Origin of the sequence: Pseudomonas sp. W15Feb34 (assembly GCF_023127765.1) — a bacterium.
Lineage (GTDB): Bacteria > Pseudomonadota > Gammaproteobacteria > Pseudomonadales > Pseudomonadaceae > Aquipseudomonas > Aquipseudomonas synxantha_A.
Genome location: NZ_SPKN01000021.1, coordinates 1 through 115,343, shown reverse-complemented (window position 1 = coordinate 115,343; position 115,343 = coordinate 1). Strand labels below are relative to the sequence as shown.

80 protein-coding genes (1 of these 80 running past the window's edge) are annotated in these 115,343 nt (G+C 59.8%); 39 read left to right on the top strand and 41 right to left on the bottom strand.

All coding sequences use genetic code 11. From position 1 onward, the window contains the following. Positions 1 to 103, bottom strand: partial view of an HD domain-containing phosphohydrolase gene (locus E4O97_RS09025; protein WP_078820389.1) — the start only. 1,211 nt of this gene lie to the left of the window's left edge; the window shows 103 of its 1,314 coding nt (coding positions 1-103); it begins with the start codon at positions 101 to 103; the stop codon falls past the left edge of the window. A 220-nt stretch (positions 104 to 323) separates the two neighbouring features. On the opposite strand from E4O97_RS09025, the gene E4O97_RS09020 reads away from it, so the two are divergent. Genes E4O97_RS09020 through E4O97_RS09005 form a run of 4 tightly spaced genes read left to right on the top strand, consistent with a single transcriptional unit; the run spans position 324 to position 6,382 of the window. Continuing rightward, positions 324 to 2,198, top strand: coding sequence for a GGDEF and EAL domain-containing protein (locus tag E4O97_RS09020; RefSeq protein ID WP_248161187.1), 1,875 nt, complete (start codon positions 324 to 326; stop codon positions 2,196 to 2,198). Between the two features lie 58 nt (positions 2,199 to 2,256). Beyond that, entirely contained in the window at positions 2,257 to 3,192 is a 936-nt protein-coding gene (locus E4O97_RS09015; RefSeq protein WP_236648086.1) for a cytochrome c peroxidase, read from the top strand. Further along, complete coding sequence (locus E4O97_RS09010; protein WP_216090807.1) at positions 3,189 to 5,006, top strand: DAHL domain-containing protein; 1,818 nt, start codon at positions 3,189 to 3,191, stop codon at positions 5,004 to 5,006. The genes E4O97_RS09015 and E4O97_RS09010 overlap by 4 nt, the downstream gene beginning before the upstream one ends. Then, complete coding sequence (locus E4O97_RS09005; protein ID WP_248161185.1) at positions 5,003 to 6,382, top strand: ATP-binding protein; 1,380 nt, start codon at positions 5,003 to 5,005, stop codon at positions 6,380 to 6,382. The genes E4O97_RS09010 and E4O97_RS09005 overlap by 4 nt, the downstream gene beginning before the upstream one ends. 20 nt (positions 6,383 to 6,402) lie before the next feature. Here E4O97_RS09005 and E4O97_RS09000 read toward each other — a convergent pair whose 3' ends face one another. Beyond that, positions 6,403 to 6,675 carry a type B 50S ribosomal protein L31 gene (locus tag E4O97_RS09000; protein ID WP_248161183.1) on the bottom strand — a complete coding sequence of 91 codons (273 nt, stop codon included), beginning with the start codon at positions 6,673 to 6,675 and terminating at the stop codon, positions 6,403 to 6,405. Positions 6,676 to 6,852: 177 nt separating this feature from the next. Then, positions 6,853 to 7,731, bottom strand: coding sequence for a hypothetical protein (locus E4O97_RS08995; protein WP_228309388.1), 879 nt, complete (start codon positions 7,729 to 7,731; stop codon positions 6,853 to 6,855). Positions 7,732 to 7,969: 238 nt separating this feature from the next. Between E4O97_RS08995 and E4O97_RS08990 the strand changes: the two genes are divergently transcribed. The 3 genes from E4O97_RS08990 (at position 7,970) to E4O97_RS08980 (ending at position 12,214) form a co-directional block, all read left to right on the top strand. Beyond that, complete coding sequence (locus E4O97_RS08990; protein WP_078820385.1) at positions 7,970 to 9,589, top strand: FMN-binding glutamate synthase family protein; 1,620 nt, start codon at positions 7,970 to 7,972, stop codon at positions 9,587 to 9,589. A gap of 12 nt (positions 9,590 to 9,601) precedes the next feature. Next, positions 9,602 to 9,886, top strand: coding sequence for a putative quinol monooxygenase (locus tag E4O97_RS08985; RefSeq protein ID WP_032877566.1), 285 nt, complete (start codon positions 9,602 to 9,604; stop codon positions 9,884 to 9,886). A gap of 78 nt (positions 9,887 to 9,964) precedes the next feature. Next, complete coding sequence (locus E4O97_RS08980) at positions 9,965 to 12,214, top strand: glycoside hydrolase family 3 N-terminal domain-containing protein (RefSeq protein ID WP_348984550.1); 2,250 nt, start codon at positions 9,965 to 9,967, stop codon at positions 12,212 to 12,214. A 79-nt stretch (positions 12,215 to 12,293) separates the two neighbouring features. Here the strand turns inward: E4O97_RS08980 and E4O97_RS08975 are convergent, their stop codons facing one another. The 3 genes from E4O97_RS08975 to E4O97_RS08965 are packed head-to-tail and all read right to left on the bottom strand — an operon-like array spanning position 12,294 to position 15,204. Further along, positions 12,294 to 13,874: a glycosyltransferase family 39 protein gene (locus tag E4O97_RS08975; protein ID WP_248161179.1), complete on the bottom strand. Its 1,581-nt coding sequence runs from the start codon at positions 13,872 to 13,874 to the stop codon at positions 12,294 to 12,296. Beyond that, the gene (locus tag E4O97_RS08970; RefSeq protein WP_248161176.1) at positions 13,871 to 14,833 is read right to left on the bottom strand and encodes a glycosyltransferase family 2 protein; all 963 of its coding nucleotides are present in this window, start codon (positions 14,831 to 14,833) and stop codon (positions 13,871 to 13,873) included. The genes E4O97_RS08975 and E4O97_RS08970 overlap by 4 nt, the downstream gene beginning before the upstream one ends. After that, positions 14,830 to 15,204, bottom strand: coding sequence for a GtrA family protein (locus E4O97_RS08965; RefSeq protein WP_248161173.1), 375 nt, complete (start codon positions 15,202 to 15,204; stop codon positions 14,830 to 14,832). Before E4O97_RS08965 ends, E4O97_RS08970 begins: the two co-directional genes overlap by 4 nt. Before the next feature lie 222 nt (positions 15,205 to 15,426). Between E4O97_RS08965 and E4O97_RS08960 the strand changes: the two genes are divergently transcribed. Beyond that, complete coding sequence (locus tag E4O97_RS08960; protein ID WP_248161171.1) at positions 15,427 to 16,551, top strand: OpgC domain-containing protein; 1,125 nt, start codon at positions 15,427 to 15,429, stop codon at positions 16,549 to 16,551. Positions 16,552 to 16,604: 53 nt separating this feature from the next. On the opposite strand, the gene E4O97_RS08955 is transcribed toward E4O97_RS08960, so the two are convergent. From E4O97_RS08955 to E4O97_RS08945, 3 genes are all read right to left on the bottom strand, one after another. Continuing rightward, complete coding sequence (locus tag E4O97_RS08955; RefSeq protein WP_248161168.1) at positions 16,605 to 21,776, bottom strand: DUF6543 domain-containing protein; 5,172 nt, start codon at positions 21,774 to 21,776, stop codon at positions 16,605 to 16,607. A gap of 85 nt (positions 21,777 to 21,861) precedes the next feature. Further along, positions 21,862 to 23,886, bottom strand: a complete 2,025-nt coding sequence (locus tag E4O97_RS08950) for a M3 family metallopeptidase (protein ID WP_248161166.1) — start codon at positions 23,884 to 23,886, stop codon at positions 21,862 to 21,864. Between the two features lie 258 nt (positions 23,887 to 24,144). Beyond that, positions 24,145 to 25,566, bottom strand: a complete 1,422-nt coding sequence (locus E4O97_RS08945; protein ID WP_078820379.1) for an amino acid permease — start codon at positions 25,564 to 25,566, stop codon at positions 24,145 to 24,147. 451 nt (positions 25,567 to 26,017) lie between these two features. On the opposite strand from E4O97_RS08945, the gene E4O97_RS08940 reads away from it, so the two are divergent. Next, the gene (locus E4O97_RS08940) at positions 26,018 to 31,054 is read left to right on the top strand and encodes a hypothetical protein (protein WP_248161164.1); all 5,037 of its coding nucleotides are present in this window, start codon (positions 26,018 to 26,020) and stop codon (positions 31,052 to 31,054) included. An 80-nt stretch (positions 31,055 to 31,134) separates the two neighbouring features. Beyond that, on the top strand, positions 31,135 to 34,227 hold the full coding sequence (locus E4O97_RS08935; RefSeq protein ID WP_248161162.1) for a transglycosylase domain-containing protein: 3,093 nt from the start codon (positions 31,135 to 31,137) through the stop codon (positions 34,225 to 34,227). Here E4O97_RS08935 and E4O97_RS08930 read toward each other — a convergent pair. Both E4O97_RS08930 and E4O97_RS08925 read right to left on the bottom strand, forming a co-directional pair. Next, positions 34,214 to 37,003 (bottom strand): hypothetical protein, encoded by a 2,790-nt coding sequence (locus E4O97_RS08930; protein WP_248161159.1) that lies wholly within the window; start codon positions 37,001 to 37,003, stop codon positions 34,214 to 34,216. The genes E4O97_RS08935 and E4O97_RS08930 overlap by 14 nt on opposite strands. Continuing rightward, the gene (locus tag E4O97_RS08925) at positions 36,984 to 38,840 is read right to left on the bottom strand and encodes a DUF6543 domain-containing protein (RefSeq protein WP_248161157.1); all 1,857 of its coding nucleotides are present in this window, start codon (positions 38,838 to 38,840) and stop codon (positions 36,984 to 36,986) included. Before E4O97_RS08925 ends, E4O97_RS08930 begins: the two co-directional genes overlap by 20 nt. Positions 38,841 to 38,974: 134 nt before the next feature. On the opposite strand from E4O97_RS08925, the gene E4O97_RS08920 reads away from it, so the two are divergent. After that, the gene (locus E4O97_RS08920; RefSeq protein ID WP_248161156.1) at positions 38,975 to 44,053 is read left to right on the top strand and encodes a DUF6543 domain-containing protein; all 5,079 of its coding nucleotides are present in this window, start codon (positions 38,975 to 38,977) and stop codon (positions 44,051 to 44,053) included. Positions 44,054 to 44,974: 921 nt separating this feature from the next. After that, positions 44,975 to 50,488 (top strand): membrane-targeted effector domain-containing toxin, encoded by a 5,514-nt coding sequence (locus E4O97_RS08915; protein ID WP_248161154.1) that lies wholly within the window; start codon positions 44,975 to 44,977, stop codon positions 50,486 to 50,488. Positions 50,489 to 50,586: 98 nt separating this feature from the next. Here E4O97_RS08915 and E4O97_RS08910 read toward each other — a convergent pair whose 3' ends face one another. The 5 genes from E4O97_RS08910 to E4O97_RS08890 form a co-directional block, all read right to left on the bottom strand. Continuing rightward, complete coding sequence (locus E4O97_RS08910) at positions 50,587 to 51,069, bottom strand: CS1 type fimbrial major subunit (RefSeq protein WP_078820401.1); 483 nt, start codon at positions 51,067 to 51,069, stop codon at positions 50,587 to 50,589. A gap of 5 nt (positions 51,070 to 51,074) precedes the next feature. After that, on the bottom strand, positions 51,075 to 51,833 hold the full coding sequence (locus E4O97_RS08905) for a pilus assembly protein (RefSeq protein ID WP_032877587.1): 759 nt from the start codon (positions 51,831 to 51,833) through the stop codon (positions 51,075 to 51,077). A 59-nt stretch (positions 51,834 to 51,892) separates the two neighbouring features. Then, positions 51,893 to 53,137 (bottom strand): hypothetical protein, encoded by a 1,245-nt coding sequence (locus E4O97_RS08900; RefSeq protein ID WP_248161151.1) that lies wholly within the window; start codon positions 53,135 to 53,137, stop codon positions 51,893 to 51,895. A 19-nt stretch (positions 53,138 to 53,156) separates the two neighbouring features. Further along, on the bottom strand, positions 53,157 to 55,679 hold the full coding sequence (locus tag E4O97_RS08895; RefSeq protein WP_248161149.1) for a CS1-pili formation C-terminal domain-containing protein: 2,523 nt from the start codon (positions 55,677 to 55,679) through the stop codon (positions 53,157 to 53,159). 108 nt (positions 55,680 to 55,787) lie between these two features. Then, positions 55,788 to 56,285, bottom strand: coding sequence for a CS1 type fimbrial major subunit (locus E4O97_RS08890; protein WP_032877593.1), 498 nt, complete (start codon positions 56,283 to 56,285; stop codon positions 55,788 to 55,790). A gap of 493 nt (positions 56,286 to 56,778) precedes the next feature. Here E4O97_RS08890 and E4O97_RS08885 point away from each other — a divergent pair, with 493 nt between their 5' ends. Together E4O97_RS08885 and E4O97_RS08880 are read left to right on the top strand one after the other, a co-directional pair. Continuing rightward, a complete protein-coding gene (locus E4O97_RS08885; protein ID WP_005785185.1) occupies positions 56,779 to 57,288 on the top strand; it encodes a PadR family transcriptional regulator in 510 nt (169 codons plus the stop codon). After that, a complete protein-coding gene (locus E4O97_RS08880; RefSeq protein ID WP_248161147.1) occupies positions 57,285 to 58,052 on the top strand; it encodes a siderophore-interacting protein in 768 nt (255 codons plus the stop codon). Before E4O97_RS08885 ends, E4O97_RS08880 begins: the two co-directional genes overlap by 4 nt. A 1-nt stretch (position 58,053) precedes the next feature. Here the strand turns inward: E4O97_RS08880 and E4O97_RS08875 are convergent, their stop codons facing one another. Together E4O97_RS08875 and E4O97_RS08870 are read right to left on the bottom strand one after the other, a co-directional pair. After that, positions 58,054 to 58,677 carry a Pr6Pr family membrane protein gene (locus tag E4O97_RS08875; RefSeq protein WP_032877598.1) on the bottom strand — a complete coding sequence of 208 codons (624 nt, stop codon included), beginning with the start codon at positions 58,675 to 58,677 and terminating at the stop codon, positions 58,054 to 58,056. Positions 58,678 to 58,681: 4 nt separating this feature from the next. Next, positions 58,682 to 58,915: a VF530 family protein gene (locus tag E4O97_RS08870; protein WP_003188882.1), complete on the bottom strand. Its 234-nt coding sequence runs from the start codon at positions 58,913 to 58,915 to the stop codon at positions 58,682 to 58,684. 171 nt (positions 58,916 to 59,086) lie between these two features. Between E4O97_RS08870 and E4O97_RS08865 the strand changes: the two genes are divergently transcribed. From E4O97_RS08865 to E4O97_RS08850, 4 genes are all read left to right on the top strand, one after another. Continuing rightward, positions 59,087 to 61,105: a TonB-dependent receptor gene (locus tag E4O97_RS08865; protein WP_248161146.1), complete on the top strand. Its 2,019-nt coding sequence runs from the start codon at positions 59,087 to 59,089 to the stop codon at positions 61,103 to 61,105. A gap of 372 nt (positions 61,106 to 61,477) precedes the next feature. After that, complete coding sequence (locus E4O97_RS08860; RefSeq protein ID WP_005785177.1) at positions 61,478 to 63,895, top strand: glucose/quinate/shikimate family membrane-bound PQQ-dependent dehydrogenase; 2,418 nt, start codon at positions 61,478 to 61,480, stop codon at positions 63,893 to 63,895. A gap of 244 nt (positions 63,896 to 64,139) precedes the next feature. Beyond that, positions 64,140 to 64,985, top strand: a complete 846-nt coding sequence (locus E4O97_RS08855) for a 2OG-Fe(II) oxygenase (RefSeq protein ID WP_032877604.1) — start codon at positions 64,140 to 64,142, stop codon at positions 64,983 to 64,985. A 34-nt stretch (positions 64,986 to 65,019) separates the two neighbouring features. After that, entirely contained in the window at positions 65,020 to 66,441 is a 1,422-nt protein-coding gene (locus tag E4O97_RS08850; protein WP_248131369.1) for a pyridoxal-dependent decarboxylase, read from the top strand. Here E4O97_RS08850 and E4O97_RS08845 read toward each other — a convergent pair. Further along, the gene (locus tag E4O97_RS08845; RefSeq protein ID WP_078820366.1) at positions 66,438 to 68,774 is read right to left on the bottom strand and encodes a GGDEF domain-containing phosphodiesterase; all 2,337 of its coding nucleotides are present in this window, start codon (positions 68,772 to 68,774) and stop codon (positions 66,438 to 66,440) included. The genes E4O97_RS08850 and E4O97_RS08845 overlap by 4 nt on opposite strands. Before the next feature lie 312 nt (positions 68,775 to 69,086). On the opposite strand from E4O97_RS08845, the gene lon reads away from it, so the two are divergent. From lon to cmoB, 5 genes are all read left to right on the top strand, one after another. Further along, entirely contained in the window at positions 69,087 to 71,507 is a 2,421-nt protein-coding gene (lon, locus tag E4O97_RS08840; protein WP_103733386.1) for an endopeptidase La, read from the top strand. A 200-nt stretch (positions 71,508 to 71,707) separates the two neighbouring features. After that, complete coding sequence (locus E4O97_RS08835; RefSeq protein WP_032877611.1) at positions 71,708 to 72,097, top strand: protease inhibitor I42 family protein; 390 nt, start codon at positions 71,708 to 71,710, stop codon at positions 72,095 to 72,097. Between the two features lies 1 nt (position 72,098). Beyond that, positions 72,099 to 72,755, top strand: coding sequence for a lysoplasmalogenase (locus E4O97_RS08830; protein ID WP_103733385.1), 657 nt, complete (start codon positions 72,099 to 72,101; stop codon positions 72,753 to 72,755). Positions 72,756 to 72,790: 35 nt separating this feature from the next. Beyond that, complete coding sequence (gene cmoA / locus E4O97_RS08825; protein ID WP_248161143.1) at positions 72,791 to 73,534, top strand: carboxy-S-adenosyl-L-methionine synthase CmoA; 744 nt, start codon at positions 72,791 to 72,793, stop codon at positions 73,532 to 73,534. Beyond that, positions 73,531 to 74,487 (top strand): tRNA 5-methoxyuridine(34)/uridine 5-oxyacetic acid(34) synthase CmoB, encoded by a 957-nt coding sequence (gene cmoB / locus E4O97_RS08820; RefSeq protein WP_248161142.1) that lies wholly within the window; start codon positions 73,531 to 73,533, stop codon positions 74,485 to 74,487. The genes cmoA and cmoB overlap by 4 nt, the downstream gene beginning before the upstream one ends. A 141-nt stretch (positions 74,488 to 74,628) precedes the next feature. On the opposite strand, the gene tadA is transcribed toward cmoB, so the two are convergent. The 10 genes from tadA to lptF all read right to left on the bottom strand — a co-directional run bounded on the left by tadA (position 74,629) and on the right by lptF (position 85,138). After that, positions 74,629 to 75,126, bottom strand: a complete 498-nt coding sequence (tadA, locus tag E4O97_RS08815; protein WP_216090793.1) for a tRNA adenosine(34) deaminase TadA — start codon at positions 75,124 to 75,126, stop codon at positions 74,629 to 74,631. Beyond that, a complete protein-coding gene (locus E4O97_RS08810) occupies positions 75,126 to 76,508 on the bottom strand; it encodes a multicopper oxidase family protein (protein WP_032877616.1) in 1,383 nt (460 codons plus the stop codon). Before E4O97_RS08810 ends, tadA begins: the two co-directional genes overlap by 1 nt. Before the next feature lie 249 nt (positions 76,509 to 76,757). Next, on the bottom strand, positions 76,758 to 77,501 hold the full coding sequence (gene pdxJ / locus E4O97_RS08805; RefSeq protein WP_032877617.1) for a pyridoxine 5'-phosphate synthase: 744 nt from the start codon (positions 77,499 to 77,501) through the stop codon (positions 76,758 to 76,760). 51 nt (positions 77,502 to 77,552) lie between these two features. After that, positions 77,553 to 78,242, bottom strand: coding sequence for a DNA repair protein RecO (recO, locus tag E4O97_RS08800; RefSeq protein ID WP_005785148.1), 690 nt, complete (start codon positions 78,240 to 78,242; stop codon positions 77,553 to 77,555). 157 nt (positions 78,243 to 78,399) lie between these two features. After that, on the bottom strand, positions 78,400 to 79,302 hold the full coding sequence (gene era, locus E4O97_RS08795; RefSeq protein ID WP_005785147.1) for a GTPase Era: 903 nt from the start codon (positions 79,300 to 79,302) through the stop codon (positions 78,400 to 78,402). Next, entirely contained in the window at positions 79,295 to 79,984 is a 690-nt protein-coding gene (gene rnc / locus E4O97_RS08790) for a ribonuclease III (RefSeq protein WP_005785145.1), read from the bottom strand. The genes era and rnc overlap by 8 nt, the downstream gene beginning before the upstream one ends. A 152-nt stretch (positions 79,985 to 80,136) precedes the next feature. Beyond that, the gene (lepB, locus tag E4O97_RS08785; RefSeq protein ID WP_032877618.1) at positions 80,137 to 80,991 is read right to left on the bottom strand and encodes a signal peptidase I; all 855 of its coding nucleotides are present in this window, start codon (positions 80,989 to 80,991) and stop codon (positions 80,137 to 80,139) included. Positions 80,992 to 80,996: 5 nt separating this feature from the next. Continuing rightward, on the bottom strand, positions 80,997 to 82,796 hold the full coding sequence (gene lepA, locus E4O97_RS08780) for a translation elongation factor 4 (protein ID WP_032877619.1): 1,800 nt from the start codon (positions 82,794 to 82,796) through the stop codon (positions 80,997 to 80,999). 151 nt (positions 82,797 to 82,947) lie between these two features. Continuing rightward, complete coding sequence (lptG, locus tag E4O97_RS08775; protein ID WP_032877620.1) at positions 82,948 to 84,027, bottom strand: LPS export ABC transporter permease LptG; 1,080 nt, start codon at positions 84,025 to 84,027, stop codon at positions 82,948 to 82,950. Next, the gene (gene lptF, locus E4O97_RS08770) at positions 84,020 to 85,138 is read right to left on the bottom strand and encodes an LPS export ABC transporter permease LptF (RefSeq protein WP_032877621.1); all 1,119 of its coding nucleotides are present in this window, start codon (positions 85,136 to 85,138) and stop codon (positions 84,020 to 84,022) included. The genes lptG and lptF overlap by 8 nt, the downstream gene beginning before the upstream one ends. Before the next feature lie 284 nt (positions 85,139 to 85,422). Between lptF and E4O97_RS08765 the strand changes: the two genes are divergently transcribed. The 5 genes from E4O97_RS08765 to rlmF all read left to right on the top strand — a co-directional run bounded on the left by E4O97_RS08765 (position 85,423) and on the right by rlmF (position 92,059). Further along, the gene (locus E4O97_RS08765) at positions 85,423 to 86,913 is read left to right on the top strand and encodes a leucyl aminopeptidase (protein ID WP_032877622.1); all 1,491 of its coding nucleotides are present in this window, start codon (positions 85,423 to 85,425) and stop codon (positions 86,911 to 86,913) included. 51 nt (positions 86,914 to 86,964) lie between these two features. Beyond that, positions 86,965 to 87,393: a DNA polymerase III subunit chi gene (locus E4O97_RS08760; RefSeq protein ID WP_005785137.1), complete on the top strand. Its 429-nt coding sequence runs from the start codon at positions 86,965 to 86,967 to the stop codon at positions 87,391 to 87,393. 8 nt (positions 87,394 to 87,401) lie between these two features. After that, positions 87,402 to 87,776, top strand: coding sequence for a hypothetical protein (locus E4O97_RS08755; protein ID WP_005785135.1), 375 nt, complete (start codon positions 87,402 to 87,404; stop codon positions 87,774 to 87,776). A gap of 212 nt (positions 87,777 to 87,988) precedes the next feature. After that, positions 87,989 to 90,835: a valine--tRNA ligase gene (locus E4O97_RS08750; protein ID WP_248091152.1), complete on the top strand. Its 2,847-nt coding sequence runs from the start codon at positions 87,989 to 87,991 to the stop codon at positions 90,833 to 90,835. Between the two features lie 204 nt (positions 90,836 to 91,039). Further along, positions 91,040 to 92,059 (top strand): 23S rRNA (adenine(1618)-N(6))-methyltransferase RlmF, encoded by a 1,020-nt coding sequence (gene rlmF, locus E4O97_RS08745; RefSeq protein WP_005785132.1) that lies wholly within the window; start codon positions 91,040 to 91,042, stop codon positions 92,057 to 92,059. 78 nt (positions 92,060 to 92,137) lie between these two features. Here rlmF and E4O97_RS08740 read toward each other — a convergent pair whose 3' ends face one another. Next, positions 92,138 to 92,419 (bottom strand): HU family DNA-binding protein, encoded by a 282-nt coding sequence (locus E4O97_RS08740; protein ID WP_005785131.1) that lies wholly within the window; start codon positions 92,417 to 92,419, stop codon positions 92,138 to 92,140. A gap of 397 nt (positions 92,420 to 92,816) precedes the next feature. Here E4O97_RS08740 and yejK point away from each other — a divergent pair, with 397 nt between their 5' ends. After that, the gene (gene yejK / locus E4O97_RS08735; RefSeq protein WP_003171997.1) at positions 92,817 to 93,821 is read left to right on the top strand and encodes a nucleoid-associated protein YejK; all 1,005 of its coding nucleotides are present in this window, start codon (positions 92,817 to 92,819) and stop codon (positions 93,819 to 93,821) included. Continuing rightward, positions 93,821 to 94,171, top strand: coding sequence for a glutaredoxin family protein (locus E4O97_RS08730; protein WP_032877625.1), 351 nt, complete (start codon positions 93,821 to 93,823; stop codon positions 94,169 to 94,171). Before yejK ends, E4O97_RS08730 begins: the two co-directional genes overlap by 1 nt. A gap of 135 nt (positions 94,172 to 94,306) precedes the next feature. On the opposite strand, the gene E4O97_RS08725 is transcribed toward E4O97_RS08730, so the two are convergent. The 6 genes from E4O97_RS08725 to E4O97_RS08700 all read right to left on the bottom strand — a co-directional run bounded on the left by E4O97_RS08725 (position 94,307) and on the right by E4O97_RS08700 (position 100,463). Further along, the gene (locus E4O97_RS08725) at positions 94,307 to 96,547 is read right to left on the bottom strand and encodes a TonB-dependent receptor (RefSeq protein WP_228309375.1); all 2,241 of its coding nucleotides are present in this window, start codon (positions 96,545 to 96,547) and stop codon (positions 94,307 to 94,309) included. Positions 96,548 to 96,703: 156 nt separating this feature from the next. Further along, entirely contained in the window at positions 96,704 to 97,681 is a 978-nt protein-coding gene (locus tag E4O97_RS08720) for a FecR family protein (RefSeq protein ID WP_248161140.1), read from the bottom strand. Then, the gene (locus E4O97_RS08715; protein ID WP_032877628.1) at positions 97,678 to 98,256 is read right to left on the bottom strand and encodes an RNA polymerase sigma factor; all 579 of its coding nucleotides are present in this window, start codon (positions 98,254 to 98,256) and stop codon (positions 97,678 to 97,680) included. The genes E4O97_RS08720 and E4O97_RS08715 overlap by 4 nt, the downstream gene beginning before the upstream one ends. Positions 98,257 to 98,263: 7 nt before the next feature. Further along, positions 98,264 to 98,590 carry a DUF3325 domain-containing protein gene (locus tag E4O97_RS08710; protein ID WP_005785124.1) on the bottom strand — a complete coding sequence of 109 codons (327 nt, stop codon included), beginning with the start codon at positions 98,588 to 98,590 and terminating at the stop codon, positions 98,264 to 98,266. After that, positions 98,590 to 100,164, bottom strand: coding sequence for a PepSY-associated TM helix domain-containing protein (locus E4O97_RS08705; protein WP_248161139.1), 1,575 nt, complete (start codon positions 100,162 to 100,164; stop codon positions 98,590 to 98,592). The genes E4O97_RS08710 and E4O97_RS08705 overlap by 1 nt, the downstream gene beginning before the upstream one ends. Beyond that, on the bottom strand, positions 100,161 to 100,463 hold the full coding sequence (locus E4O97_RS08700; protein WP_032877631.1) for a DUF3649 domain-containing protein: 303 nt from the start codon (positions 100,461 to 100,463) through the stop codon (positions 100,161 to 100,163). The genes E4O97_RS08705 and E4O97_RS08700 overlap by 4 nt, the downstream gene beginning before the upstream one ends. Before the next feature lie 170 nt (positions 100,464 to 100,633). Between E4O97_RS08700 and E4O97_RS08695 the strand changes: the two genes are divergently transcribed. The 3 genes from E4O97_RS08695 (at position 100,634) to fecA (ending at position 104,487) form a co-directional block, all read left to right on the top strand. Then, complete coding sequence (locus E4O97_RS08695; RefSeq protein ID WP_248161236.1) at positions 100,634 to 101,122, top strand: sigma-70 family RNA polymerase sigma factor; 489 nt, start codon at positions 100,634 to 100,636, stop codon at positions 101,120 to 101,122. Further along, positions 101,119 to 102,060: a FecR domain-containing protein gene (locus E4O97_RS08690; RefSeq protein WP_248161138.1), complete on the top strand. Its 942-nt coding sequence runs from the start codon at positions 101,119 to 101,121 to the stop codon at positions 102,058 to 102,060. The genes E4O97_RS08695 and E4O97_RS08690 overlap by 4 nt, the downstream gene beginning before the upstream one ends. A 90-nt stretch (positions 102,061 to 102,150) precedes the next feature. After that, a complete protein-coding gene (gene fecA / locus E4O97_RS08685; RefSeq protein WP_248161137.1) occupies positions 102,151 to 104,487 on the top strand; it encodes a TonB-dependent Fe(3+) dicitrate receptor FecA in 2,337 nt (778 codons plus the stop codon). A gap of 135 nt (positions 104,488 to 104,622) precedes the next feature. Here fecA and E4O97_RS08680 read toward each other — a convergent pair whose 3' ends face one another. Further along, positions 104,623 to 105,495 (bottom strand): LysR family transcriptional regulator, encoded by an 873-nt coding sequence (locus E4O97_RS08680; protein ID WP_032877634.1) that lies wholly within the window; start codon positions 105,493 to 105,495, stop codon positions 104,623 to 104,625. 106 nt (positions 105,496 to 105,601) lie between these two features. Between E4O97_RS08680 and E4O97_RS08675 the strand changes: the two genes are divergently transcribed. Next, on the top strand, positions 105,602 to 107,113 hold the full coding sequence (locus E4O97_RS08675) for an MFS transporter (RefSeq protein ID WP_248161136.1): 1,512 nt from the start codon (positions 105,602 to 105,604) through the stop codon (positions 107,111 to 107,113). Between the two features lie 54 nt (positions 107,114 to 107,167). Here E4O97_RS08675 and E4O97_RS08670 read toward each other — a convergent pair whose 3' ends face one another. Both E4O97_RS08670 and E4O97_RS08665 read right to left on the bottom strand, forming a co-directional pair. Beyond that, positions 107,168 to 107,578, bottom strand: coding sequence for an HPF/RaiA family ribosome-associated protein (locus E4O97_RS08670; protein ID WP_005785111.1), 411 nt, complete (start codon positions 107,576 to 107,578; stop codon positions 107,168 to 107,170). 213 nt (positions 107,579 to 107,791) lie between these two features. After that, positions 107,792 to 108,739 (bottom strand): LysR substrate-binding domain-containing protein, encoded by a 948-nt coding sequence (locus E4O97_RS08665; RefSeq protein WP_005785109.1) that lies wholly within the window; start codon positions 108,737 to 108,739, stop codon positions 107,792 to 107,794. Positions 108,740 to 108,876: 137 nt separating this feature from the next. On the opposite strand from E4O97_RS08665, the gene E4O97_RS08660 reads away from it, so the two are divergent. From E4O97_RS08660 to E4O97_RS08650, 3 genes are all read left to right on the top strand, one after another. Next, a complete protein-coding gene (locus E4O97_RS08660) occupies positions 108,877 to 110,253 on the top strand; it encodes an L-serine ammonia-lyase (RefSeq protein WP_032877637.1) in 1,377 nt (458 codons plus the stop codon). Between the two features lie 61 nt (positions 110,254 to 110,314). Further along, positions 110,315 to 111,601: a serine/threonine transporter gene (locus tag E4O97_RS08655; protein WP_248161135.1), complete on the top strand. Its 1,287-nt coding sequence runs from the start codon at positions 110,315 to 110,317 to the stop codon at positions 111,599 to 111,601. 267 nt (positions 111,602 to 111,868) lie between these two features. After that, the gene (locus tag E4O97_RS08650; protein ID WP_032877639.1) at positions 111,869 to 112,186 is read left to right on the top strand and encodes a DUF3509 domain-containing protein; all 318 of its coding nucleotides are present in this window, start codon (positions 111,869 to 111,871) and stop codon (positions 112,184 to 112,186) included. On the opposite strand, the gene E4O97_RS08645 is transcribed toward E4O97_RS08650, so the two are convergent. Beyond that, a complete protein-coding gene (locus tag E4O97_RS08645; RefSeq protein ID WP_003188808.1) occupies positions 112,183 to 112,671 on the bottom strand; it encodes a phosphate-starvation-inducible PsiE family protein in 489 nt (162 codons plus the stop codon). The two genes, E4O97_RS08650 and E4O97_RS08645, sit on opposite strands and share 4 nt — an antisense overlap. 294 nt (positions 112,672 to 112,965) lie before the next feature. On the opposite strand from E4O97_RS08645, the gene E4O97_RS08640 reads away from it, so the two are divergent. After that, a complete protein-coding gene (locus tag E4O97_RS08640) occupies positions 112,966 to 113,226 on the top strand; it encodes a YebG family protein (protein WP_003188807.1) in 261 nt (86 codons plus the stop codon). 55 nt (positions 113,227 to 113,281) lie between these two features. On the opposite strand, the gene E4O97_RS08635 is transcribed toward E4O97_RS08640, so the two are convergent. Beyond that, on the bottom strand, positions 113,282 to 114,301 hold the full coding sequence (locus E4O97_RS08635; RefSeq protein WP_005785098.1) for a Glu/Leu/Phe/Val dehydrogenase dimerization domain-containing protein: 1,020 nt from the start codon (positions 114,299 to 114,301) through the stop codon (positions 113,282 to 113,284). 186 nt (positions 114,302 to 114,487) lie between these two features. On the opposite strand from E4O97_RS08635, the gene E4O97_RS08630 reads away from it, so the two are divergent. Beyond that, on the top strand, positions 114,488 to 115,291 hold the full coding sequence (locus tag E4O97_RS08630; RefSeq protein WP_248161134.1) for a transglutaminase family protein: 804 nt from the start codon (positions 114,488 to 114,490) through the stop codon (positions 115,289 to 115,291). Positions 115,292 to 115,343: the final 52 nt, after the last annotated feature.

The window sequence follows — 115,343 nt, the reverse complement described above, 5'->3', positions numbered from 1 at the left end:
CCTCGTAAGGCTGGCCGCGCAGCAAGCGGCGCAGGCTATTGAGGATCGATTCCTCATCGTCAACCAGCAAAACGGCAGACTTCGTAGCGAGTTGTTCATCCATGGTGACTCTGCCTTCAAATTGAACGAAGTTAAGCTAGATTGACGAGGGGGGACGTGCCCGTACCGGCTCCCGGCGCACAGCGCTGTTGATTTGACGCCAAGTGGCCGTCGATATCAAGGAGCTCGACTATGCTGTCACTGCCAGTGGGCACCGAGCTACGCAGTCCAGCCAGGGAAGGAATCGCTATGCCATCAAGTCTTTTGCCTAGGCCAGACGCGCCATGAACACCCAAGGTGAACGTGCCAACCGTCGCATCCTCATCGTCGATGACACCGCCTCGATCCATCAGGACTTTCGCAAGATCCTCTGCGCCGATGAAGACGGCAAGCCCTCCCTCGATACCCTGGAGTCGACCCTGTTCGGCACCACTGCACCGTTGCGCCAAGCGTTCGAGCTGGATTCCGCCTACCAGGGTCAGGAAGCGCTGGCGCTGGTGAACAAGGCGCTGGCGGACAACGCCCCCTACGCCATGGTGTTTATCGACATGCGCATGCCGCCCGGCTGGGACGGGCTGCAAACCATCGAACAGCTATGGAACGTCGACCCCAACCTGCAAATCGCCCTGTGCACCGCCTACTCCGACTATTCCTTTGAGGCCATCGAAGCGCGACTGAAATACAGCGATCAGTTGCTGATCCTGAAAAAACCTTTCGACCCCTTGGAAATCCGCCAGATGGCCAGCGCACTGACCTGGAAATGGCAACTGGCCCAGGACGTGGCCCACAAGGTGCTCGGCCTGGAACGCATCATTGAAGAACGCGTGCAGGAACTGCTCAAGGTCTCGCACCTGTTGCAATACGATGCCCTCACCGAGTTGCCCAACAGCACGTTACTCGGCGACCGGTTGACCCAGGCCATCGCCCTGGGCCGGCGGCATGACTCGCAACTGGCGGTGATGTTTATCGGGCTGGACCGCTTCAAACGCATCAACAACGCCCTCGGCTATCCGGTGGGCGATGAAGTGCTGCAGCACGTCAGTCGCAGCCTGGTGGCGACGGTACGCGCTTCGGATTCAACGTTTCGCTACGGCGCCGATGAGTTCGTGATCCTGCTCAACGATATCCAACACCCTCAGCAAACCCAACACATTGCGCAAAAACTGCTCAGCGCCGTCAGCGCAACGCGTCATATTGCGGGGCACGACCTGAACGTCACCGCAAGCCTGGGTATCAGCATTTACCCCAATGACAGTACCAATGCGGTGCAACTGATCAAGCACGCCGAAACCGCCATGCGCACCAGCAAGGAACGTGGCCCCAACGACTTCAGCTTTTACACCGAAGACATGAACCGCCGCGCCCAGCACCAGCAAAACCTGGAGAGCGCGATGCGCCAGGCCCTGGAACGTCATGAGTTCGTCCTGCATTACCAACCCAAGCTGGATCTGGCGTCCGGGCGGATCGTCGGCGCCGAGGCGTTGACCCGCTGGTTTGAACGGCAGTCAGGCTGGATCAGCCCGGCGCAGTTCATTCCGGTGGCCGAAGACAGCGGGCTGATCGTGCGCCTGACCCAGTGGGTGTTGCGCCAAGCCTGCGAGCAAGCCCAAGCCTGGCGGGATCTGGGCCTGGCGCCGCTGCGCATGTCGGTGAACATCTCGGCGATCGACTTTCGCCAACGGGACTTCGTCGACAACCTGGCCGCCATCCTCAAGCAAACCGGCCTGCCGCCCGCCCAGCTGGAGCTGGAAATCACCGAAAGCGTACTGATGCAGAATGTCGACGAGACCGTAGACACCCTGCGCAGAATCAAGGCCATGGGCGTGCGTCTGGCGCTGGACGATTTCGGCACCGGCTATTCGAGTCTGAGCTACCTGCGGCGCTTTCCCATCGATGTGCTGAAAATAGACCAGTCCTTCGTGCGCGGCCTCAGCGTAAATAACCAGGACGAACAACTGATCAGCGCTATCATCGGCATGGGCAAGAGCCTGGAGCTGAACATCATTGCCGAAGGCGTGGAAACCGTCGAGCAACTCAATTTCCTCAAGGCCCACAAGTGTGAAGAGGGCCAGGGTTTTCTCTTCAGCAAGGCCTTGCCCCCCAAGGATTTCGTGCAGTTGCTGCAAGTGGGTTGCGCGACACTGATGCCCCATCCATAGCCCTAGGCCTGCAAGGAGTGCTCGCTTGAGCAACGTTTCTACTACCCGATTCAGCCTTGTGCTCGCGTTGGGCCTGTGCACCGGCGCAGTACTCGCGGCCGCACCGCTGGACGAAGCCCTAAAGCCGTTGCCGAGTGTTCCCCTACAGGATCCGGCCAAGGTTGAGCTGGGCCGTCGGCTGTTCAATGATCCGCGCTTATCGGCCAATAACAGCTTGTCCTGCGCCAGCTGCCATCACCTGGAAACCGGCGGCGCCGACAACAAATCTTTCTCCCTTGGCCTGGATGGCAAGCCGGTGCCACTCAATACGCCCACCGTGTTCAACGCCAGCCTGAACTTCAAGCAGTTCTGGAATGGCCGGGTCGACACCCTTCAAGCGCAGATCGAGCACGCGGTCATCAGCCCGGTGGAAATGGGCAGCGACTGGAAAGCTGTGGAATACAACCTGTCCGCCTACCCTGATTACCAGCGCGCCTTCGCGCAGGTGTATGCCGATGGCGTCAGTGCCGCCAACGTGCAGGATGCGCTGGCGAGTTACGAGCGCACGCTGCTGACGCCCAACTCGCGCTTCGACCAGTACCTGCTGGGCAACACCGAGATACTGACGATCAAGGAAAAATACGGCTACCAGCGTTTCAAGGAGTACGGCTGTATTGCCTGCCATCAGGGCGTGAATATCGGCGGCAATATGTTGCAGAAATTCGGCGTGATGGACGATTACTTCAAGGCACGAGGCAACCCGGTCGAATCGGACCTGGGCCGCTACCTGCTGACCGGCGATGAAGAGGACCGCCACGTGTTCAAGGTGCCCAGCCTGCGCAATGTGGCCGTCACCGCACCTTACTTCCACGACGCCTCGGCCAAGACGCTTGAAGAGGCGGTTGACGTGATGTTCAAGTATCAGTTGGGGCGCAATCCTTCTCAGGAAGACAAGGAGCTGATTATCCAGTTTCTCAGAACCTTGACCGGCGAATGGGCGGGCAAGCCGCTATGAGACGTTTTTCGCGCCGTCGTGCCAGCCAGATGCTGCTGGGCCTGATAGCCTTGTTATTGGCCTCTACACTGGTGTTTTTGTACCTCAAATCTTCCCGCGACCAAACAGCCACTTATACCCAGTCCCGGGACCTGATCCGCCAGCTTCAGCAACTCAATGCCCAATGGGACAGTGAAGTGCTCAAGGCCCGGATCGCGATTACCCACAACTACGATCCGCTGGTCACGCCCCTCTCGGACATGACCCGTATCTGGTCTGAACTACAAGGCCGCGACACCTACCACAACCCTGCCGACCTGCCGAGTTGGCAAGCCAGCCAGGCAGCGTATGTGGCCGCTATCCAGGAAAAAGCCCGGCTGGTGGATCAGTTCAAGTCCCACAACGCCGTATTGCGCAACTCGCTGGCGTTTTTGCCGACCGCCGAAGACGACATTCAAGCCCAATTCAACCAGATTGACGATCAAGGCCGGCTGCAAGTGCAAGGCGTGGCCACCGACACTTACGACCTGCTGCTCAGCAGCCTGGAGTTTGCCCAGGTCACCAGCGATGAACGCGCCGCCGATATCCTGGTGGGCCTGGGCAAACTGGCGATCAACAAACAGAGCCTGCCCAGTGAGTTCCAGGCGCCGGTGGAGATCCTCAGCAACCATATTTCGCTGATCCTGCGCGAGCAGCCGCTGGTCAACAGCCTCCTCGAACGCATTGCCGCCGTGCCGGTGGCCGAGCGCCTCGATGACCTGACCACCCACCTCAATCAGGACCAGCAGACCGCGGACCTCGTTGACCATCAATATCATCGCTACCTGCTGATCTTCTCGACGCTGCTGGTGGTGCTGTTGCTCTACCTGGCGGTGCGTCTGCTGCGCAGTTTCGCCGAGATCAACCGCGTCAATCGCGCCTTGCAATCGGCCAACGAAACCCTGGAGCAACGGGTGGAACGGCGCACCCAACAACTCAAGGATGCCCAGAGCGAACTGCTGGACAGCGCCCGCCAGGCAGGCATGGCAGAGATCGCCACCAACGTGCTGCACAACGTCGGCAACGTGCTCAACAGCGTGAATATTTCTGCCGAGCTGGTCAGCCGTAAACTGCGCAGCAGCAAAGCGCTGGGCCTGGGCAAAGCGATGCAACTGATCAACGCACACCAGGGCGACCTGGGCACCTTTCTCACCGAAGATGCAAAGGGCAAATTGCTGCCCGGCTACCTCAACCAACTGGTGGAAGCGATCGCCGTGGAGCAACAGGGCATGAGCGATGAGCTGGCGCAACTGAGCAAAAGCATCGATCACATCAAGGACATCGTCTCGACCCAGCAATCCTATGCCGGCGCCGCCACATTGCTGGAGCCGATCAATATCGGCGCCTTGATGGACGATGCCCTGCGCATGAACGCCGGCGCGCTGAGCCGTCACCACGTCACTGTGGTCAAGGAATACGCACAAGTACCGCAGATCCTCGGCGACAAGCATCGCCTGCTGCTGATCATGGTCAACCTGATCAGCAACGCCAAGTACGCCATGTCCAACCTTTCCGAGAGGCCACGGCAAATCACGCTGAAGGTCGAGGCCCAGGGTGAAGATACCTTGAAGATCAGTGTGAAGGACGATGGCGAAGGCATACCCCCCGAGAACATGACACGGATCTTCACCCATGGTTTTACCACGCGCAAAGAAGGCCATGGCTTCGGCCTGCACAGCTGCGCCCTGGCCGCAGTGCAAATGCACGGCCAGCTCAGTGCTCACAGCGACGGGCCGGGCCTCGGCGCGGTATTCACCTTGACCATTCCCCTGACCCTTGCCGGAAGCAGCTCATGAACCAACCTCCCAACCGGCGCGTCCTGCTGATCGATGACACACCGTCCATTCATGAGGATTTTCGCAAGATCCTGATGCCGGATACTGCGCCCAACCAGGCGCTGGATGACATGGAGTCGGCACTGTTTGGTGACGCGGCCAAGCCCCAGGCCCAGGCGTTCGAACTGCATTCGGCCTATGGCGGCGAAGAGGGCCTGGGCTTGCTCACCAGCGCCATGGCGCAGCAGCGTCCTTATGCACTGGCGTTCGTTGACATGCGCATGCCCCAAGGCTGGGACGGCGCGAAGACGATCGAGGCGTTATGGCAGGTCGCACCCGAGTTGCAAGTGGTGGTATGCACCGCGTACTCGGATTACTCCTGGGAAGACCTGCTGTTGCGCCTGCAGGCCCATGACCGTTTGCTGATCCTGAAAAAACCGTTCGACAATATTGAAGTGCAACAGATGGCCAATACCCTGGCTAATAAATGGGACATGGCCCGGCGTGCGTCGCTGCAAACATCTCTGCTGGAACAACTGGTTGAAGAACGCACCCAGGCGCTGCAATTGGAAATCAACGAGCGCAAGCATCTGGAAAGCCAACTGGTGCAGTCGGAAAAGCTCGCCTCCCTTGGGCAGCTCGCCGCCGGCGTCGCCCATGAAATCAACAACCCGGTGGGGTTTATTTCCTCCAACCTCAGCACGCTCGACAGCTACTTCACGCAGCTGCAACAGATGCTCGACGCCTATCAACGCAGCGAGGAACACCTCGCGGCGCCAGAACAGCGGGATCAGCTAAAGGTTTTGCGCACCGACCTGGAACTGGATTTCCTCAAGGAAGACATACCGATCCTGATCCGCGAATCCAAGGAAGGGATTGGCCGTGTCGTGCAGATCGTCAAAGACCTGAAGAACTTCTCACGCGTGGATAACGACCAGACCTGGCAATTGGCTGACCTGCAGCAAGGCATCGATTCGACCCTGAACATCGTCGCCAGCGAACTCAAGTACAAGGCCGACGTGGTCAAGCACTACACGCCCCTGCCGGACATCGAATGCCTGGCCTCGCAGCTCAATCAGGTAGTGATGAACCTGGTGATCAATGCGGCCCAGGCCATGGGGCCCCAGCGTGGCACCATTACCATCAGCAACGGCGTGGAAGGCGAGAATATCTGGCTGGAAGTGGCCGATAACGGCTGCGGAATTGCCCCTGAAAGCTTACAGAAGATTTTCGACCCGTTCTTTACCACCAAGCCTGTGGGCGAAGGGACTGGACTGGGATTGTCACTGTCCTACGGCATCATCAAGAAACACGGCGGGGATATCTCCGTCAGCAGCGAACTGGGCAGGGGCACGACATTTCGCGTGGTGTTGCCGATTCGCCAGACGGCGGCGTAGGGCACGCCGCCGAATCATCCTCACGCGTCGGCTTTTTTCGGGGTCGACCCAAACGAGGCAAAGCGCTTGTTGAAGCCGGCAATGCGGCCTTCGGCTTGGGTCTTACGCTGTTGGCCGGTGTAGACCGGGTGCGAAGCACTTGAAACATCCAACGGGATATAGGGATAAGTGTTGCCGTCGCTGTGTGTGTGGGTGCGGTCGCTGTCGGCAGTGGAGCCGATGAGGAAGTACACGTCGGCGGCGGTGTCGTGGAACAGTACGGTGCGGTAGTCAGGGTGGATACCAACTTTCATAAGGCCTCCGGGGCGTTTGGGTGCATTAGACGCGTTATACAGTAACACTAAATGCCCCTGCAAACGAGAACCGATTGCAATAATAACCGCTGGAAACGTTCCAGGCGTTCCTGGAAGTCCCTTTCCAGGAAATCGAGCTAATCCATGATTGAGCTCATCGGTTCAAACCAATCCGACTCAACTGCCGGTCGCCCCGAGTTTTGACTTAACCAAATCAGGCGTGGCTTCGTTGTGCTTCACTGCGTTGACATAGCCTTGAACGACCCCCACCAAATTCCCCCTCGCAGCACTGAAAAGTGCCTGGTCAAAACCATCAGCCCGAGTTTTATCGAACCCCTTCTTGGCCCCCTTCACAGCCTCCGCCAACCCCGCATTTGAGTCGCTGATGCCCAGGAGAATATTGCTCAGCCCCGGGATAAACCAGGTTCTCTTGCCGATCTTACCGGAAACATGCTGCAGGTTATCTTTGTTGGCGCCGCCCTGGGTGACATGGCGGTCGTTGGTACTGTCCAAGCGGTGATGGTGCCGTAGGGCTGAATAACCTTGCTCGGTAAAGTCCTTCCACATACCTGCCGGCGTGCCGTGCCGCGCATCACCGCTACGGGTGATGCCTTCAAGGTCGCCATTGTCATGGGCTTTGCCTCGGTGTTCGCCTGTAGTCGATAAAGACGTATCGATATAGTTAAGCACCCGCGCAGCGTTGAATGCGGCATCCGCTCGTGACTCAGGGTCTTTATTGTTACTCGTCCAATCACCCAGAAGTTTGTAAGCCAATGGACGATTAATATCTTTTTGATGGCCGAGGTTTTTGAGGATCGGATTGTCGTTGATGATTTCGTCCGCAGTGCGGGTATCACCCGGTGGACGGCCAGTGGAGATTTCCGGCTTGCGACTCACATTCCGCTCAGGTTTCTCGATACCTTCCATTCGTTGATGTTCTTGGGCGACTTGCTCTCGTTGGGAGCCGGTTAATTGGCTCTTATCCCAGTTGGGAATGATCGGGATATAAATCGAGGCATGATGAGTATTGTTCGATGCCGATATCGATATAGACATAGGTAAGTCTCTTGCTCTGTGGTTATACATTCCTTCTGAGTAACAGCGTCCTTAGTCTTACATTCGATGAATGGTGATTGGGCAGTCATAAGTTCCTCTATGAGGCTGATAGCTTTTTTTGTCTGGACTGATGCATAGACGCACAAATACGCGACTGAGCGATCAATCCTTGTCCGTGCTTAATCCAGAGGTGCAGAATGGGTGATCGACCTGAAGAGTCCGAACCCAAGGAAACCGTATGAGCCTGTCCTTGTTAAGCCGCTACGCCTTCTTTGCTGTGTGCGTCATTTTCACCCTCGCCAGCCTGCCCTTTATCGAACACGAATGGTTGTGGCCCATTACTCTGGTCACCGGCATCCTCAGCCTGATCGGCATTTTCGACCTGCTGCAAAGCCCCCACGCGGTGCGCCGCAACTACCCGATCCTGGGCAATATCCGTTACCTGGTCGAAGGCATCCGCCCGGAAATCCGCCAATACCTGCTCGAATCCGACAGCGACGCCCTGCCCTTCTCTCGGGCCCAGCGTTCGCTGGTGTATTCGCGCGCCAAGAACGAAACCGCAGACAAGCCCTTCGGCACCTTGATCGATGTATACCAGTCGGGCTTCGAATTTATCGGCCACTCCATGCGCCCGGCACCGTTGAGCGACCCCAGCGCATTTCGCGTAATGGTCGGCGGCCCGCAGTGCACACAACCGTACTCGGCGTCGGTGTTCAACATATCGGCCATGAGCTTCGGCTCGTTGAGCGCCAACGCGATTCGCGCGCTCAACCAAGGCGCCAAGCTCGGCAACTTTGCCCACGACACCGGTGAAGGCAGCATCAGCCCCTACCACCGTGAAAACGGTGGCGACCTGACCTGGGAACTGGGCAGCGGCTACTTCGGCTGCCGCACCAGCGACGGCCGTTTCGACCCGGAGCGCTTCGCCACGCAGGCGCAAAACCCGCAAGTGCGCATGATTGAAATCAAGATGAGCCAGGGTGCCAAGCCCGGCCATGGCGGGATCCTGCCCAAGCACAAGGTCACCCAGGAAATCGCCGACACCCGCGGCATCATGATGGGCGAAGACTGCATCTCGCCGTCACGCCACAGTGCGTTTTCCACGCCCATCGAACTGATGCACTTCATCGCCCAATTGCGTGAACTGTCCGGCGGCAAACCCGTGGGTTTCAAGTTCTGTCTGGGCCACCCGTGGGAATTCATGGGCATCGCCAAGGCCATGCTCGAAACCGGCATCCTCCCCGACTTTATCGTGGTCGATGGCAAGGAAGGTGGCACCGGCGCAGCCCCCGTGGAGTTCACCGACCATATCGGCGTGCCGCTGCGTGAGGGTTTGCTGTTTGTGCACAACACCCTGGTGGGCCTGAACCTGCGCGACAAAATCAAACTCGGCGCAAGCGGCAAGATTGTCAGTGCGTTCGATATCGCCAGCGTCCTGGCCATCGGCGCCGACTGGGCCAACTCGGCACGTGGCTTCATGTTCGCCATTGGCTGCATCCAGTCCCAGTCATGCCACACCAACAAATGCCCGACCGGCGTGGCCACGCAAGACCCACTGCGCCAACGTGCCTTGGTCGTGCCGGACAAGGCCCAGCGTGTGTTCAACTTCCACCGCAACACGCTGCACGCCCTGGCCGAAATGCTTGCCGCCGCGGGCCTGGATCATCCGTCGCAGTTGTCGGCCAAGCACTTGGTGCGACGCATGTCGGCAACAGAGATCAAACTGTTCTCGCAGCTGCATGTGTTCTTGAAGCCCGGCGAATTGCTCACGGGAGACGTGAACGGCGAGTTCTATTCGCGCATGTGGCAGATGGCGCGAGCAGACAGTTTTGAGCCCCATGAAACCGCTGCTGCCTGAAGGACGCCTACCATGTTGAAAGTCATCGCTGAAGACTTTATCAAGCCAGAGCACCTGGAAACCGTGCGCCCGTGGTACGCCGAACTGGTGGAAAAAACCCGCCAGGAACCGCTGTGCGTTGCCTACGATCTGTTTGTCGATCAAAAAGACCCAGGGCATTTTATCTTTATCGAACAATGGCCTGATCAGGCGGCGCTGGATGCGCACTGCCAGACCGAGCACTTCAAACGGTTGGTGCCGCAGATCAACGCGTATCAGGCCAAGCCGTGCCGGGTTTTGCTGATGGCCCCTGTCTGAAAACAGCCCCGCACTGTCAACTCTGACAGTAGATGATCCTGCTCGGATGCAAAATACTTGAAGGCATACACCCTGCCCATGGACGGCGCAACCATGCCTTTAAGTTTAGCCTCATTACTACTCGTCTCCCTCCCGCTAGTGGCCGTAGCCCAGAATGATCCGGTCGAGGACCTACTAGCGAAAATGAGCCTTGAAGAAAAAATCGACCAGCTCAGCCAACTCAGTATCCAGAGCACGCCTACCGGCCCCGTCATTGATCAAGGCGAACAGACGCAGATGCCAGTGGCCCTCGTGGGCTCGGTACTGGGGGCCAGCAGCGCGCAAGCTACCCGTCAGTTGCAGGAGCAGGTGGTTAACGGTTCCCGGCTGCATATCCCCTTGTTATTCGCTTATGACGTCGTGCACGGTTTTCGTACAGTGTTCCCGGTCCCCCTGGCGCTAGCCTCAGCCTGGGACCCGGACTTGGCCCAACGAACCGCTCGCGTGGCGGCCGTTGAGGCCACCGCCAGTGGCGTGCATTGGACCTTTGCGCCCATGGTCGATATTAGCCGTGACCCGCGTTGGGGCCGCGTGGTGGAAGGTGCTGGCGAAGATCCGTTCCTTGGCTCTGCATTGGCCGCCGCACTTGTGCACGGGTTCCAGGGTGCAGGTGCACCTGACATCTCATCCATGCTCGCTACGGCAAAACACTTTGTCGCCTACGGGGCTGCCGAAGGCGGTCGAGACTACAACGTCGCCGATCTGTCGGAGCGGACACTGAGAGAGGTTTACTTGCCTCCCTTCCAGGCAGCCGTCGCGGCCGGCGTCGATGCAATCATGCCGTCGTTCAACGAGCTGGCCGGCGTTCCCATGCACAGCCATACCGCCCTGCTGACCGGTCTGTTGCGCAAGCAGTGGGGGTTCGCCGGCTTGCTGGTCAGTGATTTCAATGCTGTCTGGGAACTGGGGCCACAAGGTATCGCCGGCACGCCAGCCGACACCGCACGGCTGGCGTTCAATGCCGGGGTGGATATCGAGATGGCCAGTCAATCCTATCGCCTGCACCTGCCGACACTGGTGCGCAACGGCCAGGTGTCGCGTAAAAACCTGGATGACGCTGTGCGTCGCGTCCTCAAAGCCAAGCAGCGCCTGGGACTGTTCGATGATCCCTACCGGTACAGCGACGAAGCCCGCGAGCAGGCCAGCCAGCTAACGCCACAGCACCGTGCCCTGGCTCGAGAATCGGCACAGAAATCTATCGTCTTACTAAAAAACAACGACGCGCTGCTGCCGCTCTCCAAACAACCGGGCAAGGTCCTGGTGGTCGGCAGCCTCGCTTCGGACGCCAGCGCCACCATCGGCCCTTGGGCCGGGGCTGCCAACCCCGAAGACTCCGTCACGGTCTTGCAAGGCCTGCGCAATGCGGTAGCCCCTGGCACCGAGATTACTTACCTGCCCGGCGCTTCGCCCGTCAGCCCGCACCTCCAGGACATCACGCGGGTCGAAACAATCGCGCGTGACAGCGACCTGATAATCGCCGTACTCGGAGAAACCGCAGAACAGAGCGGCGAAGCCCATAGCCGCGCCGAACTCGGTCTACCGGGCGGGCAAAATGCGCTACTAAACTCATTACTGGAGACAGGGAAACCCTTGGTCATCGTCCTCATGAACGGCCGCCCCCTAGTGCTCGATGCTTCAGTGCAACAAGCCCATGCATTGCTCGAAACCTGGTTTTTGGGCAGCGAAACCGGAAATGCCGTGGCCGATGTGCTGTTTGGTGACGTCAACCCCAGCGGCAAGCTGCCAATGACCTTCCCTCGCCATGTGGGGCAGATACCCATTTACTACGCGCATAAAAATACAGGCCGCCCACCCAGCGGTGATGGCAGTTACGCATCCGCCTATATCGATGTGCCCTGGACACCGCTCTATCCATTTGGCTTCGGCCTGAGCTACACCTCGTTCAGCTACTCCTCCCCTCGCCTTAGTCACACTCGACTGGCGTCCACACAAACGCTGGGGGTTGAGGTCACCGTCACCAACACCGGCAAACGGGCAGGCGATGAAATCGTCCAATTATACCTGCGCGATGACGTTGCCAGCGTCACCCGCCCAGTGCGCCGACTACGGGGTTTTCGCAAAATTCATTTGGCACCGGGCGAAAGTCGCAGCGTCAGTTTCTCCCTGGGCCAACAGGACTTTGCCTTGCTCGACGAGCATTTTTCACCGAAGGTCGAAGCTGGCGGTTTTACCGTCTTCGTCGGGCCGGATTCGACTACTGCCAACCAGGCGCATTTCGAGGTGAGTGATACGCGTCAGTTGTTTATTCCAGGCCAGCCTGCGAAATGAACGGCGAGTCCTATTTGGGCATTTGGCAAATGGTGCAGGGAAAGTTATGAGGCGTAGCAGGTTTCTGCGGCTTAATCCGCTATGATTTTTTGACTCGATGCCGTAGAGCCGTGTCGTTGCTGGGTTCCGGAGCAGGACAACCAGCTCCCGTCGCGTCAGGCGCTGTCTGGTATAGGCGCAAGTCCATTGTTCCCATGGACCGCTCAGACAATTGCTGCCAACTATCTGGAAACATAACGTCTATTCCTTTGCGACCCAACCACCAAACACGACAGTTACTGTGAGGAATAGAAGCCAGATCACTGATGTACACCTGGGCAGCTGACGGGACGAGAATAGTCGAGGAGCCGAGGCCTGAATCGATATCTCGATGCAGCTGTGGCATGACTAACGACTGATTGTAATAAAGCACGCTGAAATACCAGAGACCGCCATCAACCACCATACGATCGCCAAGCGTTGAAGACTGGGCAACATAACTTGCTATTTCCTCAAAAGGAAAATCCTGACGATTGCGGCTTCCATCAAGATCTTCACGTTGACTGTAAACCGTGCGCAACCCAACGAACTCCAGCGCTACTACCGCTAATATCACCCCCCCCTTTAACACGCTGGGACGCACACGGTCCAACAACAATGCAATCAAAATTGGTAGTCCCATGAGCGCAAAAAACACATAACGCTCCATAAACATCGGCAATATCAGAGACACTAGGAAAACCACCAATAGCGGCACATAGGTATAGATAACCAATGCGCTGGGAAACTGATGCTGGCTACGATCCCTCAGCAACAAACGGATGGCCATAATGAAAACAACCAAAGGCACCACGTAATACAGCGAATCAAATAGAGTATTGCCGCTGGTTGCCATTAAGGCTCTCCAGAAAGCCGATGGCAATGTTCCAATCGTTGCACCAGCGATCCACCCCATCGAGCCCGTTTGATTGGCAACATCGGAGGTGCTGAGCCTGTTCCAAAGTGTAAAGAGCCAGGGCGAATACGCGACAACGATGGAAACATTCGCCAGCCACCAAGCCAGCCGCCGTATCAGCGATGGCCTATGGGTACCGCGTACACTCAATAGCCCCAGATAACCCCAATGCGCTATCACACACATAACAGTGAAGTAATGCGTATAAAAACTGGCACTGATCAACAATACATACACCCACAGAAACCGATATTTGCTCGGTTGCCTGACCCAATATAACAGGGCAATTGTCGAGGCAAACAATAGCACTGTCATCAATGCATACATGCGTGCTTCCTGACTGTAACGCAGCGCAATGGGTAACGTGGCAAGCATTACACCCGCCCACATGGCAACCTTGCGATTCGCCACCAATTCGGCAAGCCAGATACCCAAGGCGACCGCCGCCACGCCCATTACAGCACTCATGGATCTAACCGCAAAAGGACTGTCTCCCCACAGCTTCATCCAGTAATGCAAAAGCTCATAATAAAAAGGTGGATGGACATCATTAGCTGTATGAAGCCAGATAAAAGCAGGAGAGTGACGACTGAGAAGAACGCTGAAGGCTTCGTCCGTCCACATAAAGGGGTCGCCCAATCGGTAAAATCGAATAACCGTGGCCAGTCCGATAATAAGCAACCAGATAGTTATACAAACGGCTCCATAGACCCTACTCGTGTTCATTTCAAGAACTCCTTGCTTTGCATTTTCTCACGAGCGCCTGCCTGGATTACATTCTTAACCACATACCGAGGCCGATGCTTCGCCTCCATATAAATCCGCCCCACATACTCCCCCAATATCCCAATCCCAATCAGTTGCACCCCGCCCAAAAACAAAATCGCAGTCATCAACGACGGATACCCCGGCACGTCATTGCCAAACAACACCTTGTCCACAATCAAAAACCCGGCATACACCAACGCCAATAACGAAATTGCGCCGCCGATATAACTCCACAACCGCAACGGCAAGGTACTGAACGAGGTAATCCCGTCCAGCGCCAGGTTCCACAGTTTCCAGCCGTTGAACTTGCTCTGCCCCGCAGCTCTGGGAGCACGATCGTATTCAACGATGGCCACCGTGAACCCCGCCCACGACAGCACGCCTTTCATGAACAGTTGCTGTTCCGGCAGCGCCTTGATCACGTCCACGACCTTGCGGTCCATCAACCGGAAGTCACCGACGTTTTCTTCGATATGGGTATAGGCGATAAGGTTGAGCAAACGGTAGAACAGCGACGCGGCGTTACGCTTGAGGTAACCGTCGCTGGAGCGGTCGCGCCGTTTGGCCAGCACCATATCGGCGCCCCGCTGCCACTCGGCGATCAGCCGTGGGACGACGTCCACCGGGTCCTGCAGGTCCACATCCATCGGTACCACCGCGTCGCCCGTGGCGTATTCCAGCCCGGCGAACAAGGCAGCTTCCTTACCGAAATTGCGTGAGAAGTTGATCAGCATCACGTCGTGATCAACCAACGCCAGCGTCTCGGCGGCTTCGGCAGTACCGTCGGTGCTGCCATCGTTGATAAATACGATTTCAACGGTGTGGGCCTGCAACGACGGTTCTTGCCGAACCGCACGGTAGAAATCGGCCACCGTCTGTTCCTCGTTGAACACCGGTACCACCAACGAGATATTCATTGGCCACGCTCGCGAAACACCACCCACCGTGACAGCAGAAAACCGCACAGCAAGCTGACCAGTGAAAACACCAGCACAGTGATAAGCCCTGGCATGTGCAGATGATCACCCAACCAACCTACCCCCAGGCTTAGCACTCCCATGCACGTAATGAACAGCAGGTAGCGGCCCAGGGAAACCGGCATGTCAAAGGTGAACAAGGCATTCACATAAAACGAGAAGGATGCCGCCACACAGAATGCCAGAAGATTACTCAGCGCCTGGCTGAACTCAAACCCTGCCCGCAGCATAAAAAACAGCTGCCAATGGATCACCGTATTGGCGACACCGATCACTGTGTAACGAGTGAAACCTTTCCATAGCCGGGCCATACCGTCGTCCTTTGCGGTTGCGTGTTAGCAAGCCACGGCGCGCCTTTTGCGTCTACTGTCAAGGTTGACAGGTGCCCTTCCCTACAACTGAGACATTCAGTAATACCCAACCTTTGCAATTGCTTACAAATACCGCCAACCTGCGCCCGCTCGACGTGCCGCGTACGACAACGCGCGCGCTCACCTATCGTCATTCAACTACTTGTTCAAGAGCCCGCTGCCATGCTGAACGGACGCGACCCGCGCATCGATTTTTTTCGGGGCCTGGCGTTGATCTTCATTTTCTGGGATCACGTCCCCCACAACCCTCTTGGCCTGATCACTCTGCGCAACTTCGGTTTCAGCGACGCGGCGGAGGTCTTCGTGTTTCTCGCCGGGTTCGCCTCGGTGCTGGCCTACGGCAAGGTCATGCAGCGAGAAGGTTATTGGATGGCCTGCCTGAAAATCCTGCGCCGCACCTGGGTGTTGTATGTGGTGCATATTTTCCTGCTGGCCATGCTGATGGGTATCGTGTTCTTCGCCAACAACCATGTAGAAACCCGCGACCTGGTGGCGGAGATGGGCCTGACGCACTTCGTCACCCACCCGCAACAGGCACTGACCGACGAACTGCTGTTGCGCTTCAAGCCCAACCTGATGGATCCGTTGCCGTTGTACATCGTCTTGCTGGCTGGTTTGTCCGTGGTGCTGCCGCTGATGGTGCGCGCGCCCTGGGCCGTGGTGAGTGTCTCGCTGGTGGTATACCTGATGGCGCCGTGGATGGGCTGGAACCTGCGCGCCATTGCCGATGGCGTGTGGTATTTCAACCCTGTTACCTGGCAATTGCTGTTTGTGCTGGGGGGCGCCGCGGCGATTTACAGCCAGCGGCCCAGAGCCCCGGAGGCGCGGCCCTTGCTGCGCCAACCGCGGTTTGTCGCGGCGCTGGTATATGTGCTGGTCGCCGGTGTGATCACACTGTCGTGGTTCTGGCCTGAGGTTCATGACGCGGTGATGCCCGCAACCGTCAGCAACTGGCTGTACCCGATCAGCAAGACTGACCTGTCGCCGGTACGTTTGCTGCACTTCCTGGCCCTGGCCTATGTCACCGCCAAACTGTTGCCGGGCAGCACGTGGACACAAAACTGGCCAGCACAGCAAACCTGCCGGATGGGGCGTTATTCGCTGGAAGTGTTCTGCCTGGGCGTACTGCTGGCGCCATTGGCGGATATGGTCAATGCCCTGGCCGGTGATGCCTTCTCCATGCAGATTTTCACTGCGTTGGTGGGCGCTGGCGTGATGGCCCTGCTGGCCGCTTGGCTGGAGTTCAACAAGCGTCTGGCCCACCCCAAGCAGGCCAGCCCCGCCTGAAGGACCTCGCCATGCCCGAACGGGGCATGGCGTTCGGCAATGTGCCTCTCGGATCAGGGCAAATCGCTGGTTGGACTCACAGGTAGCTCTTTTCGACGTCCCAATTGTGCAATCAGGTAGGCGACAGAGTCGGCGTTGTTAAGCACCGTAATGATGCGTTTAAGCGGATCGGTTCGGAACATTCGCCGGGCATCGCTGAGGGTTTGCGTACCCGTAGCGGCGAGCAGCCTGTTAAAAACAGGCTCCGTTGACGTGCCCAGGCTCGGATCAGACTTGAGACCGGTGGCGATGTCCACAACCTGAAACAGCTCCTGAACCGGCGTAGTGAGCGACAGTCTTGAAAGCTGGCGGTTTTCCAACACTGTCTTAGTGCTATTGCCGTCAGTGGTTTGAGGGTCAATCAAGTCATGGAAGGGATGGGTGGAGTGCACGTAAGCCAAGTCCAACGTCGCACACACATGATGAGTGATTTCGTGAATGAGGGTGGTCGCACGGGCATGGACATTGACGTAGAACGGCTTTATCAACAGATGACTGTATTTCAGTCCTGGGACGAAAAATGCCTCGGTCAAGTACACCAGTTGAAGGGGGTCGGGGACAATCGTAAAGGCCATCACCTTGTATACCCCCTGAAGTGCCGGCATCCGCGAGCGGCCAATGACAAATCGCGTTGAGTTCGGCGAGGCCAGGGAAGGCTCCATCAGCGCGCTGCACACCTTGTCGACGACCTCCTGAATTTTTTCAAGGTGTTCGGCCTCAAGTGTCTGCAAACCAAAAAACGTTTTGATCTGTTTGACGAGCTCAGGTGCAGCAAGGGGCGTTTGTGCGAGCAGGCGCAAGTTTTCCTGGGCGTTCTTTGTATAAAACGTGGCCAATGCCAGTGCTTCGGTAATCATCAACGATTCCTGAGCGTATAGCGCTCGAATCTCGCGCATCCCGCTGGCCAATATATTCATGCTGGGGCGCGCAAATGGCTCGGAGTAGAAGCGATTGGTCAGTCGCGCAATGGCTCGTCGCCCCGTCAGCAATGGGTCAGTGCTACTGAGCATCCACTGTTGTCGAGGGTTGCGCTGTACCTCAGGACCGACTTCGCCATCACCGATGATGCGCCAACCCTGGCCATGCTTGATGACTTCGAACACTTTCCCTGCCACCGCCGCGTAGTAGTGGTTGGAGGCCGACCGGTAAAGGTTGAGTGAGGTATCTTTGATCAGGCTGGCCAAGCTCGGCTCAAGGACTTCAAAACGCTGGAGCCGGGTGCGGGAAGCAGCGGTAATGTCCAGCGCGGGCCAGGACACCACAGAGGCCACGGGTGTAGAAGGTGCCGGGGGCATGCCGCCCTCTGATACGGGAGGCATGGAATCGCTCAAACCGGCCAGCAAGGCGACACCACTGATGAAATGCCCCAGTGCCTCATGCCACTGGTGGCTTTGCAGCTCCTCGGCAGAAGCCTTGAACAGTTTATAGCTCTGCCAGACCACCAGGGGGTAGGCCAGTTTGCCGGCAAAAAATACAGTGGCCGCCTGCACGCCCTCAGAGAACACGGCCTTGGCCGTATCCCAGGCAGTGCCTGCATCAGCGGTTTTTTGGCAGCCCAGCAGCGTTGTCAGCAGCTCGACATTGTCGGTGAACAGCTGTTTGAACAGCGGCGTGTTGATGGGGTTGCTTGCCAGCTGCAGGGTGGTGCTGGCCAGGGGTTGCTCCAGTGCGCTTGTCAGTGCCGCTTGGTCAACGGCCGGGCCCCCCAGCCGAACCCAACGCTGTAAGGCTCCGGCGGCTGTCAACTCAGCACGGAGTGCGGCCTCAACGGTGTATTCCTTGAGGGTGTAGCCTGGACTATAGGGGGCATAAAGGATTTGAGGCCCCTCGTCACCGGAGGCGGAGCCGATCAAATAAGCCCCGGGAATCTTGATGGTTTTCTTCCCGTCCTCCACCAGCAGTTCCAGAGGGCGGATCATGGCGTTGGCATTCACTACTGTCGCACGGGCGATCGCATCGGGCATATCCATGATCTGTTGAATGAGCCCGAAGGCCGTCGGTGAAAGCTGGTCTTGCAACCTCATGCCGTGAGCGTATTGCATCAATTGCCACGGCAGTTGCTTGGCGAATCGCGTATAGCGTTGCTCAAAGTCCGGGCTGGCAGGGCCCAGGAAGGACTTGATGTACGTTTGGTAAGCCGCGTTGATGTTCAACGCCTGTATCCGCGTTTTCAGCGTCTGCGCATCCAGGGTGGATGGCAACGGCGTTGTACCGGTGCTGGCGAAGAGGGGCACCTCATCCTTCCAGTACGACTGATGACTCAAGGCATAGTCCAGCAGCGACTGGTTGCGGGCAGGTGTACTGCCCTGCGCCGGTAGCCCGACTTCGACTTCATCAGGTGTGACGCTGTCCTGAACGTCAAGGTCCTTGAGTAACGTGCTGAGTTTCTTGAGCGTGAACTGAGCCAGTGAGTCGATCCCGTGCAGGTAATCCTGATGGTCGGTGACGTTGTTTCGATACTGCTCCAGCAATTCGACGTACAGCTGTTGATCCACAGCATGGGCTTTGCCCAACCATTGCAAACCCTGTTGCTGGATCATGGCCTGGACCATGTCCTTGGCACGCTGCACGTTGGTGGGCGCCAGGCTTTGTGTGGCTTGAACCTGCCAGAGCTTACGCAACTGATCGACCGATAGCTGCATGGACAGGATTTGCGCCAGTTCACGGTCTTTTTGTTGAGCGTAGGTTCGTTGCAAGTGCTCAACGAGGTTGTCTTCGATCAGTTCAAGGGAACTGAATGCATAGCTCGGTTGTGCCTCCCAGTCCGGTGGCGCCAGGTTCGCCAGGAAAGCCTGTCGCTCGTTCGGGATTGCCAGGCGTCGATCCATCTCTGCTTTGAAGTCATTCAATGAGCAGAAGCTTTCCAGGCCCAACGCGGGCGTCCACAGCAGCGTGCGGCCCGAATATCGAAGATCAAGCCCGCCGCGCTCGGTCAGCACGAAACAGTTATTGAGTACCAGCGGGGTATTCTGCCCAGTCGGTACGACCTGCAAAGAAAACGCATCAGGGCGGAACCCATTGACACCAGGGCGTAAGTCTCTGGCGTAAATACCTAACACGGTCAAAAGCACTTCGTAGTCGAGGGGCAATAAAGCGTTGTTCCAAAGCCTGACTTGCACTTCCCCTGTCAAGCCCATCTCCATTGCCTTTCTCAGCAAGGGCTGCATGTTGGGGGACACGCTGTGGGTTCTACGCAGGTACTGTTTAAACCCACCGACTGCACTGTTGATCAGCGTATTGAACGTAGCGGCGTCCATACCTGAGACCTTGGTGGCGGGTTTGCCAGGAGGGGTTGAATAGACGTGAGTGTTAAGCGGATCGATGAGTGGACCCACTTCGCCACATAAGCGCGCCAGAAAATAGTCGACCATACTGCTCGATGAGAGCAGTTGAGGTTTGTCAGTGCCATTTGAAGGGTTGCTGTATTGGCGTACCGAGAGGCACGCGGCCTGCAACTCTTGCTGCTTGATAGCGTACAGTTTGGTATTGAGATAGGTGATAACGGAACGCTCCAGCGAGGGGCGAAACGATAGGTGTTGTTCGATTTCGGCAGTGACGTTTTCGAGTAAATGCACCGTTGTGCGCATTGCAGCAAGCGTTGGTGGAATCCTGGGTTCAGTCACCGTCGCCGTCCAGGTCTCTGTCAACTGGGTACTCCAACGCCCCATGGGTTCGAAGGTCAGTAATGTTGGATCAATCATTCCACGTACATCCAGCACATGATCAACCAGGGCATCGAGGTCCATCGTGCCCTGGCTCAGGCGATACTGATCGAGGGCGTATTCAAGGTTGCGACCTTGTTTTTCAATGATGCCCTCCATGATGCGTTGGAAAATAACCCCGGTGATGGGGCCTTTGGTGACTTCGCAGGCCAGCAGGTCGACTTCGTTATAGCGTTCCGGCCTGGACAGATGCTTTCTCCAGGCATCGGCATGCTGCCGGGGGTTGAGACTATCGAGAAGGTGGGTTTTCAGGGCGCTCAGATCGGTAAACGATCGCAGGCCCTGGAGGGGGGTATAGAGCAGCCAGGGCGAGCCATTGTCGCTTTTGTTACTACTGATGATAAGTGTGCCTGCCAGCTCGGCGGGGGTCTGTTCGGGCTCACTCAGCAGTGCCTTTTCAACATCGATCGCAGGAGCAAGCGTTGTCGCAGGCAGCGCAGCCTTGAGCGGCAAGGCCTGTAGTTGCAGACGCTGCTCAACCGTAATCGTAGTTTGCTGTTGTTGCTCCAGCGCCACCGTGAAAAAGGCATTGGCCATGGCGTTGGTAAAAAGTTGTAGCCGTGAGAACCCAGCGGCGGCCGGCAGCGTCCAAAATGTCTTGGGCTGTTGCTTCATATATGCTTTCAAGCCCTGGGCCAATCCCTGGACTGATACGTCCCAACGCAACTGATCATCAGCTTCCTGAGTAGGCTGCTGGGGGTTGTGGTAGCGCCGGGTTTCACCCACAGGCCAGCCATTGGCGACAAAACACCTGAGGACAGTTTCGCTCAAGGAGCGGGTGGTCGTGTGTCGGGACGTTGGCGAATCAGAATTGCCTGATTCGCTGGATGCGTCGATGACATAACTCTGCACTTGGATTTGGCGCTGATCGCCCCCCGTAAAAGACTGCGCCAACTTGGAGGAAATGTATTCATCCAGCAGAGAAGTGAAACTGGGCAGCTTGAGCAGCTCCTCGCGCATCAAACGAGCATTTTCGAGCAGGTTATTGGAGAGGGTCGCATGTTGTGCTTCGAAGACAGCGCCAGCCACGGTATGTTCGGTAATCGTCAGGGTTGCAGTAGGCGTCAGGGTGACTTGCTGGGAGATGGAAAGGTAATCAAGCAACGCTTGGCGCTGCGACGAGTCTTTGAGCCACGACTTCAGTTGCGTCTTGAGGATTTCATGGCTTTCCAGCTTTTCCAGACCACGAGCGGGTGTATAGAGAACAACCCCGCCTTCTGGGGCGGGGCTCATGACGAATGCACCCGCCAATTCAATAGCCGGTTGACCAAGCACATTCAGTTGCAGGGTTTGGACGTGCATCGGCGCTTTGTGCGCCCGCCGCAAAGCATCGGTGGCCAGATAGACCGAGTCGAACCAGTCAAGGTCCTTGAGGGTAAAGTTGCGTGAGCGTTGGCGCTCGCTTAGCTGCGTGCGATCTGTTTGGGTTTCGCTGAAAAAATACGGTGGGGTGTCAGTGCTCATCGAGTGCTCTCCGTGCCGGATTGGCTGCTGAAGATCACTCTGGCGTTTCAAGTTTCAGCCGAGGGGCTACATATGCACCAGCGCTTCATGCCCCGGTGGAATGCCCGACACATCCCACGCCGTCCCCCCGAAAAAGCGCAAGTGCGCTCGACAGCGTACCGGTATCGCCCTCAGTAATGAACGCGTCCCGGAAGGCTTTCCCGGTCTCCGGGTTGAACAGGCCATCACGCTCAAACCGTTCAAAAGCCTGGCGGGCCAAGACACCAGACCACTTGTAGGAATACATCTTGGCCCCATAGCTACCCATCGGTTGTTCGAAACTGTTGATCGGGCGGATGCCATCAGGCCACTGCAAATGCCCGATTTCACTGTTGGCATGGGTGAAAACCTCATGAGGTGTACGCCCGTCGCCGTAGGTACGGTGCAGCTCAAAGTCGACGAGACCCGTGAGCAAAATACTGGCGGTTTCCTGACTGGTCTGGGTGTGAGCAAATCGGCTCATTTGAGTGGCCATATCGTCAGGCAAGGGATCTCCTGTCTGGAAATGGCCGGATAGCCAGACCAGGAACGACGCAGTAAAGCAGAATTGCTCCAGCACCTGGCCGAAAAACTCCGTCGTATCATGGCCTAATTGGCCCATACCGGAAATCGCCCGGTAGGGGGCGGCGGTCAACAAGTGCTGCAGGCAGTGGCCGAACTCATGCAATAAGACCCTCAATTGCAAGTGATCCAGCAAGCAAGGCTGGGTCGCTGTCGGTCGCGGCAACTGGCTGCGCAGCACGGCTATAGGCCGTTGTGGACGCCCCTCGGCGGTCATCCGGTGATCGCGCAAACCTGAGGCGGCGCCAATCTCGCCGCCCGCCAGGCGACGATAAGGGTCAATGAACAAATACCCAATGGGCTCGGCGTACTCCCTGAGTTCAAATACCCGCACATCCGGGTGCCAGGTATCGACGGTGGTTTGTTCAATCAGCTCAACGCCGAACAGCGTTTTGGTGAACGCGCACAAGCGTTGCAGCACCGTTTCCAGTGGGAAGTATTTGCGCACGGCGTCTTGGGAGACACCCGCCACGTCCTGGCGAATCTTTTCCGCATAATAGTTGTAATCCCAGGGTTCCAGCGCATTGATCCCACGTTGCGCGGCATAGCGTTGCAGTTGTTGTGCCTCATGGGCAAATGTCGTGCGTGCCCGATCAATCTGCTGATAAAGAAATGCAGTGACCTCATCGGTCGTCTGCGCCATTTGCTCCACCAACGCCAGTTCGGCGAAGTTGGCATAGCCGAGCAATTGTGCTTTCTGGTGACGGCTGTCGAGCAACACTGTCAGAACCGGTTCATTGTCGGTGGCAATGTCGTCGGGACCGGTGCCCACGGCACGGCTGTAGTAAGCCACCATCATTTCCTGGCGCAAGGCTCGATGGTCGGCGTAGCTCATCACCTCCTGAAAGGACTGCTCGGAAAGGGTTAATAACCAGCCATCCAGGCCTGCGTCCCGAGCCGCGGCCTCCATGCGTGCCAGGGTCGCGCCAGGCAACCCACTGAGCATCGCCTTATCTTGAATGTGCTTACGCCATGCGTCGCCGGAGTCTTTCACACGCCGCAGGAACTCTTGGCTGAACTCCTCGATTTGCAGGTTCAACGTTTTGAGCCGTCGTTGATTCTCAGGCGAAAGATCAAGACCCGCCAACTGGTACTTGCGCAGTATTTTATGCAATGCACTGTGGCGCTGTTGATTGAAAAGGGCTGCGGGCGGGCTATCGGCAAGTTGTCGGTGAAGCTGGTACAGATCATTGTTCGCGGCCAGCTCGGCGCAGTACTGCCTTGCAAGCTCATAACTGCGATGTGATGCCAGCTTCCATGTCGGCCCCTGGGGAACGGAGTCAAGCAACTCAATGATTTTGAGAAAGCCGTCCAGGCGTGCCTCCAGCTCTTCCACTGCTTGCACCAGGTCGTCCCACGTGGGGAATAACGACTGGCTGGCAATGATCGTGGCGGTGGTGTTGCGGCTATCAGCGATGATTTGCTCAATGGCGGGAACAAAGTGTTCTGCTCTGATGGCAGAGAACGGTGGCAAGTCGTAGGGCAGTAGCAGAGGGTTTCTTTCAGGCATGAAGTCACTCTTCAAAGGTTGCTGTCGAAGCAGCCAGCCTAGGGAATGAATTATCGTTGGAGGGGTAGATAGATAAGAGCAAAGCGATAACGCGCGTAACCGGATGCCCCGCGTTATACACAGCCACAGTGCTCGCGATATCAGGCCCCAGGGGCGGCAGGCACCTCACCGCAAATAGAGGATCGTGCAGAGAATACGGCGGTCAAAAGCCCCACCCCGCGGTAGAGCGGGGTGGGGCTTTTTGTCACAAGACACACATCAGGACGCGGAACGCACCGTCCCTTGAGCGACGGTCTTTGGCTGCAACCTGAACACGTAGAACAGCACGGTCAACACCACCAGGAACACCGGGCCCACATACAGTGCCACACGGGTATCGGGGAAGTACGCCATCAGCCCCACCACCATCACCAGGAACGCCAGCGCCAGGTAGGAACTGACCGGGTACAACCACATGCGGTACTTGAGGCCGGCCGCTTCGGCCGGGCTCAGGCTTTTGCGGAACTTGAGCTGGGCCAGCAGGATCATCAGCCAGGTCCAGATCGCGCCGAACGTGGCAATGGAAGTGACCCACACAAAGACTTTTTCCGGGACCATGTAATTGAGCAGCACACCCAGCAACAGTACGAAGATCGACAACAGCAACGCCTTGCGCGGTACGCCGTTGCTCGACGTGGTGCCGAAGGTGGCAGGTGCCTGGCCGTTCTGCGCCAGGCTGTAGAGCATACGCCCGGTGCTGAAGATGCCGCCGTTGCAGGACGACAGCGCGGCGGTGATCACCACGAAGTTGATGATGCCCGCAGCGGTCTTGATACCCAGACGCTCGAAGGTCATCACGAATGGGCTGCCCTGGGTGCCGATTTCATTCCATGGGTAGATCGACAGGATCACAAACAACGCCCCCACGTAGAACAGCAGGATGCGCCAGAACACCGAGCCGATGGCACTGGGAATGGTCTTCTGCGGGTTCTTCGCTTCACCAGCGGTCAGGCCGATCATCTCCACGCCCAGGTAGGCGAACATCACCATCTGCAAGGACATCAACACTCCCGTGATGCCATTGGGCATAAAGCCGCCGTGGGCCCACAGGTTGGAAATGCCCAGCGCCACGCCGTCATTGCCAAAACCAAACGCGATGATGCCGACGCCGCCGATGACCATGGCAATGATGGTGACGATCTTGATCAGCGCGAACCAGAACTCGAACTCACCGAACGCCTTGACCGCGATCAGGTTGATCGTGCCCATGCTGATCAACGCCGCCAGGGCCCAGATCCAGCGTGGGGTGTCGGGAAACCAGACGCCCATGTACACGGCCACGGCGGTGATTTCCGCCACGCAGGTCACCAGCCACAGGAACCAATAGTTCCAGCCGGTGAGAAAGCCCGCCAAGGGACCGAGATAGTCTTGGGCGTAACGACTGAACGAGCCGGCGACAGGGTTGTGCACCGCCATTTCGCCGAGGGCGCGCATGATCACCAGGATCGCCAGGCCGCCAATGATGTACGAGAGCATGATCGCCGGGCCGGCCATTTCAATGGCCTTGGCCGAACCAAGGAACAGGCCGACACCGATACAGGCGCCAAGGGCCATCAGGCGAATATGCCGTTCACCGAGTTCGCGTTTGAGCGGGCCGCCTTGAGCGGTCTCGCCATGGGGCAGTGGGTTGCCGACTGGCATAAAGGTACAACCTCATTTTGTTATTGGATTGTCCGTCGAGTTTGCGGGGTGCAGGCCGGTAAGCCTGTGCCCTTGTCGAAACCGGGGCCGCCTCATGGACGGACCCTTCTTGCCGGGCAAGATCAGCGGGCCGTGCAGTATAAAAACCTCGACACAGGGCCTTTCACTATAAAACACGCCAATTTCAGCGGTACCTCGCGGGAAAAAGCCGGTTTATGGAGGGGCATTAGCTGATCCCGCGTGAAAGGCCACGGGGCGAAACGGCGGCGAGTATTGCACAGCCAGGGTGCATCGTCATGCCCCTACCATCGCCCAATGGTCACTGCGAGGGGCTCTATCTCAAGGCTTTCACGCCATAGCGATACAAACCATGGAAAAAGGCGAAAGGTCCCGGTGAAGACTGCGCCCGCAACCGGCACGCTCTGTCATTACCTTCAACGAGACTTCATGGATGACTGAATTGACCACCCGGCATGAGCAGCCGACTCCATCCCAGCGTCAGGACGGCGATCGGCAAATGCTGGACACCCTAATTGCACACCTCAAGACCGAACCCTACGCTGCCGCAGACTCACTCCCGGTGCCGACCCACTGTGCACTCGGCTGCTGGCTTGTGCTCTATCGCCAAGCCCTCGGCCACCCCTCTTTCGTGGCCTGGGCCGGGCAGCGGCGTTTCAACCCGATGGAAGTGAACGTGCGCAACGGCACTCTGTATGCCAACGGTGCCACCTTCACCTATGAGGACGCCAGCGGCTGGCAGCAGCTCGCGCCGCCCATTCGGGCCATCGCCCTGATCATCGACCCGGATGCCATCGGCCTGGCCTACCCTGCCGCAAACCTGTCACTGAGCGCCCGTCAGGTGCTGCGGTTCCACGGCTACCCCCAACCGACTACGCTTGCCCAACGCGGCGTGCTGATTGACGCACTGGGTAGGACCGAACCTGCGCTCGCGGACGCGTTCGAGCGACTGAATCAGGATCTGCACGCGGCAGCCAATGCACTGCATGCACAGATCATCGAAGACGACCTGAACGAACACACATTCAACCTGTTGAGTGTGTACCGCTGCCGTTTCCCGCTGGCTGGCGGCTCGTTCTGGGCCGTGACCATGCAGACCGCCGCAACGTTACTCGGGGAGATCACTGAGCATCCGCAGTTTCTCGCCTTGACTCGCCCCGATGCACTGACCCAAGGCCTGTACGAATTTGACCACCAGCAACACTCGATCAGAGGCGCCGGCCCCTGGGGTCAACGGGTAGACATCAGCCATGAACAACTGTCGCAGCTGCCGCTGGGCGATCGCCTTGAACGCTTGCAAGCCTGCGCTGCGGCCATGAACCTGTTCGTCCATCAGGACGGCCAATTCAGCCTCGCCCAGTTGCTCAGCTTGCACGACCTGCCGTTGCCGGATAATCGCGAGGCGGCCTGGGAGCTGATGGAACAACTGCAGCGTAGCGAACCGGTGCCGGTGCCGCCCGTGAGTGATCTGGCGCATTCCGACGTCGCCTTGCGCCAGTATCGACAACGCCTCGAAACCACCCGGCTCGCTAGCCCCCAGCAGGGCAATTACTGGGAAGCCTTGGGTATGCCACTACCGGGTGCGCTGACCCTTTCAACCGAACAACGCGCCAAGGTGATCCATATCAGCGCCACGTTTGTCCCACAACCCAGCTCCGGTTTGTTCAACCTGCTGGCCGCCGGTCTGCCGCCCGGGCCACCGGATGAACAACTGCAACAACTGCTTGCCGCTCCCCGTGCGCAGAAGCTGGCCGACTCATTGCTCGGCGCCGTGGGCTGGTTTGGACACGCCCCCGGTGAAACGACCAACAACACCAGTCGAGACGCATTGGTCCTTGCCGCGCTGATCCTCAGTCTCGACCCGCAGGCCGCACAATCGCGATACACCCTCGCCGGCCTGAACCTGAACCACAGCGATTACCATGGGCATCGTTATGCAGACCTGCGCCGCTCACTTGAGCTGCACCTGATTGCGGCCGGTGTTGCTACTCCTCAAACCACGGGGTTGGCCGCACACCTGTTGCTGGCGGGTGTCGCACCGGAGTTTTTGGTGCAAGGCATCCCTGATTCGCTGTACTTCATGACTTCCCACGCCTGGATGCTGTTCAAACAAGGCGTGATGCTGGCAGAAGAGCTCGCCTGCGGGTCAACACGACAGCTGGCGTTCAGCGACATCATCGCGCTTGCCATCCAGGAGCCGGCGACGGACCAGGAACGCTTGTGGCGCGAGCATTACGCCACCGCCACTCTGATCGACTGGGCAATCGTCCACGGCGAACTGCGACCTGCACAGACCTATCGAACCGATGAACTCGACGCCATCAAAGAGCGCCTGAAGGCCCGTATAAAGACTTTGCACGACGCAGCCGAAACCTTGCGCAGCAGGCTCATCACGCGCCGCAGCCTGGCCTTGAGGGACCTTAAACGCGTCTTCCCCAACCACCGCTGGCTGAAGAAAAAATGCCTGCAAGAAGGACAAGGCCCCTTTCGGCTCCCCTCCTACAGACCGACCACGGGCGTAAAGCTTCAGTCGTTGGCGGATCTGCATATGGGCGGCCACCTGCAACCCATTGACGATAAATGGCGCTCAACCGACCCCGAACTCGACCTCGCCCTGCTGAAAAAAAACTTTGGCCAGTTGCGCGATGTCAACGCGCTGTTCAGCGAGGCCGCTGGTGCTTACACGCAAAGACTCAAGGAGGCGTTTATCCGAGCGATCAGTTACCTGCTGTCGCAGTTACCACTGGCCGACCGCAAGCGCTTGCACGAGGGGGCGGTACAACTGCTCGTGGTGAGGCAAGCAGCCAGCAAGCCGCAGATCGAGGAAGGGCCCGGAGAGAAAATGGCCCGTACCGGCCGGTTCGGCTTCATCCTGCGTAGTACGGCAGTCAACACCGTCCATGACTACGAACTGTTTCCCCTGCTCAATCAAGTGCAACAAAACACCCGCCTTCCCGCCATCCTGGAACTAGGAGGCCGCCCGCTCAAAGTCACCACCGGCTCCCCCCACAGCACACGACCGATCGCGTATTTGCATGAGGGCAGTCGCCTGGCCATTGATGAGGATGCCTACTTCAAAGGCAGCCCACCCACACCTGGAAGGTATTGCACCGTTATCGTGGATCAACTCTGGCATTTCGAGGGGCTCCCGGCCATTGCTAGTCCGCTGGTGTTCGACTCGCCAAGAAACCTCACATTGGCGAGCACCATCGTCAATCACCACTTTTTCATCGATATCGATACCTGGGTGGCCCAGGCCAAAGGCTTGACCACCCTTGAAGAGCGAAAAAAAAACAGCGAGCAGTTGTTAGAGGCGCTGCTGGGCTTCATACCCTTCTGGACCTGCGGCCATGACCTCGCCTCCGGGGAAATCAAACGCGTGCTCGATGGCACACTGGGCTGTTTCTTCGACATGCTTGGCCTGATCATGCCGACCAAAGGCTTCATTACCAGCGGCTGGGGCCGCCTGATCAAGCCCGCACCGGCCTACTTGAAACTGCTGCAACTGACCAGACTCAGCGCCACCTTTATCAATGAGTTGCTCAACCCACTGGAGGCGGTGCCATCGTTGGTGCGCCTGACGGCCTATGGCCTGGCCAGGTTAAACCACTCAGGCCAGCGGGCACTGGCGGGCGCACTGCGTCATGCCCAGCAACGTCTGGCCCATGGGACGCCGATGGATTACGCCCGGCTGATCAACCGCGCCGACGTCAGGCCTGGCGTTCTGATGCACCCTGAGGGGCTGACGCCTCTGTTGGCGATCAGGCGCGCCAACGCCTGGCATGCCTTTGACCCCTTCAGTGCAAGGCCGTACGGTCCCGCGCTGGAAGGTTTGCAACTGGACACCATGATGGCCGTCACACCGGTCAGCTTCGCCGACGGCTACAAGGCGCTCGTTGTAGAGCCCTTTTTTGACACGGCGCCCTTGCTCATTCAACGCGCCGACGCGACCGACTTGTTGGACCAAGGCCGCGTCTGGCGTTTGTCCCATAAACACCCCAGCCAGCTGGACGAACTCACCTCAGCGGCCCATGCCAAGCTCACCGACCACTTCGACTCGGTCTGCCCCGTCGGCAGAGCAAAGCGCAGCCCGGGGGTGCCCCTCATCTGTTTCACCAAAAGGCTGTACGCCTTTAAGGATTCGATTCATAAACGTCGAGTCCAGGCGCTCGACCATATTCGCATCCAGCCGGCGCCGATGATCGGCGGCAACAAACGCCAGTTGGTCTATTACCGAAACGTGCATGATGTCACCCCGGACTTCGACGGCTTCGAGCTGACCCCTCACCCCCAACCCTCAGCATTGATCTACCAACAGCAGGTCAGCGGCAGGCGCATTGACAGCGAGCCGCAGTTCGGCTTGCCCGAAGACGACCTGGACAACCTGCTCACCCGTAAAACCCAAGTCGTTGAAATCGATGGGCTGGTGAACCTCATCAATGACCGCAGAACGCTTCGGGCGCTGGAGATCACCCTACCCAACACGACAACACCTTACTGGGTGGCCGAGCCCGATGTGGGTGTTTTTTACCGGACAAACGCAACTCCCAGCGGCGCCGACACCTTGCAATTCCAGCAATTGAATTTCAGCCAAGGCGGCGACGATACAGCGCTGATCAGGGCCTACTGCGATACCAAAATGCAGTTCTTGAAAGCCGGCGGGATGATTCCCGACCAACCGCTGATCACACTGCCGACCCTCGAAGTCCTGTACCGACAGTTGAGCAAGCGCGGTTTTTTGCCGAAAAAAATCGAAAATATCCGCAAAAAGGCCAGCACCCTGAGGGTCATCAAGCAGCGGGAACTGCTGCTTAACGCCTCGGACGAGGGAAGGCGCCTGGATATCAATGTGGTCTCGCGACCGGTGCAACTGGACATCTGGCCACCCAGCTCCGCCACGGGTAGCCCGCTCAACAAATACCTCGCAGAGCAAGCCAACGTCAGCACCCAGGCAGTGGTGGATAGAACCGGCCTGAGATCAAACAACGTCGTCGGGGCGACCCCGGCTGAAATCCTGCGACTGCAAGAAGCTGAACCCGTTGTGATGTGGGAATACAGCAAGATCGGCCACCCGAACTACACCGAGGTCATTCTCAAGACCGGTGCCGGCAATTGTGACCAGATGGCCCATGTGGCATGTGAAATGATCCGAACCAATGGTGGCGTCGCTCACGTGTGGTACTGCCGGGGTCATACCTTTGTGGTGGTGGGTACGGTCCCTGCGGGCTTGACCCAGACCCTGGATTTCCAGGGCGCCGACTGGGCGAACCTGTCTATCTGCGACCCCTGGGCATCCATTACGTGTCCGGCGCAGGACTATATACGGCAACTGAAGATAAAAATGACCGTCTGGTACCTGGAGGACAAGATGGTGTTTTTCCATGATGGCGTGAGCCGTCGCTGGGCACCGGCCAATGACCCGATCTGGCTGAACATACTGGAGACCAGCATTAAATATCCGATGCCATGAACACATTTTTTCCCCAACCGGCTACCCGCGACTAAGCTTCAGGCAAGTCCGATCAATCTGCGTGCAGGGGTCAATCGACTATGGGCGCACTGTGGCAAACCGAATCAAGCAAGGCTGCGAAACTACAAGGCAGTCCGGACCCAGCGCCTTTACCCAAAAATAAACCCCAGCCCCGTTATGTACGGCGGCTGTTCTGGTTGATCGTGCTGATGGCGCTGGTGGCCTTGGGGTTTGCCGCCACCAAAGAGATGCGCACGTCACGCCTGCAGGCCCAGGAACTCAGCCGCCTGGCCCGTACCCTCACCTACCAGGTACAACCCGGCCCCAGCGATGCCATCGCCTATCCCGGTGCCGGCCCGTTCGACCGGCGCCTGGGTTACAGCGACCTCGGCACCTTCCTGCCGCGCTTGCTCAAACGCGGCTATGTAATCGAGGCCCAGGCACGCTTTTCGCCCCAATTGATGGACTATAGCGCCAAGGGCCTGTTCGTGCCCTACACGGAAAAGATCCAGGCCGGGCTGTCCATCACCGATTGCCGAGCCGTGCCGCTCTACCAGTACAAGTACCCGCAACAGTTGTATGAGAGCTTCGACGCCATTGCGCCTCTGGTGATCAGCAGCCTGCTATTCATTGAAAACCGCGACCTTCTCGACCCCACTCAACCTCAGGCCAACCCTGCCGTTGACTGGCCGCGCTTTGCCAACGCCGCGTGGTCGCAAGTGGCAAAGGCGCTGCATCTGCCGGGACAGAGTGCCGGCGGCAGCACCTTGGCCACGCAGCTGGAAAAATACCGCCACTCTCCGGATGGCCTGACCGTGTCGGGCACCGAGAAACTGCGACAGATGTTTTCTGCCGCCGTGCGGGCCTATCGCAATGGGCCACAAACCTTACCGGCGCGGCAGAATATCCTGCGTGACTACCTCAACAGCGTGCCGCTGTCGGCAGTGCCCGGTCATGGCGAAGTGCACGGCTTGGCCGAGGGGCTGCGAGTGTGGTACGGCGCCGACTTCAACCAGGTCAACCAGGCGCTGGTCGGCCCGGTGAATAGCGAGCAAGGTCTGGCCCTGCGTCAGGTGTTGTCGTTGATCATTGCCCAGCGCCGCCCTTCTCACTACCTGGCCAAAGGTCGTGAAGAGCTGGCCCAACTCACCGACAGCCATCTGCGGTTGCTGGCCCACAACGGTGTGATTGCCCCTGCGCTGTTGCAGGCAGCGCTGACATCCAAGGTCAGTTATCGCGACTGGGTGCAACAACCTACAATGCAACCCATCGAGACGACCAAAGGCATCAGCATGGCCCGCGCCCGCCTCGCCGCCCTGCTCGACCGCCCCCTGTACGATCTGGACCGCCTCGATCTCTCGGCCACCAGCACTCTGCAAGCGCCGTTGCAGGCCCAGGTCAGCGATTACCTCAAACGCCTCGCCGAGCCGGACTACGCACGCCAGGTCGGCCTGCTCGGCGATCGCCTGCTGACCCCAACCAGTACCGCGCAAGTACGTTACAGCTTCACCCTGTTCGAGCTGACACCGGACGGCTCACGGGTACGTGTACAAACCGACAATACCGACCAGCCCTTCGATATCAACGAAGGCAGCAAACTCGAGCTAGGCTCCACGGCCAAGCTGCGAGTGCTGACCACCTACCTGCAAATCATCACCGAGCTGCACGACAAGTACGCCCCCCAAACGAGCGCCGCACTGAAGAAAGTCGACATCGCCGAACAGGACCGCATCAGCCGCTGGGCCGTCGACTATCTGATCCAGACACCGGATAAATCCTTGGCCAACATGCTCGACGCCGCCCTCGACCGCACTTACTCGGCCAGCCCCAACGAAGGTTTTTTCACCGGCGGCGGTATGCATCGCTTCCACAATTTTCGCAACGAAGACAACGGCCGCAGCCCGACCCTGCGCGACGCCCTGCGCGAGTCGATCAACCTGCCGTTCATTCGCCTGATGCGTGACCTGGTGCGTTTCAGCACCTATGCGGGCGCCAACAACAGCGCCGAGTTGCTCAAGGACGACAGTGACCCGCGCCGCCAGGAATACCTTGCCGACTTCGCCGACCGCGAGGGCACGACGTTCCTGCGCAAGTTCTGGAAGAAATACCAGAAGAAAGACACCCAGGACCGCCTCGACACCTTTCTCGACGGCCTGCGCCCCACGCCGATCCGCCTGGCCGCCGTGCACCGTTACTTGTTGCCCAACGCCAGCCAAGGCAGCTTCGACCTGTTCGTGCGTGCGCACCTGAACGGCATCAAAACCAATGAGAAACTCACCGATGAGCGCCTGCAAAATCTCTACAAAGCTTACGGCCCCGGCAACTATGACCTGCCCGACCAGGGCTATATCGCCAAGGTGCACCCTCTGGACCTGTGGCTGATGGGCTACCTGCTCAATCATCCCGAGGCAACCTTCAGTGAGGTGGTCAAAGCCAGCCAGTTCGAGCGCCAGGAGGTCTACAGCTGGCTGTTCAAGAGCCGTCATCAGAGCGCCCGCGACAGTCGTATCCGGACCATGCTCGAGGTCGAAGCCTTCCTCGATATTCATCAGCGCTGGCAGGCGGTGGGCTATCCGTTCGACCATCTGGTGCCCTCCCTGGCCACGGCCATCGGCAGCTCCGGCGATCGCCCGGCGGCGCTCGCGGAATTGATGGGGATCATCCTCAACGATGGCGTGCGTGCGCGGGTGGTGCGTATCGACAGTCTGCACTTTGCCGCTGATACACCGTATGAAACCCAAGTGATCAACGACCCCGCCGAAGGCAAACGGGTGATGCCGCTCGAAGTGGCGCGAGCACTGCGCGGGGCCTTGTCCCAAGTGGTGGATGCCGGTACGGCCAAACGCGTGGCTGGCAGTTTCAAGCTGGACGACGGCACACCGCTGGCCATGGGCGGCAAGACCGGCACCGGTGACAACCGTATCGAAGCCATCGGCGCCGGCGGCCGGGTACTCAGTTCCAAGGCGATCAACCGCACTGCCACCTTTGTGTTCTATATCGGTGACCGGCACTTCGGCACGCTCACTGCCTTCGTCCCAGGCAGTTCGGCACAAACCTTCAAGTTCACCTCGGCGCTGCCCGTGCAGGTGCTCAAAGGCATGGCGCCAATTCTGCTGCCGTACCTAAATCCAGGCAGCCACACGCTGTGCCAGCCCGTGGCTAGTCAACACTGAAAAACAGGCGTCGGGCAAAAGGCCGCGTAATCTTATCCCGGTCAATTTCCAGAGTCTGGCGCACACGCCCGGTCTGGCCACTGCGCATACGTGTGAACGCCTCGGCCTCGACCCGGGCCTGGGCCTGGCGCCCCAGGCGCTCCTGCTCGGGGCTCTTGAGGTGGGGATCGCCCACATAATGATCATCCGGCCCCTGGGCCGTTTTGTAGTGGAAGTGGGCATAGCACAAAACCCGGACGGTATTCCTCGCGTCAACGACCACATACACCTGCAGGTAATCATCAACCGTGTCCTTGAGCAGTACGCGCTGCCCCTTGCGGTAAATGAGCACTTCATTGTGGCGCTTAAGAAAGTCGACGTGGTCCTGAGTGCGGGGCCGCAGCCGGGTCGCTTTAATCCGTGCCGCCAACCCGGCAGCCTTCAGTCGGGCCTCGGCCAGCCGTAGGTCGCGCGCCATCGCCAGTGCCTTGGCTTGCTGCACAGCCACCAGTCGAACGGTTTCCATACCCTGGCGCCTGCGGTCAATCGCCTCGGCGGTCCAGCGGCGGTTATTGGCCTGCGCCTCGAGCAGGTACTCCAGGGAAGACGGATCGTTGATCCGCTCAATCAGAACCTCCACCTGCTGGATCGCTCTACGCTCATCATCCAGCAGTGCCTGACCCTTTTTCAGCAAGCTACCAAGCTGCGCATCAGGCTTGGGCGTCGGCGTCACCGGTTCCCAAACCCCGTCCCGGGCCTCGGTAAACGTGCCGATCAGCTCGCCGCCCGCCTCATGCAGCTCTGCGGTGACGGGCGCCAATGACGTGGCTTCATTGATCTGTACCACATACATATCGTGATTACGCGTACGGATAATTCTTTTACGCCGGGCGCCCTGGGGCACTGGGGCGGGTGCAGTAGGCCGCTCTGTCTGGGGTTCAGGTTGCAAGAGGCTCGCCAGTTCTTTTTCGACCTGTTGGTGCAGGCTTGCAAGCAGCTCCTGCAGTTTTTGCAGGTACTCCAAGTCGAATCTTTCCGGTTCCATGGCACGCCAGAATTCAATCTGATCGTCGACTTGCGCATAGACGTGGTCAATATTCTTAAGCAGTTCAATTCGTTCTGCCGGCGTTGTTTGCAGCTGTTGTAAGTCCGCCAGAGAGCGAGTGGCACGGCGTGCACGCTTGACGGCTTCGTTGACAGCGTCGAAGAAATCGTCGCTGAGCTCAGGTCCCGCAACATCAATCGAAATGCCCCACAAGGTCGTCAGTTGCAAGACTTGCAGATCCTGTATCAAAGGGCGCCCGGCTAGTGTCAGCTCTTGGGCCTTGTCCCGACCTAGTCGGGGAACACGGCTCAAGTCATCCAGATACCCGGCCTCCAGGGTTCGCCAGCGGATGCCCTTTTCCTGCACGGCCGCCAACTCACGCATGAGGGTGCCCAGCTTGGCATGATCCTGCCGGTTGATATCCGATTCGGCTTCTTCCGGGGTTTCCTCACTCAGTCGGTCCAGCAGCGGTCTGAGCCTGGCATTGCAGTCCACTACGTGTCGTCGAGACTGTGTATCCAATAACTGTGCGGTCAGAATCACTGACGCCAACACGTTGCAAAGCTCTTCTTCATAACCAGGGCGAGGAGCCAATTCCCGTAGGTGCTTGAGCAGTCGCAACTCCCGCTGTGCATGCTGAAACTTGTTGCTCATTTCCCGACCATAGCGCTCCCATGCCTGGGTACGTTGCGGGTCAGTGATTTGCCCGGCGGGCCGGGTCGCCAACGTGCGTGCCAGGTGCATCGCGGTGTTCGCCCTGGCGCAGTCCGCCTGGGCATTTCTATAGTCAGCCTCAAGTGCTGAGAGGATGGCCGGCTGCGCTTGCCGGGCTTGCTCAATCACCTCGTCGGCATTGCCGCCCGACAACCGCAGTCTCAAGTCAAAGTCCCACCGCCCCTGGCCCAGATGCCTGAGCCAAGGCCCAAGGGTGGCGCCATCAGCGCTGACCACCCGGACCACGCCTTGATTGATTTGCACCCGGTACAGCGCCCCTCGAACCAACGCCTGCCATTGCGGGGGCACATGGGAGGTATCACGCAACAAGCCCTGGATCGCACCACTGGGCTCGGCGTTATCCAGGGCAACCGGCCAGGGCGTGGGGAAGGTCTTCAGGCGCAACGGCTGGATCAACTCCCGCTGTTGCGGGGTCAGCACGTCGCGGGCATTGGCCCAGCGGGTGGGCGTGTAGAACGTCGCCGGCGGGGGAACAGGCTTGAGCGGTACAGCCCGTTGCACGGGTTCGACACGCGCCAAAGGTGCAAACACCGGGTGCTCCAGTGCCAAATGCTGTTGGGCATCCTGGGGCGTGGCCTGATGGGCCACAATCGCCATCAGGTTCACCAGCATGTCGGTGAGGGCTGCACTCCTCGTTTGCGCGTCGTCACTCTGCAGCCCTCGGACATCGCGCTGCGCGCTGTCAACTAACTGAGCCAGCCAGCCTCCCAGCATCAACGGCCCGTTGAGCAACGGCAGCACAGTGCCCAGTAGCAGCCAACCGACCTGCTTCAAGTTGGCCCAACGCTGCTCGGCATTCGACACCGACTGGCGGTCTGCCAGGGCTACCAATGCCTGGGTCGTGGCGTTGAACACCTGGTCCGCCGGGTCGGTGGCGCCTACCTGTTTGCTCAGTTGTGCCGGTGCCGGCGCCTCATACACGCTGAACTCATCGCCCGGTAGAACGCGGCGAATATGCGGCTCATGAAAGCCATTGTTGGCATAGATCGCCTGGCGCTCAGGCACAAGCCAGGTCATGCAGGGCACCTGGGGTCTTGATCGCCGTAAACAGAGCCTCCAGCGATTCATATTCCAGCAGCATCGGGCTGAACAGTGGCCGGTACAACAGGTGCGGGCCGACTTGCCCTTGTTGCGGCCCAATGATGAACATGTTGGCGACCACATCCGCTGCGGCCTGCGCCGAAGCCTTGAACGCCAACGGCCACAGCGCGACCGCCTGCCCACCCGCCTTGCGTTCGACGGCACTCGCCTGCAAGGCCGCGAGTACCCGCTGAAAACCGCTCCACGTCACACCGTGCTCGCCCTTGATCTTTGATTCCAGGGCCAACATCGGCAGTTGCACCCGCAGTTGCCGGCTGAACTGCTGCCGGCGGCGGGCGGCCCCAGCCGTGTCGTCGATCAGTGTTTTTTTCAGCAGGGCAGGATAGGTTTGTCCCACATCCGCCTCGTCCATACAGCGTTTGATCAGGTCGTACGTCAGCCAGGCCGGTGCCTCTGCGTCGTTGAGCGTGATGCGTTTGGGGGTGTGCGGGAAGCCGGCGAGATTTTCCAGGGCCAGCTCGGTCATTGTCACCGTGACAGGGTCCACTTCCCCGGCAATGAACCCGCCAGGCACCGGCACGGCTGCCGCGACCACTCGATCAAAAGTCAGCGAAACGTCACCCGGCTCAAGGTTCTTCGCACCCGGTTGCCTCCTCAGGCACTGCTGTAACTGGCGGTCGGCGTACTGGCTAATCGACTCGATACCCTCAAGAAAATGCGCAGCCCCGCTTTCATGCTGGGCCAACACCCACTGCTGCAACAACTGGGCGTAGGCGATGCTGTCCTCAGGGCTCGCCTGGATCAGCCACCCCGGCATGGCCTGGCGCAAACGCTGCTGGGGCGCGCTCAGTTCACAGATAAACCAACGCCTGGGATCAATGATGTAATCGAGCAACGCTTGGCACACCTGCGGCGTACGCAGCACCGTGCGCGGGATGCTAGCGATCTCCAGCAGTTGGCGTGCCAGGTAACTCGACGCCAAGGCATCGAACGGGTCGCCTTGAGCCTCCACGACGAACCACTGGTCAGCCGCCCCTGTCAGCACCGGGCTGGTGTAAGCCGCCAACAAAGCGCCGATGTCGTCCAGTCTATTGAGCACGTGCATACCGCTCGCAGGGCTGAACAGCAAGGTAGTAGAGCCATGGTTGAGGACCAGCAGCGGCAACATCTGCGTTTGATCGCCCCCTTGCAGGTGGACGGTCTGCACCCGCAACGGGCCGCCATGCAGGCTCCATGCAGCGGTCGGCCGCACCGGGCGTAACAGGGTTTTGGGGAACAGCGCAGCGAAATGTTTTTCGTCCATGCCAGGGGGGTTCGGTGAGTCGTAGAGCAACGCCAACAGGTGGTCGGACAGATAGCCCCAACGGCCCCTGTTTTTCGCAAGAAGCTCACGCCACCATGTTTGCAAACGATTGGAAAAAGACTTCAGAAGCACGGCGCCGCACTCATTGATCAATTTCTCCAGCTCAGCCAGGGTCGGCCCACTCGGCGCAAACACCTCGCGAACCCGCCGGACCACAACCTGATACTGCTCGACCAGCAATGTCGGCCTGGCACTGGCCAAGCGCTGCACCAGTAATTCGGGCAAAGGCTGGTAAGTGTAGGACGGCAATGCAGCGGAGCTGCCAGCGGTAGGTGTGGCGATATGGATCAGGCCGGCCATCCACTGCTGCGGCGCAAAATGCTGGTCCAGATAGGCTTGGGCAGCCTCTTGCGCCACAGTGAGCAGTGACGGCGGATCGCGGAACAGGGTCTCGATCTGGTCAATATGGGGTTGGCGCAGGGAAGCGGGGCTGGGCTCGGTCGAGGTCATGACAGGGTTTCTCGCTGTGATAGAGCCATCGACGCTACAGACTGCCCGACACCCAGTGTCGATAAACAGTTACTGCCAGACGCTCCCCTGCGCGAATCTAGTCTGAGTGCCCGACCCACTACAGAAAACAAGCCATGAGCACCATTACCCCCTCGACACACGAAGATAAAGGCCAGCACTACGAAGTCATTCGCAAGGCCTTGCCCGACTGGATCACTACGCTGTCGGCATCACGTGTCGGCGCCTTGAAGTCCAGCCGCAAAACTATTGCGCCCTGGTATAAAAGTGCCTCGCCCCACCAGCATCAATTATTGAAAACCGCGATTGCCGAACATTGGCAAACCCAAACCCTTGTCGACCAGAAACTCGCCGCGGTCACCGACCTCAAAGGCTTTGCCGAGCCGTTGTTGAAAGCCACGCTGAAACAGCAATACAACCTCGACGTCGATGTCCGCAGCACTTGCCTGCGGCTCTATGCCCCAGCCAACCAGGCATGGTGGGTCGGAGATTTTAGCGGTGGTGTGCAAAGCCGCACGGTGTCGCTGCTGGACGCGGCACTGCACAACTTTGCCGACAGCGAGGCGTTTACCGCCGATTCGCAATTCATCACCCGGCCCGACGCCCTGGGCCATTTCGACGTCGTCCCGCTGAAAGCCCAGCTGTCGATCCAGCAGTTCAAAACGCTGGTTCGCGGCCTGGACATCGGCGCCCAGTACCAACAGCACCTTGAGAACTATCTCGGCCGCACCGCCCCGGTGGTCGAAGGCGTGCTGCGAGCCCGGGTGATGCTCAATCAGCAGGCCGCCCTCAAGGTGGCTGCGCGCATGGCATTAATCAGGGGCGATATCCAGGCGTTGGATCATGCGTTGATCACAGGCTTGGTCAGGGGCCAGCAAAACCTCACGCTCGACGGCAAGGCCGCGCACTGTCATGACCTGAGCCTGATGGATGCCACCTTGACCGGCGTGGTACTGATTGCCGCCGACCTGGAAGTCAGTCGCCAGGCATCGCCCGTGATCGCCTATATCCCGGATGACCCGCAGCACCCACTCAAGCGCTATGCCTCGACGGTGGAGTTCATGCAGGCACTGACGGGGCAACTGCGCCAGCCCGACTACCAGCAATTCTTCAGCCGGTTTGTCGAGCATCAGTACCAGGGGCATTTTTTCAACCAGTTGGGCACGCGTTTGAGCCAGGTGAAATGGCATCAACACGCGCCCGGCGATCCACAGCCGACCTGGCGTGAAACACCCCGCGACAACCCCAACCTGCAGTTCAGCGTGACGCGTGTACGCACGCCACTGTGGGAGCACCTGTATCAGCAAAGTCTCAATAAAATCCTCAACGATGCCCGTGAACTGGCGATCGCAACCGCCTACGCCGACCGCATGGCACGTTGGGCCTGGTGGGACAATCTAGAAAAAGTCCTCTCGGACATTCTCAACGCGGCGCTATTAGTGGTGACCCCCTTCGTTCCGTTTTTGGGCGAATTGATGCTGGCCTATACCGCTTACCAACTCGCCGACGAGGTGTTCGAAGGATTGTTGGATTGGGCCGAAGGCCAGGGCCTGGAGGCCATTGAACATGTGGCAGGGGTGACGGAGAACGTGGTGCAACTGATCGCATTCGGCGCCGCCGGGCAACTGGCCCATCTTAAGCTGTCCCCCTTTGTCGAGGGTTTGAAGCCTGTGACGCCGGCTGACGGCAAAACCCGTTTATGGCATGCGGACTTGAGCCCCTATGAACAAAAAGCCGTAACCCTGGCCCCCGGTTCGAAACCCGATGCCCATGGGTTTCACTCGCACGCAGGCAAAAAAATCCTGCGCCTGGAGAACAAGCACTACGAGGTCAGCCAGGAACCCGACACCGGCCGGCACCGGATCATCCACCCACAACGCACCGAGGCTTATCGCCCTGAAGTACGGCTGAACGGTCACGGCGCCGTGGTGCTGGAGGGCGAAGCTCCCCGGGCCTGGAGCGACTCACAACTGCTCCAGCGCCTGAGCCCGACCACCGCTACCTGGCCAGAAGCACGCCTGCAGCAGTTGCGCGCGATCAGTGGTATCGAACCCGGCACGCTGCGGCATATCTACTCTGAAAACCAACCACCGCCGCCGTTGTTGGCCGACACTTTAGGCCGCCTTGAACTCCGGCAGCACATCGATACCCTCAGCGATCCAGCCGCCGACAACGGTGAAGCGGCCTACTGGGCGGCCGACATGGTCACGCGAATGGACGGCTGGCCCAGCGGGAAAGCGCTCGCAGTATTCGAAGCGTCCGACTTGAGCGGCGAGTCGATCCGACATGGCGCGATGCAGGCCACGCCGGACGCAACACTGACCCTCAGCCGTGAAGACCTGCTGGCCGGCCGATTGGCCCAGCGAGTGGTGGACTTTCTGGATGAAACCGAACTCGCCGGGTTGCTCGGCGAACCGTTGCCCGCCGACAACAACACGCGCGTACACACCCTGCGTGAACAACTGAGCCGTTACGTGGCCTCGCGTAAAGACGACATCTTCGAGCATCTGTACAGTTTCAAACGCCAATCCAACAGCACCCACGGGTTACTGCTGCAACGGCAGTTTCCCGAGCTGCCCGACAACCTGGCCCGAGCGATAGTGGCCCAGGCCCGCCCGGCTGAAGTGCAGTTGATGAACGAAGAACAACGCGTGCCACTGCGCCTCAAACACCTGGCCAGGGAGTTGCAGTTTGAAACGCGAACCACCCACGCCTACGAAGGTTTCTACCCGGACAACGCGCCCACACCCGATACCGAACGGCTGCTGCTCAACGCGTTGAGAATCCACAGTGACGCCTTCGGCGACCTGCGCCTGAGCATCCGCGAGCAACAGCCCAGCGGGCAATTGCGTTGCCGCGTCGGCCCGGACGACGCGACCACCGATACGCTGCTGATACGCACAGCGCCAGGGCGATACTTGCTCCACGGCGCTAGCGCCGATACCGCTTTGGATCTGTATGAAGCCGTACTTCAAGCCATACCGCGTAACACCCTGGGCTTCGCGCCTGGCGACAGCGAAGCGCTGCGCCAATGGCTGACACGTACCCTGCAACCGCCCGCCGAACGCCGCACGGTGTTGGCCGAACCGCCAACCCTTGACGTCGCCTCTCCAGCTATCCAGCACCTGCTGCAAAAGCCTCGGTTCAGCGCACTGCGCCACAGGCTGGGCCTCGCCAGCGTTGAAGAGCGGCTCAGGGCCCTGTATCCGATGCTGACCGAAGACGACGTGACGGCCTACGCCCAATCGCTGCGCTCGACCGAAGGGCAGCACCTGTTGACCGAGCTTGAAACCCAAAAAAAAGCCCTGTGCAAGTCCCTCAACGACTGGCAAGAACGCCCCGCCGCCGGCACCCAGAGACGCCGCCCGGCATTCCCGGAGCAGTTGTTCAGGAAACGCGTGAGCGCGCTCATACAGCAAAGCTGGGAGCAATCGGCCAAGGGTTACGAAACGGACTTCGGTGAGCGTCGAGTGGGTGGCGAACTAGACCTGCGCGGAGAAACCATCTACGGCTTTTTGCAGAACTTCCCCCCCCTCGATACCCGGCTGGAACACATCACCAGTCTCAACCTGGCAGGCACCGACTTCACGGATGCCGACAGCCCCTTCCTGGACAACTTCCCCAACCTGCGCATTCTGGATATCACCGGTAAACGCCTGAACACCCTCCCCCAGGCCGTCACTGGTATGCGTCGCCTCACCCACCTGGGCCTGGCCGAAAATCCGATTCGCTGGCGTGCGCAGCACCTGGAGCACCTCAGGCAATTGAACCATCTGAAGGTGTTGATCCTCTCGCACAACGAACACTTGGTCACACCACCGGACATCAGCCGGATGCCGGAACTGCGCATACTGGCGCTCAATAACACGCTCATTCGCGATTGGCCCATAGGGTTGTTCGAACTGCCGCGCTCGCCCGACTTCAACCTGAACCTGTTGAATACACGGATCACCCAAGTACCAGTTGTCGAACCCGGTTCGGCGCACGCCGAACTGGTGACACGGGCACGCCTGGACAACAACAAACTGGCGAGCGACGCCGAGGACAGGCTGGTCCGCTACCGCCGCACGGCTGGCCTGGACCCCTATCGTACCTACCCCCCACGCGGTGAACTGGACAGTCAATTCTGGCTCGAACACCTGCCCCCCGAACAACGCCAGGGGTGGCAGGAGATCTGGGACGACCTTGAACGAGAGCACGGCTCCCAGGGCTTTTTCGAGGTCATCAAAAGCCAGCAGCTCCCGCCCCCTGAAATCGTCCACGACCCGGACGATCTAATGCGCTACAACCTGAACCTGCGCCAATTGCGTACCAATGTGCTACGCCTGCTGAGGGCCGCCGACAGTGACGAGCCAACCCGCACCGCGCTGTTCAACCTGAGCGCCACGCCGGCCAACTGTGCCGATGCGGGCGCCCAGCTGTTCAACGCCATGGGTATCGAAGCCATGAAGCTGGAGGCTTGGCGCGAGCCCACCGTTGAAGCTCGCACCCATGCATTGGTGCGGCTGGCCAAACAAAAGGCACGGTTGAACAAGGTCAATCGAATCGCGCAGCAGGATATCCAGACCCGCCTCAATACCCCCACGCTCAATGATGATGGCAGTGAAGGCCCGGCCTTGCGGCTGACCACCGATGTCGTCGGCGGTGTGGCGGGTACGGTGGATGAAGTCGAGGTGTACAGCGCCTATCAGACTGGCCTGAAGATCCGCCTGGATCTGCCTTGGCTGGCCGATCACATGCTCTATCGCAGTGCCGGCAACGTCGAAGCCCGGCAACTGGCCGACGCCTACGACAAAGTCATTGAGCAGGAGCAAGGTGATGGGCTGGTGAACCAAATGCTTGAGCAGTACTTCTGGAGCGACTACTTGCTCAATATGCATCCCGACGAATACCGGACAATCAAATGCCAGCATGAACTAGCCAGTGAAAGCATCGACGATTTGCGCCTGGCTCAAAACGCCTGGGCGGCCAATGAACAACTGTCAGTGCAACGCAAGAGTTCCGCCACCACAGCCCAACTGCGCCAGCGTCTGCTCGACCTGGCAGACAGGCTGAATGTACCCCCTGAACAAGTCCTGACCGGCGAGCCTATGACAGAAGAGCTGTACTTGAGCCTGTTTCTCAAGAGTTTCGACGATGAACAGGAACTGGGCCGCCGCCTGACTCGCGAGGCCATGGTTGCCGCCGGGGTTTAACCCTCCCCCCCATTGCAGAAGCGAGCAGGCACCAGGCGTGCCCCTGGTTCCTGCAAAAACCTCAACTGAGCGCAGAGATGAAAGGCCCGTGTAGTGGTTAAGGTACGTAACGATCTGAACACGCGTGCTTGACCCGCACCGTGAATAGTTACCGCCGACACAATCCTCACCCACCTCATGCTGATGGTTCACCCCATCAGCATGAGCACAATGCCAATGAGCACGTCGAACACACCAGCGGCATCACCGACGCTTCAAGAAATACGTACCCACCTGCTTGAAATCGACCCAGCGTTGCGCACTCAAACCCAACAGCCTGCCGCAGTACCGCCTGAACTGCTTGCGCTGGAAAAACTGAACACTACCCTAACCAGCGCCAACAACGTCCTGCTGGCGAGGTCACACAGCTTGTTTGAGGCACTCACGCAAGCAGACCTCACCCAAGCGGCCGGCAAGACGTTGCTTGCCCAACTCAAAACCGACTTGAACAAGCACCTGCTAGGCCTTGACGAAGCCAGCACCGTGGACGGTCAAGGCCGCAAGAGCTACCTCATCCAAACAGCTGGCCTTGGCGCGTTGGAGCAGCAAGCCAAGCTGGATGTGCGCGATTACCTGCTAAGCCCTGCCGAACAGCGCATGGTTGAAGACTGCTCCCGAGGCCCGACCTTTCGCCCTGGCATGTACTCGCTCAACTTCAGCTACCAGGACAAAACCGTGGCGTTTGCCGGGGCGTTTGTACTGACGCGTAAACCCAGCCCAGTCGTAGACAACCTGACGTCGAAAGAAGACCTCGGCCAGGTCCTGTTGTTCACCCCAAACCGAGGCCTGGAGGCCTTCGACTCGCTGGCGCAACTGGACCAGCGACTCAAGGCGACGCTGGCGTTGCCGGCAGGCCATGAGGAATTCTGCCAACACCTGCCTATGCGTTATCAGGCGCTGGACGTCGATGACATCTGGCCATTGCAATTGCTGCCCATCGACGACGAGCCACTGTTCGAACATACCTACAACGCGATCATCAACAAGCGCAGCCAGGATATTGAACTGGCATTGAGCCTGGTTGAAAACCCGCTCCACGAGGCAACACTGCTCCAATCAGCCTTGGATAACGCGGTGAAGGCCGCCCTGCCAGACTTGTCGTCACGCTTGGCGTTCAGGCGCCAACAGCTACTGGAGCGCAGCGTCTATAACAGCCTGCCGCACTGGTATCGCAATGCAGCTGCGACGGACCAGCAAACCCTGAGTCGTTTCATGCAGGATTACAATCAGGCCCGGGCCACCTATATCGAGTTGCTGGGGCCTGTCGCTTCGCCTCAAGCGCTGGCGAATTTCCAGTTGACCGAGTATCTGGACGAAGCGCTGGAAATCCACGACCTGGACCCGCACCACCTGAAGATCACCACCCGGCGCAACGTCACCCATGTCGGCACCTATGAGCAGACACGCGACCTGGTGCAGTTAAGCTATGACGGGCTGCACACCGGCGACGAGTTGCCCGGCTCTGATTTTTTGGCCAATACCACCCTGACCTACGCGGGCGCGGCACTGCAAGGCGACCATGCCATTCTGAACGCGCAGAGCCTGCTCGACATACTCCGCGAACCCGGCCTGCAACCGCGCCTGGACTTTGCCGCGCTACAAAAAAAAATGCAGGCCGATACTGAGTTCAACAAGGCTGCTCGCGACCTGTTTGATCACCGGCTGGTGTTGCTGGCCTTTATCGCTCGGTTGCGAGGCGACCTGAGCCAGGCAGACCACAGCCTGTTCGACACGTTGCGAGCCGGTACGAACCCGCTCCTGTGTGCGCGAACCGTGCTGCTGCATGGCGCGCAACTCAAAGACCTGTGGTTATTGCGCGAGGAGGATGCCGACGGCCAAATCCGGCGCTTGCTGTTGTGCACCCCGGATTCGCCACGTGAGCGACAGTTCCTGGTATTTGCCACCGAGCGCGAATGCCAGACGCATATCATCGGTTGGGCCGATGACAAAACGCGGCTTAAGGGTCGCACCATGAGCGACTACCTGTTGGAGCAATGCCCGCTGCGTTTTCGCCCGAAGATGGGCACCTTTCTCGCCGGGCTGGGCTTCAGGCCCGACGCAAAGGAACACGAAGAGGTGACATTCGGCCCAGTGTGCTCCCACACGGTCTGCCTGGACGCCATGGTCGTTCATTCGCAAAGCGCAGCGCAGGACGACTACGAATACAGCACCCCGCTCTGGTATCGCTCGGCCAAGCCGCAAGACCGAACCCGTTTGACCCGCCTTGCTGAAGATGCCGCAGGTGCCTTGCGCGTCTATAACGCCATGCCCGATTCAGAAGCGAACTTCATTACCTTCAATGCCTATTTGCACGATAAAGCCAAACTCAGCCTGAACACGCTGCTGGGCCGCCCTCAGAATGATATCGACCCGGACACCGTGTTCGTGTCGGCGCCCTGGCCGTTACTGGGTGGCAAGCCCCAGCCCATCTCCTATACCAGGCTGTACAGGGACGGTTACACGGATAACGTCGGTTTCATCGACGCGAAATTTTCCACCTCGGCCACGTTCAGTGGCCCGGCGGGTGTCGACCTGAGCCACTTGACGCCACAGAACGTATCAAGGTCGGTGACCGGTGTATGGATCGGTCAACGCTACACCGACGAAGTGCGCACCAAATTGCAAAGCGCGAGCAGCCCCGGTTACGCCAAACGGCGCGACGCCACCTTGGCGATCACGCAACTGCAGATGAAATACGCAGCTCTGGATTGCTGTCTACGCGGCCATATCGCCCGGGTCGACTTGACCTGGCTGGAGCGTGCCATCGACAGCCTGGGCGATACAGCGGCTGCGACTCGCTCCACTTACCAAGTACATCGCCTGACGCTTGACGGCGATTGGGTGATGGGCAACTACCTGTTCAGCCACGCCGATAACCCGGTTTTGCTCTACTCCCCCAACGCACCCGATGGCATCAGCTTTCGTGAGGCGAAGCTGTTCAACTACTGGCTGAAAAAAGTCGACGGCGTGTCGGGTTACCTGCAGGGTCGGGTGCCGATCCAATCCCAGGTACGGATCGGGATGTTTCTGAAAACTGCCCGCGATGGATTGCCAGCGACGATTGACCGTACCACTCCAAGCCCGGCGCGCTATGACCGGACAACCTCCGACACAACCCTGACCGACCTGCGCAATGACCTCTACAACATGGTATTGCAGCGAAAAATTGATGATGTGATCGCCACCACGGTCAATCGAACGGAGATGATCATGGGGATTCTCTGGATGTGCGTCGAACTGGTCACCGCCATCGCCACCATCCCTTTTCCCGTATTGAGCCTGGGCCTGGGTGGTTTGCTGGCGTTCAAGGACGCGATGCTCGCCATCAGTGCCTACCAACAGGGTGACATGGCCGGGGCCTTGAGACACTACATCGGCTACCTGGCCAATGTGGGCGGTGCTGTGTTGTTTGACTTTCGCCCGGCTCTAAAAGGCCCTTTCAACACACTGTCTGTCAGACCGGTTACTAAAGCGATACAGCAGGCCACGCTGATCAACGATATCGACCCTGGCATTACTGCCGGAATGAAACCGGTGCTGTTCGATGGCCATCCGTTCTGGGTCAAGAACACACAGGATTCTCTGGGGCGGCATCTGCTGTTTCGCCATGACCCAGTCACCGGGCAAATGCAGTCGACTACACGTCTGGTCAACAAGAACACCGATGGCCAGTGGATACGTTCCGGGGTTGCGGCAGGCGGGCGCAGAAAGACATATACGGTACTCCAGGAGGAAGTGGACCAGCCACTGGCTCGCTACGAGATTGCATCCGAGCAAGGTAAGTACTTCAGATCAGCGCTCAACCTTGAATATGTGCGCAACGTCGTCAACCATCCGGATGACGTTATTGCGCAGGGCGTACGTGAAGGGGCCCATTTTGATTTGAAGCCTCTACGTAATAGCTATCCCGATCAGGTGAAACACCTGACTGAAGATGCGCAGGCGCTTTACGCCTCACCTCCATCGCGCCCGGACCGCACCGGTTTGCCGGCACTGGCACCGGACTCCAACCCGTCTACCGTACTTGCCACCCTGTTCCCACTCAAGAAGGCGCTGATCATCGGCGCATCCAACACCAGCGTTGCCAGTAAGCAGTTACTGATCGAAAACCTTCAGGCCTTGGCCGCGCAAGGGCTCAAACGCTTGCACATCGAAAACCTGCCGGCCGATGTTTTCCGCACCAAACTCAAAATAATCAACGGCGAAACCAAGGGCAATCTTGCGCATGCCTTGAAGCAAGTCGAGGACCATTTGGCGCGGGTCGACGCAGGCTTGGGCTGGGATGCAGATGCGCCTTTTACCTTCCGTAAACTGATGCTTGAAGCCCATCAGCACAAGGTCGCGATCGACGGCGTGGACGCCTCGAGCTCATATCATATGGAGCATGTGCTGGAGCTATCTGACAAAGAGCGATTTATCCCGCGTAACAGTCAACTCAGAAACTTTTATTCCCACCAAGCGCTTGCGCAAAACGATCCCGATGATGGCTGGATCGCCCTGGTAGATCACATTCGCATAGGCAGTACCGACGAGGTGCCGGGGCTGGCCGACTTGCAGAATGTCATCGCCTTGCGTGTGGATGATGCTATCCCTGACCAGGCAGTGGGCATCCTGCCTGATACATCCTCCGCCGCGCTGTCTCGGGGTGATTACAAGCTGACAATGGCCGCAAACACCCAAACCTTGCCGAAGGCCGGCCCCTCGAGAGCGGTACAGGTCCCCCCATCACCGTCTCATTACAATGAGTTTGATCTGCCCGCATCGTTCAAACCGGACCTGGACGAAATGGTGCATAGGCAAAAAAGCTTTGACCCCCGCTACGGACCTGCAGCGGAAGACCCGTACCATCCGGCGCACCAGGCGTTCAAGCAAACACGCAGTCGCCTGGATGAAGCCGCCAAAAAGGCTTTTACCGCTTACACGCCACTGCCACGCCCGGACTTCGCCGACCTCGCCACGGCGACAAGTGAGGAGGCGTTTATCAGGCAGCTGTATAAAAAGATACGGGGACTGATTATCGGCGAATCCCATCTTGATACCTACAGCAAACAGTTCCTGATCAAATACATGAAGCTGTTGAAGAAGGAGGGCGTCGAGACCTTGTACCTGGAGCACCTGCTCACCGATCTGCATCAGGCAGAACTGGAGCTTTTCTACCGCACGAGCAAAATGCCGAAGAACCTGAAACGCTATCTGAGAGCGCAAGATGCCGGCCAGATGCACGGTTATACCGGGCCCGACACTTACACCAATGTGGTCAAAGCCGCGAACAAGGTAGGCATTCGCGTGCGTGCGCTCGATTGTACGGCCAGCTATCACGTTAAAGGCATGAACACGAACAACGCCCGCACGAACCTTTTCAACTATTTCGCCAATGAGGTGATCAAGGCCGACCAGTTGGCACAGGGCCCGCATAAATGGGTAGCGCTCATAGGGGACTCCCACTGCGATACGTACCTGGGTGTCCCAGGCATTGCGCAATTGCAGGATGGGGTCAGCTTGAGGATACGCGATGTTCACCCCACCCAGGCATTGCCGCTGCAGAGGGGAGGATGGGAATTCGTCGAGGGTCAGATTGGCTCTCCCGGAACAAAAACCCTGCGCAGTGACTTCAAATTGCACGTCGGTATTGCCGACATTCGCGCGCCGTCGCCTAAAACTGCACCGGATCGTGCATGGTTGAGAAATGTCGACGACTTCCTGATCGAACAACCCTCAAGCACCGAAGCCAATGTGGTCTACCGCACCATTCTCGGAGGGCAGGCGAGCACCCCGATTAAAATTGACGACCTGGGGAAGTTCTTTATTGAAGATTTTCCGCTATTGAAAGATAAACGTTTCACAACGTTGGAACAGGTGAGCCAGGCACTTAAAGACGACGCGTATATGACCCTCGTTTCCGCTACGACCCTGCCGAGCGCACGGCTGAGAACCATCGGCGACGCCCTGATCGAGCGACCTACTATTCTTGATACCTGGTTGGTCCACCATTCCAACAGCGGAGAAGTCGTTCGCACGCTTATTGAACAGGACGCCAGTAATCAGTTCTTTATTAAACGTTGGAACCTGGACAACAGGCGCTTCCGGACGGTCGAACATTTGATCGAGGCACTCAAGCGAGAAGTCCAGCTGTCATTTGTCACCCCTACGGCTTCGCCCCGAACGCGGCTGGTATCGGCAGGTCAATTCGTGGTTGAGCAACGGGCTTTACCGCCTCAAGCCACTGTGATCCACCGTTCCGGTGATATGAATATATATTCCACCGTCGTTGAAACAAATCCTGAGGGGCAGTTCTATATTGATCGTTGGCCGCAGTTGCAAAATAAACGTTACCCAACGCTGGATGATTTGATTGATGCACTCATAAAGGACGTGGGTTTGACGGCCGCTTCATAATGCCGTGTTCGGTTTTGGCCCGCGCTCGCGCAGTGCGGGCCACCAGCTTTCTGATCACACACAGCAACATCATATTCATACTCGCAAACCTATTGCGGTCAAGGCGCCGGAAAATCAAACAACAGGTGCACCGTGCCGTAATACTCGCCGCCCTTGTAACCGTCCGCCGGTTCGATGGCGGCAATTTCCAGCTCGGCGCGGCGGCCGGCACGTGCCTCGTCGGCGCTGAGGACCAGGGTCGAATCCAGCGTCAGCGGCACCCGATTGAACAACACCTGCAGTTCGATACGGTTGCGGCCACTCAACAGGTAAGGCGTATCACCCAGGCGCGCGGCCACCCCGCCATTGATGTTCTTCACGTCGAAGTTCTTGCGCAGGCGTCCCAGCCGGGCAGTCGCCAGATCCCAGGCCAGCACCTGGTCCTGCCCAATCCAGTCGGGCTCGGAGGGCAGCACATAGGCTTCATGGATCGGGATGGTCACCGACACATCAAACGTGTGGCGCTCCTGGAACGCCAGCGCCCGTTCGCCCATCAGCACAGGCGCCATCAGTACCGCCAGTACCGTTAGTTGCTTGAACATAGTCATCACCCGTTACTGCTGACCGACATCGGTTTTTTGTTGCGGCCTTCGATCATCTGGAAGTTGAACTGGCGCTCCGGCTTTTTCTCGAGCACCAACTGGCGACCGGGCAGGATGTGGTGCTTGGTGGTAGCCTCACAGTCGGTCTTTTTCGCCACCGAACAATCGCGGAACTCATCGAGCACCACCACGCTGTTGCCCGCATTACGCAGGGTGTACTGGCTGCTGGTCTCGCTGATTTGCGTATCGAAACGGGTGTCCTTGGGCCTGACGAAAAATACCGTGCCGTAGCCCGCCATGACATTGACCCCGGCCGCCAGCGCGTCTTTGTACTCGGCACGCTCTTGATCGGTCACGGCAAAGTCATCTTCCTTTTCAGGTACCACCGGGATGAAGCGCACACGAAAGTAACGTTCGGTGTCGCGTTCGCCCATGTACAGCAACCGTGTGCCCTGACGCCCACCGGCCGGTACGATCAGGCGCGCCGGGCTGGCCATCAGGCCGTCGCGATTGGTGGTGCTGCCTTTGGCGTCGGTCATCGACGCGACGGGCACTTCCCGGGACGTGCCGTCGGCGTTGTAGACGATCTCCAGCACATTGACCTTGATAAACGCGGTACTGGTGCCGCCGTTGTAGACCCGCTTGAGGTAAGAGCTGCGGTCGCCGTCCAGATAGTCATAGACCACCCCAACGTTGATCGCCGGCCCCGCATAAGCGCCCAACGACATCAGGAACAGCCCCACCGCTAACACTGCATGTTTCATGTTTGATTACGCCTTATAGATTGAACCCAGCCAACGGCTGATATACGGCCAGTGCCCACTCAGACTTCTGAATCCCAGATCACCGTGACCACGCCCGAATAGGTGCTGCCCGGATGCTCGAGCATGTCTTTGACGTCGCCGCTTTCGACTTCAAAGTGCAGTTTTCCGGAGCGGTTGTTCACATAAAACACCGGCTGGAACAGCTCGGTGCCCACGCCATCCAGGCGCAGGGGCAGCTTGTTGACGGCTTGCCCGGCCTGGTCCTGCATGCCAAATGGCAGGCTGACAGCCACCTGCAACGGCACCTGGTCCCCCGCGCCGTTGCGCAAGCCACAGGTGTTGCCCACCGCAAGGCTGCATTCGAGCTGCATCTTGAAACGCCCACTGGCGGAAATAACGAAGGTCTGGTCACGGAACAACCGCGCTGGCTGGCGCCCACGGTTGAGCCAGGCTTGCCAACCGCCTTCGGGTAGCAACTCGATGCGGTTGCCGCCCGGCGGGAGATCAACCTTGAGCTCGTGCTCCACCGACAATTGAAAATTGAAAGTCAGGGCGCTTTCAGTCGACGCCATCACGTCACCGAAATCAAAATCCCCGCCCGGCCCGATGCTGTAAGTCAGGGAGCCCCGATATTCGCCGCTGGCCATGCCTAGCGGGTTAGGGGTTTTGAGTTCGTAGCCGTACTCCAAGTGGCTGTAGGTCAAGCGCGGAAAAGTGGTGCCCGGGTTTACCGTACATGCCCCCACGCCCTCCGGGACGATCCAGAAAAACAGTGCGAAACTGGCGGATGCCGCCAAGTAGTTAACCCCCTGGCAGGGAGGCGCACCGTACGTCCATAGGTAGCTCCAACCGGTCCCTCCGTTGGCCCACCCGCTAACGCCAGGAGGACGCGGCACATCCCAACGCGTACCAATACCCGCAATGCGCATTTGTACGGTTTCAACCTCACCCGTCCCGACGTGGACCACCTGCACATCACGCCAAGATGAAGGCACTTTGAAATAGGCGCCTTTTCGCGGATCTTCATGGTTGGCCTCGATCGGCTCTACCGAATCAGCCCTGAATGCCGGGTCACGGATACTGAAGGTATTCAGCGCCTCACACCTGGCTGGTACGTGCCACGCACACACGCCACTGTGGGGCGTGGTGTTCTGAAACTTGTTGACCATCGGGTTCGACGGGTCAGGACGAAACACCGCCGTGATGTTTTGCACCAGCGCATGCGCAGGCAGGCTCATGCTGACCAGCGCCAGCGCGAACGCACACTGCTTCAAGCCTGTTCTTGTTGCGTTTTTCACGTTCATAAAAATCCGGTCCATGCCATCAACCAGCGGTTTCGGCGTTGTGGGTCGCTTCTGCGAGCGTGTCCTTGGTGCAGCGCAAATCGCCGATCATCAACACGTCACTTTCATTCGGCGCGTTGGCCGGATCCAGGCGGAACTGGCAGAGCAACTGGTTCTGGTAGCGCACTTGCAGGGTCGGTGAACTGGCGCTCATTTCCATCGAGAAGAACCCGTCCACTTCGCTGACTCCACGGCTGGCATGGTTGATCACGTGATGGCCCTTGAGCGGTGCACCACGTTCATCCAACAAGCGGCCGAGCACGGTGACGGTTTTCATCACGGTGATTTTCCGATAGTCCACGCCGCCTTTGTTCAGGTGATAGCTGGCGCGGGTCGGCTGGATATTGGCGGCGGGCGGGTGATTGCCTTCAAAATCGAAGCTCACGCTGCTGCTCTTGTAGGCCGAGACCGGCACGTAGTTGCGCCCGGGCCGCAAGATGGCGCCGCCACCGCCCAAGTCGTCGGCGCGCAGAGCGATTTCATCGAGGTCGGTTTCCACGTCGATGATCATCCCGGCACCGTTACCCTGGTATTGGCTGCTCAGCAGCATCTTGCCGGCACCGGCGACAAAGGTGCTGTTGAGGTTCAAACCACCACTCAGGTCGCCATTGAAGGAGCTGCGCTGCACAAAGCCGTCGCCACTGAACGCGTCTGTATTGAAGCTGGCCATGCCCGACAGGCCGACACCATAGGTATCGGTGATCGCTGTCGCCGAGACGCTTTGCAGCGCGTGGTCGGTGAGGTCCTGGCGCAGGGTCACCGAAGCGTTATTGTCGCGCCCGCCATCACGGGCGGTACGGGTGCCGATGCTGCCGGAAATCTGCCGGCCATCGCGGCCCAGGTTCATGCTGACGCTCACGTCCACGCCGCGATTGCGCGCATCGTTGGTGCCAGCGCTACCGGGCCGATCGAACACCGAGAAGCGCCAGTTGGCATCGCTGCCGAACAGGTTGTCGTGGCGGCTCCAGCCCAGGTCCAACCCCGCGCCCTCGATATTGCCCTCACTGTGGGACAGGCGCATGTTCAGGGTGTTTTTCGCGTCGAGGCGGTGGTTGACCGACAACGCGGTGTTGCTGGCCTCGCCCACGAAGGTATTGCGGCGCAGACGCGTACCGTCCGGCAGTGTTTCGTAGGTGTCACGCGTGTCTAGCCAGCTGCGGTTATGGCTGAACACCAGGTTGGTTGAGCCCAAGGTGTAGAGCCCTTGCAGGTCCATGCCGGTGCCATGTTCCTGGGTCTGGTACAGGTTGGCATAGACGCTGGTGTTGTTGGCCACCGTCCAGTCCATCGACCCGCCGTACTGGAGTTGCTCGCGCACTTGGCGGGCCGACAGGCCAAGGATCACGCGCGGGTGTACCAGATAGTTGAGCGACGCACCGGCCGTCATTGCGCCCGAAGCCTGTTCGTCCCAGTTGCTGAACAACTTGGTTTCGCGCCCGGCGAACAGGTTGTAGCGCCAGCGGTCTTCGGCGTTGCGCCAGTTACTGGGCTTGTACACCAGCTCCTGGGTGGTGCTGGTGGTGAGGCCGTCTTCCACCAGGCGCACTTCCACTTCATAGATGCCGCCGGGCAGTAGCCGTGTATCGAGGGTTTGCAGGCCTGCCGCTACCGCCTGGGTATTGATCAGCAAGCCGTTGCGGTAGATCTCAACCGCTGCCTGGCGGTTGGCGGTGACGTAGATCGGGTACACGCTGGGCTTGGAATTGTTGATGGCCAGGCTGTCGGAACTGCCATACATCAGGCCCAGCGCCGTATCGGGGCTGGCGCCGAAGCTGCGCAATTGACGGGTCAGACCATCGGAATTGGGGGTGAAATGGCCAAGTCGGAAAAACTGCCCTTCCAACTCACGCTGGGTATACAGCTCGTGGATCGCATGGCGCACTTGTTCTTCATCGCCACTCTGGCGCGCCAGTTGCAGGTTGAACACCTGGCTCCAGTTACCCACGCTGGAACTGGCTTGCAAGCCATAGCGACCGCCCAGGCTGTCTTCCTGGCTGCCGTTGAGGTTGAGCTGGTTGTTAATGATCAGCCCCAGGCTGCCGCCTTCGGGCTGGTCATAGAAACGCGGAATGTCGTCACTGCGTTCGACGTCCTGGGTCAGGATCGACAACTGGGAGTTTTCCAGGTTGTAGAACGCCGAGATCATTTTTTCCGGGCAGGCCTGGGTGCAGGCGCCCAGGGCCACGCCTTTTTCCAACACGGCTTGCCAGGTATCACGGGTAGCGGCCGGGACTTTGCTGTCGCCGGTGTCGGTAAATTCGAGCAAGGTCACGCGATCATCCCGTGACAGCACAATCAGAGCCTCGCCCAGCGGTTGCTGGTCAAGGTCCACACGCACCGCCAACGGCACGTCGAAAAAGTGATCACTGAAACCTGCGGGCAGGCCTTGGGCCTGGGTAATCAAGCTGCCAGGGGTTGCAGCGCCGGAGGCAGCGGGTGCAGCCAGCGCACTCGTACACATCAACAGCGCAAGCGCAGCCGCGATAGGCGTCATCGGAAACATGAACGGATACCCTGAATGCCAAGAGATAAAAAAACCAGGTCGGCGGACAGAGAAGGGAATCAGCCGACCTGCAAGTGAATGCCCGTGATTAACAGGCACTCATTGGCATCACAGGGCTGGCAGTACGGCGTCGAATACCACCGGAATGGTGGTGGTGTAGGCACCGCGCTGAGTCGCCGTAGGCTTGGCGGCAGCGATGCGCATTTCCGCACCCACGCCTGGGGTGGAGTCGGCTTCGTTGACCACTTCCTGTGGCGTGCCGGTGAGGGTCACCCCGTTGAGGGTGGTGGTAACCGGGATGTTCTGCGCGGCATCACCGTTGAACAGCACCGCCGGGCCACCTTCGATGTAGGCGGCAACCGAACCGTTGGTGTTCTTGATGTCGTAGATGGCGCTCAGGGGAGCCAATTCACCGCTGACCAGGTTGTAGGTCATGGTCTCGTCACGGCCCCAGTTCGGATCACGCGGCTGGGCGTGGAACACGGTGGTCGGGATGTTTGCCTTGAGGTTGACGGTGTGGCTGGCTTCACCGGCAGCGATAGCGGTTACCGAGGAAGACAGCGCCAGAACAGCCAGGGGAACAGCAACAGCAAACTTCTTGAACATGGTCAATACCTGTAGTTGACAACATTGATTGATTCATTGCCAAGGAGATCCCTAACAACGAATTACATTGCCGATTAGTTGGAACAAGCAATGCCAAACAATGATCAATTGAAACTAGAGGCAGGTATGCAGGCGCATTCTAAAATGAGCGTAGCCCTTGTAAACAGGGGTCGAGCGAAAAAGATGGCATTTCGCCAAAACTTTAAAAGTATCCGTAGGAAACAGGCTACACACTTAAAAACACGATAAGGAAGTTACTGTAAGACGCAGACCACACCAACTCAAAAGCGCCTCCACAACCACGGGCCAGATAAGAATTCGAGTCATGACTCTAATTAAAGTTATAACTCTATAAATTAAAAAGATCCAATCGGACTTGTTTCACTTATGACCGAAACCCGCGGCTACCCCGTTGACCGTTGGTCGCCAAGGGCTACCCTTCGTACAAAGATATATCTTAAGTTATATCTAAACCTGTACAGAGGACTTGCGCATGAAACACGAGCATCGCGGCGAATTTGAAAAACGCGGCGGCCGCGGCCCACGGGTATTCGCCCCCGGCGACCTGAAGCTGCTGCTGTTGTCATTGATCGCCGAGCAACCTTGCCATGGCTACGACCTGATCCGCCGCATCGAGAGCCTGTTCGACGGCGCCTACAGCCCCAGTCCCGGCGTGATCTACCCCACCCTGACCTTTCTTGAAGAGAGCGAGCTGATCAGCGGCGACGCCGATGGTGGAAAAAAACGCTACACAATCACCGACGCCGGTCGTCTCTTCTTAAGCGAACAAGCCGTTGCCCTGGATGGCGTGCGCATGCGCCTGGATGTCAGCAAGCGCTCGCTGCGTGGCCACGACCGCCCACCCCAGATCCATGAGGCGGTGCACAACCTGCGCCACGCCTTGCATTCGCACAACGGGCACTGGAGCCCGGAAGAAATCATTCGTGTCGCGGCGCTGCTCAATCGCACCGCTCAAGCCATTGCCGACGGGACAGACCAATGAACACACAAGCCATTCATCGCGTGACCCACGAAATCAAACGCCGCCGCCTGGAAGTTCTGCGGGTGGTGGACATCACCCCACGCATGCGCCGCATCACACTGGGCGGGCCTGAGCTGGAGGGCTTTATCAGCCTGGGCAGCGACGATCACATCAAGCTGCTGTTCCCGCAGAACGCCGCCGAGCAAGCAGCGCTTGAAAGCCCGACGTTCGCCATCAAGGGCGACGGCCCGCAACCGGCCATGCGCGACTACACGCCACGGCGCTACAACCTGGAAACCGGCGAGCTGGATATCGACTTCGTGCTGCATGGCGATGGCCCTGCGTCCACCTGGGCCGAGCAGGCGCAGGTCGGGCAGCACCTGTATATCGGTGGGCCACGGGGCTCGATGATCGTGCCGGACATTTTCGACAGCTACCTGCTGATAGGCGACGAAACTGCCCTGCCCGCCATTGCGCGGCGTCTGGAGGAGTTGCCCGCTGGGCGCAAGGTGCTTGCGGTGATTGAAATCGCCGATGCGGCGGAGCAACAGACGCTGCAAAGTGCGGCCGATGTGGAGGTGATCTGGGCGCTGCGTGGCCGCGATGACCTGCTTGAGGTGGTGCAAAACCTGACGCTGCCCGACGGCACGCTGTACAGCTTCGTGGCGACCGAAACCAGGTTGTCGCGCCAAGTACGGCGGGTGCTGCTGGACACCCACAAAGTCAATGAGGACTACCTCAAGGCCGTGGGTTACTGGCGCGCCGACGGCAGCCCGCAAGAGTGAGTCAGGGCCGGGGCTTGATGAATTTATCCAGCCCCACCATCACCAACGCTATCGCCACAAACCCCGCCAGAATCCCTCCGGCATTCACAAACACTTGTGGATAACCGAGGCGGTCCACATCGATGAACGGGTACTGATATTGCCCAAGCAAATGCCCACGCATCAGCACATACGCGAAGTACATCAATGGGTAAATCACCCAGGCGCCGATGTGCTTGAGGCGCAAAAAACCCTTGGGCACACAGCGCCACCAATAAATCAGAAACAGCAACGGCATCACGTCGTGCAGCAATTCATCGGCGATAAATTGAAAGCCTTCAGGGCTCCACAAATGCCGCAGCAGCAGGTTGTAGGCCAGGCTTACCACCACAATGCTCACGGCGACTCCACTGCTGATGTGAGGTGCCAGGAAAAACCGTTTGCCGGCTGACTCCCGGTTGACCCAGGCATAGCTCAACACCACCACCACCAGGGTGTTGGTCAACACGGTGAAGAAACTGAAAAAACTCACCAGCCCACCCAGCAGGCTGGCTTCAATGGACCAGCGTGAATAAAGGATCAGGTACTGCTGGATCGCCAACCCCACCCAGCCGGCAAGCGCCGCCGTCGCGACAAAACGCTTCATGGGTTCAGTCCAGCGGGCGTTTGGTGCGCATCAGCTTGACGTACAACCCTTCGACTTTTTCCCGCGCCCAAGGCGTCTTGCGCAGGAAGGTCAGGCTCGACTTGATGCTCGGGTCGCTCTTGAAGCAGCGGATATCAATACGTTCGGCCAAGCCGCTCCATTCGTAATGCTCCACCAGGGTGGTGAGCACGTGTTGCAGGGTCACGCCGTGGAGCGGGTCGTTGCTTGTCGCGGTCATGCCGGGCCTTTTGCAAAAAGAGGAAACACAGCCGCGCACCTTAGCCGACGAGGCGTGCAGGTGGAAGCATCGCATTGAATATAGCCCGCCAGGAAAAGTTCCCCTTCCAGACGAAAAAAGAGATGTTATATTGTAACTATATCTATCAGACGTTTTGCCTAGGAATATCCGATGTCCCTGCCTTCTCTCTGGCGCTTGTCCCCTCTCGCCGCCGCCTTGTTGATCAGCTCACAAGCCTATGCCCTGGAACTGCCCCCCCAAGTCGTTACTGGCAACCCGCTGGGTAGCGAACAATTGGCCTCGCCCACCACTGTGCTGGAAGGTGATGAGCTGACCCTGCAACAAAAAGGCAGCCTCGGCGAAACCCTGAACAAGCAGCCCGGGGTGTCATCGTCGTATTTCGGCCCAGGCGCCAGCCGCCCGATCATTCGCGGCCAGGATGGCGACCGTATTCGCATCCTGCGCAACGGCGTGGGGGCGCTGGATGCGTCGTCGCTGTCCTATGACCACGCGGTGCCGCTGGACCCGATCAATGTCGACCGTATCGAAATCGTGCGCGGCCCCGCAGCACTGCTGTACGGCGGCAGTGCCATCGGTGGCGTGGTCAACACCTTCGACAACCGCATCCCCACCGAGGCCATCGAAGGCATCCACGGTGCGGGGGAACTGCGCTACGGCGGCGCCGACACCACCCGCAGCAGCGCGGGCAAGCTGGAGGCCGGCAACGGCACATTCGCCTTGCACCTGGACGCCAATGCGCGGGAATTCAACGACCTGAAAATCCCCGGTTATGCGCGCAGCCGCCACGCGCCGGAGAGCGAAAACGGCCCCGGCAAAAACGGCCGCCTGGGTAACAGCAACGGGCGTCAGGACGGCGGTGCGGTGGGTGGTTCCTACACCTGGGATGATGGTTACGCGGGCCTGTCCTACAGCAACTACGACAGTAATTATGGCTCCCCAGCCGAGCAGGATGTACGCATCCGCATGAAGCAGGATCATTACGCCTTTGCCTCCGAAATCCGCAACCTGCAGGGCCCGTTTACCTCGCTGAAGATCGACGCGGGCTACACCGAGTATCAGCACCGCGAAATTGAAGGCGGCGAAACCGGCACCACCTTCAAGAACAAAGGCTATGAAGCCCGAGTGGAGGCGCGTCACCAGCCCATCGGCCCGTTCGACGGCGTGGTCGGCGCCCAAGTGACCCGCAATGAATTTTCGGCCCTGGGTGAGGAAGCGTTCGTACCGCAGACCGATACCAACGCTGGCGCCCTGTTTATTCTGGAAGAGATGCAAGCCACCGAGCGCTTGAAACTCAGCCTGGGTGCGCGCCTTGAGCACACCAACGTCGACCCGGATGGCAAGGGCAATGCGCGCTTTGCCACTGCGGATAAATCCAACGACTTCACCGCAGGCAGCCTGTCGTCGGGTGCGGTCTACACGCTTACGCCAATCTGGTCGGTGGCCGCGACGCTGGGCTACACCGAGCGCGCCCCGACCTTCTACGAGCTGTATGCCAACGGTGCCCACGTCGCCACCGGCACCTATGAATTGGGCGACGCCAACCTGTCGAAAGAAAAGGCCGTGTCCAGCGACCTGGCCCTGCGTTTTGACAATGGCACCCATAAGGGCAGCTTTGGCGTGTTCTACAGCCGCTTCTCCAACTACATCGGTTTGCTCGGCACTGGCCGCACTTTGAACGACGAGGGTGAAGAGGATGCTGGCGGTATTCCCGAGTACGGCTACTCCGGCGTACGTGCGCGTTTCGCCGGTTTCGAAGCCCAGGATCACTGGAAGCTCGGCGAAGGCGCCTACGGCAAGTTCGCTCTGGAACTGTCGGGCGACTACACCCGCGCCACCAACCTGGACAGCGGCGAAGCCTTGCCGCGCATTGCGCCCCTGCGTTTGAACAGCGGCTTGCTGTGGGAACTGGATCGCTGGCAGGCACGTATCGATGTGGAACATGCTGCGGGCCAAGGGCGCGTGCCGGATAACGAGAGCGGCACCGATGGCTACACCACTTTGGGAGCAAGCGCGGGGTATCGCTTCAACGTCGGTGGCAGCCAATGGCTGGCGTTCGTCAACGGTGAAAACCTGACCAACCAGACTGTGCGCTACGCCAGCTCGATCCTGCGCGACATCGCACCGGCACCGGGGCGCAGTGTGCAGTTCGGCATCCGCACCACCTTCTGACCAACACCGAAAACCCTTTGTGGGAGCAAGCCCCCTCCCACATTATTAGCCAGCGACTATCTGTCACTGTTACCAAAACTGAAATGATGCATCTTGCGATTCACCCTTTCTCAAAACGCCCCGCCGCATTATCCTTCGCAACAATCTGAAACGCTTCACCTCCCGGTCGCCCAATTTGCCGAATCTCTTCCTGCACAAAGACAGCGCTGTCTTGAATCGACCAGCGCCGGGGGGTTTATTGCCCGCCTGTGGATAACCGAGTTATCCACAGAAAAAACCAAAAATAACGATGAACCAAGCCCGAGCCGAATCGTCATCTACAGTGAGTGAAGCACGGGGTTACATAATTCCAACGTAACGGAGAAACACACTATGAGCACTGATGGTGCCTCAAGCCCAAGCCGCCTGTTGCCCAGGCTGCTGGGGGTCTTGCTGCTGATCATGGGGCTGGCCTTGCTGGCCGGCGGCGTCAAGCTGAGTATGCTCGGCGGGTCGCTGTACTACCTGCTGGCCGGTATCGGCATTGCCCTGACCGGCGTGTTGCTGCTGGCTACCCGCCGCGCTGCGCTGGGCCTGTATGCACTGGTGTTGTTCGCCAGCACCGTGTGGGCCCTGTGGGAAGTGGGCCTGGACTGGTGGCAGCTGGTGCCGCGCCTGGCCCTGCTGTTCGCCCTGGGCATCGTCATGCTGCTGCCGTGGTTTCGCCGGCCATTGCTGCGTGGCCAAGCCGCGCCGCTGGGCACTGGCGCGCTGAGCGTGGCCGTGGTGCTGGCGGGCGCAACCGCCCTGGCCAGCCAGTTCACCAATCCAGGTGAAATGGTCAAGACCGGCCAACTGGACCGCGACGCGGTACCCGGCATGGCCAGCGCCGCACCCTCCCAAGCCGATGGCGACTGGAACTCCTATGGCCGTTCGGCCTTTGGTGACCGTTACTCGCCACTGGCACAGATCACTCCGGAAAACGCCCACAAACTGGTGCCAGCGTGGACCTATCGCACCGGCGATATACCGGGCCCGAACGATCCGGGTGAAACCACCGCGGAAAACACCCCGCTGAAAGTCAACGGGATGCTCTACGTGTGCACGCCGCACAGCCAGGTGATCGCGCTGGACCCGGACACCGGCAAGGAAATCTGGCGCTTCGATCCGAAGATCAGCAGCCAGGGCGCCGAGAACTTCAAGGGTTGGGCGCACATGACCTGCCGTGGCGTGTCGTATCACGATGACGCCGCCTACGCTTCCGAACAGAGCCCGACTGGCAGCGCTAGCCCGGCTGCGGCACCGACTGCCTGCCCGAAACGCATCTTCGTGCCGACTGCCGACACCCGTCTGATCGCCCTGAACGCCGACACCGGCAAGATGTGTGAAGACTTCGGTGACAAAGGCCAGGTCGACCTGCGCGCCAACATCGGCAGCTTCGCCCCAGGCGGCTACTACTCCACTTCGCCACCGGCCGTGACCAAGAACCTGGTGGTGATCGGCGGTCATGTGACCGATAACGTTTCCATCGACGAGCCTAGCGGTGTGATCCGCGCGTTCGACGTGCACACCGGCAAGCTGGTGTGGAACTGGGACAGCGGCAACCCGGACGACACCACCCCGTTGGCCGAGGGCAAGACCTACACCCGCAACTCGCCGAACATGTGGTCCATGTTCGCCGTGGATGAAAAACTCGGCATGTTGTACCTGCCGATGGGCAACCAGATGCCCGACCAGTACGGCGGCGACCGTACCGATGATTCCGAGAAATACGCAGCGGGCCTGACCGCTCTGGACATCGACACCGGCCACGTGAAGTGGACCTTCCAGTTCACCCACCATGACCTGTGGGACATGGACGTGGGCGGCCAGCCTTCGCTGATCGACATCAAGACTGCTGACGGCGTCAAGCAAGCGGTGATGGCATCGACCAAGCAAGGCAGCATCTACGTGCTGGATCGCAGCAACGGTCAGCCAGTGGTTCCGATCAACGAAATCCCTGTACCGCAAGGCGCAGTGGCTGGTGATCGCACCTCCCCGACCCAACCCAAGTCCGACCTGAACTTCATGCCGCCGCCCCTCAAGGAACGTGACATGTGGGGCGTGACGCCGTTCGACCAACTGATCTGCCGGATCGACTTCAAGTCGATGCGCTACGACGGCCCGTTCACCCCGCCGTCGCTGCAAGGCTCGATCGTGTACCCAGGCAACTTCGGCGTGTTCGACTGGGGCGGCATCTCGGTTGACCCGGTGCGTCAGATCGCGTTCGTGAACCCAAGCTACATGGCGTTCAAATCGAAACTGATCCCGGCCGCCGACATCGCCAAGCAAGGCCCGCGCGTCAGCGAAACCGAAGGCGTACAGCCGAACAAAGGCGCACCGTACGGTGTGATCCTTGAGGCACTGCTGTCGCCGATGGGCCTGCCGTGCCAGGCGCCAGCGTGGGGCTACGTGGCAGCGGTCGACCTGACCAACCACCAGACCATCTGGATGCACAAGAACGGCACCGTGCGTGACAGCTCGCCGGTCCCGATCCCGCTGACCATGGGCGTGCCTAGCCTGGGCGGTACGTTCACCACCGCAGGTGGCGTCGCGTTCCTCAGCGGCACCCTGGACCAGTACCTGCGTGCCTATGACGTGAAAAACGGCAAGCAACTGTGGGAAGGCCGCCTGCCAGCAGGCGCGCAAACCACCCCGATGACCTACACCGGCAAGGACGGCAAGCAATACGTGCTGGTCATGGCCGGGGGGCACGGCTCACTGGGCACCAAGCAGGGTGACTATGTGATGGCGTTCAAACTGCCGGATTAAGCAGCACCGGCGATAAAAGCAAAGGCGGCTACCTCACAGTAGCCGCCTTTTTTTTATATCCGTGTCCTGTCCATCAGCCACAGGATGCTAGCGGGTATGGCAAATATCTATCCAAACCTGTCATGGTTGACAGGTTTTAACTGCGCAAAAATGATTTAGCCTCCCGCTCGAGATTGCTTTAGCTCGCGCACCGCTTACGCAATACCTGGGCGCACGGATGAAATTTTAAATGGAGCTTTTCACTATGACGGACCATAGCGCTGTACAACCAAACCTTTGTATCTCGACAAAAATCCTGGAACTGGAACAACTCGACAGTCCAAGTTTAAGAAAGCTGATCAGCGGGCAAGTGCTTGCCATTCGAGTGCCCGACTTCGCCAATGAAAAAACCAGCGCACGGCTGATTCAGAGCATCAGCGAAACCGCCACGCTGGAACAATACAGCCACGAAACCTACGAGGGCGGGCACGTCGTACAGCACTTCTATGGCGTGCATCGCTGGGGCACGCCGTTCAATTCCACCTATGGCAAGGTTGCGGGCAGTGATGCCCAACGCAAGTATTACGCTGACGCTGCCCATATGCGCAGCCTGATCGACCGCATTTGCGCCCCGCAACAACCGCCCATTCAAGACTTGATGGAGCAGTTCCAGAGCATTTGGCCGCAAGGCGCACAAGCCGCTGCATTCCAGGGCCAGCCGATGTTCTGCGGGATTATCCGCGCCATGTTTCCCGAGACGGCGCACCTCTCGGAAACGGTTCCCCATGTTGATTGCCTGCCCCTGTCGATCGCGGAACTGGAACACCAATTCAGCGCCAATATTTATCTGGAAACGCCGCCATCAGGCGGAGAGTTGATCATCTGGGATACCGAGGCCTTTGCCTATGCCGAGGTCAAGCGTTTCGAAGGTGCCCAGCTACCCGAGGAGCGCTTGCAAAAGCCGTTGCGTATCCAGCCGCGCAAGAACGAATTGGTGATCATCAATACTCGCCGTCCCCATGCCATTTGCGGATTCGAATCGGGCAAACGTATCAGCATGCAGTCGTTTATCGGCTATACCGCTGGCAAACCGTTTTATTTCTGGTGCTGATACTTTTAACCCTCTTGCAAATGGACATCTTTTTATGACCCCCGAAGAATTCCGTCGCCATGGCTACGCCATGATCGACCTGATCGCAGACTATCGAGAAAACATCGAGCAACGCGGCGTGCAGCCCACCACGGTGCCCGGCGAAATCAAGGCCGCCCTGCCAGCGAGCCCGCCTGACAGCGCCGAACCGTTCGAACAGATCATGGGCGATGTCGAAAAGCTGATCATGCCCGGGCTGCTGCATTGGCAGCATCCGAGTTTTTTCGGCTTCTTCCCTTCCAACGTGGAGCTGTCTTCGGTGCTGGGCGATTGCCTGAGCACTGGCCTGGGTGTGGTGGGCTTGTCCTGGCAATCCAGCCCGGCCCTCACCGAAATCGAAGAAGTGACCACCGATTGGCTGCGCGACATGCTCGGCCTGAGCAGCGCCTGGAGCGGCGTGATCCAGGACTCCGCGTCAACCTCCACCCTGGTGGCCCTCATCAGCGCCAGGGAGCGCAGCTCCGATTACGCGCTGATGCATGACGGCCTGCAAAACAGCGGCGCCCCCCTGATCGTCTACACCTCAGCCCACGCCCATAGCTCGGTCAACAAGGCGGCGATCCTGGCCGGATTCGGCCAGAACCATATCCGCACCATCGCCACCGACCAACACAATGCAATGTCGCCCCAGGCATTGGCGCACGCCATCGAACAGGACCTGGCCGCCGGCAATCGCCCCTGCGTAGTAATTGCTACCACCGGGACCACAGCCGCCATGGCGATCGACCCTCTGGATGCGATTGGCGACCTGACACAACGCCACGGTGTGTGGCTGCATGTGGACTCGGCCATGGCCGGCGCTGCGATGATCCTGCCGGAATGCCGGGCACTGTGGCAGGGCATCGAAAAAGCCGACTCCCTGGTGCTCAACCCGCACAAATGGCTGGGCGCGGCCTTCGATTGCTCGGTGTACTTCGTGCGTGACCCCGAGCATTTGATTCGCATCATGACCACCAACCCGAGCTACTTGCAGTCCAGTGCCGACGGCCAAGTCAGAAACTACCGCGACTGGCGGATTTCATTGGGCAGCCGCTTCCGCGCCCTGAAGCTGTGGTTTCTGATACGCGAACAAGGCGTCAGCGGCTTACAGGCGCGGCTGAGGCGCGACCTGGCCAATGCACGCTGGCTGGCTGAACAGATCGAAAGCAGCGCGCAATGGAAACTGGTGGCCGCGCCAGCCCTGCAAACCCTGTGTATTCGCCATGAACCGCCAGGGCTGAACGGTGAGGCGCTGGATCAGCACACGCGGGCCTGGGCAGAAAAACTCAACCAGTCCGGTCATGCCTATGTCACCCCCGCCCTCCTCGAAGAGCGCTGGATGGTGCGGGTGTCCATCGGTGCATTGGGCACCGAGCGCCAGCATGTCGAACGGTTATGGACGCGGCTGCAAAGCCTGGTCGAGCAAACGTATTCTTAGGTCGACACCCGCGAACGGCGCATCCAGCGCTCGAACGCCATGGCATTCAGTGGCCGGCTGATCAGGTAGCCCTGGGCCGTGTCGCACTGCCAGTGCTTGAGCAGGGTGAGGCTGTGCTCGAACTCCACCCCCTCGGCCACGACCTTGAGGCCCAGGTTGTGGCTCATCTCGATGGTGGAGCGCACGATCACGCCGTCGCCGCTGGTGCTGTCGAGGTTACGTATGAACGACTGGTCGATCTTCAACTCCTGTACCGGCAGGCGCTGCAACTGCGCCAGTGATGAGTAACCGGTACCGAAGTCGTCCACCGACAGGCTGATGCCGCAGCCGCGCAGTTGTTCCAGCACGCTGAGGGCTTGCTGTGGATTGTGCATGATGGCGCTTTCGGTGATTTCGAAAAGCAAATGCTCGGCGCTCACCTCGTATTGGATCAATAGCGCAGTGACGCGAATGGCCAAGTCGTCATCGACCAGGTCGTTCACCGAGATATTCACCGACAGTTGAATCACCAGGCCACGCAGCGCCCATTCGGCAATCTGGCGGATGGCCTCTTCAATCACCCATAAGGTCAGGGGCCCCATGCTGCCGGTGCGTTCGGCCAGGGGAATGAATTCTGTGGGCGACACTTGCCCAAGGGTCGGGTGTTGCCAGCGCAACAAGGCTTCCGCCTGGCCCACATGGCCGTGCTTGAGGTCGAGCTTGGGCTGATAGCACAGGAACAACTCGCCTTCGACCACCGCCCGGCGCAGATCGCGGATCAGGGTAATCTGGCGTTGGTGAGCGAGGTCGCGATCAGGCTGGTAGATCTGCAAATGCCCCGGCATGGTGGCCGCGTCATGCCGAGCGATGGCGGCGCGGTTGATCAGTTCCTCGACCTGCTGACCGTCTGCGGGATACGCGGCAATGCCGATGCTCACTTCATGACGCACTTCATCGTTACCGATGCGCTGGGGTTCGGTCAGCAGCCCGTACACGCGGTCGGCACGGGCGACGGCGGAGTCGATTTCGGTGTTTTCCAGCAATAGCAGAAACTCACTGCCGGCAATGCGCGCGGCGGTGTCACTGGCCAGCAGGCTCATGGACAGGCAGCGGCTGGCTTCGCACAACATTTCTTCCACACCCTGGGGGCCGAAGCCTTCGTTGATGACCCGATAGTTTTCAATCCCCAGGTACAGCAACACCACCGGCCGCCGCGCACTGATCGCACTGCCCAGACGCTCCATGGCCAGGGCGCGATTGGGCAGGCCGGTGAGCGCATCATGCAAAGCGTTATGGGCCAACTGTCGTTCGCGCACGGCGATGCCGCTTTGCATGGCATTGAAAGCGCGGGCCAAGAGGCCGAACTCATCGTGGCTGCGCACCCGCACCGGCGTGTGGTAGTCACCGGCGCCGATCCGCTCAGCGGCCCGCACCAATGCATTGAGCGGGCGTGATACACGCCGCGCAAGAAATAACGCCGCCCCCAGCGAGACCAACAGCACCGCCACGGCAATCACCAGAAACTGCCGGTCCAGCGGTGCGAAGGATTCCAGGGCGTGGTCCAGCGGGCTTTGCAGCAACACGCGCACTTCATCGCCTTCGCCGCTATTGGCCAAGGGCAACACCTGGCTGAGCACGCGCTGGCCATGGAACCCTTGGACCCGCGCCTGCGGATCGATTGACGTACCCAGCAGCAGGTCGATAACGCTCGGGCGCAAACTGCCCGGCTGGGTCGTGAAGAGCTGGCCGACATGGCCGCCTTGTACGCTGAGAAACGACACCTCAAGGTTGCTCATGGAGCGCAACTCATGGGCAAATTGCGTATCCATGGGAAAGCCCATGATCACTCGGGCGATGGGCGCGGGTTCAAGGACTTCCTTCTGCACCAGCAAGTAGGGGCGCCCAGCCATGGCGACGATCAGCATTTGCTGGCCGCTGCGGCGCGCGCTGCGCAATGCATTGGCATAAGGGAACGCCTCCCCTTGCGTCATCGCCAGCAAGGTACTGACCATGACCCTGTCATCCAGGCCCAACACGAACACTTCGCTGGAATTGACCCCCGTACCGTGGCGTCCCAGGGCCTCCAGGATCGGCACAGTTGCGCCACCGGCCACGGCCTGCTTGAACGGGCCATCGATGGTGAGCCAGTCCAACCCATATTGCAGGCGGCGGCCGCGCAGGTCCAACAAGCGCTCGAACACCTGCCGCCCAGTGTCCAACTGCACCTGGGCCTGGTTCTCCACGGCGCGGGTAGTAGCGGCCTTGACGGCGAAATACGTGGCCGCCACGACCACCAGCAACAACAGCGCCAGTACTCCGGCAATCCGGGTTTGAAAGGTGTGACGCCACTGCAATGCCGCACCCGCCGGCCGCGCTCGGCGTTCTGTGCGGTGCGTTGCGTCTCTCATATGCATCCCTGCCGGTTGCTGAGCTGGCGTCAAAAAAACGTCCATCCTTAAAGAGAATTTTGTTTAGGCTAGATTAGCTTGGACAAGGCATAAGTAAACCCAATAAATACGGCACCGTTAGCGTCATATTATTGACTAAAGCACTGAGACAGCGTCATTTTGGTAATTTCATGCAATATGTTGCTATCTCACCCCCACCATTGAAACCACCGCTCCCCCGCCCCATCTAACCTGCATACTCCCTTATGCAGGTGCCCCATGAGCGACCAGCAAGACGTCCCTGATTACGACCTCAACGATTACGCCGACCCCGAAAACGCAGAAACCTCCTCGTCCAACACCGGCCTGGCGCTTCCTGGGCAGAACCTGCCGGACAAGGTCTATATCATCCCGATCCACAACCGGCCGTTTTTCCCGGCGCAAGTGCTGCCGGTGATCGTCAATGAAGAGCCGTGGGCCGAGACCCTGGAGCTGGTGAGCAAATCCGACCACCACTCCCTTGCCCTGTTTTTCATGGACACGCCACCAGAAGACCCGCGGCACTTCGACACCTCGGCCCTGCCGCTGTACGGCACCCTGGTCAAGGTGCACCACGCCAGCCGCGAGAACGGCAAGCTGCAATTCGTGGCCCAGGGCCTGACCCGTGTGCGCATCAAAACCTGGCTCAAGCACCATCGCCCACCGTACCTGGTGGAGGTCGAATACCCGCATCAGCCCAGCGAGCCCACCGACGAGGTCAAGGCCTACGGCATGGCGTTGATCAATGCGATCAAGGAACTGCTGCCGCTCAACCCGCTGTACAGCGAAGAGTTGAAGAACTACCTCAACCGCTTCAGCCCCAACGACCCGTCGCCGCTCACCGACTTCGCCGCCGCCCTCACCTCGGCGACAGGTAATGAGCTGCAGGAAGTGCTGGACTGCGTACCCATGCTCAAGCGCATGGAAAAAGTGCTGCCGATGCTGCGCAAAGAGGTCGAAGTGGCGCGGCTGCAAAAAGAACTGTCTGCCGAAGTGAACCGCAAGATCGGCGAGCACCAGCGCGAATTCTTCCTCAAGGAACAGCTCAAGGTCATCCAGCAGGAGCTGGGCCTCACCAAGGACGACCGCAGTGCGGACGTCGAGCAGTTCGAGCAGCGCCTGGAAGGCAAGGTGCTGCCGGCCCAGGCGAAAAAACGCATTGATGAAGAATTGAACAAACTGTCGATCCTTGAGACGGGCTCGCCGGAATACGCCGTCACGCGCAACTACCTGGACTGGGCTACCTCGGTGCCGTGGGGCGTATACGGCGCGGATAAGCTCGACCTCAAACACGCGCGCAAGGTGCTGGACAAGCACCATGCGGGCCTGGATGACATCAAGAGTCGCATCCTCGAATTCCTCGCGGTGGGCGCCTATAAAGGCGAAGTCGCCGGCTCCATCGTGCTGCTCGTGGGCCCGCCGGGCGTGGGCAAGACCAGCGTGGGCAAATCCATTGCCGAATCCCTGGGCCGACCGTTCTACCGTTTCAGCGTCGGCGGTATGCGCGACGAGGCCGAGATCAAGGGCCATCGCCGCACCTACATCGGCGCCCTGCCCGGCAAGCTGGTGCAGGCACTGAAAGACGTGGAAGTCATGAACCCGGTGATCATGCTCGACGAGATCGACAAGATGGGCCAGAGCTTCCAGGGCGATCCGGCATCGGCGTTGCTGGAAACCCTGGACCCGGAGCAGAACGTCGAATTCCTCGACCACTACCTGGACCTGCGCCTGGACCTGTCCAAAGTGCTGTTCGTGTGCACCGCCAACACCCTGGACTCGATTCCGGGCCCGTTGCTGGACCGCATGGAAGTGATTCGCCTGTCGGGCTATATCACCGAAGAAAAAGTCGCCATCGCCAAGCGCCACCTGTGGCCCAAACAGTTGGAAAAAGCCGGCGTCGCGAAAAACAGCCTGACCATCAGCGACGGCGCGCTGCGCGCGTTGATCGACGGTTATGCGCGGGAAGCCGGGGTGCGTCAGCTGGAGAAGCAACTGGGCAAACTGGTGCGCAAGGCGGTGGTCAAGCTGCTGGATGAGCCCGACAGCGTGATCAAGATCGGCAACAAGGACCTGGAAAGCTCCCTGGGGATGCCGGTATTCCGTAACGAGCAGGTGCTGTCCGGCACCGGAGTGATCACCGGCCTGGCCTGGACCAGCATGGGCGGCGCCACATTGCCGATTGAAGCAACGCGTATCCACACGCTCAATCGCGGCTTCAAGCTCACCGGGCAGTTGGGTGAAGTGATGAAGGAATCCGCCGAAATCGCCTACAGCTACATCAGCTCGAACCTGAAGTCGTTTGGCGGTGATCCGAAGTTCTTCGACGAAGCCTTCGTTCACTTGCACGTGCCGGAAGGCGCCACGCCGAAAGACGGCCCGAGTGCGGGTGTGACCATGGCCAGTGCGCTGCTGTCGCTGGCACGCAACCAGCCGCCAAAGAAAGGCGTGGCCATGACCGGCGAACTGACCTTGACCGGGCATGTGCTGCCGATTGGCGGGGTGCGTGAAAAGGTGATTGCAGCGCGGCGCCAGAAGATCCACGAGCTGATCCTGCCGGAGCCCAACCGTGGCAGCTTTGAAGAGTTGCCGGAGTACCTGAAGGAAGGCATGACCGTGCACTTCGCCAGGCGCTTTGCGGATGTGGCGAAGGTGCTGTTCTGATAGAGCTCTAGCGCCTGAACCGGCCTCATCGGGGGCAAGCCCCCTCCCACAGGGAACCGGCGTCGTGAATGACAACGCGGTCAAATGTGGGAGGGGGCTTGCTCCCGATGGCGTCAGCCGCCGTACCGCAAAGCGCTCTTGTCACACCCTGCCTCATCTTCGGTTATGCTCGCCCTTCGTCGTGTATAAACGGAGCCTCCATGACCGCTGCCCGCCTGCTTCTCCCCTTGAGCCTTGCCCTATTGGCCGCGTGCGCCAGTGCACCGAAGCAAAACGTCACCGTGGACAACCAGAGCGCCTGCCCGCTCCAGCTTAAAACCAATCAGAACCTGATCCTCACCTTGCCCAGCAATCCCACCACCGGCTACCGCTGGGCCATCCAGGACTCCGCTGGCGGTGTTCTGCGCGCATTGAGCCCCGAGGTCTATAGCAGCGCCGAATCCGGTGTGATCGGCGGCGGTGGTCAATCGACCTGGCGCTTCCAGGCATTCGCCCCAGGGCAAGGCCGTTTGCGCCTGACCTCCCAGCAACCCTGGGAGCCGGAAGCCGAACCTGTCGAAACCTTTGACTGCGCCATTACAGTGAACTGATATGCCTTGGCTGATCCTTGCCTTGATGGGCGCCGGTACCTTTATCTACGGCCTGGCGACTCACGCGACGCTGCTGTGCCTGCTGGTCAAGCCACTGCCGGTTCTGGCGCTGCTGGGTTGGCTGCATGACGCACCGCCTACCGACTATCGACGCTGGATCAGCCTGGGGTTGATTTTTTCCGTGGTGGGCGACGTATTGCTCGCCTGGCCGGGGGACCTGTTTATCTTTGGCCTGGGCGCATTTCTGTTTGCGCATCTGGCTTACCTCAAAGCCTATTTCAGCGACTGTCGGCGCCTGGCAATAGTACCGCTGGTGCTGGCCCTGGCTGTCGGGGCGATCCTGCTGGGCATCCTGATCTCCCACGGTTTAGGCGAGTTGCTGATACCGGTGGTGGTTTACGCGCTGGTGATCAGCGCCATGCTCTGGCGTGCATTGGCAAGATTGGGCAGCGCGGTACCGCAACGCTCGGCACTGCTGGCGGCAGCGGGTGCGGTGTCGTTTGTGTTTTCCGATACGTTGATCGGTATCAACCGGTTTGTATTGGCCTTCGATGCGGCGCCCTATTTGTTGATCGCCACTTATTGGCTCGGGCAATGGGGCATCACCGCCTCAGCTTTCCATCAGACAACCCGCGCATCCGACGACCAACTTGGCTAAAATGCCGGCCTTTCCCCCTCGTCGCCGGAACAACCGTGAGCAAAGAACCCGATCGCCTATTCGCCCAGCCCCTGCCCCAGGTGCCGGACTTCGCCTTTAACGAGGATGTGGTGCGGGTGTTCCCGGACATGATCAAACGCTCGGTACCGGGCTACCCGACCATCGTCGAGAACCTCGGCGTGCTGGCCGCGCAATTTGCCCAGCCGGGTAGCGTGCTGTATGACCTGGGCTCGTCCCTGGGTGCCGTGACCCAAGCCCTGCGTCGCCATGTGCGCACCGATGGCTGCCGGGTGATCGCGGTGGACAACTCGGCGGCGATGGTCGAACGTTGCCGCGAATACCTCAACGGCCAGGACTCGATGTTCCAGGAGTTGCTGCCGGTCGAGGTGATCGAGGGCGATATCCTCGCGTTGCAATTTCAGCCCGCCTCGGTAGTAGCGCTGAACTTCACCCTGCAATTTATCGCCCCTGACGAACGTTTGGCGTTGCTCGGGCGTATCCGCCAATCGCTGCTGCCGGGCGGGGCGTTGATCCTCTCGGAAAAGCTGCGCTTTAACGATATTGAAGAATACGCACTGCTGACCGACCTGCATATCGCGTTCAAACGCGCCAACGGCTACAGCGAACTGGAAATCGCCCAGAAGCGCAGCGCCATCGAAAACGTCATGAAACCCGACAGCCTCGAAGAACACCGCGAACGCCTGCTGGCGGCCGGGTTCTCGAAAGTCGTGCCGTGGTTCCAGTGTCTTAACTTTGCCTCGTTGATTGCCTTGCCATGATTGATTTATCCCCCCTCGCCCGCCATCTGGTCGGCACTCCTTTGGCCGTTTGGGCCCAGGGCCTGCAAGCGCAGCTCGACAGCAAGATGGAAAAAGGTCATGGCGACCTGGAGCGCTGGCAGAGTGCTTTGGACGCACTGCCGAAGATCCAGCCCAGCGAAGTCGACCTGTTGAACGGCCTGGTGCTGGACACCGATTGCGACGACGAAACCCGCGCCCGGATGCACTCGGCACTGATGGGGCTGAGCCCATGGCGCAAAGGCCCGTTCCACCTGTTCGGCGTGCATGTGGACACCGAATGGCGTTCGGACTGGAAGTGGTCGCGGGTTGCGCCGCACTTGAACTTGAAGGGCAAACGCATCCTCGATGTGGGCTGCGGCAACGGTTACTACATGTGGCGAATGCTCGGCGCGGGCGCCGACAGTGTGATTGGCGTGGACCCCAACTGGCTGTTCTTCTGCCAGTTCCAGGCAGTGCAACGTTATCTGTCTGAGCCCAAAGCCTGGCACCTGCCGTTCCCGTTCGAAGACTTGCCGACGAACCTGGAAGGCTTCGACACGGTGTTCTCCATGGGCGTGTTCTACCATCGCCGCTCGCCGATCGAGCACTTGCTGGCGCTCAAGGACACCCTGGTCAAGGGCGGCGAACTGGTCCTGGAAACCCTGGTGGTGGAAGGCGATCAGCAGCAGGTGCTGGTGCCGGAAGACCGTTATGCACAGATGCGTAACGTGTGGTTCCTACCCTCGGTGCCGGCGTTGATGTTGTGGCTGCGCCGTGCAGGCTTCAGTGAGGTGCGGTGCGTGGATGTGAGCGTGACCACGGTTGAGGAACAGCGTGGAACAGAGTGGATGAAATATCAGTCGCTCAGTGACTTCCTCGACCCCGAAGATCACAGCAAGACCATCGAAGGGCTGCCGGCGCCGATGCGGGCGGTGATCATCGCCAAAAAGTAACCCCGATCTCCCTGAAGAAACACAGGGCCAAATGTGGGAGGGGGCTTGCTCCCGATAGCAGAGTGTCAGCCACCACATTTATGGCTGATACACCGCTATCGGGAGCAAGCCCCCTCCCACATTTTTTGTTCTCAGTGTTCTTTAGAGTGCTGGTTTAGCCCGGCGAGCCTTGAAGAACTCGCTCAACACCGTGCCGCACTCCTCGGCCAGCACGCCGCCTTCAAACAGTACCTTATGGTTGAGAAAACCCTGGGTAAAGAACTGCCCCTGGCTCTGCACAATCCCGGCCTTGGGCTCCAGTGCGCCATACACCACCCTTGCGATGCGTGAATGCACGATCAACCCGGCGCACATGCTGCACGGTTCCAGGGTCACATACAGCGTGCTGCCCACCAGGCGATAGTTGCTGATGGCTTGCGCAGCGGCACGGATCGCGACCATTTCGGCATGGGCGCTGGGGTCGTTGCCGCTGATCGGGCAATTGAAACCGCGGCCGATGATTGCACCATCCTGCACCAGCACCGCGCCCACCGGCACTTCGCCCAGTGCGGCGCCTTGGGCGGCCAGGGCGAGGGCTTCGCGCATAAAGTCCTGGTCGCGGCTGCGGTCGATAATCGCGCCGGGGCGAATCTGGCGCATCACGCCACCTCGATAGCGGCCATCAGGCCGGTTTCCATATGGTCGATCACGTGGCAATGGAACATCCACACTCCCGGGTTATCCGCCACCAGCGCCACACGGGCGCGTTCGTTCTTGCCCAGCAGGTAGGTGTCGGTGAAATACGGGATGACCTTGTGGCGGTTCGACGCAATCACCTTGAAGCTCATGCCATGCAGGTGGATCGGGTGCTGGTACTGGGTCATGTTCTTCAATTCAAAGATGTAGCTCTTGCCCTTTTCAAGCCTGGCAATCGGGCGGTCGGCACAGGTCTTGTCGGTGATGTCCCAGGCCTGCCCGTTGATCTGCCACAGGCTGGGTGGCTTACCGTTTTCGACATTGACCGACACCGAACCGACCCATTCGAAATTGAAGTTGAGTTTCTCGGCATTGGCCAGGTCCGGCTCGGCAACCGGGTTGGCCGGCAATGCCGGTGGCCACTGGGTAGGCGCATCGGTGTTGGCCACCGAACGGAAGGTGCCCAGGCGCACCGGGCCGTTGCGGATCGACAATTCTTCACCCGCCGGCGGGGCCTTGATTGCCAGACAGATGCGCATCCCTGGGCCCAGCCAGTATTCCTTGCCCAGCGGGCGCGGCTCGATGGGGTTGCCGTCCAACGCGTAGATCTGCGCTTCGACGCCGGGGATGTTGAGGCGATAGGTCAGGGTGTTGTCGAGGTTGAGCAAGCGCACGCGAGTGATTTGCCCAGCGGGCAGGTCGATGACCGCCTGGGGCACGCCGTTGATGGTGGAGAGGCGCCCTGCAGTGCCGCCCCGCGCCGCTTCACGGGGGATACTGAACTCGACAAACGCACCTTCTTCGTCGATGTGCCAGTTCTTCAGGCTCAAGGTACGTTCGTATTTGAAACCGGTGGGTTCGCGCTCTTCCACAATCAATGGGCCGACCAGGCCACGGCCAAGTTCTTCGCTGCTGCTTACGTGGGGGTGATACCAGTAGCTGCCGGCATCGGGCACGCGAAATTGGTAGTCGAAATATTCCCCAGGCAGCACCGGCAATTGCGAAACGTAGGGGACACCGTCCATTTCCAGCGGCAGGCGGATGCCGTGCCAGTGGATGGTAGTGGCGACCGGCAGGTGATTGATGAAACGTACCCGCAGCCATTCGCCCTGGCGCACGCGCAACTCGGTGCCAGGCGCCGAAGGGCCGAATGCCCAGGCTTGGGTCTTGTGCCCCGGTACCAGTTCCACGTCCAGGGGCGCGGCAATCAGTTGGTAGTCGCTTCCTGCGTTGGCATCGGCGACCTTGCCCAGCCAGTAACGATAGGCGCCACCGGCGCCCACACCGACGACTGCCAGGCCGGCAAGGCCACCGAGGATCTGTCGACGGGAAAACGATTGGGACACAGCAACCTCACGTATCTGCCGCAGGCCAAGGCCCGCAAAGGGCAGATACGATACACCTGCGTCGCCTAAACAGTAAGGCTTCGCATTGCCGCATGGCGCAATTGTGGATGTCGATAAAGATCAACATGTGGGAGGGGGCTTGCTCCCGATGGCGGTGGGTCAGCTAAAAACATGCTGACTGACACACTGCTATCGGGAGCAAGCCCCCTCCCACATTGTGAACTTCATTGTGGCTTATATTGTGTTTGCTCAGGTCCTGGCAGCCGCCAGAATCAAGGCTTTCATCTCGGCAACCGCACCCTTGAAACCGACGAACAGCGCATGGGCCACCAGTGCATGGCCGATGTTCAGCTCGTTGATGCCCTTGATCGCCGCCACAGCTTCGACGTTGTGGTAGTGCAAGCCATGGCCGGCATTGACGATCAAGCCTTCGTTGAGCCCGCAGTTCACGCCGTCGATGATGCGTTGCAGCTCGTCGGCCACTTCGGTCGGGGTGGTGGCGTCGGCGTAACGGCCAGTGTGCAATTCGATGGCCGGGGCACCGACCCGGCGCGAGGCTTCGATCTGGCGCTCGTCGGCGTCAATGAACAACGAGACTTCACTGCCGATCTTCGACAGGCGCTCCACCGCGGCCTTGATCCGCGCTTCCTGGCCGGCGACGTCGAGGCCGCCCTCGGTGGTCAGCTCCTGGCGGGTTTCGGGCACCAGGCAGATATGCGCCGGGCGAATGCGCTCGGCAAACGCCATCATTTCTTCGGTGACGCCCATTTCGAAGTTCATGCGCGTTTGCAGCACGTCCTTGAGCAGCAGCACATCACGCTCCTGGATGTGGCGGCGGTCTTCGCGCAGGTGCACGGTAATGCCGTCGGCGCCCGCTTCTTCGGCGTCCAGCGCGGCCTTGACCGGGTCAGGGTAACGGGTGCCCCGGGCCTGGCGCAGGGTGGCGACGTGGTCGATGTTGACGCCAAGAAGAATGCGATTGCTGGTGGTCACGGAAGCGCTCCTGAAAAGGGAAAGAATCGGTGCACAGCATACACGGGGATGTCAGGGCTTTCGAAACAACTCGCGACTGACCAGCGGTCGCCCGCCCAGGTGCACGGCAAGGGCCTGGCGCATCAGGCGCTTGGCGGCGGACAAGGCGCCCGGCGCGCTCCAGTCCGCGTCGCTCATGGCCAGCAGTTCGCTGCCCTGGAACAGCCCCGGCTGCAACAGGTACACGCGCTCAAGGCCCGCATCCACTTGCAGGCGGTACATGCCGTCGGCGGCGACGGGATCGCCGTGCAGGTCGTTGTGCAATTCAAAGCCATAGCCCAGGTCGTCGAGCAAGCGCCATTCGAAGGCGCGCAGCAGCGGTTCCAGGGGGCGCCCTTCAGCCAGGGCCAGCAGCGTCGCGGCGTAGTGATCGAAGACTGCCGGGTGCGGGTCTTCGGCGGGTAACAGCCGGATCAGCAGTTCATTGAGGTAAAGGCCGCTGAACAGTGCATCGCCGTTAAGCCAGGCAGAGGTGCCGACGCTTTCCAGGCGGCCGACGTTTTTCAACTCGCCCTTACCGCGAAACTCCACATCCAGGGCCACGAAGGGCCGCGCCAACGTACCTGCCTTGCCCCGTGCGCTGCGCAGCACCGCACGCAGGCGGCCTTGAGGCGTGAGGAAGTCCACCAGCGCGCTGGTCTCGCGGTAGGCGCGGCTGTGCAGCACGTAGGCGAGTTGGCTGGGAGGTGGGGATTGAGACATGGGAACTCACTGCTGGAATGCAATTTTTAAAACCACACAACCTAATGTGGGAGGGGGCTTGCTCCCGATGGCGGTGGGTCAGTTAAACAAATAAGTGACTGACCCTCCGCTATCGGGAGCAAGCCCCCTCCCACATTTTTTCAGACCTGCGGTGTTCTTAAAGGTCGCCATAGCCCAGTGAGCGCAACGCACGCTCATCATCTGACCAGCCACCCTTAACCTTCACCCACAGGTTAAGCATGATCTTGGAGTCGAACAGCAGCTCCATGTCCTTGCGCGCTTCGGTGCCGATGCGCTTGATGCGCTCGCCTTTGTCGCCAATGATGATTTTCTTCTGGCCGTCACGCTCGACGAGGATCAGCGCATGGATATGCAAGGTCTTGCCCTGCTGCTTGAACTCTTCGATCTCGACGGTGATCTGGTACGGCAGCTCGGCACCCATCTGGCGCATGATTTTCTCGCGTACCAGCTCGGCGGCGAGGAAGCGGCTGCTGCGGTCGGTGATCTGGTCTTCCGGGAAGAAATGCTCGTTTTCCGGCAGGTAACCGGCGATCACGCGCTCCAGGGCTTCGAGGTTGTGGCCGTGCTGGGCCGAGATCGGCATGATCTGGGCGTTCGGCAGTTGTTCCTGCAACCAGGTCAGGTGCGGCATCAGCTCGGCTTTGTCTTCGATGCGGTCGGTCTTGTTCAACGCGACGATCAAGGGGCCGGTGACGTACTGCACACGCTCGAGAACCATCTGGTCTTCGTCGGTCCACTTGGTGCGGTCGACCACGAAGATCACCACGTCGACGTCTTTCAACGCCGCCGAAGCGGTCTTGTTCATGTAGCGGTTCAGGGCTTTCTCACCGCCTTTGTGCATGCCCGGGGTATCGACATACACCGCTTGCACGTTGCCTTCAGTCTTGATGCCCAGCATGTTGTGGCGAGTGGTCTGGGGCTTGCGCGAAGTGATCGCGAGCTTCTGGCCGAGGATGTGGTTGAGCAGCGTGGACTTGCCCACGTTCGGGCGGCCGACGATGGCAACATAGCCACAGCGTGTTGCGGTTGAATCAGTCATGGCCATTCTCCACGCCCAGGGCAATCAGTGCTGCAGCGGCCGCTACCTGTTCGGCAATGCGACGGCTCACACCCTGACCTCGGCTTTTTTCGTTCAATAAGGTGATTTCACACTCCACGAAGAACACGCGGCAATGGGGCTCACCCTGGATATCCACCACTTCGTAGCGTGGCAGTTCGCAACCGCGGGACTGCAGGTATTCCTGCAGGCGGGTCTTGGGATCTTTGTTGGTGTCGACCAGCGTCAGGCTTTCGATTTCAGAAGCCAGCCAGGCGACCACGCGCTCCTTGGCCGTCTCCATCCCTGCATCGAGGTAGATCGCGCCGATCAAGGCTTCCAGGGCATCGGCCAGAATCGATTCGCGACGGAAACCGCCGCTTTTCAACTCACCGGACCCCAACCGCAGGTACTCGCCCAGGCCGAAACCTCGGGCCAGCACGGCCAGGGTCTCGCCTTTCACAAGGCGCGCCCGCAGGCGCGAAAGCTGGCCTTCGCGCGCTTGAGGAAAACGCTCGAACAGCGCCTCACCGGCGGCAAAATTGAGGATGGCATCACCGAGGAATTCCAGGCGCTCGTTATTGCGCCCTGCAAAGCTGCGGTGTGTGAGGGCAAGGACCATCAATTCGGGGTCCTTGAAGGTGTAGCCGAGCTGGCGCTCGAGACGACTTAGAGAAACGGTCACGGTTTATCCATATCTAGTTGGTGGCACCGGCGGCCATCGACGATTGACGCAGTGTTCAAATTCACATCCTGATTGGTGCTGCATGGGGCCGGACGTTTAATTGTCCAAACCCCAGAAAAGCATTCGGCGCTGTGTTCACAGCGCCGCCTGTATTACTTGATCAGCCCGACCCGCGAGAAGTTCGGCAGGTGGCTGAGCTTGGGCTCCGGCCAACTCATCCAGACCGCGAAGGCTTTGCCGACGATGTTCTCGTCGGGCACCATGCCCAGCAGGTCCTTGGGAATATTGGGGTCATCCCAGTAACGGCTGTCATTGGAGTTGTCGCGGTTGTCGCCCATCATGAAGTAGTGCCCGGCGGGTACTTTCCACTGGCCATCAGGCATTGCGCGGTAGCGGCTCATTTCCTTGCGGATCTCGTGCTCTACCGCACCGAGTTTTTCCTGGTACAACTCGGCGCTGCCCAGGGTGTTCGGCTCGGCGCCCAGCAGCTTCTCGGCCACCGATTCACCGTTGATGAACAGGCGCTTGTCGCTGGTGTAGCGCACCACGTCGCCCGGCAGGCCGACTACACGCTTGATGTAGTTGACGTTGGGGTCGCTCGGGTAGCGGAATACCATCACATCGCCGCGCTGCGGGTCACCGACCTCGATGACTTTCTTGTCGATCACCGGCAAGCGGATCCCGTAGGAAAACTTGTTCACCAGGATAAAGTCGCCCACGTCCAGGGTCGGCTTCATCGACCCGGAAGGGATCTGGAACGGCTCCACCAGGAACGAACGCAGCACCAGCACGATGAACAACACCGGGAAGAACGACTTGCCGTATTCAACCAGCAAGGGCTCTTTGTTCAGCTTCTCGATCACCACCGCATCGGGCTGGCTGACGCTGCCCTGATAGGAAGCAATGGCCGACCGCCGACGCGGGGCGAAGAACACCAGATCGAGCAACGCCAGGAGGCCGCAAACGGCGACGGCGATAACCAGCAACAGCGGGAAATTTAGTGACATAGGACCTAACTATCCAACCTGAGCACCGCAAGGAAGGCTTCTTGTGGAACTTCCACGTTACCTACTTGCTTCATGCGTTTTTTACCGGCCTTTTGCTTCTCAAGCAGCTTGCGCTTACGGCTTACGTCACCGCCGTAGCATTTGGCCAGTACGTTCTTTCTGAGAGCCTTGACGGAAGTCCGTGCAATGATCTGCCCGCCAATGGCGGCCTGGATCGCAACGTCGAACATCTGGCGCGGAATCAGTTCTTTCATCTTCTCGGTCAGTTGGCGACCTTTGTAGTGCGCGTTGTCCTTGTGCACGATCAGTGCCAGGGCATCTACCTTGTCGCCGTTGATCAGCACATCCAGTTTCACCAGATTAGCCGATTGGTAACGATCGAAATGGTAATCCAGCGAAGCATAGCCGCGACTGGTGGATTTGAGACGGTCGAAGAAGTCCAGGACCACTTCGTTCATCGGCATATCGTAGGTCACTTGCACCTGGGTACCGAGGAACAGCATGTCGCGCTGTACGCCACGCTTCTCGATACACAGGGTGATGACGTTGCCCAGGTGCTCCTGCGGGACCAGGATATTGGCCCGCACGATTGGCTCACGCATGTCTTCGATGGCCGACAGATCCGGAAGCTTGGACGGGTTGTCGACGTAAATCGTTTCACCGGTTTTGAGCAACAGCTCGAAAATAACGGTCGGCGCCGTGGTGATCAGGTCCAGGTCGTACTCGCGCTCAAGACGCTCCTGGATGATTTCCATGTGCAGCATGCCCAGAAACCCGCAGCGGAAGCCGAAGCCCAGGGCGTCGGAGCTTTCCGGGGTGTACTGCAACGACGAGTCGTTGAGGGTCAGCTTTTGCAGCGCTTCGCGAAAATCCTCGAAGTCGTCGGAGCTGACCGGGAACAGGCCGGCGTAGACCTGTGGCTGGATACGCTTGAAGCCGGGCAGTACGTCGACGTCGGGCGTGGAGCTCAGGGTCAGGGTGTCACCCACCGGTGCACCGTGGATGTCCTTGATACCGGCGATGATGAAGCCTACTTCACCGGCTTTCAGATCAGTGGTGGCGGTGTGCTTGGGGTTGAATACACCGACGCTGTCCACCAGGTGGATCTTGCCGGTGGACTTGACCAGAATCTTGTCGCCCTTCTTCACACGGCCATGGCGCACGCGGACCAGGGAGACAACGCCCAGGTAGTTGTCGAACCAGGAGTCGATGATCAACGCTTGCAGCGGATCTTCGTAGTTGCCGGTCGGCGCGGGAATGGTGTGCACCAGACGCTCGAGTACTTCGTCGACACCCAGGCCGGTCTTGGCGCTGCAGGTGACGGCGTCGGTGGCGTCGATGCCGATGATCTTCTCGATCTCTTCCTTGACGCGCTCAGGCTCGGCCTGGGGCAGGTCGATCTTGTTGAGCACGGGCATGACTTCCAGGCCCTGCTCGATCGCGGTGTAGCAGTTGGCAACCGACTGCGCCTCGACGCCCTGGCCGGCGTCGACTACCAGCAAGGCACCTTCACAGGCCGCAAGCGAACGGCTGACTTCATAGGTGAAGTCGACGTGGCCCGGGGTGTCAATGAAGTTCAGCTGGTAGGTGATGCCGTCTTTGGCCTTGTAATACAGAGTAACGCTGTGGGCCTTGATGGTGATCCCGCGTTCGCGTTCGAGGTCCATGGAGTCCAGTACCTGGGCTTCCATTTCACGCTCGGCAAGGCCGCCGCACATCTGGATGAATCGATCGGCCAGCGTCGACTTGCCATGGTCAATGTGGGCGATGATGGAGAAATTGCGGATATGACTCAAATCACTCACGGATCAACACTCAAAAAGGCTGCAGGCAGATTGCCCGCTGAAAAATAGCCGGGAATTGTACCTGATGCTCAGGCCAGACGTCATCTTTGCTGACCAGAACAAAAATGCCCCACTCACGAGAGCGGGGCATTTTTTGTGCATAAGCGCAGCTTCAACCGGCCCGACGCAGTAGCCAGAACCCGGCCACGGCGCAGATGGCCGTCGGCACCAGCACCGCAAACAGCGGCGAGAAACCGAACACCAGGCTCGACGGCCCGAGCAGATCCTGGGCAATGCGGAAGGTAAAGCCCACCAGCACGCCGGTAAATACCCGCTGGCCCAGGGTTACGGAGCGCAACGGCCCGAAGATGAAGGAGATCGCCATCAACACCAACGCGGCGGTTACCACCGGCTGCAGGACTTTCACCCAGAACGCCAGCCAGTAGCGGCCGTTGTTCAGGCCCTGGTCCTTGAGGTAATGGATGTAGCTCCACAACCCCGAGATTGGCAGCGCTTCGGGGACCATCACCACGGTGTTGAGCAGTTCCGGCTTCAGGGCGATATCCCACTGCTCGGTCGGTGCATTGACCACTTCGGTGCTGGCCTTGGTGCCCTGGCCCACATTGCGGAAGTAGGTGGTGGTGACGTCGCTCAGTTGCCATTGCTCGGCATTGTATTGCGCGCGCTTGGCGAAGCTGGAGGACAGCATGTGCCGCTCTTTATCGAAGGTATAGCGCGTGACACCGATCAACAGGCCGCCTGGCTGCACGGCGTTGATGTGGATGAACTCATCACCCTGGCGGTGCCACAGGCCGTGCTTGGCGCTTTGCGCATCGCCCGAGCCTTGGGCCAGGGCGCGATTGGCCTGGGCAGTGGCTTCGGCCGGGGGCGCTACGTATTCACCGATCAGCACGCTGCACGCCATCAGCAGCAGCATCGGCTTCATCACCGCCCAGACGATACGACCAATGGAAACGCCGGCGGCGCGCATGATGGTCAGCTCGCTGTTGCTGGCCAGGGTGCCCAGGCCGATCAGGCAACCGATCAGCGCCGCCATCGGCATCATGTCGTAGAGGCGGCGCGGCGCAGTCAGTGCCACGTAGCTCAGTACATCCGTGACCGTGTAGGTGTCGGTGACGTTGCCCACTTCATCAATGAAGGCGAACAGCAAGGCCAGGCCAAGAATGATGCCCAGTACCGCCAGGATGGCGATCAGTACGCTGCTGCCTATGTAGCGATCAAGCTTAGCCACGGGCCAACTCCTTCAGGCCACGACGGCTCTTCATTTTCAAACGGATAGGTTCCCAATAGAGCAGCCCCAGGCCGATCAACAGGAAAACCCCATGCACCCACCACAGGCCAAGGGCTGGCGGCAACTTGCCTTTCTCGAGGGAGCCACGGGCGGAAATCAGGATGGTCAGGTAGGCCATGTACAGCAGGATCGCCGGCAGCAGCTTGAGGAAACGCCCCTGGCGCGGGTTGACGCGCGACAGCGGCACGGCCATCAAGGTTACGATAAACACCAGCAGCGGCAAGGACAAACGCCATTGCAGCTCGGCAATGGAGCGCAGTTCCTGGCTGCCGAACAGCGATGCAGTCGGCAGTGCGTCGCGGTCGGTGACCTCGCCGCTGATCTCAGGCTTGGGCAGCATGACGCCATAAGTGTCGTACTTGATCGCCCGGTAGTCCGCCAGACCAGGGCTGCCGTCGTAGCGGTAGCCATTTTCCAGGATCAGGTAGCGGTTGCCGTCGGGGCGTATTTCCTGGCGCCCGCTATCGGCCACCAGAATAGTAATGCCACGGTCTTTCTGGTTCTGGCCGAGGTTTTTCTGGGAAATGAACACGCCACCGAGGTTGGAGCGGTCATCGGTCATGGTTTCGGTATAGGTGACCCGCGAACCGTCACTGAGCGCCTGGAAGCGCCCGGGCTCGAGGGTATCGAACTCGGTCATCGCATCCTGCTTGTTCAACAGCAGTTGGAACTGCATGGCGCCCTGGGGCGCCAGGCTCATGCTCAACCAGGCCACCACCAGGGCAACGCCGGCGGCCGGCACCATGGTCATGGCCAGCAAACGTTGCTGGCTCATGCCGGTGGCCGACAGCACGGTCATTTCACTCTCAAGGTACAAGCGGCCATAGGCCAGCAATATGCCGAGAAACAGGCCAAGGGGCAGGATCAGCTGCAGCATCCCGGGCATCCGGTAGCCCATGATCAAGAACAACGACCCCGGATCCAGGGCGCCTGCGGCGGCTTGAGCCAGGAACTTGACGAAACGACCACTCATGATGATGACCAGCAACACCGCACTCACGGCACTCAGGGTCAACAGGACTTCGCGGGACAGATAACGGAAGACGATCAAACCAGACACTCCAGGGTTGTCAGGCTAAGGCGGCCAAACAAGCAAGCATACCGAGACGACCCGTTTATCACGGATCGGCTAAAAAGATGGCGCATTATCCTGTGATTGACCGCGCCTGTCACGGAGCTTACTCATGCGCACGCACAAAGCGTGCGCCAAGGGTTGTCAGGCTCCGCCGGCGAGGTTCAAACTGCGGCCTTTGTCCGCTGGCGGTTTACCAAGCTGCCGAGCTTCAAGCCTGAGTACAAACTCCAGGCTCACAGACCTTGATAAGGGACCCGAACATGGAATTGGTTGTAAAAAGCGTTAGCCCCGAAACGTTGAAAACCGCCACCCTCGTGGTCGCTGTCGGCGAAGGCCGCACACTCGGCGTCGCCGCCAAGCAACTGGACGAACTGAGCGGCGGCGCGATCAGCGCGATCCTCAAGCGCGGCGACCTGGCCGGCAAAGTCGGCCAGAGCCTGCTGCTGCAGAGCCTGCCCAACCTCAAGGCCGAGCGCGTATTGCTGGTAGGCGTGGGCAAGGACGCCGAACTGGGCGACCGTCCATTGCGCAAGATCATCAGCGGCATCCTTACCACCCTCAAGGGCCTGGGCGGCAGCGATGCGGCACTGGCCCTCGACGAAATCGTGATCAAGGGCCGTGACAGCTACGGCAAGACCCGCCTGCTGGCCGAGTCGCTGCTGGACGGCGGCTATATTTTCGACCAGTTCAAGAGCCAGAAGGCCGAACCCCGCGCCCTGAAGAAAATCACCCTGCTGACCATCAAGGCTGCCCAGGCTGAAGTTCAGCGCGCCGTGACCCACGCCCAGGCCATCGCCAACGGCATGTCGTTCACCCGCGACCTGGGCAACCTGCCGCCGAACATCTGCCACCCGACATTCCTGGGCGAACAGGCCAAAGCATTGGGCAAAGAGTTCAAGGGCTTGAAGGTTGAAGTGCTGGATGAAAAGAAGATCAAGGACCTGGGCATGGGCTCGTTCTATGCCGTAGGCCAGGGCAGCGACCAGCCGCCACGCCTGATCGTGATGCAATACAACGGCGGCAAGAAATCCGAGAAGCCCTACGCCCTGGTGGGTAAAGGCATCACCTTCGACACCGGCGGCATCAGCCTCAAGCCGGGCGCGGGCATGGATGAGATGAAATACGACATGGGCGGCGCGGCCAGCGTGTTCGGTACCCTGCGTGCCGTGCTGGAACTCAAGCTGCCGATCAACCTGGTGTGCATCCTGGCCTGTGCCGAGAACATGCCGAGCGGCGGCGCGGCCCGCCCGGGCGATATCGTCACGACCATGAGCGGCCAGACCGTGGAAATCCTCAACACCGACGCCGAAGGCCGCCTGGTGCTGTGCGACGCCCTGACCTACGCCGAGCGCTTCAAGCCCCAGGCCGTGATCGACATCGCCACCCTGACCGGCGCGTGCATCGTTGCCTTGGGCTCCCACACTTCGGGACTGCTGGGCAACAACGACGAACTGATCGAGCAACTGCTCAGCGCCGGCAAGGCTGCCGACGACCGCGCCTGGCAACTGCCGCTGTTCGATGAGTACCAGGAACAACTGGACAGCCCGTTCGCCGACATCGCCAACATCGGTGGCCCGAAAGCCGGCACCATCACGGCGGCCTGCTTCCTGTCGCGCTTTGCCAAGAACTTCAACTGGGCCCACCTGGACATCGCCGGCACCGCCTGGACCAGCGGCGGCAAGGACAAGGGCGCAACCGGCCGTCCGGTGCCACTGTTGACCCAATACCTGCTGGATCGCGCCAAGGCCTGAAACTGAAGATGCCGGGGCGACCATCCCGCCGCCCCGGCCTCAGGAACCGCAATGACCCAAGTCGACTTCTATATATTGCCCAGCGCCGATCCCCTCGCGCGCCTGGACTTTGCCTGCAAGCTCACCGAAAAAGCCTGGCGCATGGGCCACCGCATCTACCTGCATTGCAGCGATGCCGCCCAACGCGATGAGCTGGATGCCCGCCTGTGGCGCTTCAAGGGCGAAAGCTTCGTGCCCCACGGCCCCGCCGAATCCGAACCTGAAAGCCTGGTAGTCCTGGGTGTGGGCGACAGTTGCGGCGATCACCATGACCTGCTGGTCAACCTGGACCTGAAAGTACCGGCCTTTGCCAAGGCTTTCGCCCGCGTGGCGGAAGTGGTGGTGGAAGACCCGGCTATTCGTCAGGCCGCGCGGGAGAGTTTCCGTTTCTATCGCGAACAGGGCTATTCTCTGCAGGATCACCGGCTACAACGACTTTAGAGCACACGATGGACACTCCCAACCCGCTGAAAAAAGACGACCACCTGCTGGACGACCTGGAGTCGATCCGTCAGTTGCTGGGTGATGACAACCTGCAACCGCCGCTGCTGACCGAAACGGCCGACGGCGAGGTACAGATCCCGCTGCTGTTCGACATGGTCAGCGGCAAGCCTGCCGCGCCGGAACCTGTGGTTGCAGAACCCGCTCCCGCCGCAGAAAAAGCCCCCGATGCCCTGCTCCTGCACCTGGACAATGAACTGCGCGCCGCCGCGCAATTGATCATGCAGGATGTGATTGACGACTTTGCGCCGCATATTGAAGCCGAGATCAAGCGTCGGATGGATGCGCGGATGGAGCGGTTGCTCAGCCAGTACCAGTCCTAAACGACACTGATATTTCCTGTGGGAGGGGGCTTGCTCCCGATAGCGTTGTATCAGCCGATGATTCGGTGGCTGACACTCAGCAATCGGGAGCAAGCCCCCTCCCACATTAGTTTTGCATCAGCCTTAAGTCCGTCTTCAACTCGCCCTCCTCGTCCTCCCCCGTTATACTTGCCGGCTTTCCTGAATAAATGCCAACTAGGGTCCCGCCGCGCATGGATAAGACCTACCAGCCCCACGCTATCGAAACTTCCTGGTACAACACCTGGGAGTCCGAGAACTATTTCGCCCCACAAGGTGCGGGCGACTCGTACACCATCATGATCCCGCCACCGAACGTCACTGGCAGCCTGCACATGGGCCATGGCTTCAACAATGCGATCATGGATGCGTTGATCCGTTTCCGCCGTATGCAGGGTCGCGACACCCTGTGGCAGCCGGGCACCGACCACGCTGGTATCGCCACGCAGATGCTGGTGGAACGCCAACTGGAAGCCACCGGCCAGAACCGTCACGACCTGGGCCGCGAGAAATTCCTGGAGAAAGTCTGGGAATGGAAAGATCAGTCCGGCGGCAATATCAGCCGTCAGATCCGTCGCCTGGGCTCCTCCGTGGATTGGAGCCGCGAGCGCTTCACCATGGACGACGGCCTGTCGGAAGCCGTGAAGGAAGCCTTCGTGCGCCTGCACGAAGACGGCCTGATCTACCGCGGCAAGCGCCTGGTCAACTGGGACACCAAGTTGCACACGGCCATTTCCGACCTCGAAGTGGAAAACCACGACGAGAAAGGCTTCCTGTGGAACCTCAAGTACCCACTGGCTGACGGCGCCCGGACCGCTGAGGGCAACGATTACCTGATCGTCGCCACCACTCGTCCGGAAACTATGCTCGGCGATGCCGCCGTCGCCGTTAACCCGAACGACGAGCGCTACCAGGCGCTGATCGGCAAGTTCGTCGAACTGCCACTGGTTGGCCGTCGCATCCCGATCATTGCGGACGACTATTGCGATCCTGAATTCGGCACCGGCTGCGTGAAAATCACCCCGGCCCACGATTTCAACGACTATGAAGTCGGCAAACGTCACAACCTGCCGCTGCTGAACATCTTCGACAAGAATGCCGCCGTATTGCCGGCCTGCCAGGTATTCAACCTGGACGGCTCGTTGAACGACAGCATCGACGGCAAGATTCCGGCCGAATATGCCGGCCTGGACCGTTTTGAAGCACGCAAGCAGATCGTTGCCGCCTTCGACGCCGCCGGCTTGCTGGTCAGCGTCGACGACCACGGCCTGAAAGTGCCGAAGGGCGACCGCTCCGGCACCGTGATCGAACCGTGGCTGACCGACCAATGGTACGTGTCCACCAAGCCGCTGGCCGAGCCTGCCATCGCCGCCGTGGAAGATGGCCGCATCCAGTTCGTGCCCAAGCAGTACGAAAACATGTACTTCTCATGGATGCGCGACATCCAGGATTGGTGCATCAGCCGTCAGCTGTGGTGGGGCCATCGTATTCCGGCCTGGTATGACGAGTCGGGCAAGGTCTATGTAGGCCGCGACGAAGCCGAAGTGCGTGCCAAGCACAACCTCGGCGCCGACATCGCGCTGCAACAGGACAACGACGTACTGGACACCTGGTTCAGCTCGGGCCTGTGGACGTTCTCCACCCTGGGTTGGCCGCAGCAGACCGAATTCCTGAAGAAATTCCACTCCACCGACGTGCTGGTCACCGGCTTCGATATCATTTTCTTCTGGGTTGCCCGGATGATCATGCTCACCATGCATTTGGTGAAAAACGAAGACGGCACCCCGCAGGTACCGTTCAAGACCGTGTACGTACACGGCCTGGTACGCGACGGCCAGGGCCAGAAGATGTCCAAGTCCAAGGGCAACGTCCTGGACCCGCTGGACATCATCGACGGCATCGACCTGGAAACCCTGGTACAGAAACGCACCTCGGGCCTGATGCAGCCAAAACTGGCGAAAAAGATCGAGAAGCAGACTCGCGACGAATTCGCCGACGGCATCGCCAGCTACGGCACCGACGCCCTGCGCTTCACCTTCTGCTCGCTGGCCTCTACCGGTCGCGACATCAAGTTCGACATGGGCCGCGTCGAAGGCTATCGCAACTTCTGCAACAAGATCTGGAACGCCGCGCGCTACGTGCTGGATAAAGGCGAAGACTGCGGCCAGAACGGCGAAGCCTATGAGTTGAGCCTGGCTGATCGCTGGATCATCTCGCAGTTGCAGCGCACCGAAGCCGAAGTGACCCGCCAGCTCGACCAGTTCCGTTTCGACCTGGCTGCACAGGCGCTGTACGAGTTCATCTGGAACCAATACTGCGACTGGTACCTGGAACTGTCCAAGCCGGTGCTGTGGGACGAAAACGCCCCGGTCGAACGCCAGCGCGGTACTCGCCGCACCCTGGTGCGCGTACTGGAAGTGGCATTGCGCCTGGCGCATCCGTTCATGCCGTTCATCACCGAAGAAATCTGGCAGCGCCTGGCGCCGCTGGCCGGTATCGAAGGCAAGACCATCATGCTGCAACCTTGGCCAGTGGCCAATGAAGCGCGCATCGATGAGGCCGCCGAAAGCGATATCGAATGGCTCAAGACCCTGATGCTCGGCACGCGCAACATCCGCGCCGAGATGAACATCGGGCCGGGCAAGCCATTGGCGGTGTTCGTCAAGAACGCCAGTGCCGAAGATCAGCGCCGTCTCGGCGAGAACGACGCGTTGCTCAAGAAGCTGGCCAAGCTGGAGTCGATCACCGTATTGGCTGCCGATGCCGAAGCGCCGCTGTCCGCCACTGCATTGGTGGGCGACATGGAAGTGCTGGTACCGATGGCCGGCCTGATCGACAAGGGCGCCGAACTGGCCCGCCTCGACAAGGAAATCGCCCGCCTGCAAGGCGAAGTGCAACGCGTGGGCGGTAAGCTGTCCAACGCGGCATTCGTCGACAAGGCGCCGGCGGAGGTGATCGAGAAAGAACGCGCCAAGTTGGCCGAAGCTGAACAGGCTTTGGGCAAACTGGCCGAGCAACATGCGCGGATTTCCAGCCTGTAAGGCTTGAGTCGCGTAAAGAAAGAGACCTTCGGGTCTCTTTTTTTTGCCTCTGTGGGAGGGGGCTTGCTCCCGATAGCGGTGTATCAGTCTCAATATTTTTGACTGTCACACCGCTATCGGGAGCAAGCCCCCTCCCACATTTGACCGGGTTGAGCTCAGGATGTGTGACAATGGCCGCCACTTTGAGCCAACACCAGAATCATCATGACCGCCCCCACTACGCCTAAACCTTCGCGCAAGAAGCCTAAATCCGCTACCCCGGCCAAGCCCGTGGTACCGCGCAAAGAGGCCACTCTGCACCCGCGCAACCGCCACACGGGCCGTTACGACTTCCCGGCGCTGATCAAGACCACGCCAGAACTGGCGAAATTCGTGATCATCAACCCCTATGGCAAGGAAAGCATCGACTTCGCCAGCCCGGACGCGGTGCGGGTGTTCAACCGGGCGTTGCTCAAGTCGTTCTATGGCATCCAGCATTGGGACATCCCGGCCGATTACCTGTGCCCGCCGGTACCGGGACGTGCCGACTATGTGCACTTCCTCGCCGACCTGCTGGCCAGCGTCAACGACGGCAAGATCCCGCGTGGCTCGATCGTCAAGGTGCTGGATATCGGCATGGGCGCCAACTGCGTCTACCCGCTGATTGGCTACATGGAGTACCGCTGGAACTTCCTGGGCTCGGAGGTCGACCCTATCGCCGTGAGCGCCGCCAAGGCCATCGTGCAGTCCAACGACCTGAGCAAGGTTATCCAGCTGCGCCAGCAGCCCAACCCCAAGCAGATCCTGCTGGGTTTGCTGGAACCCGGTGAGCGCTTTGACCTGACCATGTGCAACCCGCCGTTCCATGCATCCATGGATGAAGCCACCAAGGGCAGCGAGCGCAAGTGGCGCGCCCTGGGCAAGGCGGATCCGAAACGCAAGTTGCCGGTACTCAACTTTGGCGGCCAATCGGCTGAACTGTGGTGTGAAGGCGGCGAAGCACGCTTTGTGACGCAGTTGATCGCCGAGAGCGCGCATTTTGCCCACAAGGTGTTGTGGTTCAGCACCCTGGTGTCAAAAGCGTCCAACTTGCCTGCGATCGAAACCGCGCTGAAAAAAGCCGGCGTGCTGGAAAGCCAGGTGGTAGAGATGTCTCAGGGGCAGAAGCAAAGCCGGTTTGTGGCCTGGACGTTCCAGACCAAGAATGAGCAGCAGATCTGGCGCCAGCGCTGGGTGCGCGACTAACCTTTCATCACAATAAAACCGCAGGCAACAAAAAACCGTGCCCGGATCACTCCGGAGCACGGTTTTTTTTACTGCGTCTTACTTGTTAACAGCGTCGGTCAGGCCTTTAGCCACAACCAGCTTGATAACTTTCTTGGCAGCGATTTCGATGGCAGCGCCAGTCGAAGGGTTACGGCCAGTACGGGCAGGACGCTCGGTTACTTTCAGCTTGCCAATGCCTGGCAGAGTGATTTCGCCGCCATTTTCCAGCTGATCAGCAACGATCTGGCCCAGTTGGTCCAGAGCAGCGCGCGCGGTGGTTTTTGGCGCGTCGATAGCTTCAGCGATATCAGCGATCAGTTGGTCTTTAGTCAAAGCCATTGTGGTGTTCCTTCCCTATCAAATTCATATGGATTGCAGAGTGCAGTGTCAGCCGTCGAGCCCGACCGTCATGGCCTGGCATCCCCGGCTATAACCACGGAGATCGGGGTTATAGATGCTTGAAACGGGGATTGGTTCGACCTGACAAATGCTGAATGCACGCTTAACGCCGAGACTTGGCGTAAGACGGGGCAAAACTAGCACAGAGACGGGGAAATATCCGCCTCAACATACCCATTTGGTCAGCTTTATCGCTCTAAACCGTGAAAAAAAGGCATATGGGCAGTCGGAGGGCATCCAAAATGCCCTTCGGGGCACGTCACGGCCAATGGGTGCGGTACACTGGGCGACTTTTCGGGGAGGCCGCCCCCTCCCCCTTCAACCAGCCGAGAAGCCTATGCCGATCCGTCATTGCATCGTCCACCTGATCGACAAAAAACCCGACGGCACCCCCGCAGTGCTCCATGCCCGCGACTCCGAACTGTCCGAGTCGGCCGCCATCGAGAACATGCTTGCCGACCTCAACGAGAGCTACAACGCCAAACAAGGCAAGGCCTGGGGTTTCTTCCATGCCGAGTCCGGCGCGCATCCGTTCAGCGGCTGGTTGAAGGAATACTTTGACGGTGGCCAGGACTTCACCACCTTCAGCCGCACTGCGGTGGAACACCTGCAGAAGCTGATGGAGGAGTCCAACCTCTCCACCGGCGGCCATGTGCTGTTTGCCCATTACCAACAAGGCATGACCGACTACCTGGCCATCGCCCTGCTGCACCACAGCGAAGGCGTGGCAGTCACCGACGAGCTGGACGTGACGCCCTCGCGCCACCTGGATCTGGGCCAGTTGCACCTGGCGGCGCGCATCAACGTCTCCGAGTGGCAGAACAACAAGCAGTCCAAGCAATACATCTCCTTTATCAAGGGCAAGAACGGCAAGAAAGTCTCGGAGTACTTCCGCGACTTTATCGGTTGCCAGGAAGGCGTCGACGGCCCGGGCGAAACCCGCACCCTGCTCAAGGCGTTCAGTGACTTCGTTGAAAGCGAAGACCTGCCTGACGAATCCGCCCGCGAAAAGACCAAGACTCTGGTGGACTACGCCAGCAGCCAGGCCAAGCTCGGCGAACCCATGGGCCTGGAAGAACTCTCCGGCCTGATCGATGAAGATCGGCCAAAAGCGTTCTACGACCATATCCGCAACAAGGATTACGGCCTGTCGCCGGAGATTCCGGCCGACAAACGCACTCTCAACCAGTTCCGCCGCTTCACCGGGCGCGCCGAGGGCTTGTCCATCAGCTTTGAAGCGCACCTGCTGGGCGACAAGATCGAATACGACGAAGCCGCCGGCACCTTGATCATCAAGGGCCTGCCGACCCAACTGACCGATCAGCTCAAGCGCCGTAATTGATGCTGGGCGGGGTTTTAAAGAAAGTCCTGCTGGTGTTGCTGGTGGTAGTCGCGATCCAGAACTGGGGCAAGATCGAGCGGGTGTTCAACCCGTCCCAGGTGGTGCCGGAGCAGGTACGCGCCTCGGCGCGTGTGGTGCTCTATGCCACCGAGTGGTGTGGGTACTGCAAGCAGATCCGGCGTTTTCTGGACCAGAAGGGTATCCCGTACCAGGCCGTCGATATCGAGAAGGATGCCCAGGCGCGCAAGGCGTATGAAGCACTGGGCGGGGGTGGGATTCCGTTTGTGGATGTGAACGGGACTTTGATTCGCGACTACAACCCGGATGCGATCATGGCGGCGCTGAAGTAACCTGATTCCTGAAACACCGTGGATCAAATGTGGGAGGGGGCTTGCTCCCGATAGCAGTGTGCCAATCAATGAAAATGATGACTGATTCACCGCTATCGGGAGCAAGCCCCCTCCCACATTTGGTTTGTGGTGGTCTTAGAAGTTGGCCTCCAGCGACACCATCGCCGTGCGCTCTTCACCCACGTTGTAATACGCCGTACTCGCCCCCAACCCGTTGACCGGCGCCGAGTTGAACGCCACGGTACGCGCCGAACTCAAGTATTCCTTGTCGAAGACGTTGAGCATCGACAGGCGCAGGGTCGCCGACTTGATGACCCTCTTGTCCACCGGCAAGTAAATACCGGCATTGAGGTCAAACACCGTACGGCCTTCGATCTTCTCCTTGTTGGTCAAATCACCATAGAAGCTGCCGACATACTTGCCCGCGACGTTGCCGTAAAACCGCGAGTCGTCGTACCCGAGCACCAGGTTGAACATGTTTTCCGGCACGTTGGCCAGTTGCTTGCCCGACGTTGGCAGCAGCACATTCTTACTGAGCAGGTCGTCCTTCTGCTCGGACTGGGTGTAGGTGTACGACGCGTAGTAGTTGAAGTTGTGCGGCAACAAGCCACTCCACTCCAGCTCCAGGCCCTTGTTATCGACGCTGCCGACGTTAAGCACCATGTAGTCACCGCTGGCGTCGGTGGTCGACACCTGGCGATCCTTGAAACTGATATAGAACAAGGTCGCACTCAGCGCCATGTCGTCTTCGGTGTAGCGCCAGCCCAGTTCCTGGTTCCAGCTCAATTCGGACTTGAGGCTGACGGAGTCGCCCTTGTTGTACAGCACGTAGTTGGGAGGCGTGCGCATATTGCGAGTGACGTTGTAGAACGCCTGGTTGCTTTCATCGACCTGGTACTTGGCGCTGAAGTTGGGCAGGAACTGATGGTAACGGGTGTTACGTTTTTCCGCTTTGTCGTAGAGGCTGCCGAGATTGTTGCCGTCGCGCTCGACGTATTGGTAGGCCAGGCCCGCGACAAAACTCAGGTCCGGCGTGGCTTGCCAGTTGTCCTGTACCCAGAGTTTCTGCGCCGGGGTAACGGTGTAATAGTGGCGGCCTTGTACAGTGGCGCCATTCTTGTCGACCACCTGCCCGCCGCTGTTGTAATCGCCCCACACATCATCGGGTGCGCCCTCGCCGTTGATCCCGATAAATGGCTGGGTCTGGCGCTGGCGTGCGCGTTCATACCAGTAGCCGTAGTCCAGACTGTGCGCTTCGTTGATGTCCCACTTCATTTTGGCCGTGACGCCGGGGCGCCAGGTCTCGGTCCATGAAGGGCGGTAATAGTTGGCCGATTGCAGGTTACTCAGGTCGTAGTTGCCGGCCTTGTCAGACTTTGGCCCCAGGTTGGAGGCGGTCTGGCCGCTGAAGCTGCCGCCGTTGGACCAGTAGTAGTACGGCGTGACTGTCAGCGACAGGTTGTCTTGCAATTGCCAGCGCTGGGTCAGCGTGGCGTTTACGCTTTCGAAGGGGTTGCGGTTGAGCTTGTAGGACGCAGACAACAGACCTGCCTTGTACACCGGGCTTTCGGCGTAGTCCTTGCGCCGCCCCTGCGTGTCAAACTGTGATTTGCTCAGGCTGTTGTAGTTGTAGTTTTCCTGTTTGTTGTACTTGACCGTGGCCAGTGTGGAATTGCCGTTGTCATCTTCGAACAAGCTGCTCCACTCGATCTTGTCGCTGCGCAGAGTGCCCTTGCCGCGCCACTTGTCGCCTTCCAGATGCGACGCCGAGACCCAGGTTTTCAGGCCGCCAAAATCGCCGGTATTAGCCCGCACAAACGTCTTGCGCAGGGCGTTGGCACCTACGATCTGCTTGGCGAATACCCCGGCATCCTTGGTCGGCCGGACAGTGATCATGCCGATGTTGCCGCCGCTGGAGCCAATGTGCGGGCCGTCTGCCTCGGAAGAGCCTTGGGTGGCGAACACTTCGGCGAGGTTTTCCGGGTCACCCAGCTGGTTGGAATACACGCTGTAGTTGCCCGAGTCGTTGATCGGCACGCCGTCGACCGAAACCCCGACCTGGTCCGAACTCATGCCGCGCATGGTGAAGGTGGTGCCGCTGGTGCCGCTGGCGTCATCACTGGAAACGTTGATGCCCGGGGTGTACTTGAGCTTGTCGATGGCGTTGGCGGTGCCCGACATTTCATCCATGGCTTCTTTGGTGACCGTGGAACGCGCCTTGGCACTTTCTTCGCGGATCATATGGCCGTTGCCCAGGGTCTGCTTGCCGGTAACGTTCACCGACCCCACATCCTGTGTGTCATCGGCCAGAACCAGCGGCGCAAAGCCGCCCAGGCCCGATGCCATAAGCAGGGCATAAAGAGTGTTGTAGTTCACGTGTAGATCCCTTACTGACATTGTTGTGTTGTATGGGGCAGAGGTGCTCTTCCTGACCACTTGTTCAGGAACCCAGGGATGATCCACGGCACGTGTAACCGTTTGGTGACAGGTTTTGGCGATTGCGATGAAGGTTTGGTGAAGCGCGCCGTGGGCCTAGCGCAACACGATCATGCGCCCCAGCAGCGAGTGTTGTTCAAAGCCGAGCACCGCTTGCAGCGCATTCAACACCGCCTGCGGATCCTTGCTTGGAAAGCTGCCGCTGACGCGCCTGGCGCCCATCTCATCGTTAAGCAACACGATGCGGCCCGGGTAATAACGGCTCAGGTCCTTGACCACATCCGCCAGCGGCGCCTTGTAGTAATTGAGCCAGCCGTCACGCCAGGCCAGGCGTGACTGGCTGTCGACAGCGTGCAGGGTGTCGGCTACGCCGTCGGCATAGGCCACTTGCTGACCTGCAGCCAGTACCTGTTGCAGGCCCTGTTTGGATGGCGTCACGCCAACCCGTCCGGATAACACGGTGACCTCTGCCCCGGCAGGTTGCAGGCGCACTTCAAACTGGGTGCCCAGCACCCGCGCTTCACCACCGCCTGCCTCCACCACGAAAGGCTGGCCCGTGTGGGTCACACTGAAAAATCCCGCACCACGACGCAGTTGGATATGCCGCTCGCCATGGCTGAAATCCACGGCAATCGCGCTGTCGGCGTCGAGGGTGACCTGGGATTGATCTGCCAGGGTAAAGGTCTTCACCTCCCCCGCCGCCGTCACGTAATCGGCACCTAACTCATCGACCCAGCGCGACGGCTGCCAACCTGCGCCCATCGCCACCATCAACAGCAGGCTTGCGGCCATCGCCAAGGCGCCGGACCAACGCACCCCACTTGAACGCTTGGAGGTGTTGATCTTATTGAGGTAGCCCTGCAAGGCCAGCGCATCCTCATCAGCCAGCTGGCGTGCCGGCACTTCGCTCAACTCCCACAGCACCTGGGCCTGAGCGTAGGCCTCGACATGCGCGGGATCAGCGCGCAGCCAGCGGCTGAAAGTAGCCTGGTCGCCGCTGCTGGGCTGATCATGCAACAGGCTCAGCCAGGCAAGCGCGGCCTGTTCCTGGGCGGGTGTGGGCGTAACGTTCACGGTGCTTTCCCTGGCGTGCGTGGAGGCGGCGGTTCGCGAAGGCTGGCCTTGCAGGCTTCGAGGGCGCGCATCATATGTTTTTCCACGGCGCTTTGGGACAACCCCATGGCCTTGGCGATCTCCGCGTATTTGCGACCGTGGATGCGGTTGAGCAGGAAAATCTGCCGGGTGCGCTCGGGCAAGCTGCGCAAGGCGGCTTCGACATGGCGCAAATCATTGCCGGCCTCCAGCGCCGCCTGGGGCTCGCACCTCTGGTTGTCTTGTTGCTCCGGCAACCAGCCTTCATTGCTGCGCACTCGGGCGCCTTCAGTGCGCAAATGGTCAATGGCGATATTGCCCGCGCAGCGCAGCAAGTAGGTACTGAGCTCTTCGACCTGCACCAGGGGGCGGCGCCAGAAACGCAGGAACAAATCCTGCACCAGGTCGGCCGCGGTGGCGCGGCAACCGACACGGCGGCTGACCAGTGCCTCCATCTGCGAGCGCTGGGACAAAAATACCTGCAGGAAATGCGCTCGCCCACCGGCCGCATCTGTGTGCGGGCTGTCCTGGGGTTCCGGCGGTGGACTGATCATCATGGCAGGCTCAGGATAGGGCGAATGCCGCAACAGGGCTGGCCAGCAGGCTCAGGCCCGCCAGGATCAAGGCCAGCCTTGGGCGATAAGGCAGCAGCAACACCAGCAGCAAGGCGCTGAGCATCAACACCGCGCACCACTGCACCAGGCCCTGGCTCCAACCGGCGGCAAGCACCGCGGGCCAGATCGCGACAATCAGCAGCAACCAACCGCCCACGCGCAGCCCCAAACGCCGAGTGGGGGTGGGTTTGCTGTGCAGCAGCTCGCCGTGGTGACGGTCTGTGGACAGGCACAGCGCAGTAAACCCGGCGTAGCACATCAGCAGCGCGAGCAGCATCAACTGGCCTCCTGCTTGAGCGTCAGGCCACGTGCACGTTCGGCCTTGAGTTGCGGCGCGGTGCGATGGTGCATCTTCCAGGCCGCCCAGGCGAGAAACGCACCACTGGCCAGGCAGGTCAGATCGAAGCCGGCCATGGCCCAGTCGCCATTGACCAGAGAAACGCCCAAATGCTGCGAGGTGGTGCTGGCGTTAAGCAGTGGGACCGCCGCAAACAGCAACGCGCCGAAGCTCAGTTGCTCGACCCAACCCTGGCGACCGCGACGCAACATGGCGTGCAACAGGCTCAGGCCCCAGGCGATAAAGAACGCTTGTACTTCCCAGTCGGAACGCTCGGCGAAACTCACCGACAACAGTCGGTTGGCCCAGAAAAACGCAGCGATGGCGATCATCAGCCCGGACATGCTGGCAATGTTCAACACTTCCACCAACCGCAGTTCAAACGGCATCACCGAAGCTTTGGCATGCTTGAGCTGGCGCTTGCCGAGCCAGATCACCAGCCCCGTGCCAATCATCGCGGTGCCCGCCAGGCCGCAGATAAAGTACAACCAACGCAGCACGGGACCGGCAAAATGGCCCATGTGCAAACCATAGAAACTGCCACCAATCACCGCAGGCAAAGACGGCTCGCCACTGGCCCGCAACAGCTCGCCAGTGGTGCCGTTGAACGACAGGGTATTGCCAAAGGCGTGCACCACGCTGTCGGAGCCAGCGCGAAACACATTCACCGAGGCGTTGACATCGCCAGGGTTATTGACCGCCAGCCGCCCCACATGGCCGCCCGCCCACTTCTCGCGCGCCTGCTGGTACATCGGCAGTAACGGCAGCAACTGACCGGGCTGGCCGAGGGCCGGCGCATTGTTGGTAGCGGGGAACAACTCATCGAAGAACGCCCGGCTGTCGTCGCCATAGGACGCCATGATAGGCGCGGGCATGACCATGTTCATGAAAATCACCAGGCTGCTGTAGGTGATCATCAGGTGAAACGGCAGCACCAGCACGCCCACCGCGTTGTGCCCGTCGAGCCAGGAGCGCTGACCTTTGCGCGGGCGGAAAGTGAAGAAGTCCTTGAAGATTTTCTTGTGGGTGATGATCCCGGTGATCAGCGCGACCAACATCACCATGGCGGTGATGGTCGACAGCCAGCGGCCCCACGGGTAAGGCATTTGCAGCTGGAAGTGGAACCGATAGAAGAACTCGCCGCCCTTGCTGTCGCGGGCCTGGACGGGTTGGCCGCTGACCGGGTCGAGGGTTTTCTGGATGAAGGTGCCGCGCTTGCCGGGCTCGACCTTGTCTTGCCACATCACGGACAGGCCGGGATCACGATGGGTAGGCAAGGTAATGAACCAGCGTGCGGCCGTGGGCGCCTGTTGTTGCAGGTAATTCTGGGCTACGGCAAGGCTACGCCCGTCGTCCAGGGGATGAGCCTGCACTTCGGGCTGCATCCAGTGGGTAATTTCGTCTTTGAAATAGGCCAGGGTGCCGGTCAGGAAAATCGCAAACAGCAGCCAGCCGAAGATCAATCCGGCCCAGGTATGCAGCCAGGCCATGGCCTGGCGAAAGCCCTCTTTCATGTGCGCGCCACCCAGAAACCAACGCCGGCCAACGTGGCGAACAGCGCACTTGGCACCATCACCCCGGCCCAGGCGCGCCAGGCCGTGCGGCAAGCAAAACACCAGAGCACCGCCAGCAGGTAGAACACAAACGAACTCATCATGCCGGTGACCACCGCATCGGCGCGGGAAGTGGGCAACCAGAGCGCCAGGCAGATGGCGGCCAGGGAGGCCATCAAGTAACCACCGATCACAGCCGCCAGCACGCGCGAGGTGACGGCGAGGCGATAGGAAATGGGCAATGCGGTTTTGCTTTTCATGCGGCAGGCGCCAAGTTCATCAACGCGCAATATTAATGATAAATATTCTCATAAGCAAAAGAGAACGGATGAATCACCTGCCCTGGCCGATTGCCGAAGCTCGTTACCCGCCCTACAATGCGAACAATTCTTGTTCTCTAAGGCATATCAATGCTTGTGGAGTGATCGCGTTGCAGCCGTCCAACACCGTCGAAGTTTTGTATAACGACCATCACCACTGGCTCACCGGCTGGTTGCGACGCAAGCTCGGCTGCCCGGAAAACGCGGCCGACCTGGCCCAGGACACCTTTATTCGCGTGCTCAGCGCACCGGATACCCCGACACTGATCGAGCCCCGCGCCTTCCTCACCACCGTGGCCAAGCGCGTGCTGTGCAACTTCTATCGCCGCCAGGACCTGGAGCGCGCCTACCTCGATGCTTTGGCGCAAATGCCCGAGCACGTGGCGCCATCGGAAGAAGACCGCGCAATCTTTCTGCAAACCCTGCTGGAGCTGGACCAACTGCTCGACGGCCTGCCCAGGCTGGTTAAACGCGCGTTCCTGCTGGCCCAGCTCGACGGCCTGACCTACGCGCAAATCAGCGCAGAACTGGGTATTTCCATCGCCACGGTCAAACGCCATTTGACCAAAGCCGCCATGCGCTGCTACTTCGCCCTATGAACGTGTCCAGCCAAGTCGCCGAACAAGCCGTGCACTGGCTGCTGGAAATGCAGCAAGGCGCGCTCACCCCTCGCCAGCAAGCGGCCTGGCAACAATGGCTGAACGCCCACAGCGAGCACCAGCGTGCGTGGGAGCAGATTCAACAGGTCAATCAGCGCTTGCGCGGGATGCCCTCGCCCCTGGCGCACGCTGCGTTGAATGCACCGCGCTCCAGCAGCCGACGCCAGGCGCTGAAGTTGCTGTTAATCCTGGGCGCTGGCTCGGCAGCGGCCTGGAGCCTGCGTCAGCAACATATTCTGCCGCCGCTGAGCGCCGACTATCGCAGCCCGATTGGCCAGCGCCGTACGGTGCAATTGGCCGACGGCAGCCAGTTGCAGCTCAACACCGGCAGCGCGGTGGATGTACATTTCGACGGTCGGCAGCGCCTGGTACGCCTGCTCGAAGGGGAAATCCTGCTCACCTCCCGTGCCGGTGATACGCCGTTGCGCGTGCTGACCGGCCAGGGCCTGCTCAGCAGCCAGGCGGCGCGCCTGAATGTGCGCCAGTTCAACGACCACACCCAATTGGCGGTGCTGGCCGGCCAGGTCGAAGTGATGCCCAACAACTACAGCGGCTTGCCGCTGAGCGTCGATGCCGCACGCCAGGTCAATTTCACCCGCAAGGGCTGGGACACCCCACGCGCCACCGACGCCAACTGCGGCGCCTGGGCCGACGGTATGTTGGTGGCTGCACACATGCGCCTTGAAGACTTCTTGAATGAACTGGGGCGTTATCGTCGCGGCCAGCTCAATTGTGACCCGCAAGTGGCAAACCTTTTGCTGTCCGGCAGCTACCCGCTGGATAACAGCGAACGCATCCTGGACCTGCTGGAAATCAGCCTGCCGGTGAAAGTTCGGCGCTTTACCCGCTATTGGGTGACCGTGCAGGCCCGGGCCTGAATTTATTTTGCATTTGTGTGAGCTGTTTTCCGCACCTGGCGTGACAGAGAAGGAAAGCCACCTTGATCCTTCCTTCTCAGGACCACCTTCATGCCCCAGCAACCGACGCTTCTTGCCCGCACCTTGCGCCAACTCCTACTGGGCGCCAGCCTCAGCCTGACCGTGCTGCCTGCGGTGATGGCCGCCGACGCCAAGGCGTACCACATCGCGCCGACCACCCTGGAAGCGGCCCTGAATCAATTTGGCCGCCAAGCCGGTGTGCTGGTGTCATTCGGTTCCCACGTGACGGCCGGTATGCAAAGCCCTGGCCTGTCGGGCAATTACAGCGCGGCCGAGGGCCTGAGCAAACTGCTGGAGGGCACCGGCCTGCAAGCCCGGGCCGAGGGCGACAATGCCTTCAGCCTGCAACCGGCTGGCGCCCCCGTCACCCTCGAACTGCAAACCTCCAACGTGGTCGGCGACTGGCTCGGTGACGCGGCGCAAACCAACGTGTTCGAACACCCCGGCGCCCGTGATGTGATCCGCCGCGAAGAGTTCGAACGCCAAGGTGCAACCCAAGCCCGCGACGTACTCAACCGCATTCCCGGCGTCAACGCCCCGGAAAACAACGGCACCGGCAGCCATGACATGGCGCTGAACTTCGGCATTCGCGGGCTCAACCCGCGCCTGGCATCGCGCTCCACGGTGCTGATGGATGGCATCCCGGTGCCCTTCGCGCCCTATGGCCAGCCGCAGTTGTCCTTTGCGCCGATCAGCATGGGCAACATGGACGCGGTAGACGTGGTCCGTGGCGGCGGTGCGGTGCGCTACGGCCCGCAGAACGTCGGCGGCATCGTCAACTTCGTGACCCGCGCCATCCCGCAGGCGCCCACGGTCAAGGGCGGCTTGCAGACCGAGACCAGCCCGTCGTCCAGCCACGACGGCTTCAAGACCACCGGCAACCTGCTGGCCGGCGGCACTGCTGACAACGGCTTGGGCGGCGCGATCCTGTACTCCGGCACCCGGGGTGGCGACTGGCGCGAAAACAGCAACACGCGCATCGACGACCTGATCCTCAAGGGCAAATACCAACTGGACGACGCCAACAGCTTCAACGCCATGGCGCAGTACTACGAAGGCCAGGCCGACATGCCCGGAGGCTTGAACGTCAAGGACTACAAGGCCGACCCGTATCAGTCCACCCGCCCCTACGACAAATTCTGGGGCCGCCGTACGATGTTCAACGTCGGCTATCGCTACGAGCAGGATCGCCGCGAATTCACGGTCAACAGTTTCTTCACCAAGACCCTGCGCAGCGGTTACCTGGACCAGGGCAGCTTCCTGTCGCTGTCGCCGCGCGAATACTGGGTACGCGGCCTGGAAACCCGCTTCGCGCAGGGCTTCGACCTTGGCCCGACCAGCCATGAAGTGGGTGTCGGCTATCGCTATATCAATGAAGCCGGTCACGAATTGCGCTACCGCACGCCGATTGCCGCCAACCAGCAAATCCCCACCACCAACAGTCGCAACGACCGCGACACCCGTGGCGGCACTGAAGCCAACGCGTTCTTTATCGACGACCGCATTGATATCGGCAAGTGGACCATCACCCCGGGCGTGCGCTACGAGATGATCGAGTCCCAGCAGACCAACAACCTCAGCAACGTCAAATACAAAGGCGACTACAACACCGCACTGCCGGCACTGAACGTGCTCTATCACCTCACCGACGACTGGAACCTCTACGCCAACACCGAAGGCTCGTTCGGCAGCGTGCAGTACAGCCAGATGCCCAACCGCGTGAACAGCGGCGAAGTAAAACCGGAAAAAGCCCGCACCTGGGAACTCGGCACGCGCTACGACAATGGCAGCCTGCGCGCAGAAATCGGCGCGTTCCTGATCAACTTCGACAACCAGTACGACAGCAACCAGACCAACGACACGGTGATCGCCCGCGGTGAAACCCGTCACCAGGGCATCGAGTCGAGCATCAACTATGCGCTCGACGGCCTGAGCCCGGCGCTGGCGGGTTTCGATGTGTATGCCACTTATGCCTATGTCGACGCGACCATTCGCGAAGACGGCCCGAACAAAGGCAACCGCGTGCCCTTCTCGTCCAAGCACAAAGGCACCCTCGGCGTGGGTTACACCGAAGGCCCGTGGAAGCTGAATGTGGACAGCAGCTACCAGAGCAGCCAATTCGCCGACAATGCCAACACCCAGGCCGAAAGCGCCGACGGTGCCAATGGGCGCATCCCCGGCTACATGCTGTTCAGCAGCCGCGCGGCCTATGACTTCGGCCCGCAATTGTCGGATTTGAATGTGGCGGTGGGGGTGAAGAACATCTTCAACAAGCAGTACTACACCCGCTCGTTTGACGACAACAACAAGGGCAAGTATGTGGGTGAGCCGCGTACGGTGTATGTGCAAACCTCTATCGCGTTCTGACCCAAATCTGCAGAACAACACAGAACCTACTGTGGGAGGGGGCTTGCTCCCGATGGCGGTGTGTCAGTCGGTACATTTGCCACTGATACACCGCCATCGGGAGCAAGCCCCCTCCCACATTGGACCTAACCGACTTCAACTGCCCGCCAGGCAACTGGGCGTGGCCGCCACCAACGCATCGATGGCACACCGCGTCTTGGCCGGCATATGCACCGCCGTCGGCCAGACCACATGGATCGGCGCAGGCTGTTCGCGATAGCTGGGCAGCACCGCTTCCAATTGCCCCCGCAGCGCATAGTGAGCAATCAACCAACTCGGCAACCAGGCCAGGCCCACGCCCGCGATGGCGGCATCGGCTAGCGCCTGGAGGTCGTCCACTATCAGGGGCGAAGCCAGACGCGAGCGATGCGTGGTGTTGCTGCGATACGCAATGCCGCGATGAGCGGCCAGGTCTTCGATACGTTCAATGGCGCCCTTGCGCTGCAGATACGCCGGCGAGGCTGCCAGCCCCATGGCCTGCTGGCCCAGGCGACGGGCACTCAGGCGGTCGGTGTCCGGCAACGGACCGATGCGTACGGCCATGTCGAAGCCTTCTTGCGCCAAATCGATCATGCGGTCGGAGAAGCAAATCTCGATTTCAAGTTCAGGGTAACTCTCCATCAAGCCCCACAAGGCCGGTGCCGCATAGTGGTGCCCGAACGCCAGCGGCACACTGACCCTCAGCCGTCCCCGTGGTTGTTGCCGACCACTTTCGAGCACCGATTCGGCCGCTTCCAGTTCGGCCAATGCGCGCAGGCAATGTTCGTAGTACGCCTGCCCATCCTCGGTCAACCGCTGGCGGCGCGTGGAGCGCTGCAACAGGCACGTGCCCAGCCGCGCCTCCAGACGCGCCAAGCCTTTACCGACGGCCGAGCGTGTAAGGTTCAGGCGCTCGGCGGCGTCGGTCAGGTTGCCGCTCTCGACGATTTGCAAAAACAGCTCAACGCCATCAAAACGCGGGGTAGCCATGCGTCAATTGTCGCCCTTGATTCCCATATTAATGGAAAACTTATCACGAATAACGAATCCGGTTCCCGAGAGAATAGAGCCCTCCCCTATTTGAAAGGAACTCGTCATGCCGTCCGCCGCTGCTGCATCGGCCCTCAACCCGCCGAGCACCGCCAGAAATGCCCTGGCCCTCACCGCCGTTTGCCTGGTGGCCCTCATGTTCGGCCTGGAAATCTCCAGCGTGCCGGTGATCCTGCCGACGCTGGAACAGGAATTGGGTACCGGCTTTCAAGACGCCCAATGGATCATGAATGCCTACACCCTGGCCTGCACCAGCGTGCTGATGGCGGCGGGCACGCTGGCGGATCGCTTCGGTAGGCGGCGCGTGCTGGTGCTGTGTCTATGGGTATTCGCCCTGGCCTCGCTGGCGTGTGGCCTGGCCAACGATGCGCCGACACTGATCGTGGCGCGATTCATCCAGGGCATTGGCGCCGGCGCGATGATGATTTGCCAGTTTGCCATCTTGTCCCACCAGTTCCGCGAACCGGCGGCGCGGGCGCGAGCCTTCGCGATATGGGGCGTAATTGCCGGCGTGGGCCTGGGTTTCGGGCCGATGATCGGGGCAGTGATACTGGCCGTGGCGGACTGGCGCTGGGTTTTCCTGGTGCATGTACCACTGACCCTGTTCACCTTGGCGCTGCTGCACATCAGCGTGCAGGAATCCCGTGACCCGGCCAGCCATCGCCTCGACATCGCCGGCATGTTGACCATGACGCTCACGGTGTTTGCGTTGGTCTACTTCATCACCCAGGGCAGCGAGAACGGCTTCGGCACCCCGGCGATGCTCGGCTGGGCCGGCCTGTCGGTCTTCGGACTGCTGCTGTTTATCTTGATCGAGCGGCGCAGCGCCCATCCGATGTTCGACTTCTCGGTGTTCCGCATCCAACGTTTCAACGGCGCCTTGATGGGCTCAATCGGCATGAACTTCAGCTTCTGGCCGTTCATGATCTACTTGCCACTGTATTTCCAGGCGGGCCTGGGTTACGACACGCTGACCACCGGCGCCGCACTGCTCGCGTATACCTTGCCCACTTTGTTGGTACCGCCATTGGCCGAACGCCTGGCCCTGCGCTTTGGCGCCGAACGCATCATCCCCCTGGGCCTGGGGACGATGGGCGCAGGTTTTTTGGGCATGGCCGCGGTTAATTACGCCGAACAGCCCAGCACAGCACTGGTGCTGCTCAGTTGCGCGATCGCCGGCATTGGGCTGGCGCTGACCAATTCGCCGACCACCAATACCACTACCGGCGCCGTCTCGACTGACCGCGCAGGCATGGCCTCGGGCATCGACTTCAGCGCACGGCTGATCACCCTGGCGCTCAACATCGCATTGATGGGGCTGGTGCTGTTGCTCGGAATCAGCCATCACCTGGCCAATGTATTGCCGACCAGCACGGCGGCGGATTGGGCAACCCTCAGCCAGCATATTGCGGCGGGCAAGCTGAACGCGCCTGGCCTCACAAGCCTGGAGGCACAGACGGCCCTGCGTAGCGGTGCTGGTTGGGCCATGCTGTTTGCGGGCTTGGGCGCTTGCGGACTGGCCGCTCTGAGCCGGTATTTCTTCCAGCGACGGCGTTGAACGAAAACGGGCCTGCATATGCAGGCCCGTTTTCAGTGGGGAATGAAAAAACAGTTAGCTGTTAATGACAGCGTTTTCGTTTTCCAGGAATTCCTCTTCCAGCGCGTCTTCATTCACTTTGTTGATCGGCTGGTTTTTCCCGGCAGCGCGAGGCTTGCCTTGCAGTTTGCCGAACAGGTGCTCCAACGCATGATCCAGCTTGGTGGCGGCGCCATCGATCGCTTGTTCCAGCGTATCGGCTTTATGGCACACGGAAACCGGTTGATGGCCCTTTGGCCGTGCTTCCAGGCGGCAACTTAAATCGTGGGGACCGGGCTTGTCGCCGTTCTCATCCCGCAGGTAGACCTCAACGCGGGTCAGGTCTTCTTCGTAACGTTCGAGCGTGCTCTCAATGGTAGTACGTACCCACTCCTCCAGTCGGATGCTGCTTTCAATATGGTTATCGCTATTGACTTGGATTTGCATAGTTCTTCCCTTATTTCAGCTAGCTCGCCAGAGGTCACAAACTGCAACACCAGGGTGGTGAAACCATGACCTCCTGATTACACAATTGAGCACCTGCTAAAACAATTCAACCCCTTTGCAAAGATAAATCCTACATTACAAATTAACCCTGACGACGGGCAAAAACGCTGGTAGGGTGGGGAGTTAGTTACAACTTCTTACGTTCTGTTTTCCTCACAATTGCCCCTCTCCCAACGGGTGCAAACCGCGAAAAATCCCTGCTTCCTCCACCAGCCAGTCGTGCACCGCGCGCACGCCGGGGTGGCTCAATGCACCTGGCGCATACAGCAGCACATAGCGCTTATGGTTGGGCACGGCCAGGCCAAACGGCACAATCAAGGTGCCGCGTTCCAGTTCATCATTGAGCAACGTGCGCCGCGCAATCGCTACCCCCATGCCGGCAATGGCGGCTTCGATGGTCAGGTGGTTGCGGTTGAAGGTATGCCCGCGCCGCACGTCGGCACCGTGGTGGCCGATGGCATTCAGGTAGAACTCCCACTCGGCATATTCATAACTCCCACGCCAGGCAGTGATGTCGTGCAGCAGCGGAAAATGCGCCAGATCGGCCGGGCCATGCAACGGCGGCCGTCCACGTAGAAGGCTGGGGGCGCACACCGGGAATATCTGCTCGTCCAGCAGGGCTGTGGATAACAAGCCGGGGTAGCTGCCATCGTTGAGGTCGATGGCCAGGTCGAAGTCGCCTTCATGCAGGGCGATGCTGCTGTCTTCGGCGACCATGCGCAGTTGGATATCGGGAAAGCGCTGCTGCAAACGTGGCAGGCGCGGGGTCAGCCATTTGCCGAGAAACGAGGGGATCGAGCGCAGGCGCAGGGTGCCGCTGATCATCCCGGCATCCAAGCGCTGCAATTCCGCATCAATGCTGCCATAAGCCTCGCCGACCACCGCCGCCAGGCGCTGCCCCTCGGCGCTGAGTTCAACGCCACGGGCGCGCCGATGAAACAGACGAAAGCCCAGGCGCTCCTCCAACTGGCGAATCTGCTGGCTCACCGCCCCCGGTGTGATGTGCAGTTCTTCGGCGCAGCGGGTGAACGACAGATGCCGTGCAGCGCAAGAAAACACATGCAGCCACACATAGGTCTGGCCGTGAAGGGGGCGGGTCATAGCATTTAGTCCTGCTAAAGGGTGTCTTAGGATAATTCGTTGGTCAGTGCCGATCCAGAGGCTCAGTATCGCGCCAATTCCGCCTGCTCTACAAAACATGGCAGCGATTTCTACTCCATTGCTTGTAAGGCTTTAGCATGGCTATCAGTGTTTTCGATCTATTCAAGGTGGGCATTGGCCCCTCCAGCTCCCATACCGTCGGCCCGATGCGCGCTGCCGCGACGTTCGCCCAGGCCCTGACCGATCAGCATTTGCTCAGCCAAACCCGCCGCGTTGAAGTGCGCCTGTACGGCTCGCTGTCCGCCACCGGCGTAGGCCATGCCACTGATCGCGCCTGTGTGATGGGCTTGATGGGCGAATGGCCGGACCGCGTCGACCCCACCTCGATCAATGCGCGTATCCAGCAACTGCGCGAGTCGGGTCAATTGCTATTGGCCGGCTCCCAGGCAATCGCTTTCAACTGGCACACCGACCTGCTGCTGCTGGATGAAAGCCTGCCTTACCACCCCAACGCCATGTCCCTGCACGCCTATGGCGACAGCGGCCTGCTGAGCGAGCAGACCTATTACTCGGTAGGCGGTGGTTTCATCATCGAAGCCGCGGAAGCCGCCTCGGGCATTGCGCCGACCAGCGACGTGCAATTGCCGTACGACTTTTCCAGTGCCGTGGAACTGCTGGCGTTGTGCAACAAGCATGGCTTGCGGGTTTCCGAACTGATGATGGCCAACGAACGTGCGTGGCGCAGCGACGAAGAGATCCGTAGTGGCCTGCTGCACATCTGGTCGGTGATGCGCGAATGCGTGGAACAGGGCCTGCGCGATGAAGGCATCTTGCCCGGCGGGCTGGACGTACCGCGCAGGGCGGCGAAACTGCACCGCAGCCTGCTGGAAATCGGCAAACCCAATGTGATCACTTCAACCTTGTCGGCGATGGAATGGGTCAACCTGTTCGCCCTCGCCGTCAATGAAGAAAACGCCGCCGGCGGGCGCATGGTCACTGCCCCGACCAATGGCGCGGCCGGCATCATCCCGGCGGTGCTGCATTACTACATGAAATTCAACGCCGACGCGTCTGACGACGACGTGGTCAATTTCTTCCTGGCCGCCGCCGCCGTCGGCATCCTCTGCAAGAAAAACGCCTCGATCTCCGGCGCCGAAGTCGGCTGCCAAGGCGAAGTGGGCTCGGCCTGCGCCATGGCCGCTGCCGGCCTGGCCGATATTCTCGGCGCCACCCCCGAGCAACTGGAAAACGCCGCCGAAATCGGCCTGGAACATAACCTCGGCCTGACCTGCGACCCGGTCGGCGGCCTGGTGCAGGTGCCGTGCATCGAGCGTAATGCCATTGCCGCGGTCAAGGCGATCAACGCCACGCAAATGGCCCTGCGCGGTGACGGCAAGCACTTCATTTCCCTCGACCGGGTAATCCGCACCATGCGCGATACCGGCGCCGATATGCATGACAAATACAAAGAAACTTCACGGGGCGGCCTGGCGGTCAGCTGGGTGGAGTGCTGATCGGAGCACTGCTACCCGCCCCAACGTGAGCCCGCGCAAAAATAATAACGAGGCAATACCGATGACTGATGTACGTACACCTGCTGCCGAAAATCCCGCTCTGGACAACACCGTTACCACCGGCTGGACCAAACACGACACCACCTGGATGCTCGGCCTCTACGGCACCGCCATCGGCGCCGGTACCCTGTTCCTGCCGATCAACGCCGGCGTCGGCGGGTTCTGGCCGCTGATCGTGCTGGCGCTGCTGGCTTTTCCGATGACTTTCTTCGCCCACCGTGGGCTGACGCGCTTTGTGTTGTCGGGCAAATCCGGCGACATCACCGAAGTGGTCGAGGAACACTTTGGTGTCGGCGCCGGCAAGCTGATCACCCTGCTCTACTTCTTTGCGATCTTCCCGATCCTGCTGGTGTACAGCGTCGCGCTGACCAACACCCTGGGCAGTTTCATGGAGCACCAACTGCACATGACCCCACCGCCCCGTGCGATCTTGTCCCTGGTGCTGATCCTCGGCCTGATGGCCATCGTGCGTTGTGGCCAGGGTGTGATCGTCAAGGCCATGAGTGTGCTGGTGTACCCTTTCGTTGCTGCGCTGTTGCTGCTGGCTGTCAGCCTGATCCCCAACTGGAATGGCGCGTTCTTCGCCTCCGCCAGCGAAGGCATGCCGCTGCCGCTGTTCTTCAAGACGCTGTGGCTGGCGATCCCGGTGATGGTGTTCTCGTTCAACCACTCACCGATCATCTCCGCTTTCGCCGTGGACCAGAAGCGCGTCTACGGCGTCCAGGCCGAGCGCAAAAGCAGCGGCATCCTCGCCACCGCCCACGGCATGATGGTATTGACGGTGATGTTCTTCTGCTTCAGTTGCGTACTGGCGCTGTCACCTGCTGACCTGGCCGCCGCCAAGGCGCAGAACATCTCGATACTGTCGTACCTGGCCAACCACTTCCAGACCCCAGTAATCGCCTACGCCGCGCCGCTGATCGCGCTGGTGGCGATTACCAAATCGTTCCTGGGCCACTACATCGGTGCCAGCGAAGGCTTCCAGGGCTTGATCGTCAAATCCCTGCGCGGGCGCAACCGCTCGATGTCGGCGAAATGGCTGGAACGCTCCACCGCGCTGTTCATGGTGCTGACCTGCTGGGCCGTGGCCACCTTCAACCCAAGCATCCTCGGCATGATCGAAACCATGGGCGGACCGATTATCGCGTGCCTGCTGTTCCTGATGCCGATGTACGCGATTCGCCGCGTGCCATCGCTGCGCCAGTATTCGGGACAGGTATCGAATGTGTTTGTGGTGGTCATCGGGCTGATTGCGCTGTCTGCGATCGTTTTTTCCGTGATGCCCTGAAATAGCTCACCGACCTCAAGCACAACGCAGATCAAATGTGGGAGGGGGCTTGCCCCCGATAGCGGTGTATCAGCCAATAAATACTCGGCTCAAAGACTGCTATCGGGGGCAAGCCCCCTCCCACATTGAGCTTCCAGCGCCTGTACGGCACGGCCCTTGCTGTAGAGCTATTGAGGAAAACGGAATTTGGCCGATGGTCAGGCAATGCGAACTAATCCTGACACCGGCCGTCAATGACTGCATGTTCTTATCAGGCGGTAACGCACCATGGACAATCCTTTTCAGATCATCACCGACACCTTCACCCCCCAATACCGCGTCAATCTGAGCATCCAACGGTTGGACGGCAGCATCATGCTCACCCTCTCGGACGAGACCGGCGTGGTGGCCAAGCGCATGATCAGCGCCGAACAGCGCAACGACCCGCAGCGCCTCAAGCGCCTGGTGCAAAGCATCCAGTTCGGCATCGCCATCGAACAGGGTCATAGCGCCGTGGAAATCCTGGAGCTGATGACGGACGGCGACAGCCACAAACTCCTGCAGCGACCGCCCGCCCGTACCCTGCCCTTCAGCGTGGGGCTTTAAAGCTCGCCCTTCTCGGTCTCAAGGCTCGCTTCGCCCTTGCGGCGCGGGCTCTCGACCTTCACCGAAGGGAACGCCGACGACGCATAGCGCACCACCAGGATCGCGAACGCCAACAACAGAATTCCGCCGCACAGGTAGATGATGCCTACATCCGGCGGGTTGTGGTGCGACACGTTGGAGATCAGCAAACGCGTGAGCGCGGTGATTGCCACATAGATCAGGAAGCGTACCGGCATGTGGTTGGTCTTGAAGTAAATCCCGACCATCGCGCCCAGTTCCAGGTAGATGAACAGCAGCAAGATGTCATCGATCTTGATGTGCCCATTTTCCAGCATCCCCAAAAACTCCATCACCGCTGCCCAGGCGGTCACCGCACCAATGGCAAACAACGCCAGGTAGTGAAACGACTCGACAAACAGATTGCCCAGGGACTCGGCCAGCCCGTGGACTTGCTGGCGCAGCCTTTCGGCCCAGTTGATTTTCACGATGATGCTTCCTTAGGTCGGTTCGACCGGATAATGCGGGTTGGACGTGACGGTTGTTCTGTATGCAGAAACAAGGCCATAGACAGGATAGTGAGATGGTGGCGGGCTGACATTAGGCACTTAATCAATCCTTGTGGCGAGGGAGCTTGCTCCCGCTGGGGTGCGCAGCGCCCCCATTTCCCAACTACATTAAAAACCTACTATCCAAACCCCAACGTTTGGCTTATCCTTTTCGCTGTATATAAATACAGTAGTCGCAAAAGACAACTATCGTGAAGGCATGTGAGGTGGTGAATGGCCGTCGAAGTGGTATACCGCAGCAGCCGAGATCTGGAGCGTTTGTTCATGGATAAAGCCGAAGCTGACCGTCATGACAAGATGCTTGAACTCGCTGAGTTGCTGGCAGAGGTGTTGCAAAAAGCCGTGCCGTCGTTGAGCGAGCAGCAGGTGGAAGAAGCCGGGATCTACATGGCGAAGAACCGCGATGTATTTGCCAAGGCGTTCAAGAGCCAACCGGACGCGCTGTCCGAGCTGTTGAACCCGGCGGCAGAGTAAAGCCCGAATTGAACAGGCCCTGAATCATGGATTCAGGGCCTTTTTAATGCCCGGCCTATTTGTACAGCAAGCGTTCGGCCAGCTCATCGGCGACACGTGCGGGGGAGCGCTTTTCGGCCTGGGCGTGGGCGAAGATTTCGGTCAGGCGCGTGCCAATGTTCGATAGGTGCGCGGTGATGCCGGGCAGGTCGGTGCCGGCGTGTTTGAGGGCGACGTAGATCAGGCCGCCGGAGTTGATCACGTAGTCCGGGGCATAGAGGATGCCGCGGCCTTCCAACTGGTCGGCGATGTCCAGGTTGGTCAATTGTGCGCTGGCCGAACCTGCCACGGCAGCGCACCGCAACTGACCGACGCTGTTACGGTTGAATACGGCGCCGACGCCGCAGGGCGCGAGGATGTCGCAGGGGGTGCTGAGCAAGGCGTCGTTGGCAATCGGGTGGGCGCCCAGTTGCTCCATGGCCAGTTGCACCTTGCCGTGGTCGATGTCGCTGACCAGCAGTTCTGCACCCGCGGCGTGCAGTTGCTCGGCCAGGGCATAACCGACGTTGCCCAGGCCCTGCACCGCTACGCGCAGGCCCTCAAGGTTGTCGCTGCCCAGGCGCGCCATGGCGGTGGTGCGGATGCCGGTAAATACACCCATGGCGGCATGGGGCGCAGGGTCGCCGGCGGCGGTGGTGCTGGTGACGAAGCGGGTGTGTTGGGCGATGCAATCCATGTCGGCGACCGAGGTGCCGCTGTCGATCGAGGTAATGAAACGGCCGTCGAGTTTTTCGATACAGCGGCCAAACGCCTCGAATAGCGCGGCGCGGCTCTCCACGTGCACAGGGCGGATGATGACCGCCGTGCCGCCGCCCACCGCCAGCCCGGCCAATGCAGCCTTGTAGCTCATGCCTTGGGCCAGGCGCGCGGCATCGGCCACGGCACTGTCATCGTTGGGGTAAGCCAGGTAGCGACAGCCGCCCAAGGCAGGCCCCAGGCGACTGTTGTGGATGGCGATGATCGCTTTCAGCCCGGTCACCGGGTCGACGCTCAGGTGCAGCGATTCAAGGCGGGTGCTGTGCATGAGCGCAAACATCAATGAGCTCCCGAATCACTTTTGGTTGTGGGCAAAGTATAGGCTCGCGGCAGAAAACTGCTGGATTGCACTGGAATAAGCCGCGCTGTTTCGTAAGATCCAGGACATAAGCACGCAGGATATTTTTCAAGATACTGGACGAAAATTCCTGGCAAGGCTAAAACGGGGCATCCGCCGGAGAACGCGATGAATCCCCGCACAGCCTTTTTCGCCTGCCTGGACCGTTCACCCCCTGCGCTGTTTGAAGCCGCGCTGTGGATGGCTGCCGAGCACGATGCCAGCGTACAGCCGTTGCTGATCCTGCAAGAGCTGCGCGTACTGCAACAGCAGGTCAGCCTGGGCATGCCCCTGTTGCCGGCCGATGAACTCGGCCAGCCGCTGCTGCGGCGCCTGAATGACCTGGGGTTTGCCCAGGATGATCACACCCCGTTGCGCCCCGCCGCCGCGCTGCTGGACAAAGTGCTGCTGCGAAAACGCGGGCAACCCTTGGCCATGGGCCTGATCGCACTGGAAATGGCACGGCGCCTGGGTATCCCCATGGTCGGGGTAAATTTCCCCGGCCACTTCCTGCTACGCGTACCCGGTGCCGACCACCTGCTGGACCCGTGCGGCGGTCGACGCCTGTACCCCAACGACTGTCGCGAACTGCTGCACCGCCAATACGGGCCAAAACTCAACTTGCACGCCGACCACCTGCACACCGCCGAGCCAAGGGCGATCCTGCAGCGGCTGTCGCGCAACCTGCGCCAACTGCACCTCGCCAACGACGATCCCCTGGCCGCTCTGGTGGACGCCGAGCGCGTACTGGAACTGGGCAATGCCAGCGCCGCCGACTACCTTGCCCGCGCCAGCCTGTACCAGCGACTGGATTGCCCGAGCGCCGAGCGCTTTGACCTGGAACACGCATTGATGCTCAGTGATGACCCGATCCAGCGCCTGCGCCTGACCGAGCGGCTGGGGCACCTGCCGCCCAATTCAGTGGTGCATTGACCTAGGGGGCGTTCTCAATTAGTTTCCCCGCCGCGTTGTCGCCTTAAAGCGG

Bases quoted from the DNA above. Each gene is read 5' to 3' on its own strand.
- E4O97_RS09020 (WP_248161187.1), top strand. From the start codon at position 324: ATGAACACCCAAGGTGAACGTGCCAACCGTCGCATCCTCATCGTCGAT.
- E4O97_RS09010 (WP_216090807.1), top strand. From the start codon at position 3,189: ATGAGACGTTTTTCGCGCCGTCGTGCCAGCCAGATGCTGCTGGGCCTG.
- E4O97_RS09005 (WP_248161185.1), top strand. From the start codon at position 5,003: ATGAACCAACCTCCCAACCGGCGCGTCCTGCTGATCGATGACACACCG.
- E4O97_RS09000 (WP_248161183.1), bottom strand. From the start codon at position 6,675: ATGAAAGTTGGTATCCACCCTGACTACCGCACCGTACTGTTCCACGAC.
- E4O97_RS08995 (WP_228309388.1), bottom strand. From the start codon at position 7,731: ATGTCTATATCGATATCGGCATCGAACAATACTCATCATGCCTCGATT.
- E4O97_RS08990 (WP_078820385.1), top strand. From the start codon at position 7,970: ATGAGCCTGTCCTTGTTAAGCCGCTACGCCTTCTTTGCTGTGTGCGTC.
- E4O97_RS08985 (WP_032877566.1), top strand. From the start codon at position 9,602: ATGTTGAAAGTCATCGCTGAAGACTTTATCAAGCCAGAGCACCTGGAA.
- E4O97_RS08980 (WP_348984550.1), top strand. From the start codon at position 9,965: ATGGACGGCGCAACCATGCCTTTAAGTTTAGCCTCATTACTACTCGTC.
- E4O97_RS08975 (WP_248161179.1), bottom strand. From the start codon at position 13,874: ATGAACACGAGTAGGGTCTATGGAGCCGTTTGTATAACTATCTGGTTG.
- E4O97_RS08970 (WP_248161176.1), bottom strand. From the start codon at position 14,833: ATGAATATCTCGTTGGTGGTACCGGTGTTCAACGAGGAACAGACGGTG.
- E4O97_RS08965 (WP_248161173.1), bottom strand. From the start codon at position 15,204: ATGGCCCGGCTATGGAAAGGTTTCACTCGTTACACAGTGATCGGTGTC.
- E4O97_RS08960 (WP_248161171.1), top strand. From the start codon at position 15,427: ATGCTGAACGGACGCGACCCGCGCATCGATTTTTTTCGGGGCCTGGCG.
- E4O97_RS08955 (WP_248161168.1), bottom strand. From the start codon at position 21,776: ATGAGCACTGACACCCCACCGTATTTTTTCAGCGAAACCCAAACAGAT.
- E4O97_RS08950 (WP_248161166.1), bottom strand. From the start codon at position 23,886: ATGCCTGAAAGAAACCCTCTGCTACTGCCCTACGACTTGCCACCGTTC.
- E4O97_RS08945 (WP_078820379.1), bottom strand. From the start codon at position 25,566: ATGCCAGTCGGCAACCCACTGCCCCATGGCGAGACCGCTCAAGGCGGC.
- E4O97_RS08940 (WP_248161164.1), top strand. From the start codon at position 26,018: ATGACTGAATTGACCACCCGGCATGAGCAGCCGACTCCATCCCAGCGT.
- E4O97_RS08935 (WP_248161162.1), top strand. From the start codon at position 31,135: ATGGGCGCACTGTGGCAAACCGAATCAAGCAAGGCTGCGAAACTACAA.
- E4O97_RS08930 (WP_248161159.1), bottom strand. From the start codon at position 37,003: ATGACCTGGCTTGTGCCTGAGCGCCAGGCGATCTATGCCAACAATGGC.
- E4O97_RS08925 (WP_248161157.1), bottom strand. From the start codon at position 38,840: ATGACCTCGACCGAGCCCAGCCCCGCTTCCCTGCGCCAACCCCATATT.
- E4O97_RS08920 (WP_248161156.1), top strand. From the start codon at position 38,975: ATGAGCACCATTACCCCCTCGACACACGAAGATAAAGGCCAGCACTAC.
- E4O97_RS08915 (WP_248161154.1), top strand. From the start codon at position 44,975: ATGCGTTATCAGGCGCTGGACGTCGATGACATCTGGCCATTGCAATTG.
- E4O97_RS08910 (WP_078820401.1), bottom strand. From the start codon at position 51,069: ATGTTCAAGCAACTAACGGTACTGGCGGTACTGATGGCGCCTGTGCTG.
- E4O97_RS08905 (WP_032877587.1), bottom strand. From the start codon at position 51,833: ATGAAACATGCAGTGTTAGCGGTGGGGCTGTTCCTGATGTCGTTGGGC.
- E4O97_RS08900 (WP_248161151.1), bottom strand. From the start codon at position 53,137: ATGAACGTGAAAAACGCAACAAGAACAGGCTTGAAGCAGTGTGCGTTC.
- E4O97_RS08895 (WP_248161149.1), bottom strand. From the start codon at position 55,679: ATGTTTCCGATGACGCCTATCGCGGCTGCGCTTGCGCTGTTGATGTGT.
- E4O97_RS08890 (WP_032877593.1), bottom strand. From the start codon at position 56,285: ATGTTCAAGAAGTTTGCTGTTGCTGTTCCCCTGGCTGTTCTGGCGCTG.
- E4O97_RS08885 (WP_005785185.1), top strand. From the start codon at position 56,779: ATGAAACACGAGCATCGCGGCGAATTTGAAAAACGCGGCGGCCGCGGC.
- E4O97_RS08880 (WP_248161147.1), top strand. From the start codon at position 57,285: ATGAACACACAAGCCATTCATCGCGTGACCCACGAAATCAAACGCCGC.
- E4O97_RS08875 (WP_032877598.1), bottom strand. From the start codon at position 58,677: ATGAAGCGTTTTGTCGCGACGGCGGCGCTTGCCGGCTGGGTGGGGTTG.
- E4O97_RS08870 (WP_003188882.1), bottom strand. From the start codon at position 58,915: ATGACCGCGACAAGCAACGACCCGCTCCACGGCGTGACCCTGCAACAC.
- E4O97_RS08865 (WP_248161146.1), top strand. From the start codon at position 59,087: ATGTCCCTGCCTTCTCTCTGGCGCTTGTCCCCTCTCGCCGCCGCCTTG.
- E4O97_RS08860 (WP_005785177.1), top strand. From the start codon at position 61,478: ATGAGCACTGATGGTGCCTCAAGCCCAAGCCGCCTGTTGCCCAGGCTG.
- E4O97_RS08855 (WP_032877604.1), top strand. From the start codon at position 64,140: ATGACGGACCATAGCGCTGTACAACCAAACCTTTGTATCTCGACAAAA.
- E4O97_RS08850 (WP_248131369.1), top strand. From the start codon at position 65,020: ATGACCCCCGAAGAATTCCGTCGCCATGGCTACGCCATGATCGACCTG.
- lon (WP_103733386.1), top strand. From the start codon at position 69,087: ATGAGCGACCAGCAAGACGTCCCTGATTACGACCTCAACGATTACGCC.
- E4O97_RS08835 (WP_032877611.1), top strand. From the start codon at position 71,708: ATGACCGCTGCCCGCCTGCTTCTCCCCTTGAGCCTTGCCCTATTGGCC.
- E4O97_RS08830 (WP_103733385.1), top strand. From the start codon at position 72,099: ATGCCTTGGCTGATCCTTGCCTTGATGGGCGCCGGTACCTTTATCTAC.
- cmoB (WP_248161142.1), top strand. From the start codon at position 73,531: ATGATTGATTTATCCCCCCTCGCCCGCCATCTGGTCGGCACTCCTTTG.
- tadA (WP_216090793.1), bottom strand. From the start codon at position 75,126: ATGCGCCAGATTCGCCCCGGCGCGATTATCGACCGCAGCCGCGACCAG.
- recO (WP_005785148.1), bottom strand. From the start codon at position 78,242: ATGTCTCAATCCCCACCTCCCAGCCAACTCGCCTACGTGCTGCACAGC.
- era (WP_005785147.1), bottom strand. From the start codon at position 79,302: ATGACTGATTCAACCGCAACACGCTGTGGCTATGTTGCCATCGTCGGC.
- lepB (WP_032877618.1), bottom strand. From the start codon at position 80,991: ATGTCACTAAATTTCCCGCTGTTGCTGGTTATCGCCGTCGCCGTTTGC.
- E4O97_RS08765 (WP_032877622.1), top strand. From the start codon at position 85,423: ATGGAATTGGTTGTAAAAAGCGTTAGCCCCGAAACGTTGAAAACCGCC.
- E4O97_RS08760 (WP_005785137.1), top strand. From the start codon at position 86,965: ATGACCCAAGTCGACTTCTATATATTGCCCAGCGCCGATCCCCTCGCG.
- E4O97_RS08755 (WP_005785135.1), top strand. From the start codon at position 87,402: ATGGACACTCCCAACCCGCTGAAAAAAGACGACCACCTGCTGGACGAC.
- E4O97_RS08750 (WP_248091152.1), top strand. From the start codon at position 87,989: ATGGATAAGACCTACCAGCCCCACGCTATCGAAACTTCCTGGTACAAC.
- rlmF (WP_005785132.1), top strand. From the start codon at position 91,040: ATGACCGCCCCCACTACGCCTAAACCTTCGCGCAAGAAGCCTAAATCC.
- E4O97_RS08740 (WP_005785131.1), bottom strand. From the start codon at position 92,419: ATGGCTTTGACTAAAGACCAACTGATCGCTGATATCGCTGAAGCTATC.
- yejK (WP_003171997.1), top strand. From the start codon at position 92,817: ATGCCGATCCGTCATTGCATCGTCCACCTGATCGACAAAAAACCCGAC.
- E4O97_RS08730 (WP_032877625.1), top strand. From the start codon at position 93,821: ATGCTGGGCGGGGTTTTAAAGAAAGTCCTGCTGGTGTTGCTGGTGGTA.
- E4O97_RS08715 (WP_032877628.1), bottom strand. From the start codon at position 98,256: ATGATGATCAGTCCACCGCCGGAACCCCAGGACAGCCCGCACACAGAT.
- E4O97_RS08710 (WP_005785124.1), bottom strand. From the start codon at position 98,590: ATGCTGCTCGCGCTGCTGATGTGCTACGCCGGGTTTACTGCGCTGTGC.
- E4O97_RS08705 (WP_248161139.1), bottom strand. From the start codon at position 100,164: ATGAAAGAGGGCTTTCGCCAGGCCATGGCCTGGCTGCATACCTGGGCC.
- E4O97_RS08700 (WP_032877631.1), bottom strand. From the start codon at position 100,463: ATGAAAAGCAAAACCGCATTGCCCATTTCCTATCGCCTCGCCGTCACC.
- E4O97_RS08690 (WP_248161138.1), top strand. From the start codon at position 101,119: ATGAACGTGTCCAGCCAAGTCGCCGAACAAGCCGTGCACTGGCTGCTG.
- fecA (WP_248161137.1), top strand. From the start codon at position 102,151: ATGCCCCAGCAACCGACGCTTCTTGCCCGCACCTTGCGCCAACTCCTA.
- E4O97_RS08680 (WP_032877634.1), bottom strand. From the start codon at position 105,495: ATGGCTACCCCGCGTTTTGATGGCGTTGAGCTGTTTTTGCAAATCGTC.
- E4O97_RS08675 (WP_248161136.1), top strand. From the start codon at position 105,602: ATGCCGTCCGCCGCTGCTGCATCGGCCCTCAACCCGCCGAGCACCGCC.
- E4O97_RS08670 (WP_005785111.1), bottom strand. From the start codon at position 107,578: ATGCAAATCCAAGTCAATAGCGATAACCATATTGAAAGCAGCATCCGA.
- E4O97_RS08665 (WP_005785109.1), bottom strand. From the start codon at position 108,739: ATGACCCGCCCCCTTCACGGCCAGACCTATGTGTGGCTGCATGTGTTT.
- E4O97_RS08660 (WP_032877637.1), top strand. From the start codon at position 108,877: ATGGCTATCAGTGTTTTCGATCTATTCAAGGTGGGCATTGGCCCCTCC.
- E4O97_RS08655 (WP_248161135.1), top strand. From the start codon at position 110,315: ATGACTGATGTACGTACACCTGCTGCCGAAAATCCCGCTCTGGACAAC.
- E4O97_RS08650 (WP_032877639.1), top strand. From the start codon at position 111,869: ATGGACAATCCTTTTCAGATCATCACCGACACCTTCACCCCCCAATAC.
- E4O97_RS08640 (WP_003188807.1), top strand. From the start codon at position 112,966: ATGGCCGTCGAAGTGGTATACCGCAGCAGCCGAGATCTGGAGCGTTTG.
- E4O97_RS08635 (WP_005785098.1), bottom strand. From the start codon at position 114,301: ATGTTTGCGCTCATGCACAGCACCCGCCTTGAATCGCTGCACCTGAGC.
- E4O97_RS08630 (WP_248161134.1), top strand. From the start codon at position 114,488: ATGAATCCCCGCACAGCCTTTTTCGCCTGCCTGGACCGTTCACCCCCT.